General features: G+C 68.5%; 97 protein-coding genes and 4 tRNA genes (2 of these 101 cut by a window edge). 52 read left to right on the top strand and 49 right to left on the bottom strand.

Translation table 11 applies throughout. The annotated features are described in order from the left end of the window. The 5 genes from lon to HNQ73_RS15310 form a co-directional block, all read right to left on the bottom strand. Positions 1-2091, bottom strand: the 5' portion of a protein-coding gene (lon, locus tag HNQ73_RS15330; protein WP_183335799.1) for an endopeptidase La. The gene continues 339 nt to the left of window position 1, outside the view; 2091 of the gene's 2430 nt are visible here — the first part of the coding sequence; it begins with the start codon at positions 2089-2091; its stop codon lies off the left edge, out of view. 248 nt (positions 2092-2339) lie between these two features. Beyond that, a complete protein-coding gene (gene clpX, locus HNQ73_RS15325) occupies positions 2340-3605 on the bottom strand; it encodes an ATP-dependent Clp protease ATP-binding subunit ClpX (protein WP_183335797.1) in 1266 nt (421 codons plus the stop codon). A gap of 233 nt (positions 3606-3838) precedes the next feature. After that, positions 3839-4462, bottom strand: coding sequence for an ATP-dependent Clp protease proteolytic subunit (locus HNQ73_RS15320; RefSeq protein ID WP_183335795.1), 624 nt, complete (start codon positions 4460-4462; stop codon positions 3839-3841). Positions 4463-4547: 85 nt separating this feature from the next. Further along, positions 4548-5951, bottom strand: a complete 1404-nt coding sequence (tig, locus tag HNQ73_RS15315) for a trigger factor (RefSeq protein WP_183335794.1) — start codon at positions 5949-5951, stop codon at positions 4548-4550. Positions 5952-6024: 73 nt separating this feature from the next. Continuing rightward, positions 6025-6111 (bottom strand) — tRNA-Leu (locus HNQ73_RS15310). Between the two features lie 211 nt (positions 6112-6322). Here HNQ73_RS15310 and HNQ73_RS15305 point away from each other — a divergent pair. Then, entirely contained in the window at positions 6323-7759 is a 1437-nt protein-coding gene (locus HNQ73_RS15305; RefSeq protein WP_183335786.1) for a multicopper oxidase family protein, read from the top strand. 19 nt (positions 7760-7778) lie between these two features. Here the strand turns inward: HNQ73_RS15305 and HNQ73_RS15300 are convergent, their stop codons facing one another. Next, entirely contained in the window at positions 7779-9287 is a 1509-nt protein-coding gene (locus HNQ73_RS15300; protein ID WP_183335784.1) for an NAD(P)H-hydrate dehydratase, read from the bottom strand. 205 nt (positions 9288-9492) lie between these two features. Between HNQ73_RS15300 and HNQ73_RS15295 the strand changes: the two genes are divergently transcribed. Beyond that, complete coding sequence (locus tag HNQ73_RS15295) at positions 9493-9831, top strand: P-II family nitrogen regulator (RefSeq protein WP_183335782.1); 339 nt, start codon at positions 9493-9495, stop codon at positions 9829-9831. Between the two features lie 58 nt (positions 9832-9889). Continuing rightward, complete coding sequence (gene glnA, locus HNQ73_RS15290; RefSeq protein WP_183335964.1) at positions 9890-11299, top strand: type I glutamate--ammonia ligase; 1410 nt, start codon at positions 9890-9892, stop codon at positions 11297-11299. Between the two features lie 339 nt (positions 11300-11638). Here glnA and HNQ73_RS15285 read toward each other — a convergent pair whose 3' ends face one another. The 5 genes from HNQ73_RS15285 to HNQ73_RS15265 form a co-directional block, all read right to left on the bottom strand. After that, positions 11639-12709, bottom strand: a complete 1071-nt coding sequence (locus tag HNQ73_RS15285; protein ID WP_183335780.1) for a BMP family ABC transporter substrate-binding protein — start codon at positions 12707-12709, stop codon at positions 11639-11641. Between the two features lie 107 nt (positions 12710-12816). After that, the gene (locus HNQ73_RS15280) at positions 12817-13734 is read right to left on the bottom strand and encodes an ABC transporter permease (RefSeq protein ID WP_183335778.1); all 918 of its coding nucleotides are present in this window, start codon (positions 13732-13734) and stop codon (positions 12817-12819) included. After that, positions 13731-14825, bottom strand: coding sequence for an ABC transporter permease (locus tag HNQ73_RS15275; protein ID WP_183335776.1), 1095 nt, complete (start codon positions 14823-14825; stop codon positions 13731-13733). Before HNQ73_RS15275 ends, HNQ73_RS15280 begins: the two co-directional genes overlap by 4 nt. Further along, positions 14815-16323 carry an ABC transporter ATP-binding protein gene (locus tag HNQ73_RS15270; protein WP_183335962.1) on the bottom strand — a complete coding sequence of 503 codons (1509 nt, stop codon included), beginning with the start codon at positions 16321-16323 and terminating at the stop codon, positions 14815-14817. Before HNQ73_RS15270 ends, HNQ73_RS15275 begins: the two co-directional genes overlap by 11 nt. Before the next feature lie 118 nt (positions 16324-16441). Beyond that, positions 16442-17413 carry a quinone oxidoreductase family protein gene (locus HNQ73_RS15265; protein WP_183335774.1) on the bottom strand — a complete coding sequence of 324 codons (972 nt, stop codon included), beginning with the start codon at positions 17411-17413 and terminating at the stop codon, positions 16442-16444. A 116-nt stretch (positions 17414-17529) separates the two neighbouring features. Between HNQ73_RS15265 and HNQ73_RS15260 the strand changes: the two genes are divergently transcribed. Further along, on the top strand, positions 17530-19263 hold the full coding sequence (locus HNQ73_RS15260) for a SulP family inorganic anion transporter (RefSeq protein WP_210305314.1): 1734 nt from the start codon (positions 17530-17532) through the stop codon (positions 19261-19263). Between the two features lies 1 nt (position 19264). On the opposite strand, the gene HNQ73_RS15255 is transcribed toward HNQ73_RS15260, so the two are convergent. Further along, positions 19265-20005, bottom strand: a complete 741-nt coding sequence (locus HNQ73_RS15255) for a TerC family protein (protein ID WP_183335772.1) — start codon at positions 20003-20005, stop codon at positions 19265-19267. 172 nt (positions 20006-20177) lie between these two features. On the opposite strand from HNQ73_RS15255, the gene HNQ73_RS15250 reads away from it, so the two are divergent. Beyond that, on the top strand, positions 20178-21416 hold the full coding sequence (locus HNQ73_RS15250) for a UbiH/UbiF family hydroxylase (RefSeq protein WP_183335770.1): 1239 nt from the start codon (positions 20178-20180) through the stop codon (positions 21414-21416). Here the strand turns inward: HNQ73_RS15250 and HNQ73_RS15245 are convergent. Further along, positions 21408-22517: a CaiB/BaiF CoA transferase family protein gene (locus HNQ73_RS15245; protein ID WP_183335768.1), complete on the bottom strand. Its 1110-nt coding sequence runs from the start codon at positions 22515-22517 to the stop codon at positions 21408-21410. The two genes, HNQ73_RS15250 and HNQ73_RS15245, sit on opposite strands and share 9 nt — an antisense overlap. Before the next feature lie 9 nt (positions 22518-22526). After that, positions 22527-23501 (bottom strand): AEC family transporter, encoded by a 975-nt coding sequence (locus HNQ73_RS15240; RefSeq protein WP_183335766.1) that lies wholly within the window; start codon positions 23499-23501, stop codon positions 22527-22529. A gap of 279 nt (positions 23502-23780) precedes the next feature. Here HNQ73_RS15240 and HNQ73_RS15235 point away from each other — a divergent pair, with 279 nt between their 5' ends. After that, positions 23781-24824 carry an HpcH/HpaI aldolase/citrate lyase family protein gene (locus HNQ73_RS15235; RefSeq protein ID WP_183335764.1) on the top strand — a complete coding sequence of 348 codons (1044 nt, stop codon included), beginning with the start codon at positions 23781-23783 and terminating at the stop codon, positions 24822-24824. Between the two features lie 94 nt (positions 24825-24918). Further along, positions 24919-25248 carry a heat shock protein HspQ gene (gene hspQ, locus HNQ73_RS15230; protein WP_183335762.1) on the top strand — a complete coding sequence of 110 codons (330 nt, stop codon included), beginning with the start codon at positions 24919-24921 and terminating at the stop codon, positions 25246-25248. Between the two features lie 84 nt (positions 25249-25332). On the opposite strand, the gene HNQ73_RS15225 is transcribed toward hspQ, so the two are convergent. Next, positions 25333-26070 (bottom strand): invasion associated locus B family protein, encoded by a 738-nt coding sequence (locus HNQ73_RS15225; RefSeq protein WP_183335754.1) that lies wholly within the window; start codon positions 26068-26070, stop codon positions 25333-25335. A 308-nt stretch (positions 26071-26378) separates the two neighbouring features. On the opposite strand from HNQ73_RS15225, the gene HNQ73_RS15220 reads away from it, so the two are divergent. The 7 genes from HNQ73_RS15220 (at position 26379) to HNQ73_RS15190 (ending at position 33567) form a co-directional block, all read left to right on the top strand. Next, positions 26379-27674: an AMP-binding protein gene (locus HNQ73_RS15220; protein ID WP_183335752.1), complete on the top strand. Its 1296-nt coding sequence runs from the start codon at positions 26379-26381 to the stop codon at positions 27672-27674. An 11-nt stretch (positions 27675-27685) separates the two neighbouring features. Beyond that, positions 27686-28333 (top strand): DsbA family oxidoreductase, encoded by a 648-nt coding sequence (locus HNQ73_RS15215; RefSeq protein WP_183335749.1) that lies wholly within the window; start codon positions 27686-27688, stop codon positions 28331-28333. Between the two features lie 6 nt (positions 28334-28339). Further along, a complete protein-coding gene (locus HNQ73_RS15210; protein WP_183335747.1) occupies positions 28340-29827 on the top strand; it encodes a xylulokinase in 1488 nt (495 codons plus the stop codon). Positions 29828-30024: 197 nt separating this feature from the next. Further along, a complete protein-coding gene (locus HNQ73_RS15205) occupies positions 30025-30966 on the top strand; it encodes an ABC transporter permease (RefSeq protein ID WP_183335746.1) in 942 nt (313 codons plus the stop codon). A 55-nt stretch (positions 30967-31021) separates the two neighbouring features. After that, entirely contained in the window at positions 31022-31966 is a 945-nt protein-coding gene (locus HNQ73_RS15200) for a sugar ABC transporter substrate-binding protein (RefSeq protein ID WP_183335744.1), read from the top strand. Between the two features lie 62 nt (positions 31967-32028). Further along, on the top strand, positions 32029-32775 hold the full coding sequence (locus tag HNQ73_RS15195) for an ATP-binding cassette domain-containing protein (RefSeq protein WP_183335742.1): 747 nt from the start codon (positions 32029-32031) through the stop codon (positions 32773-32775). Between the two features lie 132 nt (positions 32776-32907). Next, positions 32908-33567, top strand: a complete 660-nt coding sequence (locus HNQ73_RS15190; protein WP_276513682.1) for a GntR family transcriptional regulator — start codon at positions 32908-32910, stop codon at positions 33565-33567. Positions 33568-33592: 25 nt separating this feature from the next. On the opposite strand, the gene HNQ73_RS15185 is transcribed toward HNQ73_RS15190, so the two are convergent. Then, positions 33593-34753 carry a pyridoxal phosphate-dependent aminotransferase gene (locus tag HNQ73_RS15185; protein WP_183335740.1) on the bottom strand — a complete coding sequence of 387 codons (1161 nt, stop codon included), beginning with the start codon at positions 34751-34753 and terminating at the stop codon, positions 33593-33595. Positions 34754-35005: 252 nt separating this feature from the next. On the opposite strand from HNQ73_RS15185, the gene HNQ73_RS15180 reads away from it, so the two are divergent. From HNQ73_RS15180 to HNQ73_RS15145, 8 genes are all read left to right on the top strand, one after another. Continuing rightward, positions 35006-35785: a DsbA family protein gene (locus HNQ73_RS15180; protein ID WP_183335738.1), complete on the top strand. Its 780-nt coding sequence runs from the start codon at positions 35006-35008 to the stop codon at positions 35783-35785. Positions 35786-35924: 139 nt separating this feature from the next. After that, on the top strand, positions 35925-36383 hold the full coding sequence (aroQ, locus tag HNQ73_RS15175) for a type II 3-dehydroquinate dehydratase (RefSeq protein WP_183335737.1): 459 nt from the start codon (positions 35925-35927) through the stop codon (positions 36381-36383). A 19-nt stretch (positions 36384-36402) separates the two neighbouring features. Beyond that, positions 36403-36891, top strand: a complete 489-nt coding sequence (accB, locus tag HNQ73_RS15170) for an acetyl-CoA carboxylase biotin carboxyl carrier protein (protein ID WP_183335734.1) — start codon at positions 36403-36405, stop codon at positions 36889-36891. A 10-nt stretch (positions 36892-36901) separates the two neighbouring features. After that, positions 36902-38269: an acetyl-CoA carboxylase biotin carboxylase subunit gene (accC, locus tag HNQ73_RS15165; protein WP_183335732.1), complete on the top strand. Its 1368-nt coding sequence runs from the start codon at positions 36902-36904 to the stop codon at positions 38267-38269. A 54-nt stretch (positions 38270-38323) separates the two neighbouring features. Then, positions 38324-38399, top strand: a tRNA-Lys gene (locus tag HNQ73_RS15160). A gap of 428 nt (positions 38400-38827) precedes the next feature. After that, entirely contained in the window at positions 38828-39445 is a 618-nt protein-coding gene (locus tag HNQ73_RS15155) for an acyltransferase family protein (RefSeq protein ID WP_183335730.1), read from the top strand. Further along, positions 39439-39849, top strand: coding sequence for a hypothetical protein (locus HNQ73_RS15150; protein WP_183335728.1), 411 nt, complete (start codon positions 39439-39441; stop codon positions 39847-39849). The genes HNQ73_RS15155 and HNQ73_RS15150 overlap by 7 nt, the downstream gene beginning before the upstream one ends. 602 nt (positions 39850-40451) lie before the next feature. Then, positions 40452-41561 carry a hypothetical protein gene (locus HNQ73_RS15145; protein WP_244650239.1) on the top strand — a complete coding sequence of 370 codons (1110 nt, stop codon included), beginning with the start codon at positions 40452-40454 and terminating at the stop codon, positions 41559-41561. A 6-nt stretch (positions 41562-41567) separates the two neighbouring features. Here the strand turns inward: HNQ73_RS15145 and tgt are convergent, their stop codons facing one another. From tgt to coaD, 5 genes are all read right to left on the bottom strand, one after another. Further along, entirely contained in the window at positions 41568-42710 is a 1143-nt protein-coding gene (gene tgt, locus HNQ73_RS15140) for a tRNA guanosine(34) transglycosylase Tgt (RefSeq protein WP_183335726.1), read from the bottom strand. Then, positions 42707-43801: a tRNA preQ1(34) S-adenosylmethionine ribosyltransferase-isomerase QueA gene (gene queA / locus HNQ73_RS15135; RefSeq protein ID WP_183335724.1), complete on the bottom strand. Its 1095-nt coding sequence runs from the start codon at positions 43799-43801 to the stop codon at positions 42707-42709. The genes tgt and queA overlap by 4 nt, the downstream gene beginning before the upstream one ends. 215 nt (positions 43802-44016) lie before the next feature. Beyond that, positions 44017-44487, bottom strand: a complete 471-nt coding sequence (locus HNQ73_RS15130; RefSeq protein ID WP_183335722.1) for a peptidylprolyl isomerase — start codon at positions 44485-44487, stop codon at positions 44017-44019. An 85-nt stretch (positions 44488-44572) separates the two neighbouring features. Further along, the gene (locus HNQ73_RS15125; RefSeq protein ID WP_183335720.1) at positions 44573-45136 is read right to left on the bottom strand and encodes a peptidylprolyl isomerase; all 564 of its coding nucleotides are present in this window, start codon (positions 45134-45136) and stop codon (positions 44573-44575) included. Between the two features lie 22 nt (positions 45137-45158). Then, complete coding sequence (coaD, locus tag HNQ73_RS15120) at positions 45159-45662, bottom strand: pantetheine-phosphate adenylyltransferase (RefSeq protein ID WP_183335717.1); 504 nt, start codon at positions 45660-45662, stop codon at positions 45159-45161. 81 nt (positions 45663-45743) lie between these two features. On the opposite strand from coaD, the gene HNQ73_RS15115 reads away from it, so the two are divergent. After that, on the top strand, positions 45744-46625 hold the full coding sequence (locus tag HNQ73_RS15115) for a polyphosphate kinase 2 family protein (protein ID WP_183335715.1): 882 nt from the start codon (positions 45744-45746) through the stop codon (positions 46623-46625). 52 nt (positions 46626-46677) lie between these two features. Here the strand turns inward: HNQ73_RS15115 and gyrA are convergent, their stop codons facing one another. Further along, positions 46678-49464: a DNA gyrase subunit A gene (gene gyrA, locus HNQ73_RS15110; RefSeq protein ID WP_183335714.1), complete on the bottom strand. Its 2787-nt coding sequence runs from the start codon at positions 49462-49464 to the stop codon at positions 46678-46680. Between the two features lie 278 nt (positions 49465-49742). On the opposite strand from gyrA, the gene HNQ73_RS15105 reads away from it, so the two are divergent. Both HNQ73_RS15105 and HNQ73_RS15100 read left to right on the top strand, forming a co-directional pair. Further along, positions 49743-50375 carry a MarC family protein gene (locus HNQ73_RS15105; protein ID WP_183335953.1) on the top strand — a complete coding sequence of 211 codons (633 nt, stop codon included), beginning with the start codon at positions 49743-49745 and terminating at the stop codon, positions 50373-50375. Between the two features lie 67 nt (positions 50376-50442). After that, positions 50443-50592 (top strand): hypothetical protein, encoded by a 150-nt coding sequence (locus HNQ73_RS15100; RefSeq protein WP_183335713.1) that lies wholly within the window; start codon positions 50443-50445, stop codon positions 50590-50592. 209 nt (positions 50593-50801) lie between these two features. Here HNQ73_RS15100 and HNQ73_RS15095 read toward each other — a convergent pair whose 3' ends face one another. Continuing rightward, a complete protein-coding gene (locus tag HNQ73_RS15095) occupies positions 50802-51479 on the bottom strand; it encodes a hypothetical protein (RefSeq protein ID WP_183335712.1) in 678 nt (225 codons plus the stop codon). A 94-nt stretch (positions 51480-51573) separates the two neighbouring features. Between HNQ73_RS15095 and xth the strand changes: the two genes are divergently transcribed. Beyond that, complete coding sequence (gene xth, locus HNQ73_RS15090; RefSeq protein WP_183335711.1) at positions 51574-52356, top strand: exodeoxyribonuclease III; 783 nt, start codon at positions 51574-51576, stop codon at positions 52354-52356. Positions 52357-52365: 9 nt separating this feature from the next. Here xth and HNQ73_RS15085 read toward each other — a convergent pair whose 3' ends face one another. Beyond that, on the bottom strand, positions 52366-53190 hold the full coding sequence (locus HNQ73_RS15085) for a FecR family protein (protein ID WP_183335710.1): 825 nt from the start codon (positions 53188-53190) through the stop codon (positions 52366-52368). A gap of 126 nt (positions 53191-53316) precedes the next feature. Here HNQ73_RS15085 and HNQ73_RS15080 point away from each other — a divergent pair, with 126 nt between their 5' ends. Beyond that, positions 53317-55461: a CHASE2 domain-containing protein gene (locus tag HNQ73_RS15080; protein WP_183335709.1), complete on the top strand. Its 2145-nt coding sequence runs from the start codon at positions 53317-53319 to the stop codon at positions 55459-55461. A 14-nt stretch (positions 55462-55475) separates the two neighbouring features. Here the strand turns inward: HNQ73_RS15080 and HNQ73_RS15075 are convergent, their stop codons facing one another. The 7 genes from HNQ73_RS15075 to HNQ73_RS15045 form a co-directional block, all read right to left on the bottom strand. Continuing rightward, positions 55476-56309 (bottom strand): tetratricopeptide repeat protein, encoded by an 834-nt coding sequence (locus HNQ73_RS15075; RefSeq protein ID WP_183335708.1) that lies wholly within the window; start codon positions 56307-56309, stop codon positions 55476-55478. Next, positions 56296-58026, bottom strand: a complete 1731-nt coding sequence (gene ilvD / locus HNQ73_RS15070) for a dihydroxy-acid dehydratase (RefSeq protein WP_183335707.1) — start codon at positions 58024-58026, stop codon at positions 56296-56298. Before ilvD ends, HNQ73_RS15075 begins: the two co-directional genes overlap by 14 nt. A gap of 291 nt (positions 58027-58317) precedes the next feature. Beyond that, complete coding sequence (locus tag HNQ73_RS15065; protein WP_183335951.1) at positions 58318-61032, bottom strand: valine--tRNA ligase; 2715 nt, start codon at positions 61030-61032, stop codon at positions 58318-58320. A gap of 126 nt (positions 61033-61158) precedes the next feature. Next, positions 61159-61872 (bottom strand): DUF2497 domain-containing protein, encoded by a 714-nt coding sequence (locus HNQ73_RS18105; RefSeq protein WP_183335706.1) that lies wholly within the window; start codon positions 61870-61872, stop codon positions 61159-61161. A gap of 140 nt (positions 61873-62012) precedes the next feature. Further along, a complete protein-coding gene (locus HNQ73_RS15055) occupies positions 62013-63407 on the bottom strand; it encodes a TolC family outer membrane protein (RefSeq protein ID WP_183335705.1) in 1395 nt (464 codons plus the stop codon). Positions 63408-63594: 187 nt separating this feature from the next. After that, positions 63595-64260 (bottom strand): protein-L-isoaspartate O-methyltransferase family protein, encoded by a 666-nt coding sequence (locus tag HNQ73_RS15050; RefSeq protein ID WP_183335704.1) that lies wholly within the window; start codon positions 64258-64260, stop codon positions 63595-63597. Between the two features lie 101 nt (positions 64261-64361). After that, a tRNA-Cys gene (locus HNQ73_RS15045) sits at positions 64362-64435 on the bottom strand. Positions 64436-64576: 141 nt separating this feature from the next. Here HNQ73_RS15045 and HNQ73_RS15040 point away from each other — a divergent pair. Then, positions 64577-64652 (top strand) — tRNA-Asn (locus HNQ73_RS15040). Positions 64653-64801: 149 nt separating this feature from the next. Here HNQ73_RS15040 and HNQ73_RS15035 read toward each other — a convergent pair. Genes HNQ73_RS15035 through HNQ73_RS15025 form a run of 3 tightly spaced genes read right to left on the bottom strand, consistent with a single transcriptional unit; the run spans position 64802 to position 69153 of the window. Continuing rightward, on the bottom strand, positions 64802-65998 hold the full coding sequence (locus HNQ73_RS15035) for an acetate/propionate family kinase (RefSeq protein ID WP_183335703.1): 1197 nt from the start codon (positions 65996-65998) through the stop codon (positions 64802-64804). Beyond that, on the bottom strand, positions 65995-67395 hold the full coding sequence (locus tag HNQ73_RS15030; protein ID WP_183335702.1) for a bifunctional enoyl-CoA hydratase/phosphate acetyltransferase: 1401 nt from the start codon (positions 67393-67395) through the stop codon (positions 65995-65997). Before HNQ73_RS15030 ends, HNQ73_RS15035 begins: the two co-directional genes overlap by 4 nt. 6 nt (positions 67396-67401) lie before the next feature. Beyond that, the gene (locus HNQ73_RS15025) at positions 67402-69153 is read right to left on the bottom strand and encodes a PHA/PHB synthase family protein (RefSeq protein WP_276513685.1); all 1752 of its coding nucleotides are present in this window, start codon (positions 69151-69153) and stop codon (positions 67402-67404) included. A gap of 270 nt (positions 69154-69423) precedes the next feature. Between HNQ73_RS15025 and adhP the strand changes: the two genes are divergently transcribed. Further along, the gene (gene adhP / locus HNQ73_RS15020) at positions 69424-70446 is read left to right on the top strand and encodes an alcohol dehydrogenase AdhP (RefSeq protein WP_183335700.1); all 1023 of its coding nucleotides are present in this window, start codon (positions 69424-69426) and stop codon (positions 70444-70446) included. Between the two features lie 49 nt (positions 70447-70495). Here adhP and HNQ73_RS15015 read toward each other — a convergent pair whose 3' ends face one another. The 3 genes from HNQ73_RS15015 to HNQ73_RS15005 are packed head-to-tail and all read right to left on the bottom strand — an operon-like array spanning position 70496 to position 75496. After that, on the bottom strand, positions 70496-71665 hold the full coding sequence (locus HNQ73_RS15015; protein ID WP_183335699.1) for an ABC transporter permease: 1170 nt from the start codon (positions 71663-71665) through the stop codon (positions 70496-70498). A 2-nt stretch (positions 71666-71667) separates the two neighbouring features. Then, positions 71668-74436, bottom strand: a complete 2769-nt coding sequence (gene rbbA, locus HNQ73_RS15010) for a ribosome-associated ATPase/putative transporter RbbA (protein ID WP_183335698.1) — start codon at positions 74434-74436, stop codon at positions 71668-71670. A gap of 19 nt (positions 74437-74455) precedes the next feature. Next, positions 74456-75496 (bottom strand): HlyD family secretion protein, encoded by a 1041-nt coding sequence (locus HNQ73_RS15005; RefSeq protein ID WP_183335697.1) that lies wholly within the window; start codon positions 75494-75496, stop codon positions 74456-74458. Between the two features lie 309 nt (positions 75497-75805). Here HNQ73_RS15005 and HNQ73_RS15000 point away from each other — a divergent pair, with 309 nt between their 5' ends. Further along, positions 75806-76522 carry an alanyl-tRNA editing protein gene (locus HNQ73_RS15000; RefSeq protein ID WP_183335696.1) on the top strand — a complete coding sequence of 239 codons (717 nt, stop codon included), beginning with the start codon at positions 75806-75808 and terminating at the stop codon, positions 76520-76522. Between the two features lie 27 nt (positions 76523-76549). Continuing rightward, positions 76550-77410 carry a 3-mercaptopyruvate sulfurtransferase gene (gene sseA, locus HNQ73_RS14995; RefSeq protein ID WP_183335695.1) on the top strand — a complete coding sequence of 287 codons (861 nt, stop codon included), beginning with the start codon at positions 76550-76552 and terminating at the stop codon, positions 77408-77410. Positions 77411-77437: 27 nt separating this feature from the next. On the opposite strand, the gene HNQ73_RS14990 is transcribed toward sseA, so the two are convergent. Next, complete coding sequence (locus tag HNQ73_RS14990; RefSeq protein WP_183335694.1) at positions 77438-78631, bottom strand: hypothetical protein; 1194 nt, start codon at positions 78629-78631, stop codon at positions 77438-77440. Between the two features lie 281 nt (positions 78632-78912). Between HNQ73_RS14990 and HNQ73_RS14985 the strand changes: the two genes are divergently transcribed. After that, positions 78913-79512: a superoxide dismutase gene (locus HNQ73_RS14985; protein ID WP_183335693.1), complete on the top strand. Its 600-nt coding sequence runs from the start codon at positions 78913-78915 to the stop codon at positions 79510-79512. A gap of 271 nt (positions 79513-79783) precedes the next feature. Beyond that, positions 79784-81310 carry a murein biosynthesis integral membrane protein MurJ gene (gene murJ / locus HNQ73_RS14980; protein WP_183335692.1) on the top strand — a complete coding sequence of 509 codons (1527 nt, stop codon included), beginning with the start codon at positions 79784-79786 and terminating at the stop codon, positions 81308-81310. Here murJ and HNQ73_RS14975 read toward each other — a convergent pair. After that, a complete protein-coding gene (locus HNQ73_RS14975) occupies positions 81250-82041 on the bottom strand; it encodes a DUF1194 domain-containing protein (protein WP_244650237.1) in 792 nt (263 codons plus the stop codon). The two genes, murJ and HNQ73_RS14975, sit on opposite strands and share 61 nt — an antisense overlap. A gap of 69 nt (positions 82042-82110) precedes the next feature. After that, on the bottom strand, positions 82111-83004 hold the full coding sequence (locus HNQ73_RS14970) for a branched-chain amino acid aminotransferase (RefSeq protein WP_210305312.1): 894 nt from the start codon (positions 83002-83004) through the stop codon (positions 82111-82113). A gap of 166 nt (positions 83005-83170) precedes the next feature. Here HNQ73_RS14970 and HNQ73_RS14965 point away from each other — a divergent pair, with 166 nt between their 5' ends. Beyond that, positions 83171-83848, top strand: coding sequence for a haloacid dehalogenase type II (locus HNQ73_RS14965; protein WP_183335690.1), 678 nt, complete (start codon positions 83171-83173; stop codon positions 83846-83848). A gap of 3 nt (positions 83849-83851) precedes the next feature. On the opposite strand, the gene HNQ73_RS14960 is transcribed toward HNQ73_RS14965, so the two are convergent. Beyond that, positions 83852-85234, bottom strand: coding sequence for a dipeptidase (locus tag HNQ73_RS14960; protein WP_183335689.1), 1383 nt, complete (start codon positions 85232-85234; stop codon positions 83852-83854). A 59-nt stretch (positions 85235-85293) separates the two neighbouring features. After that, the gene (locus tag HNQ73_RS14955; RefSeq protein WP_183335943.1) at positions 85294-86832 is read right to left on the bottom strand and encodes a helicase HerA-like domain-containing protein; all 1539 of its coding nucleotides are present in this window, start codon (positions 86830-86832) and stop codon (positions 85294-85296) included. Positions 86833-87047: 215 nt separating this feature from the next. Here HNQ73_RS14955 and HNQ73_RS14950 point away from each other — a divergent pair, with 215 nt between their 5' ends. From HNQ73_RS14950 to HNQ73_RS14920, 7 genes are all read left to right on the top strand, one after another. Next, on the top strand, positions 87048-87434 hold the full coding sequence (locus HNQ73_RS14950; RefSeq protein ID WP_183335688.1) for a DUF2267 domain-containing protein: 387 nt from the start codon (positions 87048-87050) through the stop codon (positions 87432-87434). 112 nt (positions 87435-87546) lie between these two features. Then, positions 87547-88374, top strand: a complete 828-nt coding sequence (gene folP, locus HNQ73_RS14945; RefSeq protein ID WP_183335687.1) for a dihydropteroate synthase — start codon at positions 87547-87549, stop codon at positions 88372-88374. Positions 88375-88377: 3 nt separating this feature from the next. Beyond that, positions 88378-88746, top strand: coding sequence for a dihydroneopterin aldolase (gene folB / locus HNQ73_RS14940; RefSeq protein WP_183335686.1), 369 nt, complete (start codon positions 88378-88380; stop codon positions 88744-88746). Continuing rightward, on the top strand, positions 88739-89260 hold the full coding sequence (folK, locus tag HNQ73_RS14935) for a 2-amino-4-hydroxy-6-hydroxymethyldihydropteridine diphosphokinase (RefSeq protein WP_183335685.1): 522 nt from the start codon (positions 88739-88741) through the stop codon (positions 89258-89260). The genes folB and folK overlap by 8 nt, the downstream gene beginning before the upstream one ends. Before the next feature lie 133 nt (positions 89261-89393). Continuing rightward, on the top strand, positions 89394-91304 hold the full coding sequence (locus HNQ73_RS14930; protein WP_183335941.1) for a methylmalonyl-CoA mutase subunit beta: 1911 nt from the start codon (positions 89394-89396) through the stop codon (positions 91302-91304). After that, the gene (scpA, locus tag HNQ73_RS14925; protein ID WP_183335684.1) at positions 91301-93463 is read left to right on the top strand and encodes a methylmalonyl-CoA mutase; all 2163 of its coding nucleotides are present in this window, start codon (positions 91301-91303) and stop codon (positions 93461-93463) included. The genes HNQ73_RS14930 and scpA overlap by 4 nt, the downstream gene beginning before the upstream one ends. Before the next feature lie 84 nt (positions 93464-93547). Further along, entirely contained in the window at positions 93548-94288 is a 741-nt protein-coding gene (locus tag HNQ73_RS14920; protein WP_183335683.1) for a DUF3750 domain-containing protein, read from the top strand. Between the two features lie 9 nt (positions 94289-94297). On the opposite strand, the gene HNQ73_RS14915 is transcribed toward HNQ73_RS14920, so the two are convergent. Next, positions 94298-95335 (bottom strand): alpha/beta hydrolase, encoded by a 1038-nt coding sequence (locus tag HNQ73_RS14915; RefSeq protein ID WP_183335682.1) that lies wholly within the window; start codon positions 95333-95335, stop codon positions 94298-94300. Positions 95336-95500: 165 nt separating this feature from the next. Here HNQ73_RS14915 and meaB point away from each other — a divergent pair, with 165 nt between their 5' ends. Genes meaB through HNQ73_RS14900 form a run of 3 tightly spaced genes read left to right on the top strand, consistent with a single transcriptional unit; the run spans position 95501 to position 98645 of the window. Next, on the top strand, positions 95501-96490 hold the full coding sequence (gene meaB / locus HNQ73_RS14910) for a methylmalonyl Co-A mutase-associated GTPase MeaB (protein WP_183335681.1): 990 nt from the start codon (positions 95501-95503) through the stop codon (positions 96488-96490). Between the two features lie 24 nt (positions 96491-96514). Continuing rightward, positions 96515-97219: a pyroglutamyl-peptidase I gene (locus tag HNQ73_RS14905; RefSeq protein WP_183335680.1), complete on the top strand. Its 705-nt coding sequence runs from the start codon at positions 96515-96517 to the stop codon at positions 97217-97219. A gap of 58 nt (positions 97220-97277) precedes the next feature. Continuing rightward, complete coding sequence (locus HNQ73_RS14900; RefSeq protein WP_183335679.1) at positions 97278-98645, top strand: TIGR03808 family TAT-translocated repetitive protein; 1368 nt, start codon at positions 97278-97280, stop codon at positions 98643-98645. A gap of 4 nt (positions 98646-98649) precedes the next feature. Here HNQ73_RS14900 and HNQ73_RS14895 read toward each other — a convergent pair whose 3' ends face one another. Further along, positions 98650-99660, bottom strand: coding sequence for an asparaginase (locus HNQ73_RS14895; RefSeq protein ID WP_183335678.1), 1011 nt, complete (start codon positions 99658-99660; stop codon positions 98650-98652). 128 nt (positions 99661-99788) lie between these two features. Here HNQ73_RS14895 and HNQ73_RS14890 point away from each other — a divergent pair, with 128 nt between their 5' ends. Beyond that, positions 99789-101123 (top strand): UDP-glucose dehydrogenase family protein, encoded by a 1335-nt coding sequence (locus tag HNQ73_RS14890; protein WP_183335677.1) that lies wholly within the window; start codon positions 99789-99791, stop codon positions 101121-101123. Between the two features lie 75 nt (positions 101124-101198). After that, on the top strand, positions 101199-101549 hold the full coding sequence (locus tag HNQ73_RS14885; protein WP_183335676.1) for a GFA family protein: 351 nt from the start codon (positions 101199-101201) through the stop codon (positions 101547-101549). Positions 101550-101604: 55 nt separating this feature from the next. On the opposite strand, the gene argE is transcribed toward HNQ73_RS14885, so the two are convergent. Continuing rightward, positions 101605-102768 (bottom strand): acetylornithine deacetylase, encoded by a 1164-nt coding sequence (argE, locus tag HNQ73_RS14880; protein ID WP_183335675.1) that lies wholly within the window; start codon positions 102766-102768, stop codon positions 101605-101607. Positions 102769-102791: 23 nt separating this feature from the next. Next, entirely contained in the window at positions 102792-103736 is a 945-nt protein-coding gene (locus HNQ73_RS14875; RefSeq protein WP_183335674.1) for a LysR family transcriptional regulator, read from the bottom strand. A 157-nt stretch (positions 103737-103893) separates the two neighbouring features. Between HNQ73_RS14875 and HNQ73_RS14870 the strand changes: the two genes are divergently transcribed. The 6 genes from HNQ73_RS14870 (at position 103894) to HNQ73_RS14845 (ending at position 110394) form a co-directional block, all read left to right on the top strand. Continuing rightward, a complete protein-coding gene (locus HNQ73_RS14870) occupies positions 103894-105507 on the top strand; it encodes an ABC transporter substrate-binding protein (RefSeq protein WP_183335673.1) in 1614 nt (537 codons plus the stop codon). A gap of 250 nt (positions 105508-105757) precedes the next feature. Next, the gene (locus HNQ73_RS14865) at positions 105758-106735 is read left to right on the top strand and encodes an ABC transporter permease (protein ID WP_183335672.1); all 978 of its coding nucleotides are present in this window, start codon (positions 105758-105760) and stop codon (positions 106733-106735) included. Next, positions 106732-107661, top strand: a complete 930-nt coding sequence (locus HNQ73_RS14860; protein WP_183335671.1) for an ABC transporter permease — start codon at positions 106732-106734, stop codon at positions 107659-107661. Before HNQ73_RS14865 ends, HNQ73_RS14860 begins: the two co-directional genes overlap by 4 nt. Next, on the top strand, positions 107658-108641 hold the full coding sequence (locus HNQ73_RS14855) for an ABC transporter ATP-binding protein (protein WP_183335670.1): 984 nt from the start codon (positions 107658-107660) through the stop codon (positions 108639-108641). Before HNQ73_RS14860 ends, HNQ73_RS14855 begins: the two co-directional genes overlap by 4 nt. After that, positions 108638-109642 carry an ABC transporter ATP-binding protein gene (locus tag HNQ73_RS14850; RefSeq protein WP_183335669.1) on the top strand — a complete coding sequence of 335 codons (1005 nt, stop codon included), beginning with the start codon at positions 108638-108640 and terminating at the stop codon, positions 109640-109642. The genes HNQ73_RS14855 and HNQ73_RS14850 overlap by 4 nt, the downstream gene beginning before the upstream one ends. Continuing rightward, on the top strand, positions 109642-110394 hold the full coding sequence (locus HNQ73_RS14845) for an FkbM family methyltransferase (RefSeq protein ID WP_183335668.1): 753 nt from the start codon (positions 109642-109644) through the stop codon (positions 110392-110394). The genes HNQ73_RS14850 and HNQ73_RS14845 overlap by 1 nt, the downstream gene beginning before the upstream one ends. Positions 110395-110469: 75 nt before the next feature. Here HNQ73_RS14845 and HNQ73_RS14840 read toward each other — a convergent pair whose 3' ends face one another. The 3 genes from HNQ73_RS14840 to HNQ73_RS14830 form a co-directional block, all read right to left on the bottom strand. Next, the gene (locus HNQ73_RS14840; protein WP_183335667.1) at positions 110470-111870 is read right to left on the bottom strand and encodes an adenylate/guanylate cyclase domain-containing protein; all 1401 of its coding nucleotides are present in this window, start codon (positions 111868-111870) and stop codon (positions 110470-110472) included. 72 nt (positions 111871-111942) lie between these two features. Further along, complete coding sequence (locus HNQ73_RS14835) at positions 111943-112386, bottom strand: Crp/Fnr family transcriptional regulator (protein ID WP_183335666.1); 444 nt, start codon at positions 112384-112386, stop codon at positions 111943-111945. Continuing rightward, on the bottom strand, positions 112383-113120 hold the final stretch of the coding sequence (locus HNQ73_RS14830; protein WP_183335665.1) for an ABC transporter ATP-binding protein/permease. The gene runs 1989 nt beyond the window's last position; the window shows 738 of its 2727 coding nt (coding positions 1990-2727); its start codon lies beyond the right edge, outside the window — the gene reads right to left on this strand; the stop codon is at positions 112383-112385. The genes HNQ73_RS14835 and HNQ73_RS14830 overlap by 4 nt, the downstream gene beginning before the upstream one ends.

Raw genomic sequence — 113120 nt, 5'->3', positions numbered from 1 at the left:
AAGCGTCGAGACGATGGCGGTTGCCATGGCGATGCCGGCGGACGGGCCATCCTTCGGGGTCGCCCCCTCGGGAACATGCACGTGGATGTCACGCTTCTCGAACAGCGGCGGCTCGATGCCGAAGTCGACCGCACGCGAGCGGACGTAGGACGCCGCCGCCGAGATCGATTCCTTCATCACGTCCCGCAGGTTGCCGGTGACGGTCATCTTGCCCTTGCCGGGCATCATGATGCCTTCGATCGTCAGCAGCTCGCCGCCAACCTCTGTCCAGGCGAGGCCCGTGACGGTGCCGACCTGGTCCTCCGCCTCGATCTCGCCGTACCGGTACTTCGGCACGCCGAGATAGTCGGCGATGTTGTCGGCGGTGACGGTGATCTTCTTCTTCTTGGTGAGGATGATCTCCTTCACCGCCTTGCGGATGAGGTTGGCGATCTCGCGCTCGAGGTTGCGCACCCCCGCCTCGCGCGTGTAGCGGCGGATGAGGGTGAGCAGACCCGCGTCGTCGATCTCCCATTCCTTCGGCTGCAGGCCATGCTTGGCGATGGCGTTGGGAATGAGATGCCGGCGGGCGATCTCGGCCTTCTCCTCTTCCGTGTAGCCGGCGATGCGGATCACCTCCATACGGTCGAGCAGGGCCGGCGGAATGTTGAGCGTGTTCGCCGTCGTCACGAACATCACGTTCGACAGGTCGTAGTCGACCTCGAGGTAATGGTCGTTGAACGTGGAGTTCTGCTCAGGATCCAGCACCTCCAGCAGGGCCGAGGCCGGGTCGCCGCGGAAGTCCATACCCAACTTGTCGATCTCGTCGAGCAGGATAAGCGGGTTGGTCGTCTTGGCCTTCCGCATCGACTGGATGATCTTGCCGGGCAGCGAGCCGATGTAGGTGCGCCGGTGGCCGCGGATCTCCGCCTCGTCACGCACGCCGCCGAGCGACATGCGCACGAACTCGCGCCCCGTCGCCTTGGCGATGGACTTGCCGAGCGAGGTCTTGCCGACGCCGGGCGGGCCGACGAGACACAGGATCGGGCCCGTCAGCTTGTTGGCGCGCTGCTGGACGGCCAGATACTCGATGATGCGCTCCTTGACCTTGTCGAGGCCGAAGTGATCGGCATCGAGGATCTCCTGCGCCAGGTTGAGATCCTTCTTGACGCGCGAGCGCTTGCCCCACGGGATGCCGAGCAGCCAGTCAAGGTAGTTGCGCACCACCGTCGCCTCGGCCGACATGGGAGACATCTGGCGCAGCTTCTTGAGCTCGCTCTGCGCCTTTTCGCGCGCCTCCTTCGTCAGCTTTGTCTTCTCGATGCGCTCTTCCAGTTCGGCGATCTCGTCGCGCCCGTCCTCGTCGCCGAGCTCCTTCTGGATCGCCTTCATCTGCTCGTTGAGGTAGTACTCGCGCTGCGTCTTCTCCATCTGGCGCTTGACGCGCGTGCGGATGCGCTTTTCCACCTGCAGGACGGAGATCTCGCTCTCCATCAGGCCGAGAACCTTCTCGAGCCTGTCGGACACGGAGGTCGTCTCGAGGATCGACTGCTTGTCGGCGATCTTCACCGCAAGATGCGACGCAACCGTGTCGGCGAGCTTCGACGGATCGTCGATCTGCGTCACCGCAGAGACGACCTCGGGCGAAACCTTCTTGTTCAGCTTGACGTAATTCTCGAACTCCGAGACCACGGAGCGCGCGAGCGCCTCCGTCTCCACCGGATTGCCGGCGGATTCGGCGAGTACCTCCGCCTCGGCCTCGTAATAGTCGTCGCTACGCGTGTACTGACGCACCTTGGCACGGCCGGCCCCCTCGACGAGCACCTTCACGGTGCCGTCGGGCAGCTTGAGAAGCTGCAGGACACTGGCCACAGTGCCGACCTGGTAGATTGCATCCGTCGCCGGATCGTCATCCGAAGCGTTGATCTGCGTTGCGAGCAGGATGTGCCCGTCGTTCTTGACCACTTCCTCGAGGGCGCGGATCGACTTCTCCCGGCCGACAAAGAGCGGCACGATCATGTGCGGAAAGACGACGATGTCGCGCAGTGGCAAGACCGGGTAGACGGCAACAGTGCCCGGAATGGCCGGCTGACGGGGCTTGGAGTTCGTCATAGCCCTCAGTTCCTTTCCATTGCGCCCACCCCCGCCCCTATGGGCCGACAGTGGACGGATTGTCGGGAGCGCTCACCGCCGCTGCGGCTGCCCCGACACACCTTGCCGGCACCTCTTCCAAGAGCATGCCGGCAGCTGGTGTTGGCAATAAGGTGGCGTGCCGCATCGCAGGTTTCAAGAAACGAAGCGGGGTGATATCCCGAAAGGGGCATCGTCCCCGCTCCAAACGCCCGGCGAGAAAACGTCTGTCACGCACTGGCGCTCGTTTCGGCCTGTCGATCCGCATAGATGAACAGCGGCTTGGCCTTACCCTCGACCACCTCGGGGCTGATGACAACCTGCTCGACGCCCTCGAGGCTCGGCAGGTCGTACATCGTGTCGAGCAGGATGCTCTCCATGATCGACCGCAGGCCGCGGGCGCCCGTCTTGCGCTCGATGGCCTTCCGGGCAATGAGCTGGAGCGCCTCGTCCGAGAAGGTGAGCTCGACGTTCTCCATGTCGAAAAGCCGCTGGTACTGCTTCACCAGCGCATTCTTCGGCTCCGTGAGGATCCGCACCAGCGCCGTCTCGTCGAGGTCCTCGAGCGTCGCGATGACCGGCAGGCGGCCGACGAACTCGGGGATGAGACCGAACTTCAGCAGATCCTCAGGCTCGACCTCACGGAAGATCTCGCCCGTCCGGCGATCGTCCGGGGCCTGCACGTTGGCGCTGAAGCCGATCGACGTGCCCTTGCCGCGGGCGCTGATGATGCGCTCGAGGCCGGCGAAGGCGCCGCCGCAGATGAAGAGGATGTTGGTGGTGTCGACCTGCAGAAACTCCTGCTGCGGGTGCTTGCGCCCGCCCTGAGGAGGCACCGAGGCGATGGTGCCTTCCATGATCTTCAGAAGCGCCTGCTGCACACCCTCGCCCGACACGTCGCGCGTGATCGACGGATTGTCGGACTTGCGGGAGATCTTGTCGATCTCGTCGATGTAGACGATGCCGCGCTGGGCGCGCTCGACATTGTAGTCGGAGGCCTGCAGCAGCTTGAGGATGATGTTCTCGACATCCTCGCCCACGTAGCCGGCCTCGGTCAGCGTGGTGGCGTCGGCCATCGTGAAGGGCACATCGAGGATACGCGCCAAGGTCTGGGCGAGCAGCGTCTTGCCGGAGCCCGTGGGGCCGACAAGCAGGATGTTCGACTTTGCCAGCTCGACGTCGTTGTGCTTCGAGGCGTGCGCCAGGCGCTTGTAGTGGTTGTGCACCGCGACGGAAAGCACCTTCTTGGCGTGGTCCTGGCCGATGACGTAGTCGTCCAGCACCTTGCTGATCTCCTTCGGCGTCGGCACGCCGTCGCGGGATTTCACCAGCGAGGACTTCGACTCCTCGCGGATGATGTCCATGCACAGTTCCACACACTCGTCGCAGATGAACACGGTCGGTCCAGCGATGAGCTTGCGGACCTCGTGCTGGCTCTTGCCGCAAAATGAGCAGTAGAGCGTGCTCTTGGCGTCGCCACCGCTGGTCTTGCTCATGGTCCGTCTCCGCTCGATCCGCCCGTGTCGCACCACGCGATACGAGCGTCATCACATCTTCATATAGGCGTTGATCTAAGAAAGGGTAATCCGCGATCTCCGCCCGGCGCCACCGCGCCGATTCATTCGACGACGGCTACCATGCAATCATGGTGCCGCAAGCCGATCAACAGAAATGGGACGGCACGCCGTCACCGACGTCCGTCCCCCCGCCCTGTTCCGGGGATACGGTCTCAGGCTGCGACCTCCGGTCGCGACGTCAGCACCTGGTCGATGATGCCGAAGTCGCGGGCCGCGTCGGCAGTCATGAAGAAGTCACGCTCGAGAGCCTGCTCGATGGAGGCGAGATCCTTGCCCGTGTGCTTCACGTAGATCTCGTTGAGGCGACGCTTCAGCGCCTCGATCTCGCGCGCGTGGATGAGGATGTCCGTCGCCTGGCCCTGGAAGCCGCCTGACGGCTGGTGCACCATGATGCGGGCGTTCGGCAGCGCGAAACGCTGCCCGGGCTCGCCGGCGGCCAGCAGCAGCGAGCCCATCGAGGCCGCCTGGCCGATGCACAGCGTCGAAACGGGACAGCGGATGAACTGCATTGTGTCGTAGATGGACAGCCCCGACGTCACCACTCCGCCCGGCGAGTTGATGTAGAAGGAGATCTCCTTCTTCGGGTTCTCCGCTTCGAGGAACAGGAGCTGCGCCACGATGAGCGAGGCCGAGTAGTCCTCCACCGGCCCGGTGAGGAAAATGATTCGCTCGCGCAGGAGGCGGGAGTAGATATCGAATGCACGCTCGCCGCGGTTGGACTGCTCCACCACCATGGGCACGAGCGTGTTGTTGTAGACCTCTAACGGATCTCGCATCGTCGTCCTCGTCGGTTCCGATTGCCCGCGGTCGTGAACCGACCCTGCGGGCGATCCTGCTGCGAATCGCCCGCAGGATAGCCTGTTACGCCTTCTTCTTGGACTTCGAGGCCTTCTTGGCCTTCTTGCCCTCGTCCGCGCCAGCCTCGCCGTCCTCGTCATCCGAGAACAGAACCCCGCGCGACACCGTCTTTTCCGTCACCTTGACCTGGCCGAGGAGGTGGTCGACCACCTTCTCCTCGAAGATCGGGGCCCGGATCTCGGCAAGCGCCTGCGGGTTCTTGCGGTAGTAGTCCCACACGGCCTTTTCCTGGCCGGGGAACTGGCGGGCGCGCTCGATGACGGCCTGCGTCACCTCGTCGTCCGTGATCCTTACATCGGCCTTCTCGCCGATTTCCGCAAGGACCAGACCGAGGCGCACCCGACGCTCGGCGATGCGGCGGTACTCGGCCCGCGCTTCCTCCTCGGTCGTGTCCTCATCGGCGAAGGTCTTGCCGGACTGCTTCATCTCGGCCTCGACCTGGGCCCACACGCCGGCGAACTCCTGCTCGACGAGGCTCGGGGGCAGCTCGAAGTCGTACTGTTCGTCGAGCGCGTCGAGAAGGAGGCGCTTCAGTTTGCGGCGGGACTGAGCGGCGAAGTCGCGGCCGATCGCCTCACGCAGCGCGTCCTTCAGCTTCTCGAGCGACTCCATGCCGAAGCCCTTGGCGAGCTCGTCGTCGATCTTGAGCGGATCGGGAGACTCGACGGCCTTGACCTTGACGGCGAAGGACGCAGCCTTGCCGGCGAGGTTCGGCGCCAGGTAGTTCTCGGGGAAGGTGACATTGACCGTGCGCTCCTCGCCGGCCTTGGCGCCGACGAGCTGGTCCTCGAAGCCCGGGATGAAGGAGTTCGAGCCGATCTCGACCTTGATGTCCTCGGCCTTGCCGCCCTCGAAGGGCTTGCCGTCGATGGTGCCGACGAAGTCAACAGTCACGCGGTCGCCGGCCTCCGCAGCGCCGTCCTTCGGCGAGAAGCTGCGGTTCTGCTTGGCCATCCGCTCCAGGGCCTCATTGATGTCGGCTTCACCGACCTCGGCGACCTCCTTGGTCAGCTCGATGCCGGAGTGATCCTTGATCTCGATCTGAGGCAGGACCTCGAGCGCGACGGTGAAAGCGAGATCTGCCTTCGCTTCCATCACGGCCTCGATCTCGGCCTTGTCCTCGGGGAACGTGACCTGAGGCTCCTGGGCGAGCTTCAGCGAGTGCTCCTCGATGATCCGGCGATTGGCGTCGTTGACGGCATTCTGCACCACGTCCGCCATCACGGCGCGGCCGTAGAGCCGGCGCAGGTACGACAGCGGCACCTTGCCCGGGCGGAAGCCGTTGATGCGGACACGATCTTTCAGTCCGGCCAGCTCGCCCGTGAGCTTCGATTCCAGATCAGCGGCCGGCACGACCACCTTGAACTCGCGTTTGAGCCCCTCGGACAGGGTTTGCGTCGCCTGCATCTTAACAGCTCTATTCCGTTCGCTCTGAATGATTCATCACAAGGGCCGGCACGCCGAACCCCACCAAGGCGCTTGGTGCGGGCGGAGGGCCTCGAACCCCCACGACTTGCTCGTCACTGGAACCTAAATCCAGCGCGTCTACCAATTCCGCCACGCCCGCAACCGGAGCCTCGCCCTGCGGCGAGACCCCTTCCGGGACGGGGCTCTATATCATGACAGAAGCGTGATGCAGCAAAAAAATGACGCCCCTGCCTCTTGTGCCACGCGTTGCGGGGCGCCTACACGCAGTATCCGGACCGCGGCCGGTTCTGCTGCGTTCGAGCCCGGGCCCCGCGGCAGATCGGGGGGTCTCCTACAGTGTGGCGATCGCCATGGCTTACTCAGACGGAAAGACGCTCCCTCGCCGGTCCCCCCTGATCGCGTCGGCAACCCGCCGCTCGTTCGTCAAGGGACTGGGCGGGTTCGCACTCCTTGTTGGCACCGCGGGCCCGGCCGGCGCCCAGACGGCCGCCGGAGAGGTTGCCCCCGGGACTGTCCGCCTCGACGCCGCCCCGGCGAAGGTGCGGCTCCATCCCAAGGCGCCGGGAACCGCCGAGCTGTGGAGCTTCACGGGCGATGCAGCCGGGGCGCGGCTGCAAGCCCGCCTCGGTCAGCCGCTCGCCCTCCAGCTCGCCAACCGGCTGCCGCAGCCGGTCTCCATGCACATCCTCGGCCTTCCCGTCGACAATGTGCTCGACGGGGCTGTGCCGCTCGCCGGCGAGGCCGTGCCGTCGGGCGAGGAGCGCACGATCACCCTGGCGCCCGGCCGGCCGGGCATCTTCCTCCTGCGTCCGGGTTCCCTCGCCTATGCCGCCGAGCAGACGGCGCGTGGCCTCTACGGCACGCTCGTCGTCCCGGAGCCGCAGCCGCTCGCCGTGGACGAGGACGTGACGATCATCCTGTCCGACTGGGCACTCGATCCGAGTGGTGCCCTGCGGGCGGGCACGGTGGAGGAAGCCGGCGCCGCCGGCCAGCTCGGGAACTGGGTGACGGTGAACGGCACCGAGGCCTCCGCCGCGACACTGCAGACCATCACGCTGCCCCGGCGCGGCCGTGCCCGGCTGCGCCTCGTCAACACTGCCACGGCGCGCCGATTCATTCTGCGCTTCGATGCCATGGACACAATGGTCATCGCCGTCGACAGCATTGCCACGGAACCCTTCGCCCCGGCGCGTGGAGCGTTGCCGCTGTTGCCGGGGGGGCGCCTTGATGTCGTCGTGACCCCGCGCGAAGGGGCAGTGATCCGCCACCTTCTCGGACAGCAAGCGGAGCCGCTCCTCGCCTTCTCGGCGGGCGCCTCCACATCGCCGCATGCGGATGCTCCGCCACCGGCCCTGCCCGCGCCCGACATGCCCGTGGCGATCGACCTTGCGGCAGCACGGCGCGCCGACGCGAAGATCAGCGGCGGGCTTGACCCGACCAACCCGACGGCCGGGATCGATGCCACACGCATCTGGCAGATCAACGGCGCCGCCTTTCCCGACCAGCGAGAGCCGCTGCTGCGCATCCCGCGCGGCAAGCCGGCCGTGCTGGCCTTCACCAACGAGACCAATCATGTGCAGATACTGCATATGCACGGCCATTCCGTGCGACTGCTGCACCCGCTCGACGACGGGTGGGAGCCCTACTGGGTCGACACCTTCGCCGTCCCGCAAGGGCGCACAGTGCGGATTGCCTTCGTCGCCGAAAGGCCGGGGCGCTGGCTGATCGGCTCCGCCGTCCTCGACAAGCTGGCGGCCGGCCTCGCTGCCTGGTACGAGGTGACATGAGAATCCGATTCAGGAAATCTTAGTTTCCTGTTGAAAACAAAAGCTCGAGCAGCTCCCGCCAGACGCGCGGGAGCATCTCCGGCAGATCCTCGGCGATGAGGCCGGGTCCGAAGGCGGCAGCGGCCGCTCCGTGCATCCACACGCCGGCGCAGGCGGCGGCGAAGGCGGGCATCTCCTGCGCCATGAGGCCACCGATGATGCCGGCGAGCACATCGCCCGTGCCGGCTGTCGCAAGCCACGGGGGCGCATTTTCATTGATGGCGGCGCGCCCGTCCGGCGCAGCGATCACCGTATCCGGCCCCTTGAGCACGACGACGGCTCCGCTTGCGGCGGCCGCGGCGCGGGCCCGCTCGAGCTTGGAGCGCGCCTGTGCCACGCCCTCCGCCTCGCCGAACAGCCGGGAAAACTCCCCTTCATGCGGCGTCAGCACGACGCCGGACGGCACTGCGGAAGTCACCATCTGCCACAGGCCGGCGAGATTGCCCGCGAAGCTCGTCAGCGCATCCGCATCGAGCACGAGGTGACGCTGCGCAGCGGCGGCCACCTCGACCATGCGGCGCGTCTCCTCGCCGACACCGAGCGCCGGCCCGAGCACGAGGGCATTGAAACGCGCATCGCCGAGGATGTCCGCGAGCCCCTCGGCGCCATCGACGGGGCGGACCATGACGGCGGTGAGCTGCGCCGCATTGATGGCAACGGCATCAGGCGGCGAAGCGACCGTGACGAGCCCGGCCCCCGCTCTCAGCCCGGCGCGGGCGGCAAGGCGCGCGGCCCCCGTCCGCGATGGCCCGCCCGAGGCGACGACGAGATGGCCGCGCTTGTACTTGTGGCCGGCGGCGTCCGGCCGCGGCAGCATGTCGCTCCAGAGGCCGGGGGCGTTGGCGGCGGTGCGCACGCCGAGATCGGCCACCGTCGCGTCAGTGATGCCGATGTCCGCGACATGCACCCGGCCGCAGTGCATCCGCCCCGGCAGCAGGAGATGGCCGGGCTTGCGCCGCGCGAAGGTGACGGTCTCATCGGCCTCGACGGCGCAGCCGCGCACGGCGCCGGTGTCGCCGTCGATTCCCGAGGGCACGTCGACCGCCACGACATGGGCCCGGCTTTCGTTGACCGCCGCGATCACGGAGTCGACGGGCGCCGCAATGTCGCGCGCGAGCCCGGCGCCGAAGATGGCGTCGACGACGACGTCGAAGCCGTCGGCTGTCCAGCCTTCGAGCGGCAGGACCGCGCCCGCCCAGCCGCGCGCCGCCTCGGCGGCGTCGCCCCTCAGCCGATCGGGCGGGACAAGGGCATGCACGGCGACATCATGCCCGGACTTGGCCAGGAGGCGCGCGACGACATAGCCGTCCCCTCCGTTGTTGCCGGGGCCGCACAGGACGGCGACGCGCAGCCGCCCGGAGGCACGGGCGAGCACGCGCTCGGCCACCGCTTGCCCTGCTCGCTCCATCAGCACGATGCCCGGCGTGCCGCCGGCGATGGTGCGCCCATCCGCCGCGGCCATCTCGGAACAGGTCAGAAGCTCAAGCATCGTGCACTCCGCCGCCACATCGCCCATCCGCCCAGAAAAGAAGATGAAAAATTAGGCATCTGCACAATTTTTCGCCTCCATATCTCGCGCGACTGCAACATTGCGCGGCAGGTATCGGCCACTTCCCCATGGCCGGCCGATCGTCTTTGATGGTAAGAGCCAGACGAGCTGTTTGCACTGACTGATCCTGCGGAGGCTGCACGGCATGAAGAAGATCGAAGCGATCATCAAACCCTTCAAGCTCGACGAGGTGAAGGAAGCGCTTCAGGACGTCGGCCTGCAGGGTATCACCGTCATTGAGGCCAAGGGTTTCGGGCGCCAGAAGGGCCATACCGAGCTCTATCGCGGCGCCGAGTACGTCGTCGACTTCCTGCCCAAGGTGAAGATCGAGATCGTGCTCGCCGACGAGATGGTCGACCGGGCGGTCGAGGCCATCCGGAAGGCGGCCCAGACGGGTCGGATCGGAGATGGCAAGATTTTTGTATCCACGGTCGAGGAGGTCATCCGCATCCGCACCGGCGAGACCGGCATGGACGCGATTTGATCCGACCAACGCCACCCCACGGGCCGCTGACGGCCAGTTCCACTAGAGGATGATAATGATGAAGAGCGCTAAGGACGTGCTCAAGCTGATCAAGGATGAAGACATCAAGTATGTCGACCTCCGCTTTACCGATCCGCGTGGCAAGTGGCAGCACGTCACCTTCGATGTGTCGATGATCGACGAAGATTTCTTCGCCGAAGGCACGATGTTCGACGGCTCTTCGATCGCGGGCTGGAAGGCCATCAACGAGTCCGACATGCTGCTGATGCCGGATCCGTCCACGGCCACCGTCGATCCCTTCTTCTCGGCCGCGACGCTCTCCATCGTCTGCGACGTTCTCGAGCCCACGACGGGCGAAGCCTACAACCGCGACCCGCGCGGCATCGCCAAGAAGGCCGAAGCGTTCCTGCAGTCGACCGGCATCGGCGACACCATCTACGTCGGCCCCGAGGCCGAGTTCTTCGTCTTCGATGACGTCAAGTTCTCCGCCACCCCCTACAACACGGGCTTCAAGCTCGATGCCGCCGAGCTGCCGATCAACGGCGACACCGAGTACGAGGGCGGCAATCTCGGCCACCGCATCCCGACCAAGGGCGGCTACTTCCCGGTCCCGCCGCTGGACTCCGGACAGGACATGCGCGGTGAGATGCTCGCGGCCATGGCGTCCATGGGCGTCAAGGGCGAGAAGCACCACCACGAGGTCGCCTCGGCGCAGCACGAGCTCGGCATGAAGTTCGACACGCTGACGCGCATGGCCGACCAGATGCAGATCTACAAGTACTGCATCCACAACGTCGCCCAGAGCTACGGCAAGACGGCCACCTTCATGCCGAAGCCCGTCTATGGCGACAACGGCTCGGGCATGCACGTGCACCAGTCGATCTGGAAGGGCGGCAAGCCGCTTTTCGCCGGCAACAAGTATGCTGACCTCAGCCAGGAGTGCCTGTGGTACATCGGCGGCATCATCAAGCACGCCAAGGCCATCAACGCCTTCACGAACCCCTCGACCAACTCCTACAAGCGTCTGGTCCCGGGCTTCGAGGCGCCGGTGCTGCTCGCCTATTCGTCGCGCAACCGCTCGGCCTCCTGCCGCATTCCGTGGACGAACTCGCCCAAGGCCAAGCGCGTCGAGGTGCGCTTCCCCGACCCGACCGCGAACCCCTACCTCGGCTTCGCGGCCCTGCTCATGGCCGGCCTCGACGGCATCCTGAACAAGATCGATCCCGGCGCGGCCATGGACAAGGATCTCTACGACCTGCCGCCGCGTGAGCTGAAGAAGATTCCGACCGTATCGGCCAGCCTGCGCGAGGCCCTGCAGGCCCTCGACAAGGACCGCGCCTTCCTGAAGGCCGGCGGCGTCTTCAACGACGACTTCATCGACGCCTACATCGAGCTCAAGATGCAGGAGGTGATCCGCTTCGAGCACACCCCGCATCCGGTCGAGTTCGAGATGTACTACTCGGTCTGATGTCCGCAGGCGGCGCTCGCCGCCGCGTCTTTCGGGAAGCAGCAGCCGGGGCTTTCGGGCCCCGGCTGTTCTTTTTTCTTTTTGCCCCGGCAAGGCGCGCGGCCCCGTCCCCTTTGCCACGGCTCCGCGAGGCCGCATCCGCCGACCTGACGGCGGGAAAGGTCCATGCGGCAGCCTGGGTACCGGACGCCCGGCAAGGCGCCTCGGCGCGCCGGCCGCCGCGTTCGACCGCTTGCCGGCCGCCGCTCCGGGCGGCGGTAAAGGCGATGACGCTGCTCCAAAAACAAGACGGCCGGCGCCACCGCGCCGGCCGTTCGTCGTGCAAACAGCTGGTTCCGCTTACTGCGGCAGCTTGTCCTCGATGCCCTTGACGTAGAAGTTCATGCCGAGGATCTGCTCGTCGGACAGCGCCGTGCCGCCGCCGCACTCCACCTCGGTGCCGTCCTGCTTGAAGACGGGGCACTTGAAGGGGTTGAGCTTGCCGGAGCGGATGGCCTCCTCCGTCTCCTCTGCCATCTTCTTCACGTCGTCCGGCATGTTGGTGTAGGGCGCCATCTTCACCATGCCGGAGTCAAGGCCGCCCCAGACGTCCTGGGACTTCCAGGTGCCGTCGAGCACGGCCTTGGTGCGCTGAACGTAATAGTCGCCCCAGTTGTCGACGATGGCGGTGAGCTGCGTCTTGGGCGCGAACCGGATCATGTCAGACGCCTGGCCGAAGCCGTAGAGGCCGCGCGCCTCGGCCGCCTGCAGGGGCGCCGGGCTGTCGGTGTGCTGCGCCAGCACGTCGACGCCCTGGTCGAGCAGCGCCTTGGCCGCATCAGCCTCCTTGCCCGGATCGTACCAGGAGTTGGCCCAGACAATCTTGATCTTGATGTCCGGCCGCACCGACTGCGCACCGAGGAAATAGGCGTTGATGCCGGCGACGACCTCGGGGATCGGATAGGCGCCTACATAGCCGATGACGCCGGTCTTCGACATCTTGGCCGCGATCTGGCCGATAATATAGCGGCCTTCGTGGAACTTGGCCGCGTAGGTGGAGACGTTGTCGGCGCGCTTGATGCCCGTGGCGTGCTCGAACTTCACATCCGGATACTTCTTCGCCACTTTCAGCGTCGGCTCCATGTAGCCGAACGAGGTGGTGAAGATGAGCTTGTGGCCGGTGCGGGCGAGCTGCTCGATGGCGCGCTCGGAATCGGCCTCCGGCACGCTCTCTACGTAGGTCGTCTCGACCTTGTCACCGAGCTGCTCCTCGATGGCCTTGCGGCCGACATCGTGCTGGTAGCTCCAGCCATGGTCGCCGACCGGCCCGACATAGATGAAGCCGACCTTGAGCTTGTCCTGTGCGCTCGCGGAGCTGGCGACCGCCGCCAGTGCCGCCGTGGCCAGAAGATGGGTGAGTAAACGCTTCATCGCGGGTCCCTGTCATTCGATGGGGGCTGTTATTCTTTCCGCCCCGCGGGACGCCGCCCCCTGCGACGTCCCCTCGCCGGCACGGCGGGACGGACGAACTTAGCAGGCTACCGGTCCGGCACAAAAGGCATGCCGAGCGAGCCCGGCGCTCCCGTGTCGCGTCGCCGGCCCAGCGAGAGCACAACGAGCGCGACGATCGTCGCGACATACGGCAGGGCCGACAGCGCCTGGGCGGGGATGCCGATCGCCGCCGCCTGGGCGTGGAGCTGCAGCACCGTCGCCGCGCCGAAGAGATAGGCGCCGAAGAAGGCCCAGCCCGGCCGCCAGGCGGCGAAGACCACGAGCGCTACGGCGATCCAGCCGCGGCCGGAGGTCATGCCCGGCGACCAGAAGCGGGTGTAGACGAGCGAGAGATAGGCTCCTGCCAGCCCGGCACAGGCCCCGCCGAAGAGGATCGCGAGCAGGCGCACGCGCAGCACCGGCAGGCCAAGGGAATGGGCCGAGGCCTGGTTCTCGCCCACGGCGCGCAGGAGCAGCCCCTTGCGCGTGCGGAAAAGGAACCAGCCCACGCCGAGGCACAGCAGCAACGACGCGTAGACGAAGGCGTCCTGGCCGAAGAACAGGCGCCCGACGAGCGGCAGGTCGGTGAGACCCGGAATGTTGAGATGGGCGACGGGATCACGCCGGGCGCCAATGAAGGGCGCACCGATGAGGCCGGAGAGCCCGAGACCGAGGATGGTCAGCGCCAGGCCGGAGGCCACCTGGTTGGCGGCGAGTCCGAGCACGATGAAGGCGAAGAGCGCCGAGGTCGCCACGCCGGCCAGGATGCCGCAGAGGACGCCGGCAAGGGTCGAATCGAACAGGATCGCCCCCGCGAAGCCGCAGGCGGCGCCCATCGCCATCATGCCCTCGACGCCGAGGTTGAGAACGCCGGACCGCTCCGTGACGAGTTCCCCGAGCGCCGCAATGAGCAGCGGCGTCGATGCCGTGACGACGGTAAGGAGGATGGCCTCGACGATCGTCATGCCGCCCTCCCGGCCGCCTGTGCCGGCGCCCCGCGGACGAGCCGCACACGATAGGTGACGAGCGCATCGGCCGCGAGCACGCAGAAGAGCAGGATGCCCTGAAAGGTGCGGGTGAGATCAAACGGCAGGCGCAGCGTGATCTGCGCCGCCTCGCCGCCGATGAAGGTCAGCGCCATGACGAGGCCCGCGAGCAGGATTCCGAAGGGATTGAGACGCCCGAGGAAGGCCACGATGATCGCCGTGAAGCCGTAGCCCGGTGAGATCGACGGCTTGAGCTGGCCGATCTGCCCGGCAACCTCGACAATGCCGGCAAGTCCGGCGAGGCCGCCAGAGATGGCAAAGACGATGAAGGTCGTGCGCCGCTCGCTGAACCCGGAAAAGCGAGCGGCACGAGGCGCTTCGCCCGTGACCCTGAGCCGGTATCCGAAGATGGTGTGACCCATCACCACGAAGGCGACGACGACGGCGACCACCGCCATGAGGACACCGATGTGCAGGCGCCCGCCATCGGCCAGAAAGGGCAGCGTCGCTGCGTCATCGAAGGTGACGGACTGGGGGAAGTTGAAGCCCTTGGGGTCGCGCCACGGCCCACGCACCAGATAGTCGAGGATGAGCTCTGCGACGTAGACCAGCATGAGGCTCGTCAGGATCTCGCTCACGCCGAAGCGTGCGCGCAGGAAGGCGGGCACGCTCGCCCAGGCGATGCCGCCGAGCGTGCCGAGCGCCAGCATGACCGGCAGCACCCACGCCCCTGCGTCCGTGCCGTGCGTGGCGAGTGCGACGGTGCTGCCGCAGATGGCGCCGACGATGAACTGGCCCTCGGCGCCGATGTTCCACAGGTTGGCGCGGAAGCAGAAGGACAGGCCGATGGCGATGAGCACGAGCGGCGTCGCCTTCACCACCATCTCCTGCAGCGCCCACGGGTCGGACAGGGGCTGGAGAACGTAGACGTCGAGGGCGGCGAGCGGCGAGCGGCCCATGGCCGCGACGACGATTCCGCCAAGCAGGAAGGCGGCGGCAAGCGCCAGCACGGGCGCCAGAAGCCGCGCGACGGCGGAAGGCGCCTGGCGTTGCTGCAGCTCAATGCGCATGAACGGTCCCCTTCGATGCAGCAGCGCCGGTCATGAGCAGGCCGACCGCCTCCCGGGTGAGGTCGCCGGTCGGTTTCGGCGTGCTCAGCTCGCCCGCATGGATGACGGCGATGCGATCGGCCATCTCGAACAGCTCGTCGAGATCCTGGCTGATGACGAGCACCGCGCTGCCCTGGCGGGCGAGGTTCACCAGCGCCTGGCGGATGAGCGCCGCCGCGCCCGCATCGACGCCCCACGTGGGCTGGTTGACGACGAGCACGCCCGGTTCGCGCAGGATCTCGCGGCCGACGACGAACTTCTGCAGGTTGCCGCCGGAGAGCGTGCGCGCGCGCGGATCCGTGCCTTCCTTGCGCACGTCGAAGGTCTCGATGATGCGCTGGGCCAGCGCACGGGTCGCGTCGGCGAGCACGAAGCCGCGCGAGACGAGGCCGCCGGTGCCATGGCGGGAGAGCAGCGTGTTCTCCGCCAGGCGGTGGTCCGGCACGGCGCCGTGGCCGAGCCGCTCCTCCGGCACGAAGGCGGCCCCGAGCCGGCGCCGCTCCGTGACGCCGAGATGTCCGACAGGCCGGCCATCAATCTCCACGGCCTCCGGCGCCCCGGCAAGACGCTCGCCGGAGAGGGCGGCGAAAAGCTCACCCTGGCCGTTGCCGGCAACCCCGGCGATGCCGAGCACCTCGCCGCCCCGCACAGTCAGGTGAATTTCCCGCAGCGTCTGGCCGTGCGCCTCCTCCGGCGGCAGTGAGAGGCCGCGCACGACGAGCCGCGGCGCCCCTTCCGCGGCGCCGCGCAGGGCGACCACGTCGTGCAGCGCGGTGCCAACCATGAGGCCCGCGATCTCGCGGGCGCTGACGGCGCGCGGATCGATGGTGGCGACCACACGCCCGGCACGCAGGATGGTGGCCGAGGAGCACAGCCGCCGCACCTCCTCGAGACGATGGGAGATGTAGAGGATGGCGCAGCCGCTCGCCGCCAGCCGCTCCAGCGTCACAAACAGCCGCTCGGCCTCCTGCGGCGTCAGCACCGAGGTCGGCTCGTCGAGGACGATGAGCTGCGGGTCCTGCAGGAGGCAGCGGATGATCTCGATGCGCTGGCGCTCGCCGGCCGAAAGCGTCCACACGGGTCGGTCGAGGTCGACCGGCAGGCCGTACTGGCCGGAAACCTCCCGCGCCTTCGCGGCGACCTCGGCCAGCGACATCTCCGGCGGCATGGCGGCGGCAATGTTTTCCGCCACCGTGAGGTTCTCGAACAGGGAGAAGTGCTGGAAGACCATGCCGATGCCGAGCGCGCGGGCAGCCTGCGGCCCGGAAAGGCGCACGGGCTCGCCGCGCCAGCGGATCTCCCCCTCCGTCGGCTCCAGCAGGCCGTAGAGGATCTTGACGAGGGTCGACTTGCCGGCGCCGTTCTCGCCGAGCAGGGCATGAATCTCGCCGGCGCGGATGGCGAGGTCGATATGGTCGTTGGCCACCAGCGAGCCGAAGACCTTCGTGATGCCGTGCATGGCGATGAGCGGCGGCTCTTCCGCTCTCGCCTCCGCTGCTGCGTTCAACTCCGTCACGCCGCCCTGCCCCGTGTCTTGCCCCGCCTGCCGAGGCAGGAACCGTGCCAATGATCCGCCGTCAGGGAAGCAGCACCGTTGCCCCGGTCGTCTGCCGCCCCTCGAGGCGGCGATGCGCCTCCGCCGCCTCGGAAAGCGGCAGACGGGCATGGATCGGGATCTTGACGGCGCCGCTCTCGACCACGTGGAAGAGGTCGTTGCTCATCTCGACCACATCCTCGTGCGTCGCCAGATGCGAGAACAGCGTCGGCCGCGTCGCGAAGAGCGAACCCTTCTGGGACAGCAGCAGGATGTTGAAATCGTCGATGGGGCCCGAGGCGTTGCCGAAGCTGACGAAATAGCCGAAGCGCCGCAGGCAGTCGAGCGAGCCGGGGAAGGTCGCCTTGCCGACACCGTCGTAGACGACGTGGCAGCCCTCGCCGCCGGTGATCTCCTTCACCCGCGCGACGAAATCCTCCTTGCGGTAGTCGATGACATGGTCGCAGCCATTCTGCCGCGCAAGCTCAGCCTTCTCCGGCGAGCCGACCGTGCCGATGACGGTGGCGCCGAGATGCTTCGCCCACTGGCAGAGGATGAGGCCGACGCCGCCCGCCGCCGCATGGACGAGGATGGTATGGCCAGCCTCGACGCGGAAGGTGCGGCGCAGCAGGTATTGCGCCGTCAGCCCCTTCAGCATCATGGCCGCGCCGGTCTCGAAATCGATGGAACCCGGCAGGTGCACCAGGAACTGCGCCGGCACGATTCGCTCCTCGGCATAGGAGCCGAGCGTTGCCGCATAGGCCACCCGGTCACCGGGGGCGAAATCGCCGACGCCCTCGCCGACCGCGACCACCTCGCCCGCCCCCTCGTTGCCGGGGATGAACGGCAGCGCCGGCGGCTTGTAGACCCCGGTGCGGAAGTAGACGTCAATGAAGTTGAGGCCGATCGCCATGTTGCGCACCCGGACCTCTCCCGGCCCGGGCTGACCGATGTCGACGTCCTCATAGGCGAGCACCTCGGGCCCGCCGTGGCGGTGAATGCGAATTGCTTTCACGGGCTTCGTCCCTCTCGTTGCATTGCATGTTAGATATGCAATGCCGTCGTAGGCAATGCGGCTCCCGGCTTATATACTACAAATACAGCTTGTAATTTGTGTCAGGGCAAAACCCCATGCTTCAGCAGGCAAAAACCGAGCCTGGACCGTCTTCGCGACCGTCTCCCAGCCTGCGAGAACTGTTCACGCCCAAACTGGTCACGGTGCTGCGCGAGGGCTACGGCCTGCCGCAGCTCAGGGCCGACGCGCTGGCGGGTCTGACGGTCGCCATCGTCGCCCTGCCCCTGTCGATGGCCATCGCCATCGCCTGCGGGGTGAGCCCGGACAAGGGCCTTGCCACCGCCATCGTCGGCGGCTTCCTCATCTCCGCCCTCGGCGGCAGCCGCTTCCAGATCGGCGGGCCGGCCGGTGCCTTCATCGTCCTCGTGGCGGCGACCATCGAGCGTCACGGCTATGACGGCTTCCTGCTCGCGACGATGATCGCCGGCCTTGTGCTCGTCCTCATCGGGTTCCTCAGACTCGGGACCTATATCAAGTACATTCCGCATCCGGTCACGGTGGGCTTCAGCGCCGGCATCGCCGTCATCATCATGGCGAGCCAGTTCAAGGAGCTCCTCGGCCTGACGCTGTCCGGGCCCGAGCCGGCCGCCCTGCTGCCCAAGATCGCAGCGCTGTGGGAGGCGCGCGACACCGCCAACGGGGCGACCATCGCGCTCGCCCTCGTCTCGATCGGCCTCATCGTTCTCATCCGCCGCATCGACGCGCGGTTGCCGGCCTTCCTCATTGTCGTGGCGGCCACCACGCTCGCCGCCTGGGCCTTCGGCCTGCCGGTGGAGACCATCGGCTCGCGCTTCGGCGAGGTGCCGCGTGGGCTGCCGGCACCGAGCCTGCCGGACATGACACTCGACAAGGTCATCGCGGTCCTGCCGGACGCGCTGGCCATCGCCCTCCTCGGCGGCATCGAGTCGCTGCTGTCGGCCGTCGTTGCCGACGGCATGACGGGGCGCCGCCACCGCTCCAACTGCGAGCTCGTGGCGCAAGGCGTCGCCAACATCGCCTCCCCGCTCTTCGGCGGCCTCACCGCGACGGGCACCATCGCCCGCACCGCCACCAACGTGCGCGCCGGGGCCGTCGGCCCCGTCTCCGGCATGCTGCACGCGGTGTTCCTGCTCGTGTTCATGATCGTCGCGGCACCTCTGGCCGCCTATGTGCCGCTGGCCGCGCTCGGCGCCGTGCTCGCCGTCGTCGCCTGGAACATGGCCGAGCGGCATGCCTTTGCCTCCATCCTCACCCGCTCGCGCGGCGAGGCGGTGGTGCTGCTCGCCACGTTCCTGCTGACCATCTTCCGCGACCTGACGGAGGGCATCGTGGTCGGCGTCGTCATCGGCAGCTTCCTCTTCATGCACCGCATGGGCGAGCTGGTCGCCGTGGAGCGGCATGCCTCGCTCGGCATGGACGACGAGGCCGACGCACCCGCCGGCGCGCGGGAAGCTTATGACACGGAGCGCGTCGCCAACCCGGACGTCGTCGTCTACAGCATTGCCGGCCCGCTCTTCTTCGGCGCGGCGGGCAACGTCGGCGCCGTTCTGGAGCGCATCGGCAGCCGCCCCAAGGCGCTGGTGCTGGACCTCTCCAAGGTGCCCTTCGCCGATTCCACGGCCGCCCGAACGCTGCTGTCGATCGCGCACGAGACGACGCGGCGCGGCGCCCAGCTCTACATCACCGGTGCAAGCCCGGCCGTCCGGCGGGTGTTGACCCACGAGGGGCTCAAGGTGCCGCTGGTGCGCTATGCGGCCAACGTCGCCGCTGCGCGTGATGCGGCGAGCCGGGCGCTCGCCACAGCCGCCTGATTCAGGCCTCGCCCCTCTCCTCGGAGCGCCTGCGCCGCCTGCGGCCAGCCACGACGTTGATGGCCTCGACCGCGGCGGCGAAGGCCATGGCCGAGTAGATGTAGCCGCGCGGGATGTGGATGTCCCCGCCCTCGGCCACAAGCGACACGCCGATGAGGATAAGGAAGGACAGCGCCAGCATCTTCGTCGTCGGATGATGGGAAATGAAGCGGCTGACAGGGCCGGAGGCCGCATACATCACCGCCATGGCGATGATCACGGCGATGATCATGATCGACACGTCCTGCGCCATGCCGATGGCCGTGACGATGGAATCGACCGAGAAGACGAGGTCGATGACGGTGATCTGCGCCACGGCGGCCGTGAAGGCGCCCGGCGCCGCGCCGCGCAGCTCGCTCTCGTCCGGCCCCTCCATCTCGTCGTGGATCTCGTGCGTTGCCTTGCCGATGAGGAAGATACCGCCGGCGATGAGGATGATGTCGCGCCAGGAGAACCCGTTTCCGAGGATCGTGAAGACCGGCTCCGTCATGCGCATGATGGCGGTGAGCGCAAAGAGCAGCGCGACGCGGAACACGAGCGCGAGCAGGAGCCCGATGCGCCGGGCCCGCTCTGCCTGGTCGCTCGGCAGCTTCGAGACCAGGACGGAAATGAACACGACGTTGTCGATGCCGAGCACGATCTCCATGGCCGAGAGCGTCACGAGCGCCGCCCAGCCGGCGGGATTGGCCACCCATTCGAACATGCGCCGGAACTCCGTCTGAATCGCGATTGTCGGGCAGCAGAGCATGGCCCGGAACCTGCGACAATCCAATGGCGCCGACCTGCGGCAGCCCGGCCTCTGGCATCGGCGCCCGCCTTGCGGTAGCCCAAGGGGCGATGGGCGGCGCAGCGCGCAGCGAAGCTGGAGGTGTGCGATGACGAAGCGGAATGCACCGGTGGCGGATGCCGAGGTCATCGTCGTGGGCGCCGGGCCGGCCGGCCTTGCCCTCGCCATCGCGCTGGCACAGGAGGGCGTGCGCACCGTGCTCCTCGGCGAGGTGCGCACGGCGCGCGACGGCCGCACGGTGGCGCTGTTCGACCCCTCCATCCGCCTGCTCGACGCCATCGGCGCCTGGCACGGCCTGCAGATGCAGGCGGCGCCGCTGGTGCACATGCGCCTCGTCGATGCGACGGACAACCTCTTCCGCCCGCCGCCGGTGACCTTCAATGCCGGCGAGATCGGCCTCGACGCCTTCGGCTACAACATCGAGAACGCAACGCTCGTCAGCGCCCTCTCTGCCCTCGCCGACAGGACCGCGAAGCTGGTCCGCGTGGCGGCCTCGGCCACTGCTTTCTCGGCGGGCCACGACCTCGCCGAGGTCAGTCTGGATGACGGCAGCATCCTCAGGGCCCCGCTCGTCGTGGCCGCTGACGGCCGCAACTCGCGCATGCGGGCCGACGCCGGCATCGAAACGCGCGAATGGTCCTATCCGCAGACGGCGGTGACGGCGATCCTCTCGCACAGCCGCGACCACCGCGACACGTCGACGGAGTTCCACACCCGCTCGGGCCCCTTCACGCTGGTGCCGCTGCTAGGGCTGCGCTCCAGCCTCGTGTGGGTGTGCAGCCCGCACGAGGCCGAGAGGCTGGCGGCGCTCGACGACGAGAGCTTCGCGCTCGCCGTCGAACGGCAGGCGCGCTCCATGCTGGGGCGCATGCGCCTTGAGGGCGGGCGCGGCAGCGTGCCCATGAGCGGTCTTGCGGTCTCGCGCTTCACGGGCAACCGCATCGCCGTCGCTGGCGAAGCGGCCCACGTCTTTCCACCCATCGGTGCGCAGGGCCTCAACCTCGGCATACGCGACGTTGCCAACCTGCGCGATGCCGTGATCGATGCGCGCACGCGCGGCCTCGACATCGGCAGCCCCGAGGCGCTCGCGCCCTACGAGCGCGGACGGCGGCTCGACGTGCGCATGCGAACGAGAAGCGTCGACGCGCTGAACCGGACGCTGCTTGCTCACTTCCTCCCTGCTGACCTTCTGCGCGGGGCGGGGCTCATCGCCCTCGACCTCATCGGGCCGCTGCGCCGCTTCGTCATGCGCGAGGGGCTCGCCCCGCACGTGCGGCTGCCGCGGCTGATGTCCCGCACCGGGGCGGCCGATCCGCTGCTATTGTGACAGCGGCTTGAGCGCCGGCACCGGGCGCGGCTCATCGCGGGCGCGGCGAAGCTGCGGGTCGATGGGCACGGCGGCAAGCGGAATGACGCGGCCGTCCGGCGTCCGCGCGGCCGCTGCCATCAGCCCGCGCGCGGCAAAGTGCGGGTCGCGCACCGCCTCGTCGAGGCTCGCCACCACCGTGCAGCAGCAGTCGAGCGGCGCAAGGCGCCGGTGCCACTCGTCCGCGTCGCGTGCAGCGATGCGCTCGGCGATGGCGGCACGCGTCGCCGCCGGATCGCGTCCGTCGTCCCGCCGTTCGTCCGGCAGATCAAGCGCGCTGCAGAACGTCTCCCAAAACTTCTCCTCCAGCGCCCCCACTGCGAGGAAACGCCCGTCGCGCGTGGCGTAGAGACCATAGCGCGGCGATCCGCCGGCAAGGAAATTCTCCCCCGCGCCCGGAAAACGGCCTGTGGCATGACCCTGGGCGAGGCCGTACCAGGCGAAGGTGAACATCGCATCGCTCATGGCGATGTCGAGGTGCATGCCCTCTCCCGTCGCGTCGCGCCGGCGCAGGGCGAGGAGGATGTTGAGCACGGCTGGCAGCGAGCCCCCGCCGATGTCGGCCGCCAGCATGGGCGGCACCGTCGGGCTCGCCGCGGTGCCGGGGCTGAGCGACAGCAACCCGGAGACGGCGGCATAGTTGAGGTCGTGGCCTGCCTCCTGCGCGCGTGGCCCCGCCTGCCCGAAGCCGGTGATGGAGCAGTAGATGATGCGCGGGTTGATGGCCCGCACCGCGTCGTAGCCAAGGCCCAGCTTCGCCATGACGCCCGGGCGGAACTGCTCGACGAGGATGTCGGCGCGCTCGATGAGGGGGCGCAGGGCCGCCCGCTGGTCCGGATCCTTCAGGTCGAGCGCGATGCTGCGCTTGCCTGCGTTGAGGACGGCAAAGGGCGCCGAGGTCTCGCCGAGCCGCGGCGGGAAATGCCGCATGTCGTCCCCCTGCGGCTTCTCAACCTTGATCACCTCCGCCCCCGCCTCGGCAAGCATCAGCGTCGCCAACGGCCCGGGCAGCAGCGTGGAGAAATCGAGGACCACCAGGCCCTCGAGCGGCAGATGCGCCATGGAACCTCCTCACGACGGAAACAGGTCGTGAGGCATCCTGCCCGTCTTGATGAGCCAGAGAAAGCCCGTCAGCGTCACCATCGAGACGACGGTGCCGACGAGGATCGCCGCCGAGGCGCGCTCCATGCCGATGCGATACTGCGTCGACAGCACGAAGATGTTGAGGGCGGGCGGCAGCGCCGCCATCAGCACCGCGGCATAGACCCAGACGGGGTCGAAATCGCCAATGGCCGAAAGCACCACCCAGACCAGCAGCGGATGGACCACGAGCTTGACGAAGACGTGGAACGGCACTTCGAGCGGCAGACGCCCGAGCGGCCGCAGGGCCACCGTCACCCCGAGGATGAAGAGCGCGCAGGGCGCAGCCGCCGCCGCGAGCCATGCCACCATCCGCTCGGCAAATTCGGGCAGCGTGATGCGGAAATAGCTCGCCGCGACGCCGACGGCAGTGGCGATGTTGAACGGATGCGTCGCCACCCGCCAGACGACGGCGCGCGCCGTCTCGGCAAAGCTGCGCCTGTCGGCGCCGCCGATCGTCATCAGGAATGGCACCAGCGTGAAGAGCAGGATGTTGTCGAAGACGAAGATCAGCGCCACCGGCGCGCTTGCCCCGTTGCCGAGGGCGGCAAGCACCAGCGGTGGCCCCATGTAGCCGATGTTGGAGTAGGCCCCGGCGAGGCCGCGCAGCGTCGCCTGCGAGACGTCGCCGTGCGTCGTCGCCATCCCGGTCGAGAACGAGATGGCGAAGGCGCTGAAAGTGCATAGCGTCGTCGCCGCGATGAAGGGCCAGTTGGCGAGCTCCCCGGTCGGCGTGTTGATGATGAGCCGGTAGAAGAGCGGCGGCAGCGCAACGTAGATGAGGAAGAACTGCATCCACGCGAGCCCGCCCTCGGGGATGGGGACCCGCTTGCCGCAGAAGAAGCCGAGCGCGATGAGCCCGAAGAACGGCGCAACGAGATTGATAAGCGCGGCAAGGTCCGTCATCGAGAGCTCCCGGCGGCAGGCATGGGCCGCCTGAACGGCAAGGGATAGCGCGCGGAGCCGCCAGCACAACCGCCGCAGGCGCAGGGGCCCCATGCAAGGCCCCCATGCAAGCCCCCCAATGCAACCGCCTCCTTGCGCGCCTTCCTGCCCGGCAGGACGGCGGGCGAGCGGTCGCCCCGCGCCGTCCATTCGCCGTCCGGACAATGGACGACGCGGTGCAACTCGTGTCTATTGCGCTGCAGCAAACGCCGGAACCGGCGACCCAAGGGTGGAGACGACATGAAACTGCCGCGCAACTTCTATCGCCCGTTGGCGCTGGGCGCCCCCGAGCCCTACCGGGAGCTGCCCACGAGGCTCGAGCGGATGATCCACTTCATCCCGCCCCACATCGCGAAAGTTCGCGCCAAGGTGCCGGAGATCGTGCGTGAGGTGGACGTGTTGCTCGGCAACCTCGAGGACGCGATCCCCGCCGATGCCAAGGAAGCGGCGCGCGCCGGCTTCATCGAGATGGTGCAGTCCATCGATTTCGGCTCGACGGGCCTGTGGGTGCGCATCAACGCCCTCAACAGTCCCTGGATGCTCGATGACGTCCTGTCCATCGTTGCAGCCGTCGGCCACAAGCTCGACGTGGTGATGCTGCCGAAGGTGGAGGGCCCGTGGGACATCCACTACCTCGACCAGCTGCTCGCCCAGCTCGAGGCGCGTCATTGCATCGGCCGCCCCATCCTTATCCATGCCATTCTGGAGACGGCGGAAGGCGTCAAGAACGTCAACGACATCGCCGCCGCCTCCCCGCGCCTGCACGGCATGAGCCTCGGCCCGGCGGACCTCGCCGCCTCTCGCGGCATGAAGACGACCCGCGTCGGCGGCGGCCATCCCGACTACCGGGTGCTCGCGGACCGCGGTGCCGAGGGCACCGTGCGGGCCAGCGCCCAGCAGGATCCCTGGCACTACACCATCGCGCGCATGGTGGACGCCTGCCAGGCTAACGGCATCAAGGCGTTCTACGGACCCTTCGGCGACTTCGCCGACGAGGAAGCCTGCGAGAGCCAGTTCCGCAACGCCTTCCTGCTCGGCTGTGCCGGGGCATGGACCCTGCACCCCTCGCAGATCGCCATCGCCAAGCGCGTGTTCAGCCCGGACGAAAAGGAGGTCGCCTTCGCCAGGCGCATCCTGGAGGCGATGCCGGACGGCACGGGCGCCGTGATGATCGACGGCAAGATGCAGGACGACGCCACCTGGAAGCAGGCCAAGGTGATCGTCGATCTCGCGCGGGCGGTGGCAGCGAAGGACCCCGACCGCCGGGCACTCTACGACCTTTGACGCGGCCTTGCTGCAGAAGGTCAGCCGATACCGCGCCGCGTTGACGGCCCCCGCCCCCCTCTATATGTGCTGGAGGGACGAGACAGAAGGCATCATGAAGACACGTTCAGCAAAGTTCGGCATCGGCCAGGTCGTGCGGCATCGGATCTATCCATTCCGGGGCGTCGTCTTCGACGTCGACCCCTCCTTCGACAACACCGAGGAATGGTGGCTCGCCATTCCGGAGGGGCAGCGCCCGGCCAAGGACCAGCCATTCTATCACCTGCTCGCCGAGAACGACGAGACGGAATACATCGCCTACGTCTCGGAGCAGAACCTGGAGCCGGACTTCTCGCAGGAGCCGATCCGCCACCCGCAGGTGGAGGAGATCTTCGAACGCACGGCCGAGGGCCGCTACCGGATGCGCCACGGCTTCGACCATTAGGGGGCGCTCCTCCCGGCAGCGACGGAACCAAACGAAAAGGCGCCGGCAGGACCGGCGCCTTCTTTATGTCTGGGGCAGCTGCCCTTACTGGGCCGGCTTTTGACCATTGGCCGGGGCGGCGGCTCCGTTGGCACCGGAGGCGCCCTGCTGCTGCTCAAGGCGCTTGCGCAGCTCCTCGGAGCGCTTCTGCAGCTCTTCCTGCAGCTTACGCTGCTGCTCCTCGAGCACCTTCGGGTCGATCGGCGGGCCGTCGTAGGCCTTGGTGAAGCCCGTGAGCGGGATGGCGAAGGTCACCTCGTTCGCCATCTGGTTCTGCACGCTGACGTTGAGCGTGTTGCCCTTCTTGAGCTGGGTGATGAAGTCGTCCTTCACCTGCGCCTCGGCGAAGCAGCCGTTCGGGAAGCAGATGGCGTACTGGCCCGGCGTCGGCTGGTTCTGGTCTACGGTGAAGCGGACACCCGGACGCAGGAGCAGGCCGAGCGGCATCAGGAAGCGCACGATGCGCGTCGGATCGCCCTTGACCTCATAGACCGCGACCGCGAGGACCGGCTGGCCCTGGTCGGACACGAAATCGCGCGTGGTGTAGCAGACTTCCTTGTTGGCCGCCTGGTCCCGGCCGCAGACCTTCGTCCATTCGGTCTGCGACGGCTCTGGCTTGACCTGCACGATCGTCGGCCCCTGCGGCTGCTGAGGCTGCTGCGGCGCCGGCTGCTGCTGCTGTGCATGGGCAAGACCCGGCAGGAGGCCAGTCGCTGCGGCTGCGACCACCGCAACCATCGCGAGCGGCGTGCGCTTCGCCGCGTTGTTCGTCATGAGGCCCATTAGAATTCCTCTTTCACGGTTCGACGGGCGCGGCGCCCGTTGGACTGGCTCGGTGGCGGACAATCCTCCGCAGCGGCCGGCGAACGACCATCACGCGAGGAGACGCTGCATTCCGCGCCCAATGAGGCGATTGAATGACACGACTCGCGCACTCCTTTATCGTGTTCCGTTGCCGGGCGCCAGCGGGGTCAAGGGCCCGCTGCGTTTGCAAAGCGTGACACGACACTGGCCGGTGACCTTTCGTTGGTAACCATCGGCCAAGATGCGCATGATGGAACGCGCGATTCGTAAAAGGGAAACAAGGCTGAGTGACGGCAACACGCAGTGAAGCGCAGGAGCAAGTGGCCGCCCTCGACGACGAGATCTGGGCGCGCCTTAGCCTGACTCGCCTGCTGAGCGGTTCTGCCCGCCGCTCGCCGGAGCGGTTGGCGTTCGCCTCGCTGCCCTCCGCCGAGCCGGTCACGACCCTGCTCGGTGCGGAGATGAGCCTTGCGGCGGCGGACAGGATGTCCGCCCGCCTCGCGGCCGTGCTGGGCAACGTGCGGCTCGACCCCAAGGCCGCTGTCGGCATTCTGATGCCCTCCGGGCCGGAAGCCTGCATCGCCATTCTCGCCACGATAAGGGCAGGCTTCTGCCCAACGCTGCTGCCGCTGGGCTGGGACGCGCCGGCTCTCGCGCTGGCCTGCGAGAAGGCGGGCGTGCAGGCCCTGCTCACCATCGGCCGGCTCGCCGGCATGCGACCCGCCGACATGGCGCGGCACATTGCGGCGCGCTATTTCGGCCTGCGCTTCATCGCCGCATTCGGCGACAAGGTGCCGGACGGGGTCGTCGCGCTCGACGAGGTGCTGGCGGAGACGCCCGATCCGATGCCCGCCCCCGCCGCGTCATCTCCCGGCGTGATCACCTTCAGCGGCTCCGACCGGGCCACGCCCCTCCTGCGCAGTGAGGCCTCGCTGGTCGCCAGCGCCCTGCCCTTCGTGCAGGCTGCCAAGCTGGGGGCGGGGCAGCAGATCATCTCGCTCCTGGCGCCGGACGATCTTGCCGGCCTTGCCTGCGGCCTGGCCGCCGGCCTCATCAGCGGTGCTCCGCTGACCATGCAGGCGTTGTTCGACAGCCGTCCGCTCGCCGACCGGCTGATCGGCGACCCGCAGGCGCTGCTCGTCGCCCCGGCCTGGCTGGAGCAGCCGTTGGCCGCCAGCGGCCTGCTGCGCGACCGGCGCCGCCGTGTCGTCTTCGTCCACCAGGTGCCGTTCCGCGCGGAAGCGGCCGCCCAGCCGGGCGAGGCCCATGTGGTCGACGTGCTCGACATCGGCGAGTTCGCGCTGCTGTGCGCGGCACGCGGCGGCAACGGCCAGCCCGCACTCATGCTCGGCCCGCAGCCGGGACCTGTGATGAACGGCCAGCCGCTGCTCGACACCCGCCGCGGCATCGGCGGCCACCTCGAGGTGCGCGGCGGCGCTGCCGAGATCGCCCCGGTCGGCCGGTTCGAGCGGCCGGACGGCACAATCCTCGCCGACGGATGGCGGCGTCTGCCCTTCCTGGTCGACAGCGTCGACGCCCGCATCCTCGCCATCTCGGAAGCAGCCGCGCCGCCGGCCGCCTGAAAGGACAAGCCATGGCCGAGCCATCAGCCAGCCTCGTCATCGATGTCGTCTCGGACGTGGTCTGCCCCTGGTGCTTCATCGGCAAGCGGCGGCTCGCCGCCGCGCTGGCGCAACGTCCCGACGTTGCGGTCACCGTCAACTGGCGCCCCTTCCAGCTCGATCCCACCATCCCGCGCGGCGGCATCGACCGGAAGGAGTATCTGAGGCGCAAGTTCGGCGATGACCAGCGTATCGCCGCCCTGCACGACCACATCCGCGCTGCCGCCGCGGACACGGGCATCGCTTTCCGCTTCGAGGCCATCGAACGCTCCCCCAACACGCTTGATGCGCACCGGCTGATCCGCTGGGCGCACCCGCTCGGCGTGCAGGACGCGGTGGTGGAGCGCCTGTTCGCCGACTATTTCCTCAACGGCCGCGACATCGGTGCCCCCGCCGTCCTCGCCGAGGCGGCGGCCAGCGCGGGCCTTGACCCCGCCGAGGTTGCCGCACGGCTCGCGACGGACGAGGACGAGGAGGCCGTGCGCGAGGAGATCGGCACAGCCACGCGCCTTGGCATCTCCGGGGTGCCGTTCTTCATCTTCGACGGGCGCTATGGTGTGTCCGGCGCCCAGGCCCCGGAGACGCTCGTCGAGGTCATCGACAGGACGCTCGAGAGCTGAGCGGCGATGACGCTCGTCCTCGCCTGCGACATCGGCGGCTCGCATTTCCGCGTCGGCCTCGTCGATGAGGAGGGTAACGTGCCTCACGACGTGACCCTTGCCTCGCCCGCCGAGGGCGACGACGGCTCCATCGCGCCCGAAACCTGGTGGGATCGCTTCACCGACGCCGCCGAGCAACTGGCACGCGCAGCGCCCGACGCCTTCGCCGGGGCGGCGGCGGTAGCCGTCTGCGGCGTCACGCGCACGCAGGTCTTCCTCGATGCGGCCGGGACGCCCGTCCATCCCGCCATCACCTTCCGGGATGCGCGCGCGGCCGAGATCGCGGAGGAGCTGCGTGCGCGGCTCGACCCCGTCCATCCCGAGGCGGCGCATGTCAACGCCTTCCACCCGCTCGCCCGGCTCGCGTGGCTGAAGCGCCATGCGCCGGCCGCCTATGGCCGCCTGGCGTGGGTGGTCGATCCCAAGGACTTCATCAATGCGCGCCTGACCGGCGTCGTGGCGAGCGACAGCGTCTCGGCCGGGCGCCTGGCGGCTTGCGCCGCAAGCGCGGAGGCGGGAAGCCTCTTCGCGGCGGCGGGCGTCAGCGAGGCGGTGCTGCCGCCCCTGCTGGCGCCGGGGGCGACGGTCGGCATCGTCGGCGCGACATTGGGCGGGGCGCTCGCCCGCCTCGCGGGCCGGCCCGTCGTCTGCGGCTCGCACGACACCTGGGCTGCGGTCGTCGGCCTCGGCGCCATGCGGCCGGGCTTCGCCTACAATATCTCCGGCACCACAGAGGTGCTCGGCCTGATGAGCCCGGCAGACGCGACGGCCGATGGGCTCCTGACGATCGACTGGGGCGGCGGCCTCAACCAGATCGGCGGCCCCGGCCAGAACGGCGCCGACACGGCACGGTGGCTGGCCGAGCTGCTCACGCGCTGGCGCGGCGAGCCCGTCGATGTGCCGGCCACCTTCGAAACCTTGCTGGCCCAGCCGCGGGACAGGGCTCCGGTGCTCTTTCTGCCCCTCCTGCAGGGCGAGCGGACGCCGTACTGGAACCCGTCCATGCGCGGCGCCTTCCTGGGCCTCAACCGCCGCCACGGGGCGGGCGACCTCGCTTGGGCGCTGCTCGAGGGCATCGCACTGCTCAACCGTGACGTCCTGACCCGCGCTGAAACCGCAGCCGGCATCGCCTGCAGCGAGATCCGCTTTGGCGGCGGCGCGGCAGCCAATCGCCTGTGGGCGCAGGTGAAGGCGGACGTGTGCGACCGCCCGGTGGTCGTCGGCACGGCGGGCGAGCCCGGCCTTGTCGGTGCCGCCGCCCTCGCCCAAGTCGCCGCAGGCACCTTTGCCAGCCTCGAGGCCGCGCAGGCGCGCATGGCGCGGCCTGACCGCCGCTATCTGCCGCGGGCTGACCGGCGCCCGTTCTACGATGCGCTCTTCGGACAGTTTCGCCGCGCCGTCGCCGAGCTCGCCCCGCTGTCGGCCGATCTCGCTCATCTGGAGACGCCGATCTGATGCCGGCCACTCCACAGAACATGCACGCGATGGGTGCAATTCGTGCCCTTTCCGCTTGCGGGGCACCACCAGTCTGTTAACGATGCCAGCACCGTCAGCCGCACTGCCCGCCGAAACGCTGCCCGCAGAATGTCTCCCGCCTCCGCGTCTCTTCCCCGTCGCCCCTCCGTCGGCACGATCCGCGCGAACGACCGCTGATGCGTTCCTTCCTCGAAACCTACGGAACCGCCGTCGCCGGGCTCGCGCTGGCCCTGTTCTTTGTCGTCTTCGCGCCGAACTTCGCGGCTCCGAACAACCTCCTCAACGTGCTCAAGGAGACGAGCTTCCTCGCGATCCTCGCCATCGGGTTCACGCTGGCGCTGATCACGTCGGAGCTCGACCTGTCAGTGGCGGAGGTGGCGAGCCTTGCCGCGGTGGTCACGGGCGCGCTCATCCAGGCGGGACAGTCCCCGCTCCTGGCCGTCGCGGCGGGGCTCGTCGTTGCGCTGGGCGCCGGGCTGTTCAACGGCATAGCGGTCACGCGGCTCAAGGTGCCGTCCCTCATCGCGACGCTCGGCACGGCGGCGATCGCCAAGGGCTTCGCCTTCATGATCACGCAGGGCGTGGCCTTCGTCGGGCGCTGGCCGACGCAGTTCACGGGCATCGCGCGCGGCAGCCTGTTCGGCATCCCCAACCTCGTCCTCTGGCTCGCCATCGTCGCGGGTGCTGCACTGTTCCTCGTCAAATGCACGCGCACGGGCGTGCACATGACGGCCACCGGCGAGGCCGACGAGGCAGCGCGGCTCGCCGGCATCGCCACGGGGCGCATGAAACGCCTCGGCCTCACCCTTTCCGGGCTTCTCGCCGGCGTCACGGCCGTGCTGCTCACGGCCAGCCTGTCCTCTGCCGCGCCGAACATGGCGGGCGACTATTTCCTCTATGCGATCGCCGCGGTTCTCCTCGGCATGACCATGTTCGAGCCGGGCCGGGCCAACGTGCCGGGCACGCTGGTGGCCGCACTGACACTCAAGGTGCTGGGCAACGGCCTCGTCCTCATGGGCGCCGCCTACTACGTGCAGGACATCGTGCTCGGGCTCATCATCATCATTTCGGTTGCACTGTCTGCCACGGCGCTGAAAAAAGCAGCGTTTAAGCTGTAGGGACCAAGGCGCCAGTTTTACTGATCGAGGATCGACCGGGGCCGGGAGAGGGAAAATGAAGAAGAAATCGCTCATCGCCGCAGCCGCAGGCGCACTGCTGGCACTGTCAGCCAATGCCGCCATGGCCTTCGAGCTCGGCATCGTGGCCTTCCAGATGTCGTCGGAGACGCATGCGCGCGTCGCCAACGCGGCGGCCGAGGCTGCCAAGCAGAAGGGCTGGAACGTCACGCTGCTCAATTCCGAGGGCGCGCTACCGAAGCATGCCGAGCAGATCGACGCGCTGATCGCGCGCAAGGTCGACGCCATCGTGATCGCCATGGGCAAGCCGGTGGAAGCCGATGCACAGCTCGAGGCGGCGAAAAAGGCGGGCATCCCCGTCATCACCGTGATGGCCGGCACGAGCCCGCACACGCTGATGGACGTGCAGGTGAACGAGTACAAGGTCGGCGCCGACGCGGCGCTCTACCTGCTCGGCCAGCTCGGCTACCGCGGCAACATCATCACCCAGCGCTTCGAGGGCAACGTCGGCACGCGCATCCGCGGCAAGGTGCTCGATGTCGTCCTGTCCGAGAACACCGCGGTGCAGGAGATCGGCAAGCACAGCATGGCCCGCACCCAGAGCTGGCGCGACGACGTGCGCAACGGCATGCAGGCGCTGCTGCTGAAGCACCAGGGCCAGATCAACGGCATCTGGGCCTCCTTCGACGGCCAGGCCTACATCATCGACGACCTGCTGCAGGCGCAGGGCCTCAAGAAGGGCGAGATCGTGCTCGTCTCCATCGACGGCGGGCCGGAGACCTACCGCCGCATCGCCGACCCGCAGAGCATGCTGATGGCGACAGTTGCCATCCCCTTCGAGGGCATGGGCCGCGCCGCCGTCGAGGCCATCGACACCATCGTCGTCAAGAAGCAGCCGAAGGAGACCGTCACGGCGGGCCCCTACCTCTTCACCGACGCGACGCTCGTCGACGCGTCGAACGTCAAGGAATTCCTCAAGTAAGCCGGCATGCCGGCGTGCGCGGCCGGCGATCCCGGCCGCGCCCAACATCAACGACGAGAACCATGGCGCCCGTCCTTTCCCTGCGCGGCATCGAGAAGTCCTACGGCGCGGTCGCTGCGCTCAAGGGCATCGACCTCGACATCGAGCGGGGCGAAGTGCTCGCCCTCTGCGGCGACAACGGCGCCGGCAAGTCATCGCTCGTGCGCATCATCTCCGGCGCGCAGGAGCCGTCCGCCGGCACCATCCTGCTCGACGGGGAGCCGGTGAGCTTCCGCTCGCCGCAGGATGCGCTGGCCAAGGGCATCGCCACCATCTACCAGGATCTGGCCCTCGCCCCCCGCCTGTCGATCGTCCAGAACGTCTTCATGGGCGCGGAGCTGACGCGCCCGCTGCTGCCCTTCCTTCACGTCCTTGACAAGCGGCGGATGGAGGAACGCGCCAGGGGCTATCTCAGCCGCCTGTCCGTCGCCGTCGAGGACATGCACCGGCCGGTCGAGCGCCTGTCCGGCGGCCAGCGCCAGGCGGTCGCCATCTCGCGTGCGCTGCACTGGAATGCCCAGGTCGTCATCATGGACGAGCCGACGGCCGCCCTCGGCGTCAAGGAGACGGCGCTGGTGCTGGACCTCATCCGCAAGCTGCACGCCGAAGGTCGCACCGTCGTGCTCATCAGCCACAACATGGCCGATGTCACCGCCGTGGCGACGCGTGTCGCCATCCTCAAGAGCGGTCGCAAGGTCATCGACCGGCCTGTGGCCGGGCTCGACGCCGACAGCCTCGCCCACATGGTCATGACCGGCAAGGAAATCTGATATACGAGACCGACACCATCATGCATGCTTTGAGGCATTTTTGGCCGCAATCCGGCAGAGACTGACGCGCCGGCCCTGATACCGGATGGTATCTGAACCGCCATTGAGCCTTGACAGCTGAATGGTGAATCTATGCAGGCCAATGAGTTAAGTCCGATCGCTGAGGCCGATTCCAGCCTTTCGAGCCTGGCACATCGCGCCATTTCGCAGATGATCTACCAGCGCCAGCTCAAGGGGGGTGAGATCATCGTCGAGGCCCGCATCGCGGACATGTTGGGCATTTCGCGCACACCGCTCAGGGAGGCGCTCCAGCGCCTCGAGGGCGAGGGCCTCGTCGCCAAGACCTCCAACCGTTCCTTCGTCGTCCGACAGGTCGACCTCATCGAATATCTGCAGAGCCTGAAGGTGCTCGAGTTCCTGGAACCGGAGGCCGCCGCCCTCGCCGTCGGGCGCGTGCATCCGGGGGCGCTGCGTTCCCTCCGCGCGGAGATCGAAAACGCGAAAGCGGAGCACAAGATCCCGCCCGAAACGATGATGCAGATCGAAGAGGCCGTGCAGGCACTCTACACCGACCACTGCGGCAATGCCGCGCTGAGGCAGACGATTCGCTCGCTTCGCCTGACGACGCGCCTTTTCGGCGAACTGCGCTGGAGCAGCCGGAAGGAGAAATCCCTTGCCGACCTCCTTGCCATCGTCGAGGCTTTCGAGGCCGAGGACGTCAAGCGCGTGCGTCGTGCAGTGCAGCAGCACCTCAAGGCCCGGCACCGCTGCGCCCTGTCGCTGATGAGCTGAGGCAGAGGCCGGCGGCGGTGGCCCGTCAACGAAGCCAGGCGCGCAGCCTCGCCACCGTCTGCCGGCAATCCTCCATCGAACCGGCGAAGGAGAAGCGGACGAACCGCGCGCCCCTGTCGGGGTCGAAATCGAGCCCGGGCGTCGCCGCGACGCCCGTCTCCTCCAGCATGCGGCGGCAGAAGGCGAGCGAATCGTTCGTGAAACGGCCGACGTCCCGGTAGATGTAGAAGGCTCCGTCGACAGGCGGCCCCTCGCCGAGGCCGATGGCCGTCATCTCCTCGAGCAGGAAAGCGCGGTTGGCCGCATAGCCGGCCTTGATCTCCTCCAGCTCCTCGACGGCGTCGAAGGCCGCTTCCGCCGCCACCTGGCTGAGGTAGGGCGGCGAGATGTAGAGGTTCTGCGCCAGAGTCTCGATGGGGCGCACGAGCCGCTCGGGTACCACGAGCCATCCGATGCGCCAGCCCGTCATGCAATAGTACTTGGAGAACGAGTTGACGATGACGGCGTCGTCGTGGACGGCGAGCGCCGTCTCGGCCGGCGCGTCATAGGTCAGGCCGTGGTAGATCTCGTCGGAGATGAACCAGACGCCGAGGCGCCGGCAGGTCTCCGCAAGCTGCGCCAGCGCCTGCCGGCCCATCATGGTGCCGGAGGGATTGGCCGGGCTCATTACCAGCACGCCGGCGAGCGGCGCCTCCCGGTGTGCCCGCTCCACCGCCTCGGCCGTCATCACCCAGCCGCTTGCGGCATCGACGGCGATGTCCACGGGCTCGATGTCGAGCGCCGCGAAGATGTTGCGATAGGCCGGATAGCCGGGCGCCGTGATGGCAACGCGCGCGCCAGGCTCGAACAGGGCGAGGAAGGCGAGCACGAAGCCTGCCGAGGAGCCTGTCGTGGCCACGATGCGCTCCGGCGCGACATCGACGCCGTACGCGTCGCGGTAGTGCCGCGCGATCCGCTCCCGCAGGGACGGCAGGCCGAGCGCCTCCGTGTAACCGATCTGCCCGGCCTCCAGCGCCGCGCGCGCGGCCTCCCGCACGCGGCGCGGCACCGGTGCGGATGGCTGGCCGACCTCCATGTGCACCACGTCGCCCCCTGCACGCTCCTTCGCCTTGGCGGCGGAGAGCACGTCCATGGCGAGGAAGGAGGAGACGCGGGCAAGCCGTGCGGGCAAGTGAGGAAGGGGCATCGACAGTCTCGATCGTGATCTGGCCGATATTTCGGCCCCAGGGGCTTAGCTCCACACCGGACCGATGGCAACGCCACGTGACGAATCGCGGCCGCTCGCCGAGGTGCTGCGCCTGCGGCCATTCGCCCCGCGGCCGCCATGCCCCAGAAATGTCGCGGTGTTGGGCCACTGACGCGCTGGTGATTTGATCTTGGCGCCTGGCCGTGCTCCCTGTCTCGGAAAGCTGCGCCAATCCGTTTTCAGGAACCAGACATGATCGCTCTTCGCTCGTTCGCCCCCGTTCTCGTCGCCTACGGGCTCGCGGCCAGCCTCATGGCCCCAGGCGCCTCGGCGCAGTCGGACACCGTCTCCCCGCAGGACCGGGCGAGTATCGAAAAGATCATCCGCGAATACCTCATCCAGAACCCCGAGGTCCTGCAGGAGGCGCTGGTCGAGCTGGAGCGGCGGCAGCAGCAGGCGCAGGAGGATGCCCAGAAGCAGGCGCTGGCTGCGCATTCCGAGGCACTGACCAGATCGCCGCATGGCATCGTCGTCGGCAACCCCGAGGGCGACGTCACACTCGTCGAGTTCTTCGACTACAATTGCGGCTTCTGCAAGCGCGCGGTCAGCGATGTTGTGGCGCTGACGAAGGCGGACCCGAAATTGCGCGTCGTGCTGCGCGACATGCCGATCCTTGGCCCCGATTCGGTCGAGGCCTCGGTCGTCGCGCTTGCCGTCAGGGAGCAGCTCGAAGGCGAAAAGTACTTCGAGTTCCACACCCGCCTCATGAACTCGCGCGGCCGTGTCGGCAAGGATCGCGCCATGGCCGTCGCCAAGGAGATGGGCGTCGACCTCGCCCGCCTGCAGAAGGACCTGGAATCGCCGAAGATCCGCGAGGCGCTGTCCGAGACGCTGGAACTCGGCGACAAGCTCTCGCTGACGGGTACGCCCGCCTTCGTCATCGGCGACGCGATCATCCCCGGCGCCGTCGGCGCGGAGCCGATCAAGCAGCGCATCGCCTCCATGCGGACGTGCGGCAAGAGCCAGTGCTGAGCGGCGCGTTGCGACGGCACGCAAGCTGCCGGACAGCTTTCGCGCGCAAAGTCTTTCTTTCCTACGCGCTTCGCGCTAAGAGGGCCGGGTTCGCGTGCCGTTCCCGGCCGCGCCGTCTGCCACGGCATTAGAGATCCCAATGGTCGCCGTTCACGTCATCAACGGTCCCAATCTCAATCTCCTCGGCGTCCGCGAGCCACAGACCTACGGCTCCATGACGCTGGCCGCGATCGAGCAGCGCCTCGTCGAGTTCGGCGCGCGCCTCGGTGCCGAGGTTGTCTGCCGGCAGTCGAATGTCGAGGGCGAGCTCGTCGGCTTCATCCACGAGGCGGGCCTCGCCGGCGCTGGCATCATTCTGAATGCCGCAGCCTACACTCACACCTCCATTGCCCTGCGCGATGCCATCAAGGCCGTCGACGCGGTGGCGATCGAGGTTCACCTGTCGAACGTGCATGCACGCGAAGCCTTTCGACACCACTCCACCATCGCGCCCGTCTGCGCCGGCGTCATCTGCGGCTTCGGTGCGGTGAGCTACGAGCTCGCCCTCGATGCCATCGTGCGCATCCTGCGGCAGCGCCAGGGCGCCGATGAAAACTGACCGAACGGACATTCCCACAATGGCCACCGCAAAACAGAACCCGATCGACCCGAGCCTCGTGCGCGAGCTCGCGCAGCTGATCGCCGACACCGATCTCTCCGAGATCGAGGTGGAAAAGGGCGATCTGCGCATTCGCGTCGCTCGCCATCTGACCGCCAACGTGTCCGTTCCCGTCGCAGCCGCCCCTGTTGCCGCGACTCCTGCCGCCGCGCCGGCGCCGGCGGCTGCCCCTGCCCCGGCTCCAGCCCCCGCCGCCAAGCCCGGCGCTGATCATCCCGGTGCCGTCACCTCGCCGATGGTCGGCACCGCCTATCGCCGCCCTGCGCCGGATGCCAAGCCCTTCGTCGAAGTGGGCTCGCGCGTCGAGGTCGGCGACAAGCTGCTTCTCGTCGAGGCCATGAAGACCTTCAACGACATCCTGGCGCCGCGCGCCGGCACGGTCACGGCGATCCTGGTGGAGGACGGGCAGCCGGTGGAGTATGGCGAGCCGCTCCTCGTCATCGAGTAAGGCTGTCGGCATGTTCGACAAGATTCTCATTGCCAATCGCGGCGAGATCGCCCTGCGCATCCTGCGTGCCTGCAAGGAGCTGGGCATCGCCACCGTCGCCGTCCACTCGACGGCCGATGCCGATGCCATGCACGTGCGGCTCGCCGACGAGAGCGTGTGCATCGGCCCGCCGACCGCACGCGACAGCTATCTCAACATGCCGGCGATCATCTCGGCCTGCGAGATCACCGGCGCCGACGCTGTGCATCCCGGCTACGGCTTTCTCTCCGAGAATGCCCGCTTCGCCGAGATGCTGGCCGACCACAACATCACCTTCATCGGCCCCAAGGCGGAGCACATCCGCCTGATGGGCGACAAGATCGAGGCCAAACGCACGGCCAAGCGCCTTGGCATTCCCTGCGTGCCGGGCTCCGAGGGCGGCATCAGCGATGACGAGGAGGCCCGGCGCGTCGCGGCCGAGATCGGCTTTCCCGTTCTCATCAAGGCGGCGGCCGGTGGCGGCGGGCGCGGCATGAAGGTGGCGCGCACCGCCGACGAGCTGCCGTATGCCCTGCAGACGGCCCGCACGGAGGCCAAGGCCGCCTTCGGCGACGACGCCGTCTATATCGAGAAGTATCTCGAGAAGCCGCGGCACATCGAGCTGCAGGTGCTTGGCGACGGCAAGGGCAACGCCATCCACCTTGGCGAGCGCGACTGCTCGCTGCAGCGCCGCCACCAGAAGGTGTGGGAGGAAGGCCCCTCGCCCGCCCTCAACCGCGCCGAGCGCGACCGCATTGGCGCTATCGTGGCCGATGCGATGAAGAAGCTCGGCTACCTCGGGGCGGGTACGGTCGAGTTCCTCTATGAGAACGGTGAGTTCTACTTCATCGAGATGAACACTCGGATCCAGGTGGAACATCCGGTGACGGAGATGATCACCGGCATCGACCTGGTGATCGAGCAGATCCGCATCGCCGCCGGCCATCCCCTGTCGATCCGCCAGGAAGACGTGCAGTTCAGCGGACACGCCATCGAGTGCCGCATCAATGCGGAGCATCCGGTGACCTTCCGCCCCTCGCCGGGCGCGATCACCTACTATCACCCGCCTGGCGGTCTCGGCGTGCGCGTCGATTCGGCCGTCTATCAGGGCTACCGCATTCCGCCGCACTACGACTCGCTCGTCGGCAAGCTCATCGTGCACGGCCGTTCGCGCAACGAGTGCCTCATGCGCCTGCGCCGCGCCCTCGATGAGTTCGTCGTCGACGGCATCGACACGACGCTGCCGCTGTTCCGCACCCTCGTCCGCAACCCGGACATCCAGAACGGTCTGTATGACATCCACTGGCTGGAAGGCTTCCTGCGCAGCGGCGGACTTGAGCTGGAAAGCTCTGAAGCGTAGGGCCAAGGTGGTTGACCGCCCGGGACGATACCCGTATCTGAGGCGGACCACAGCGAGCGCGTAGCTCAGCCGGTAGAGCAACTGACTTTTAATCAGTAGGTCCTGGGTTCGAGCCCCAGCGCGCTCACCACCGCCAAGCGGTTGAATTTGCTGTGTTTCCGGTTCCGGCGCCGGAAAGAAGATCAACGGCCGAAAAGGCGGGCGCCTTGAGATTCCGAAAGGTGGTCGCGCCGCCGTGCATGCGCCTTTCGTTCTCTGTCGGCCGGCTTCCCCCTTCAACCGGCGATCGATTGTCCCGGCGCAGGTCGCCGGCCCCATCGGCATGGCCTCGCTGCCATCGTGCGAGGGCAGCTGCCAACTTTTCTAGCGGCGGGATAGCCCGTTCTTGGGCACAGGCGTGCCGTCCACCCGGCTGACCGGGAGCCGATCGACGCGGCGCGGACGGGCTCTTGTCGGAATTGTCTTGCCGCGTTTCTCAGTTTGCGGCCTCGGCCAATGCTTGACCGCGGCGTGCCAGTCAGGGTTGTATTCCGCGCGTTTGATCAGCGGATATTGCTCATGTTCGGCACTTTCAGAACGATTCTTGCGGCGCTCGTTGTCCTGCAACATTTCAGCCCGGCTCGGCTCGTTGGCTCCATGGCCGTCTTCGCTTTCTTCACCCTCAGCGGTTTCCTGATGACGATGCTCATGGACACAGCGTACCGGGGGCGGCCGGAGGCGTTTGCGCTGAACCGCTTCCTGCGCCTCTATCCGCACTACTGGCTGGCGATGGCGATAACCGCCGTGCTTTTGCTGGCAGGCGTGGCTGGCTCCCGCCCGTTTATCGGTCTGCCCGACAGCGTCGGCGGATGGGCCGCCGCTCTGCTTTACGTCAATTACTGGCAGACATCCCCTCAGCTTTTGCCGACCGCGTGGGCCGTCACCAACGAGATCGTGTTCTATGTCCTCATCGGCCTCGGTCTGTCGAAGACCCCTGGACGCACCCTGCTCTGGTTCCTGGTCAGCTTGGTATACAGTGTCCTTGCGGCGGACTATGCGCCCAAGAATGCGGACCTTAACTACTTCCTGCCGTCCGCGGCATCATTGCCTTTTGCGCTTGGCGCGCTGGCATACCACGCTAGAGGGCTCATAGACCGTCGGTGGGCGCCGGTCTTTGCGGCGTATCGGCCTTGGTGATCGCCGCCACTATGGTCTACGTGAGCAGCGGCCGCGGCTACGCCGCCGGGCGCGCAACGGTTCTGGCCGCAACAGCGGTGTTCGCTGTTTCCATGTACGAGATCGCGAAAGCATATCAGGGGACCGTCATCCAGAAAATCGACGATCTGATCGGCGATCTCAGTTATCCCATATACCTGATCCACTTCACGGCGGCGATGGTCGCGCAGCTATGGATGCCGAGAGAGCGGAGCTATACTTTCGCGATTGTTGTCCTGATCGTGTCGATTGACATGACGATCATCATGAATGCGGTGATCAATCCGCTGATCAACCGGCTCCGTGATGCTGTCAGGTCAGGAGAAAAGCTCGCGTTTCCCTCAGTTTCCGTTCTGCAAGGGACGACTCGCCGCCGATCTGCCTAGCGGATTCCGCGGCATTAACGCTGGTCATTGCGCGTCATCATGCCTCCAGCTCACGACACTGGGGACACTGATCGATCGCAGGACGTTCTTCAGCTGCGTGCGCCGGTCGCCGTTTGGCGGGCGGCTCACGTCGGCACAGGTCGACGGGATCGAGATCCTCGCCGAGTGGGAGCGGCGCTGCCCAAGGACCTTCGCCCCCTTGCCCACATGCTGGCGGCCGTCGTCACGGGACGGCCCAGACCATGCCGCCGATCCGCGAATGCGGTGGTGAGAAGGATCTGCGCGCCAAGCTCTACCATCCATGGGGCGGCGAAGGCTTCGTGCAGGTGACGGGGAGGCCAATCATCGCAAATTCGGTGCCACGCAGCCCGGACAGCTGCTGGAATAGCCGGTTGCGTTGCGCGCGTTCTTCGACGGAATGTTGAGGCCGCGTGCGATATGCTGCGGCCCGACACCATACGACTTGCGCCTGATTTGGAGTTGAAATCGGACACTGGCTCCGTATAAGCCGTTGATAATAAATAGTTGTTCGTTGACTTCTGGGCAGTAGGTCCTGGGTTCAAGCCCCAGCGCGCTCACCCGCCGCCGGCAAGGGATTGCAGATGATGTCGACAGCAGGCCTGCCGTCGGAAGGAGTCGGCAGCGCGCAGAACGAGGCGCTGGCGCGGCGCTTCTGTTGCACCTTCCTCCTTGCCGTGCTCGCGCTCTGCGCCCTTGCCTACGGCATCATCGCCGGCTTCGACCCCTACGGCGTCACGCGCGGTGCGGGCGAGCTCGGCCCGCTGATGGATATCAACCAGCGCTACGTCTATCCGCAGATCGTGCGCAGCGGACGCTATTCCTCGGCCGTCTTCGGCACCTCGACGGTCCGGCTGCTCGATCCGCAGCGGCTCGATACGCTGCTTGGGGGGCGCTTCGCCAACCTCGCCATGAACGCCGCCACACCGTGGGAGCAGATGCAGATCGCCGATCTCTTCCTGCGCCACACCCCGAAGCCGCAGGTGCTCGTCTTCGGCATCGATGCACCGTGGTGCGACCACGATGCGGACAGCGAAGCCAGGCGCCTGACGCCACGTCCCTTCCCGCCGTGGCTCTATGATGATGACCGGCTCAACGACTGGGCCTATCTCTTCAACTCGAAGAACCTCGAGATCGCCCTGCGCGTCGCGGCCTACCGGCTTGGCCTGATGGACGAGCGCATTCGTGGCGACGGATACGAGGTCTTCGTGCCGCCGGAGGAGCGCTACGACCTCGCCCGCGCGCGCATGCACATCTGGCAGGGGCGCGAGCCGCGGCAGATCACGCCCGTCGTGCCGGCCGAGACGGTGAGCGAAGCGGAGCGTGCCAGCTGGCGCTTTCCGGCGCTCGCGTGGCTTGATGCGATGCTGGCCCGCGCGCCGGCCGAGACGCGAAAGATGATCGTGCTGCCACCGGTGCATGTCGCCGTGCAGCCGCGGCCGGGCAGCCGGGCCGTCGCCGTCGAGACCGCCTGCAAGGCGGCGCTCGTCGATATTGCCAAGAGGCGCGGCGCACTGCTGGTCGATTTCCGGCGCTCCTCCCCCGTCACGCGGGAGGACAGCAACTACTGGGATCCGATGCACTACCGCATCGGCATCGCCCGCCGCATCGAGGACATGCTGGCGGCCGCGATGAACGGGACGACCGAGGCGGAGGACGGCTTCTTCGTGACGCCCGCCTCCCCGGCCTGGTGAGGCCGCTTAGCTGGTGGCCACCTCTCCGTCACTCTCGCCGCGTGCCCAGCCCGCCCTCGTTTCGGCGATGAAGTCGTCGAGGCGGTCTTCCGCGATGGCGCGGCGCAGGCCGGCCATGAGATCCTGATAATAGGCGAGATTGTTCCACGTCAGCAGCATCATGCCGAGAATCTCGCCCGCCTTGACGAGGTGGTGCAGGTAGGCGCGGCTGTAGGTGTTCGACGCCGGGCATTTGGATTCGGGATCGAGCGGCCGCGGGTCGTCCGCGTGACGCGCGTTGCGCAGGTTGATGCGCCCGAAGCGGGTGTAGGCGAGGCCGTGCCGGCCGGCCCGCGTGGGCATCACGCAGTCGAACATGTCGATGCCGCGGCGCACGGCCTCGACGATGTCGTCCGGCGTGCCGACGCCCATGAGGTAGCGCGGCTTGCCCTCAGGCAGATAGGGCATCACCGTCTCGATCATGGCGAGCATGACGTGCTGCGGCTCGCCGACGGCGAGGCCGCCGATGGCATAGCCGTCGAGCCCCATGTTGACCAGCTCGCGCGCGCTCTCGATGCGCAGGCGCGGCACCTCGCCACCCTGTACGATGCCGAACAGCGCCCGCTCGGGCTGCGTGCCGAAGGCAATCTTGCAGCGCTCGGCCCAGCGCAGGGAGAGGCGCATCGCCTTCTCCGCCACCGCCTCCGGGCACGGGAGCCGCACGCATTCGTCGAGCTGCATCTGGATGTCGGAACCGAGCAGGCCCTGGATCTCGATCGACCGCTCCGGCGTCAGGACGTGCGTCGAACCGTCGAGGTGCGACTGGAACGTGACGCCGTTCTCGTCGATCTTGCGCAGCTGCGCCAGCGACATGACCTGGAAACCGCCCGAGTCCGTCAGGATCGGATAGGGCCAGTTCATGAACTTGTGCAGGCCGCCGAGCGCGGCCACCCGCTCCGCCCCCGGACGCAGCATGAGGTGATAGGTGTTGCCCAGAACGACGTCGGCCCCCAGCGCCTTCACCTGGTCGGGATACATGGCCTTGACGGTGGCCGCCGTTCCGACAGGCATGAAGGCCGGCGTGCGGATGACACCCCGCGGCATGCGGATCTCGCCCGTGCGGGCGGCGCCGCACGTCTTGCCGGGGGTGAAGGTGAAGGAAACGGTCATGCTGGCGTCTCCGGCGCACGGAACAGCAGGCAGGCATCGCCGTAGGAATAGAAGCGATAGCCGGCCGCGATGGCGTGGGCATAGGCCGCTTTCATCGTCTCCATGCCGGCAAAGGCACAGACCAGCATGAAGAGCGTCGAGCGCGGCAGGTGGAAATTGGTCATCAGCACGTCGACGGCGCGGAAGCGATAGCCCGGCGTGATGAAGATCGCCGTATCGCCGCTCCAGGCCTCGAAGGTGCCGTCGGGGCGCACGGCGCTCTCCAGAAGGCGCAGGGCCGTCGTGCCGACGGCGACGATGCGCCGGCCCTCAGCGCGGGCGGCGTTGAGGGCCGCGGCGGTGGGCGCATCGATCGTGCCCCACTCGGAATGCATGCGGTGGTCGCGCGTGTCCTCCACCTTCACCGGCAGGAAGGTGCCGGCGCCAACGTGCAGTGTCACGAAGTGCCGTGCGATGCCGCGCGCGTCGAGCGCCGAGAACAGCTCGCCGGTGAAGTGGAGACCCGCAGTGGGCGCAGCGACGGCGCCGTCGTGGCGGGCGTAGATGGTCTGGTAGTCCCTGAGGTCGGCGGCGTCGTCGGGGCGCTTCGAGGCAATGTAGGGCGGCAGCGGCATGCGCCCGAGGCGTGCGATCGCCTCGTCGAGCGCCGGGCCCGCGAAGGCGAAGCGCAGCAGCACCTCGCCGCCCTCGCCCTTCTCCGCGACCTCTGCGTCGAGCGCGGCGAGCAGGCAGGCCATGCTCTCGGCCTCCTCGCCGAAGCGGATACGGTCACCCGCCAGCAGGCGCTTGCCTGGGCGAGCGAAAGCGCGCCACAGATCCGCCCCCTCGCGCTTGTGGAGCGTCACCTCGACACGGGAGACCGCCTCCCCCCTCACCCGTATGCCGGAAAGGCGCGCAGGAATGACGCGCGTGTCGTTGAGAACGAGGACGTCGCCCGGTTGCAGCAGGCCCGGCAGCTCGCGCACGATGCGGTCCTCCCGCCGGCCTTCGCGCGGGTCCACGACGAGCATGCGCGCGCTGTCGCGCGGGTTCGCCGGCCGCAGGGCGATGCTCTCTTCCGGCAGTTCGAAGTCGAACAGATCGACGCGCAACGGTTCTTCCCGAATGAAACGAGGGGCTTCGAGACAGGACTTAGGCGGCCGGCAGGGGGCTTGCCAGTGTGCCTTCCGCATGCAGGCATGCCCAGCCAGCCCTCACTGCCTTGCCTCGCGGGCCACGCGGCCGGCGGGCAGGAGCCGGGCCACCCGGCCGTGCTGAGCCCGGGCGCCACCTGCGAGGCACCCGGTCTGCCCGCGTTCAGCCAATATTATGCCGCGTCGGCCGCGACACGCATCGAGATGATCTTGTCGGGGTCGCGCACGGGCTCGCCGCGCTTCAGCTGGTCGACGTTCTCCATACCCTCGATGACCTTGCCCCAGACGGTGTACTGCCGGTCGAGGAAGCGCGCATCGTCGAAGCAGATGAAGAACTGCGAATTGGCCGAGTGGGGATACTGAGTGCGGGCCATGGAGCAGGTGCCACGCACGTGCGGCTCCTCGTTGAACTCGGCCTTCAGGTCCGGCAGGTCAGAGCCGCCGGTGCCCGTGCCGTAGGGGCAGCCGGCCTGGGCCATGAAGCCGTCGATAACGCGGTGGAAGACGATGCCGTCGTAGAAGCCGGCGCGCGCCAGCTCCTTGATGCGCGCCACGTGGTTGGGCGCCAGGTCCGGCCGCAGCGCGATGACGACGCGGCCCTTGGTCGTTTCCATGATGATCGTGTTTTCGGGATCGGTCGTCATCTTTCCTCTCCTGGTTGTAAGGGCCGTGGACGGCCCAAGCGGCGCCCGCCGCTCGACAAGCGATCTTTCACCGTTGCCTGCGGCGTTACCTGGCGTCCGCAGCGACCTGCATGCGGACGATCTTGTCCGGGTTGTCGACCATGCCGTTGCGGGCCGGGTTGCCCTTCTTGATCTTGTCGACCACCTCCATGCCCGACACGACCTCGCCGAAGACGGTGTACTGGCCGTTGAGGAAGGACGCGTCGTCAAAGCAGATGAAGAACTGCGAGTTGGCGGAATTGGGATCCTGCGCCCGCGCCATGCCCACGGTGCCGCGCTTGAAGGGCGCGTTGGAGAACTCGGCCGGCAGGTCCGGCAGGTTCGAGCGGCCGGTGCCGGTGCCGGTCGGATCGCCCGTCTGCGCCATGAAGCCCTCGATGACGCGGTGGAAGACGACGCCGTCATAGAAGCCGGCGCGCGTCAGCTTCTTGATCTGCTCGACATGCATCGGCGCGAGATCCGGCCGCAGGCGGATGGTGACACGCCCGTCCTTGGTGTCGAGATAGATCGTGTTCTCGGGATCAAGCGCCTGCGCCGCGGCCGGTGCGACGAGCGCGGGCGCGACGATGAGAGACACGAAGGCGGCAAGCGCGAGCAGCAAACGCGGCATGAGGCTCTCCTGATCCGGCCGGTCAACCGGCAGCGAAACGTCGTTGAAGGCGGGCGGCCACCCGTTGGGGCACGAAGCGCGAGACATCGCCGCCCATGGACGCGATCTGGCGCACGAGCGTGGCTGTGATGGGGCGCACCATGGGCGAGGCCGGCAGGAAGACGGTCTGCACGTCCGGCGCGAGCGCCTCGTTCATCCCCGCCATCTGCATCTCGTAGTCGAGGTCCGTGCCGTCGCGCAACCCGCGGATGAGCAGGCTCGCGCCATGGCGGCGCGCCGCCTCCACCACGAGGTCGGAGAAGGTGACCACGGCAAGCTCGGTCCCCTGCTGCTGCGCCAGCGGAGCACATTCCTCCTCGAGCATGGCCGCCCGCTCCTCCACGGAAAAGAGCGGCGTCTTGCCCGGGTGGATGCCGATGGCGATGACGAGCCTGTCGACGAGGCGGCAGGCGTTGCGCACGACATCGAGATGCCCGTTCGTGACGGGATCGAACGAGCCGGCATAGAGAGCGGTGCGTGCGGACATGGAATCTCCCTGACGACACCCTGCGCTGGATAAACCGGCCGGGCCCTTTATCCTAGCCCCTTCCTGCCCCCGGAGTCGCCCATGTCGGACATCGATGCCCTTCTTGCCTCCTATCGCATCACGGACGGCAGCAAGTTCCGGCTCTCGAAGCATGAGCCGCGCGACACCAACGGCTTCGACATCGATAAGGCCGCGGCCAAGGCAATGCTGGAAGAGGGCATCTCCCACATGCGCGACATGCAGGAGAAGCTCTTCGCCCAGCGGGAATGGGCGGTGCTCCTCATCTTCCAGGCGATGGACGCTGCCGGCAAGGACGGCGTGATCAAGCACGTAATGTCCGGGATCAACCCCCAGGGCTGTCAGGTGCATCCTTTCAAGGCCCCGTCCGAGGAGGAACTTGCCCACGACTTCCTGTGGCGCACCAGTTGCCGACTGCCGGAGCGCGGCCGCATCGGCATCTTCAACCGCTCGTACTACGAGGAGGTGCTGGTGGTGCGCGTACACCCTGAACTTCTCGCCCGCCAGCGCCTGCCCCGCCGCCTTGTGACGGACGCCATCTGGGACGAGCGGCTGAAGGACATCCGCCGGTTCGAGGACTATCTCTCGCGCAACGGCACGAAGATCCTCAAGTTCTTCCTCAACGTGTCGAAGGAAGAGCAGAAGAGGCGCCTTCTCGACCGCATCGACGACCCATCCAAGAACTGGAAGTTCGACGTGAAGGACGTCGACGAACGCCAGCACTGGGACGCCTACATGCAGGCCTATGAGGCCGCCATCCGCGCCACCGCGACCGAGGAAGCGCCCTGGTATGTGGTGCCGGCGGACAACAAGTGGTTCACGCGCGTCGTCGTCATGGCCGCCATCATCGGCGAGATGCGCAAGCTCGACCTCGCCTTCCCGCAGGTCTCGGACGCGATGCGCGCGAAGCTTTCCGACATCCGCGAGGACCTCGAAAACGACTGAAGCGGCGCCGGGGCGCCGCTTCGTCGGGATGGTCGCGGTGCGGACTGGCCACTCAGGCCTCGCCTGCCCCTTCCTCGCCCTCGCTGGCCTCGCCGGCCTCGCCGTTACCGCTCGCGTCCTCGCCCTCGTCGCTGATGCGCTCGACGGAGACAACGCGCTCGTCCTCGGCTGTGTTGAAGACGATGACACCCTGGCTGGCGCGGCCGACGATGCGGATGTCGTCGACCGGGCAGCGGATGAGCTGCCCGCCGTCGGTGACGAGCATGATCTGGTCACTTGCCTCGACCGGGAAGGATGCGACGAGCGAGCCGTTGCGCTCGTTGACGGCCATGGCGACGATGCCCTTGCCGCCGCGGCCGGTGACCCGGTACTCGTAGGCCGAGGTGCGCTTGCCGTAGCCGTTCTCCGAGATGGTGAGGATGAACTGCTCGGCCGCGCCCATGAGCGCATAGCGCTCCTGCGACAGGCGGCTGTCGGCCGCGCCTTCCTCCAGCTCGCCCTCTTCGTCGCCGTTGGCCCCGTCACCATTGGCGGCACGGCGCGCGGCATTGGCGAGCTTGAGATAGGCGGCGCGCTCGTCCGCCGTCGCGTCTGTGTGGCGCAGGATGGCGAGGGAGATGACCTTGTCGCCCTCTCCCAGCGAGATGCCGCGCACGCCGGTGGAATCACGCCCCTTGAAAACGCGCACCTCCGTGACCGGGAAGCGGATGCACTGGCCGAGCGCCGTCGTCAGCAGCACGTCGTCCTGCTCGGTGCAAATCTGCACGTCGACGATGGCGTCGCCCTCGTCAAGCTTCATGGCGATCTTGCCGGCGCGGTTCACCTGCACGAAGTCGGACAGCTTGTTGCGCCGCACATTGCCGCTCGCCGTGGCGAACATCACGTCGAGCGACGCCCAGCTCGCCTCGTCCTCGGGTAGCGGCATGATGGTGGTGATGCGCTCGCCCTCTTCGAGCGGCAGCATGTTGATGAGGGCCTTGCCGCGCGCGTTGGGTGCCGCCAGCGGCAGGCGCCACACCTTCTCCTTGTAGACCTGGCCGCGCGAGGAGAAGAACAGCACCGGCGTGTGCGTGCTGGCGACGAAGAGGCGCGTGACGAAATCCTCGTCGCGCGTCTGCATGCCGCTGCGGCCCTTGCCGCCGCGCCGCTGGGCGCGATAGGTCGTCAGCGGCACGCGCTTGATGTAACCGGCGTGGCTGACAGTGACGACCATGTCCTCGCGCTGGATGAGATCCTCGTCCTCCACGTCCGCCGCCCAGTCGAGGATCTCGGTCCGACGCGGCGTGGCGAAGGCGTCGCGGATGGCGATCAGCTCGTCCTTCACGATGCCCATGATGCGCGCGCGCGAGCGCAGGATGTCGAGATAGTCGCTGATCTCGTCGGAGAGTTTGTTGAGCTCGTCGGCGATCTCGTCGCGGCCGAGAGCCGTGAGGCGCTGCAGGCGCAGGTCGAGGATGGCGCGCGCCTGCGTCTCGGACAGGCGATAGGTGCCGTCCTCCTGCACGCGGTGGCGCGGATCGTCGATGAGGGCGATGAGCGGCGCGACGTCGCCGGCCGGCCAGTCGCGCGCCATCAGCGCCTCGCGTGCCGAGTTCGGGTCCGGCGCCGTGCGGATGAGGTGGATGACCTCGTCGATGTTCGCCACGGCGATGGCGAGGCCGACCAGGACGTGGGCCCGGTCGCGGGCCTTGCCGAGCAGGAACTTGGTGCGCCGGGAGACCACCTCCTCGCGGAACTCCACGAAGGCGCAGATCATGTCGCGCAGCGTCATCAGCTCTGGCCGGCCGCCGTTCAGCGCCACCATGTTGGCGCCGAAGCTCGTCTGCATCGGCGTGTAGCGGTAGAGCTGGTTGAGGACGACCTCCGCCACCGCATCGCGCTTGAGCTCGATGACGATGCGCATGCCGTCGCGGTCGGATTCGTCGCGCAGGTCGGAGATGCCCTCGATGCGCTTCTCGCGCACCAGCTCGGCGATCTTCTCGATCAGCGCCGCCTTGTTCACCTGGTAGGGGATCTCGGTGACGATGATCGCCTCGCGATCCTTGCGCACCTCCTCCACCGTACTGCGGGCGCGCATGATAATGGAGCCGCGCCCGGTGGTGTAGGCGGAGCGAATGCCCGAGCGGCCGAGGATGGTCGCTGCGGTCGGGAAGTCCGGACCGGGCACGATCTCGATCAGCTCCTCGTCGCTGATCTCGGGCCGGTCGATGAAGGCGACGCAGGCTTCGACCACCTCGCCCAGGTTGTGCGGCGGGATGTTGGTGGCCATGCCGACGGCGATGCCGCCGGCGCCGTTGACGAGCAGGTTCGGGAAGCGCGCCGGCAGGACCGACGGCTCCTTCTCCGTGTTGTCGTAGTTGTCGTTGAAGTCGACGGTGTCCTTGTCGATGTCCTCGAGCAGGGGCATCGCCGCCTTGGCGAGCCGCGACTCGGTGTAGCGCATGGCCGCCGGCGGGTCGCCGTCCACCGAGCCGAAGTTGCCCTGTCCGTCGATGAGCGGCAGGCGCATGGAGAAGTCCTGCGCCATGCGCACGAGGGCGTCGTAGATCGCCTGGTCGCCGTGCGGGTGGTACTTACCGATCACGTCACCGACGATGCGGGCCGACTTGCGGTAGGGCTTGTCCGGCGTGTAGCCGTTCTCGTGCATCGAGAAGAGGATGCGCCGATGCACGGGCTTGAGGCCGTCCCGCACATCCGGCAGGGCGCGGCTCACGATCACGCTCATCGCGTAATCGAGGTAGCTGCGCTTCATCTCGTCGATGATGGAGACCGGCTTGATATCGCCTCCGGGCGGCGTGCGGTCGCTGCCGCCGTTCTGGATGTCGTCTTGATCCGCCAAGGTGCTCGTCCGCAGTGAATGTTCCGCCGGCGGGTGTCGCGGGCGGAATGAGTCTTACTCCGTCTAGCCCATCCGGCCCCAAAATGCCATAGCAGAAAGCTCCGCACGGCGCGTCCGATCCGCAATGAGAATCAGCCACTTAGTCACGATTTCGGATGTTTTTGCGGCGCGCCCGCCCCACCGATGCTGGCCATGAGGGCAAAGGAGCGCCGGGTGCCTTGCGCAAGCCACTGCAGCAACGGCACAATCGCCGTCGCACAGCGTCAGAACGCGGGGGCATCGTGCAGGAATTCATCTCGTCGGCGCTCGTTACGCTGCTCGTCACGCTCGACCCGCCGGGCCTAGCCCCGATCTTCCTAAGCCTCACGCGCGGCATGACGACGGCCGAGAGCCGGCGCGTCGCCGTGCGGGCCGCCTTCATCGCCTTCGGCATCATGGCCTTCTTCGGCCTCGGCGGAGACTATCTGCTGCGGGCGCTCGGCATCGGCCTGCCCGCCTTCCGCATCGCCGGCGGGCTCCTGCTGTTCTGGATCGCCTTCGAGATGGTGTTCGAGCTCAGGACCGCCCGCAAGGCAGCGACGGCGAACACCGCGATCACGGAGGATCACATCCGCAACGTCGCGGCCTTTCCGCTCGCCATCCCCCTGCTCGCCGGGCCCGGCGCCATCACGGCCACCATCCTCCTCGCCGGCCAGACGGACGGCGACCCGCTGCGGCTCGGCCTACTCCTCCTGATGATCGCCGCGGTGCTCGCGCTCTGCCTCGTCGTCTTCTACCTCGCCAACGGCATTTCGCGCCTTCTCGGCACCACGGGCAACATCGTGCTGACGCGGCTGCTCGGCGTCGTCCTCGCCGCTCTCGCGGTGCAGTTCGTCATCGACGGTGTCAGGGCGGTTGCCGGGGCCGGCTGACCGTCCCCGGAACAATTGCCGCCCAGCCCCCGTGTCCAACCGGACACAAGAGGATCGGGGGTGCATCATGGGGTCGCGGAGCCTGCTCTATCTCGTCGTCGGCGCGTTATGCGTCGTCGTCGCCGTTCTCGGGTACCGGCTCTACCAGGAAGAGCGCAAACCCGACGGCGTCGAGATCAGCATCGGCCAGGGTGGTGTGTCGATCGAGAAGAACTGAACGGGCTGACAACCGACATCACCCGAACAGCGGATCGCCCGAACAGCGGAGCGAGCGGAAGGTCCTGTCACCTCCGTCCGGTGGGTGTGCAATCGCTGGGGTGCTTCTGGCGGCCCGGGCCGCCGCCGTGCGGCCGTGTCGTCTGCCGCTGGCGCGACACCCCGTGCGGGCCGCGCCACGTGCGCGTCTGCACGAGGCGCTGGTAGACGTCAGGACGACCGCACCAGGGCGAGCCGCAGCAGCAGGAAGAGCACGAGCGCGTTGGCGAGGTGCCACAGGAAGTGGGTGCCGAGCGGCCAGGTAGCGCAGACGACCGAATCGACACTGCGGAAGGCGAGCGAGACGAGAAAGAGACCGCCGACCCCCAAAAGCGTGCAGCCGACCGCCGGCCTGCGCCCCCATGCCAACGCCCCGACCCCGATCAGCGCGGCCGCGGCCGGCAAATAGCCTGCCGAGCCGCCCAGCGGGTCGTAGCCGAGCCAGCTGACAGTCAGATCGCGCCACAGCCCTGGCACCGCCATCGAGAGCGCCTGGAACGCGGCCGTGACGGCGAGCGCCGCCCACAGCGGCAGGCCAAGGTAGCGCCGCATGGCGAGGAAGAAGTAGATGACGATGAACAGGGCTATCGGTAGCACGTCAGCGAGGGCTGCCCAGCGCGTCGCGACCGTGTGGAAGAGGAAGGAGCCGAGGCCCACGGCGAAGGTAAGCGCGATGAGGATGGCGACGAGCCAATCGCGCCGCGGGGCGCGCAGCCAGACGACGCCCGCCGCAAGCGCGGCAAGAATGAAGGCGCCGTTCGTCACGGCATTGACGGGCTCGGACCAGAAACCCGCATCGAGGCGCTCGCAATAGGCATCGATTGTCACGTGCCAGCCCGCCCGGTCCATCCCTTGTCTCCGGTTCCTGCGATTGCGGTGCCGCCCCTCCCGTGTCACATCTCCCTGACGATCAGGCAACACCCTTCGCCGGAGCCGACACGCCATGCGGATCGCCACCTGGAACGTCAATTCCGTCAAGCAGCGGCAGGAGCACCTGCTGCGATTCCTCAAGGAAGAGGCGCCCGATGTAGTCTGCCTGCAGGAACTGAAGTGCCAGGACGATGCCTTTCCGCGGCTCGAGCTCGACGGCACCGGCTACAACATCGCCGTGCGCGGGCAGAAGAGCTTCAATGGCGTCGCCATCCTCTCCAAGCGGCCGATGGAGGACATCCAGCTGCGCCTGCCCGGCGACGACAGCGACGAGCAGGCGCGCTTCATCGAGGCGCTGGTGCCGGGGGACAAGGGCGTGGTCCGCATCGCCTGCATCTACCTGCCGAACGGCAACCCCGCGCCTTCGGAGAAGTACAGCTACAAGCTCGCCTGGATGGACAGGCTCCATGCCCATACGCGGGCCCGTCTGCGCGAGGAAGAGCCTTTCGTGATCGCAGGCGACTTCAATGTCATCCCCGAACCGAAGGACGCTGCCCGGCCGGAGCAGTGGGTGAACGATGCGCTCTTCCTGCCGCCGACGCGGGAGAAGTTCCGCAGCCTCCTTCACCTCGGCCTGTGCGATGCCCTGCGCGCCACCACCGATGCCGACGGCATCTACACCTTCTGGGACTATCAGGCCGGCGCCTGGCAGAAGAACAACGGCATCCGCATCGACCACATGCTCCTGTCGCCGCAGGCGGCTGACCGACTGCGCAGCGTCACTGTGGTCAGGCACACGCGCGGCTGGGACAAGCCGTCCGACCACGTGCCCCTCATGGCCGAACTCGACGTGTGAGCGCCGGCCTCAGTTTCTGCTGCTCGCCCCCGTCGGGTCGCCGCTCTGACCGCCGCTCCCCGAATTGCTGTTGCTGCCGCTGCCCCCTCCGCCTCCGCGATTGCCGCCCGACGAGGAGCCGTCGCCGTCTGAACCCGGGGAACCGGGCCCGTTGCGGTCAAAAAGCCAGTAGGGCCGATGTTGCTGCACCGGCACCTGCTCCACCTGGCGGCAGAGCGCGCGGTTGCTGCTTTGCACGCAGGCCTGGTAGAAGTCGAAGGTGTTCGCCGTGCCGGGCGCCGGCCCCGACAGGCCGGTGCGGGTAACGACGACCACGTCGCCGGGCTGCACCACGTCGACACACCGGCCGGCAAGGGTGCAGACCACAATCCTCCCCTCCTGCAGCACCACCGTGACGCGCGCTGCCTCCACGAGCATATCGAAGACGGTGCCGCGCACGCCGATCGTCGCCACCGGCGTGCGGATCTGATAGGCGCGCGAGGGCGAAGCCCCGCTCACCCAGCGGAAGGCGCCGCGCGTGGCGCGGATGACGGCCTGGGCGGCCGTCCCGTCCGGATTGAAGACAAAGCGGTCGAGCGTGACGGATGCATTGGCCCCCATCATCAGATGGGTGTCGTCGAGAAAGACGAGGCGCGCTGCACTGTCCCGGCCCGTGCGGATGACCTCGTCGGCGAACACGTCCGAACCGACGGAAACCGTCCGCACACGCCCCTTGAGATTGCCCGACACCTGGCGTTCCGCGACCACGGCGTCGCCGATGTCCGTCTGAGCCGCCGAAGGTCCGGTCGATGCTGCGAGAATGCAGCCAGCCAGTGCGGCCAGCGTCGCGAACAAGCTCCTTGCCATCGCTCGCCCCTCTTGCCCTGCACCAAATTATAACCCGTAACCTGCCCGATGCACGAGTGATTGCCTTGGGCGCCGGGGCGATTGCAACATTCTGCCTGCAGAGGGAGGCGTTCCATGCGGGAAAGCGGCGCGACGCCGGCGACATCGATGCCTGCCGGGGGAAGCACGCGCCGCGGCCTGCGGCCCGGCGGCTGGGCCGCCGTGCTCGTGCCCGCCGCCGTCATGGCCGTCCTCATCCTGTGGTCCCCGATGCCAGTGCGGGCGGTGCGCGACATCATCTTCGACAGCTACCAGCGGCTGTCACCCCGCCCCTACGATCCGGCCCTGCCGGTGCGTATCGTCGACATCGACGACGAGAGCCTTGCGCGGCTCGGCCAGTGGCCGTGGCCGCGGGCCCGCCTCGCGGCCATCGTCGACCGGCTGCGGGAGGCCGGGGCCGCCGCGGTGGCCTTCGATATTCTCCTGTCCGAACCGGAGCGGCAGGACGCGGCCAGCGACGAGCGGCTGGCGCAGGCCGCGGCCTCCGTCCCCGTCGTCATGAGCCTCACGCTGACGAACGCGGCAGGCGGGACGCTCCCTGCTCCGAAGGCAGGCTTCGCCACCGCCGGCGACGATCCGCGAGCCTTCGTGCCGCGCTTTGCCGGTGTCATCCCCTCCCTGCCCCTTTTCACGGAGCCCGCGGCAGGCATCGGCGCGCTCAACTGGGTGCCGGACCGCGACCTCGTGGTGCGGCGCGTGCCGACCCTGCTGGTACTCGGCGATGCCATGGTGCCGGGCCTGGCGAGCGAGGCACTGCGCGTGGCGCAGGGGGCCTCGACCATCCTCGTGCGTGCCTCGAATGCGAGCGGCGAGACCGCCTTCGGCCGGCAAACGGGGGTCGCGGCCGTGCGCATCGGGGCCGCCACCATCGCCACCGAAGGCGATGGCGCCGTGCGCATCCACTACGCGGGCACGCAGCCTGGGCGCCGCATCGCTGCCTGGCGCCTGCTCGAAGGCACGGCCGACACCTCCGCCCTCTCCGGCGCCATCGTTCTCCTCGGCACGAGCGCGGCAACCCTTGCCGACGTGCGCGCGACGCCGCTCGAGGCAGCGGTGCCGGGTGTCGACATCCACGCCGAATTTCTGGAGCATGTGCTGTCGGGCGCCCGCCTCGTGCGGCCGGATTATGCCCCCGGGCTCGAAGTGGTGGCGCTGCTCGTCCTTGCAGCACTGGCGGCACCCCTTGCCCTCCGGCTGCGCCCCCTTTTCAGCGCCCTCGGCCTCATCGTCCTCGCCGCCGCCGCCGTCGCGGGGAGCTGGCTCGCCTTCACGCATGGGGCGCTGCTCGTCGACCCCGTCTGGCCGCTCGTCGGCACGGTAGCCTCCTTCGCCAGCGCCATCGCCATCGCCCTGCGGCGCACGGAGGCGGAGCGACGGTGGATCCGCGACGCCTTCGCGCGCTACCTGTCGCCCGAGGTGGTGTCGGCGCTGGCGCGCGAGCCTCAACGCCTGGCGCTCGGTGGCGAGATCCGCCCCCTCACCGTGCTCTTTGCCGATATTCGCGGCTTCACCAGCCGCGCCGAGCGGCTCGATGCGCGCGAGGTCGTCACCTTCCTCAATACCGTGCATACGCCGCTCGCGGACGAGGTGATGCGCCACGGCGGCACCATCGACAAATTCCTGGGCGATGGCCTCATGGCGTTCTGGAACGCGCCGCTCGACGTGCCCGAGCATGTGGCGAAGGCGCTCGAGGCGGCGCTCGCGATGCAGGAGGCCATCGCCCGCCTCGCCCCGTCCCTTGCCATGGAGGGACTGCCGCCGCTCGCCATCGGCATCGGCATCCACACCGGGCCGGCCTGCGTGGGCAATCTCGGCTCGCGGCACCGCTTCGATTATTCCGCCGTCGGCGATACCGTGAATGCCGCAGCGCGCATCGAGCAGACCAGCAAGACCTACGGGGAGCCCATCCTCGTCTCGGGAGAAGTCGTTGCCGCAGCGCCGGCCTTCGCCTTCCTCCTCGTCGACGAGGTGCGCCTGCGCGGCCGCGGCGGGGCGACGCGCCTCTATGCCCTGGTATCGGGACCGGAGGGGCCGGATGCGGATTTCGAGGATTTTCGCCGGCGGCACGACGCTGCCGTCGAGGCCGCAATCGCCGGCCGGCCAACGGCGCTGGCACAGCTTGAAGAGCTATCGCGCAGTGCGCACGGCGTGCGCCACGCGCGGCTCTATGCCTATCACCGGGCCCGGCTCGCCGAACGACAGCCGGTGCCGGAAGTTTGAATCGTCAGAGTCGCTTAGCGGTTCTTGCTCAGGTACTGCTGCATGTATGCCAGCGCCGCCTGCCGGTCGCTCTCGCTCGCGGCGGCAAAGGCCTTGTCGTGCAGCTCGATGATCCAAGCGTCCTTCTCCGGATCGGCCGCCTCGCGCGCCAGGGTCAGCCACATCAGACCGCGGGCGCCCTGGCGCGGCACGCCGTCACCGAGGATGAGGAGATTGCCGAGCAGCGCCTGGGCGGCGTGATGCCCCTTTTCCGCCGACAGGTGCAGCCAGCGCGCCGCCTGGCGGCTGTCCTTCTCCACGCCTATGCCCTCGAGATAAAGGCGCGCGAGGCCATACTGGGCGTCGGGGTCGCCGTAATAGGAGGCCGCGTAGTAGAACATGTCCACGGCGCGGTTGACGTCGCGCTTGACGTAGCTGCCGGCAATGCCCTCAAGGAAATAGCCGCCGAGCGCGACAAAGGCGCTGGAAACGAAGCGCGCATTCGCCGACGTCGGGCTTTCGTCCGCGTACTGGTCGGCAATCTTGGAGAAATACTCGAATGCCTTGAGGTCGTCGTGCATGACGCCGTCGCCCTCGGCATACATCCGGCCAAGCTTCCACAACGCCATGGTGTGGCCCTGCGTCGCCGCATATTCGAGGGCGCGCACCGCTCCCACCTTGTCTCCGGCGTTGTAGTCGCGGATGCCGATCTTGAAGGCATCGCGCACCGACTTGAAGGGCTCGGTTGGCGACGTTGCGATTACCGGTGAAGCGGCCGGGCGCGGGCCGTCGAGCGCCAAGGCCGTCGGCACGGCGGCGGCGAAGATGAGGGCACCGAGCCCCCGCGCAAATACTCTACTGGTCAGCATAGCAGTGCTTTTCTTCAAAAGCGCCGGGATGGGTCACGGCGCCGCCGCGCGCCGGCCCGACCGTCTGCGCATATTTCCAGAGTGCCCCCGAGCCATAGTCCGTCTCGCGCGGTGTCCAGACGGCGCGCCGACGCGCCATCTCGGCCTCCGACAACCGCACATCCAGCCTTCCGGCCACGGCATCGATCTCGATGATGTCACCGTCGCGCAGGAGGGCGATCGGCCCTCCCACGGCTGCCTCCGGCCCCACGTGGCCGATGCACAGGCCCCGCGTCGCGCCGGAAAAACGCCCGTCCGTGATGAGCGCCACCTTGTCGCCCATGCCCTGCCCGTAGAGGGCGGCCGTGGTGGCCAGCATCTCGCGCATGCCCGGCCCGCCCCGCGGACCCTCGTAGCGGATGACGAGCACGTCGCCCTCTTCATAGGCGCGGTTTCTCACCGCCTCGAAGCAGGCTTCCTCGCTGTCGAAGCAGCGGGCGGGCCCCGCGAAGACAAGGCTGTCCTCGTCCATGCCCGCCACCTTCACAATAGCCCCGTCGGGCGCCAGGCTGCCGCGAAGGCCCACGACGCCGCCCGTCGGCGACAGCGGATCGTCGGCGGGACGCACCACGTCCTGCTCGTCGTTCCAGCGCACGGAGGCGAGGTTCTCCGCGATCGTGCGGCCCGTCACGGTCATGCAGTCGCCGTGGAGGAAGCCGTGATCGAGCAGAGTCTTCATCAGGAACGGAACACCGCCGGCCTCGAACAGGTCCTTGGCGACATAGCGTCCGCCGGGCTTGAGGTCCGCGATATAGGGCGTGCGGCGGAAAATCTCCGCCACATCGAAGAGATCGAACTTGATCCCCGCCTCGTGGGCGATGGCGGGCAGGTGCAGCGCCGCGTTGGTGGAACCGCCCGAGGCGGCGACGACAGTCGCCGCATTCTCCAGCGCCTCGCGAGTGACGATGTCCCGCGGGCGGATCTGCCGGGCGACGAGCTCCATCACCATCTCGCCAGCCGTCATGCAGAAGCGGTCACGGATCTCGTAGGGCGCCGGGGCGCCGGAGGAATAGGGCAGCGCGAGGCCGATGGCCTCAGCCACGGTCGCCATGGTGTTGGCCGTGAACTGGGCGCCACAGGCGCCGGCAGAAGGACAGGCCACCTGCTCCAGCTCGGCAAGGTCCTCGTCCGACATGTCGCCGACCGAATGGCGCCCGACGGCCTCGAACACGTCCTGCACGGTCACCGGCTTGCCGCGGAAATTGCCAGGCAGGATGGAGCCGCCGTAGATGAAGATGGACGGCACGTTGAGGCGCACCATGGCCATCATCATGCCCGGCAGCGACTTGTCGCAGCCGGCGATGCCGACGAGCGCATCATAACAGTGGCCGCGCATGGTGAGCTCGACCGAGTCCGCAATGACCTCGCGCGAGACGAGCGAGGATTTCATGCCCTGGTGGCCCATGGCGATGCCGTCGGTGACGGTGATGGTGCAGAACTCGCGCGGGGTGCCGCCAGCGGCCGCCACGCCCTTCTTTACCGCCTGGGCCTGGCGCATCAGAGCGATGTTGCAGGGGGCGGCCTCGTTCCAGCAGCTGGCGACGCCGACGAAGGGCTGGTGGATCTGCCGCTCCGTGAGGCCCATGGCGTAGTAGTAGGAACGGTGGGGCGCACGCGCCGGCCCTTCCGTCACGTGACGGCTGGGCAGCTTCGCCTTGTCGAAGACGCGCGCGTCCATCTGCCAACGCAATCCCTGTTCGCCGGCCTCTCGCGGAGGCAATTCTTTCCCAGAAGCCTGCGGCGATGCCAAGAGGCACGCACGAGCCCGCCACTCCCGGCAATCGCTTGCCGGACGTTTGGACCCTTCAGCCAAACCGCAGCACTTTCAAGGATTTGCTGTGAGGCAAGAGGTGCGACTCGTTTATGGCGGCTTCGCGGCAGGCGCAGCGAGCAGGCCGCGACGATCAATGATCGTCGCGGCCTGTTGCACTGATGTCACATAAAATTGAGAGAAAATTAACCTTGTGCGCTATGCAGCGCCCGCGAGACGGGCGAGCGCCTCCCGGATCTTGGCCTGGCGTAGGAGCGCGGCCTCGCGGCGCTCCTTCTGCTCCTCCACGACCTCCTCGGGCGCGCGGGCGATGAAGTCCGCATTGCCCAGCTTGGCGTCGATGCGGGCGATATCGGCATCGAGCTTGCCGACCTCCTTCTCGAGGCGCACGCGCTCCGCCGCGAGGTCGACGAGGCCGGCGAGCGGCAGGGCCGCCACCTCGCCGCGGACGACGAGCTGGATGCTGCCCGCAGGCACCGTCTCGGCGTAGCTGATCTCGCCCAGGCGCGCGAGGCGCCGCAGCACCTCCTCCCAGCGCGCCACGCGTGCGCAGGTCTCGTCCGACGCCCCGACGAAGACGAGCGGCACCTGCGCTCCGGCCGGCACGTTGGTTTCCGAGCGGGCCGAGCGGATATCGGACACGAGGTCGATGATCCAGCCGATCTCGGCCTCCGCCTCGGCATCGCCGGCGGCATTGCCCGCCGGCCACGGCGCAAGCGCCAGTATCGTCTCGCGCGCCGGCCCCTCCGCGCCCTTGATGGCCCACAGCTCCTCGGTGAGGAAGGGCATGAAGGGGTGCAGCAGCTTGCAGATCTCATCGAGGACGAAGGCGATCGTCGCCCGCGTCTCGTCCTTGGCCGGCCCGTCCTCGCCCTGCAGCACCGGCTTGGCGAGTTCGAGATACCAGTCACAGAAGAGATTCCAGACGAAGCGATAGACCGCGCCCGCCGCCTCGTTGAACTTGAAGGCCTCGAGCGCGGCGGTGACGGCGGCGGCGGCGGCGCCACACTCGCCGAGGATCCAGCGGTTGAGGGTCAGGGTCGCCTTCTCGGGTGCAAAACCTGCCTGGCGGACGCAGCCGTTCAGCTCCGCAAAGCGCGCAGCGTTCCAGATCTTCGTCGCAAAATTGCGATATCCTTCAACGCGTTGCGTCGAAAGCTTGATGTCGCGCCCCTGCGCCGCCATGGCGGCGAGGGTGAAGCGCAGGGCATCGGCGCCGTACTTCTCGATGAGATCGAGCGGATCGATGACGTTGCCCTTGGACTTCGACATCTTCGCGCCCTTCTCGTCGCGGACGAGCGCGTGGATGTAGACGTTGCGGAAGGGCACGTCTTTCATGAAGTGGATGCCCATCATCATCATCCGGGCGACCCAGAAGAAGATGATGTCGAAGCCCGTGACGAGCGTGCTCGTCGGATAATAGCGCTCGAGCTCCGCCGTCTTCTCCGGCCAGCCGAGCGTCGAGAACGGCCACAGTGCGGAGGAGAACCACGTGTCGAGCACGTCCTCGTCGCGCGTCAGCGCCACCTCGTGGCCGTAGTGGCGGGCGGCGGCCGCCTTCGCCTCGTCCTCGCTGGTCGCCACGAAGATCTGGCCGTCAGGCCCATACCACGCCGGGATCTGGTGCCCCCACCAGAGCTGGCGCGAGATGCACCACGGCTCGATGTTCTCGAGCCACTGGAAGTAGGTCTTCTCCCAGGTCTCGGGCACGAAGCGCGTCTTGCCCTCGCGCACGGCGGCGAGCGCCTTCTCGGCGAGCGGCTTGACGTTAAGGTACCACTGGTCGGTCAGCCACGGCTCGATGACGACGCCCGAGCGGTCGCCGTGCGGCACCATGTGCGTGTGCGGCTCGACCTTCTCGAGCAGCCCCCGCTCTTCGAGCATGGCGACGATGCGCTTGCGCGCCTCGAAACGGTCGAGCCCGTGCAGTGCGAGCACACAATCGAGATCGGCGCCTGCCTCGGCCCCCTCCAGGAAGGCCTCGTTGTCGCGCACGGTGATCTCCGCCGCCGGGCCGAGGACGTTGATGAGCCGCAGGCCGTGGCGCTTGCCGACGTCGAAGTCGTTGAAATCGTGCGCCGGCGTGATCTTAACCGCGCCGGTGCCCTTCTCCGGGTCGGAATAGGCGTCAGCCACGATGGGGATGCGCCGCCCGACGAGCGGCAGCACGACGTTGCGGCCGATGAGATCGCGATAGCGCTCATCCTCGGGATGCACGGCGACGGCCGTGTCGCCCAGCATCGTCTCCGGCCGGGTGGTGGCGACCGTGATGAAGCGCCCCGGCTCGCCCTCGATGGGGTAGCGGATGTGCCAGAGGTTGCCCTTGACCTCGATCTGCTGCACCTCGAGGTCGGAGATCGCCGTGAGGAAGCGCGGATCCCAGTTGACGAGGCGCTTGTCCTTGTAGATCAGCCCCTCGTTGTAGAGCGACACGAAGACCTTGACGACGGCCTGGGACAGGCCCTCGTCCATGGTGAAGCGCTCGCGCGACCAGTCGCAGGAGGCGCCGAGGCGCTTGAGCTGGTTGATGATGGTGCCGCCGGACTGCTCCTTCCACGCCCAGACGCGCTCGACGAAGCGCTCACGCCCGAGCTCGCGGCGGGACGGCTCCTTCCGCTCGGCGAGCTGGCGCTCGACGACCATCTGCGTGGCAATGCCGGCATGGTCCGTGCCCGGCTGCCACAGCACATCCTTGCCGCGCATGCGCTCGAACCGGCACAGCACGTCCTGCAACGTGTTGTTGAGTGCATGGCCCATGTGCAGCGAGCCGGTGACGTTGGGAGGGGGAATGACGATGCAGTAGGGCGGCGCGCCGGCGCGGTCGGCACGGCCGGCGCGAAACGCCTCTTCCCTCTCCCACATGGCGGAAATCCGCGCCTCGACAGCGCTCGGCTCGAAGGTCTTGTCCATCACCCAAACCATTTGCGCGCGCCGGCGGGTGCCGGCGCCGGGAACCGACTGGTAGAAAGCGAAGCGGAGGGCATAAGTCAATCACAGACCGGCCGGAGGGGCCGGTCGGCTCCGCCGGCGGGGAAAGTTTCAGCGCCGGCCGCCGCGTGCCACGCGCTCGATTTCCTGGCGCACGAGCCGCTCGACCAGGGCCGGCAGGTTGTCGTCGAGCCACGCCTTGAGCATGGGGCGCAGCATGTCGCGCACGAGATCCTCCAGCGTGCGCGATCCCTGGCTGCCGCCGACTGTCGCCGTCAGGGCCTCGAAGGACGAGGCGACGCTGGCCCCTGCCTGGGGAGAAAGCAGCTCGTCCCGCGGCTCGCGGGGGACGGACGCAGGCTCAGGCTGGCGCGGCGGCAGCCCTGCCGAGAGCGAGGCGACGAGCGAGGGCATGACCTGCTCGGCTAGGCTGCGCTCGACTGCGGTGCGCGAAGTCCCCGCCTGGTCCACCACGGCCGGCGCGGCGTCGTTTACCACCGGGGCGGCAGACGGCGGCGCCGGACGCTGGGCCGGGCGCGCCTGCTGCGCCACGACCGGCCGACGCGGCGGCTCCGGCAGGAAGGGTTCGTCGCGACGCGCCCTCTCCTGCGCGGCAATATCACGGCGCGCGATCTCGGGACGGACGCCATCGGGCTGGCCGGTATCCGGACGGGGTGTGCGCTCATCCGTCGGAGCGGGCCGGGGCGTCGGCGAAGCCGAAGCCTGATCCTCGGTGATGATGCGCCGGATGGACGCCAGAATCTCATCCATCGTCGGCTCGGGCGTCTTCGCAGGGTCCTGCAGCTTGGGGCTCGCCGAATTCATGCGTCGCACCGATCAATTGCGGACGCGAGAATCACGTCCGTCGCCTCTGCCGAGTATTTCATGCGGAAAGGGCGAGGCAAGCGCCCCGCCCCGAAGACCACAGGATTTAGCGGCATCCGAGCCGCAAAATACAACCGCTGCTACTTGCCGCTCGGCGTGTCGAGGCCGATCCACTTGTCCTTGACCTGCTCGAAGTGGATCTTCGGGTCATAGGTCGCGACCTTGAGGCCGAGCGTCGGCGCCGTCAGGCGGCCGATGGCCGACAGCACACCGTAGGAGGCGACGATGCGGTCACGCTGGGCCGTGACCAGCTCCACGCGCGAGTTGAGCAGCGCCTGCTGGGCGTTGAGGACGTCGAGGGTCGTCCGCTGCCCCACCTTGGCCTCTTCGCGGACGCCTTCGAGCGCGACCTGGTTGGCCTCGACCTGCGCCTGCGCGGCCGTGATCTGCTGCTTGGCCGCCTCGAGCTGCGACCAGGTGGCGATGATCTGCTGGCGCACCTGATCACGGATGAGGTCGACCTGGATGCGGGCCTGGCCAGCCGCCTCTTTCGCCTGGCGGGTCTGCGCATAGACCACGCCCCCCTCGTAGATCGGCACGTTGAGCGTGCCGATGATCGAGGCGTTCGTGCGCCTGTCGCCCGAAATGGTCTGATCCCACGTCTGCGACACGCCGGCAGACACACGGAAATCCGGCAGGAGCTGTGCCTCGGTAGCCTTCACCTGCAGCTCCGCCGTGTCGACGCTGTGCTGGGCGGCGGCGATGGCCGGATGGTGCCGCAGACCGATGGCGATCGCCTGCTCGAGTGTCTTGGGCAGATACTTTTCGGCCGAGATGCCGGGCCCGAGCTGCTTGGGCTCGACGCCGATCACCTGACGATAGGTCGCGATGCTGGCCCGGAGGTTGGCCCGCGCCACGCTCTGCTGGGCGCGGCCGGCGGCGAGCGCAGCCTCGGCCTGGGCGACGTCCGTGCGCGTTACCTCGCCGACATCGAAACGGTCCTTCGTCTGGCGCAGCTGCTCCTGCAGCACCTCGACGTTGTTGGTCTGCAGGTTGTAGACGGCCGTGTCGCGCAGGACGTTCATATAGGCGATGACGCCTTCGAGCAGCACGCTCTGCTCGGTGTTGCGGAGCGTCTCGCGGGCGCCGAGGACCTGCGATTCGGAGGCGCGCACGTTATTCAGCGTGCGGCCACTGTCAAAGATCATCTGCTGGATCTCGATGCCGACGGAGCGGCGAAAGAGATCATCGCTGGAGCGGCCGAGGTTGGGCGTGCGCGAGTTGAGCGCGATGGCGCCGATGGTGCCCTGCGCCGTGATCGTGGGGCGCCACCCGCCCTTGGCGCGCGGCACGTTCTCGTCCGTGATGCGCACCTGCGCGCGCTGGACGTTCAGCGACGGATTGTTCTCGTATGCCTTCGCCAGCGCTCCGGTCAGCGTCTCGGCGCGCGCCACGGCGCAGGACGCAAGGAGAGTACCGGACAGTGCCGCAAGCTTCAGCCACTTCGCCCCGGTGGTCTTCGAATGTCGAATCACGGCCACCTTCCCGTCATGTCGAGGCCTGAATAGCGCCTCAGGATCCCTTGTCGAACGTGCCGGCCCCTATAACGCTTGGCGAGAGCATACAGCCCGCGCCCGGCAGCGAGAACTGCTGACGCAGATGCTTTCGGCAACTTTTCCGGTTGTGCCGCAAAAAAGTGACACACCGAAAGGGCCAGGTCGATCAGAACTGGAACGCAGGCTGACGCCGCAGCCCCTCGACCACCGGAGCGGCCGCATCGAAGAGCCGCCGGCACCCGACGGCCTCCCCCGCGCGCTGGAACAGCACCACCTTGCTCGCCCCCTCGGAGGCGTCGATGGCAACCAGCCGGCCCTCGCGGGAGAGCTGGGCGAGAAGCGCATCGGGAACGGTCTCGTAGGCGCCGTTCAGGATAATGAGGTCATAGGGCGCATCGGCCGCATACCCCTGGGCGACGGGCCCGACCTTCACGGACACGTCGCAGCCGAGATCAGCCAGGACAGCCTTCGCGCGCTCGGCCAGATCCGAATCGCTCTCGACCATCGTGACCTTGCCGCCGAGGCGCTCGAGGACGGCGCTCGAATAACCGGTGCCGCCGGCCACATCGAGAATGCGGCTGCCGGGGGTGACAGCAAGCGCCTGGATCATGCGGGCAAGCACCATGGGCGCCAGCATCACGCGGGCCGTGCCATCCGCGAAACGTGCCAGCGTGATGGTGCGGTCGGAATAGGCAACGGCTTCCTGGCCCGCGGGAACGAAACGCTCGCGCGGCACCTCTTCGAGGACGCTCAGCAGCGCATGGTCCACCACATCGAAGGTCCGGACCTGGCAGTCCACCATGGTGCGGCGGGCTTGGGCGAAATCGAGCATCGAGGAGGACCTTTCACATCGCTGCCGGCAGGACGCTCCGGGCAGCGATCCCGCTGGCATCGGGCCGGCGGGTTCGATCCCGAAAGCGGTATCGCCGGATGTGGAGGCCTCGCCCGGAATCGAACCGGGGTGCAAGGATTTGCAGTCCTCTGCGTAACCACTCCGCCACGAGGCCTCGCCGCGGGTTCATATCAAAGGCGCGCCCCTTTTCGCAACATCCCTTTTGGCGCGTCACGGCGCCGCCATCCACAGGCGGGGGATGAGTGCGAAAAGGGGTTGCAGGCCAGCCGCGCATGTTATAGTCACCCCGCCGTGATCCCCGATAGCTCAGTTGGTAGAGCGTTCGACTGTTAATCGAATGGTCGCAGGTTCGAGTCCTGCTCGGGGAGCCACCCTCTTCCTCCCCAAGTTCCGCATCTCCTGACGCCGCCGGAAGCGTGCTGCGTGCGCGCTTGCATTGCGACCGCCCGGGCAAGAGCCGCCCGGCACTGTGGTTGCGCCGTCTTTCCGTCGTTCGGCTCGACAGACGCGCCCCCGAGGATCAACTGGGGGAATCGCCGCCGGTGCCCGTGACAACCATCAGCGTCTCGTCTGCGATCACCTGCTCCTCGTCCGTGGGGATGACGAGGACGGCGACGCGGCTGTCCCCCGTACTGATGCGCGGCGCGTTGGCGGCATTCGCCTGCGCATCGAGGGCGACGCCGAGCCAGCCCAGCCGCGCGCAGACTCCGGCGCGGATACGCGGCTGATTCTCGCCAACACCGGCCGTGAAGACGATTCCGTCGATCCCGCCGAGAGTCACGGCGAGTCGCCCGATCTCGCCGGCGATGCGGAAGCAGAAGAGCTCGATGGCCTCCCTCGCCCTCTCGTCGTCACTTTCGAGGAGCACGCGGCTGTCCGCACTGATGCCTGAGACGCCGAGCAGGCCCGAGCGGTGGTAGAGCAGGTCCTCCACGGCGCCGAGGGGCAGCCCCTTCTGCCCCATGAGGTGCAGGAGGACGCCGGGGTCGAGCGCCCCGCAGCGAGTCGCCATGGGAATGCCGTCGAGGGTCGAGAAGCCCATGCTGGTGTCGCGACTCACGCCGCTCTCGAGCGCGCACAGGCTGGCGCCGCTGCCCAGATGGGCGACGACCACCTTGCCGGCCGCCGTCTGCGGCGCGCGGCGCGCCAGTTCGCCGGCGATGAACTTGTAGGACAGGCCATGGAAGCCGTAGCGCCTGATTCCCTCGTCGTGCAATGCCCGCGGCAGGGCGAAGCGGCGTACCACGTCGGCCTGGCTCTGGTGGAAGGCCGTGTCGAAGCTGGCGCAGAGTGGCAGATCAGGCCGCAGATGCCTCAGCCCACGGATGATGCGCAGGCTCTGCGGCTGGTGGAGCGGTGCCAAAAGGGTCAGCTCGTCGAGCTTGCCGACGACTTCGTCGTCGATCAGCACAGGCCCGGTGAAGACCCCTCCCCCGTGCACCACGCGAATACCCGCGGCCCCAACGCGATCGAGATTCACATGCTCGCCGACGAGGCCGAAGGTTTCGCCCAGCAGTCCCCGCACGTCCTCGGCAGGAGCCGAAAGAGCCGTTTCGAATCGCTGTGGCCCCTCGTCGAGCCGGAACACCGGCGGCTCATGGCGCAGGTCGATGACGCCGCGGGCGATGCGCCGGGCCTTGCCATCGCCGGTCTCGAACAGGCCGATCTTGATCGTCGAGGAACCGGCGTTGAAGGTGACGAGAAGATCGCCTGTCATGGGCCCTTGCCCTCCAGAGGACGCGGTTCGGCGGCGAGCCGCGCCAGCGCCGCCGAGGCGATGCGCGCCGACAGCGGGTCGGCGCGGCTCGTCAGGACGATGGGCACGCGCGCGCCGAGGACCAGCCCGGCCGCCGTCGCTCCCGCGAAATAGATGAGCTGCTTGGCCAGCATGTTGCCGGCCTCAAGGTCCGGCACCAGCAGGATGTCGGCCCGGCCGGCGACCGGCGAGACGATGCCTTTGGTGCGCGCGGCATCCGTGCTGATGGCGTTGTCGAAGGCGAGCGGCCCATCGACGCGCGCTCCCGTGATCTGGCCGCGCGCGGCCATCACCGTGAGGGCCGCCGCGTCCAGCGTCGCCGGCATCTTGGGATTGACCGTCTCCACGGCGGCGAGCACCGCCACCAGCGGCTCCTCCATGCCGAGGACGTGCAGCAGGTCTATGGCGTTCTGGCAGATGTCGCGCTTGTGGTCGAGCGTCGGCCGGATGTTGACCGCCGCGTCGGTGACGATGAGCGGCTTGTCGTAGGCCGGCACGTCCATGGCGTAGACGTGACTGATGCGACGCTCGGTCCTGAGGCCTGAGGACGGGGCCACCACCGCGCCGAGCAGCTCATCCGTGTGCAGGCTGCCCTTGACGAGAACAGAGACCTTGCCGGCAACGGCGAGCTCGACCGCCCGCTCCGCCGCGGCGTGGCTGTGCGGCACGGGCTCGATCGCGATACCGTCCAGCGACACCTGCGCCGCCTCGGCCGCGGCGCGGATCTTCGCCTCGGGCCCGACAAGGAGCGGATCCAGCAGCCCCTCATCCCGCACTTCCACGGCCGCCTTGATGGCGGCGGCCGAGCAGGGATGCACGATGGCCGCGCGCAGCGGCGAGGCCTGGCGCGCCCTGGCCACGAAGGCCTCATAGCGGTCATGCCGGCGCAGCGAGATGTCGGGCAGGCGCTTGCGCGGCCATTCGATACGCCGGTCCGGCGCGATCACCGTGGCGACGCCGCTCAGCACCTCCTCGCCCCGCTGGTTGGTGCAGGTAGTGTCGAGCAGGACGACGCGTTTCTCGGGGCGCTTCTCCCGCACGTTCACGCGCACCGTGATGGTGTCGCCTGGCGCGACAGGCTTCAGGAACTTCAGCTCCTGCCCGAGATAGATGGTGCCGGGGCCCGGCAGCTCCGTGCCGATCGCGGCAGAGACCAGCGCCGCCGTCCACATGCCATGCGCGACAACGTGGCCGAACATGTCGGTTGCCGCGAAGGCCGCGTCGAGATGGGCCGGGTTCACGTCGCCGGAGACGGCCGCGAACAGTTCGATGTCGTCGCGACCGACGACTCGCACCAGCGAGGCGCTGTCGCCCGGGCTGAGCTCGTCGAAGGTGCGGTTGCGGAGAAAGTCGCTCATGCCGCATCACCTCTGGAAAACGTAGGTCCCCGGCGCATCGGCCAGGGGCGGATAGCCCTTGCGCGGCGCGCCCATCGCCGGCGGCGGGACGCGCTCGGGCGTCGACTGCCCGGCGAGCCAGGCGGCCCATTCGGTCCACCAGGAGCCCTCCTTCACCGTCGCCGCCGCCAGCCATTCGTCCGGGCTCAGGTAGAGGTCGGACGCACGCTTGAAGCCCGTGCGGAAATGGCGGCCGGCGCGGCCGGGCTCGCTGACGATTCCGACATTGTGCCCCCCACTCGCCAGCACAAAGGTGATGTCGGTGTCACAGAGCTGGTGCACCTTGTAGACCGAGCGCCAAGGCGCCACGTGATCCCGCTCCGTGCCGACGACGAACATGGGCACGCGGATGTTCTGCAGGGCAGCCGGCCGCCCCTCGATCATGAAGCGCCCGCTCGCCAGTTCGTTGTCGATGTAGAGGCGCTGCAGATATTCGGCGTGCATGCGGTAGGGCATGCGGGTCGAGTCGGCGTTCCAGGCCATGATGTCGAACATGGGTGTACGCTCGCCCATCAGGTACTCGCGCACGTGCCGCGACCAGATGAGGTCGATGGAGCGCAGGAGCTGGAAGGCACCCGACATCTGGTCGGCGGAGAGATAGCCCCTGTTCCACATCATGCTTTCGAGGAAGTGCATCTGGCTGTGGTCGATGAACAGCGCCAGCTCACCCGGCTCGGTGAAGTCCGTCTGCGCGGCAAGGAGCGTCATCGAGGCCAGACGACCGTCACCGGCATGGGCCATGGCCGCCGCCGCAATCGACAGGAGCGTGCCGCCGAGGCAGTAGCCGACCGCATGGACCTTCCGGCCGGGGACGATGGCGCCGATCGCGTCGAGCGCCGCCATCACCCCCATGCGCCGGTAGTCGTCCATCGACAGGTCGCGGTCCGAGGCATCGGGATTGCGCCATGAGATGCAGAAGACCGTGTGGCCCTGCCCCACGAGGTAGCGCACCAGCGAATTCTGCGGCGACAGGTCGAGGATGTAGTACTTCATGATCCACGCCGGCACGATCAGCACCGGCTCGGCCAGGACCGTCTCCGTCGCAGGCGCATACTGGATGAGTTCGATCAGGTGGTTTCGGTAGATCACCTTGCCCGGCGTCACCGCCACGTCCCGACCGGGCTGGAACGCCTCCGCTCCCGCCGGTGGCTGCCCGGTCGCCTGGCGGGTGACGTCCTCGAGAAAGTTCGAGAAACCCTCCAGAAAGTTGGCACCGGCGGTCGCGACCGTCTTGTCGAGCACTTCCGGGTTCAGGAGCGGGAAGTTGGACGGCGAGAAAATGTCGAGCAGCTGCCGCACGGCGAAGGAGACGACAGCCTCGTGGTGCGGACTGACGCCGGGCACCTCGTGGGTGACGTTGTGCCACCATTGCTGCTGCAGCAGGAAAGCCTGTGCCCACAGGCTGAAGGGCGGCTTGCGCCACGCCTCGGCGCGGAAGCGGTGGTCGCCCGGCAGCGGCTCGATGCAGGGCGGCGTGTCCGGGTGCAGGGCCGCCGCGGCCACGTGGGCGGCGAAGCGCGCCGCCTTGCGCACTGCCTTGTCGGCAAGCTCCAGCCGCTTGCCCGGCGCGGAAGCGAGGTGCAGGGACCAGTCGAACCAGGCTAGCGCCAGCGAGCTCGGCGAGATGCCGCCGGTCAACGCCGCCGTCAGCGCCTCCCGCATGCGGTCGAGCGCGCGGTAGCCCTCAAGCCCCAGGCTCTCGCCGTGACAGGCGGGCATCGTCGGCTTCGGGGAACGAGGATCGTTCATCTCGCGTTCCTTGCGTGCGGCCCGGCGACCGTCTCGCCAGGCATCTGCGTGCTGCGCCGCAGCATGGCATGCCACGGGGCCGCAGCGTTTGATCTCGGACAAGGCGCCCGGCGCGTGCGGGCGCATCATCCAGCTTCGGACATGCACCGCGTCGATGCAGTGGCCGGAAGCTGCCGCAGCGGTTTCCGGCCCGGCGGTTCCGCCTGCCCCTCCTACAGAAAGCAACCGAAGGAGTGTGCCATGCCCAAGATGAAAGCCGCCATAGCCCGCGTGTTCGGCGAGCCGCTCACCATCGAGGAATGGGAGGTGCCGGCCCCGCGCCCGGACCAGATCCTCGTCAAGATCGCGGCGACGGGCGTCTGCCATACCGACCTGCACGCGGTGAAGGGCGACTGGCCGGTCAAGCCGACCCTGCCGTTCATTCCCGGCCACGAGGGCGTCGGCGTCGTCGCCGCGGTGGGACGGGACGTGAAGCGCGTGAAGGAGGGCGACCGGGTCGGCATCCCGTGGCTGCACACGGCCTGCGGCTACTGCCCGCATTGCCGCACCGGCTGGGAAACCCTGTGCGCCAGCCAGCAGAACACCGGCTATTCCGTCAACGGCAGCTTCGCCGAATATGCGCTCGCGGATCCGAACTACGTCGGACGCCTGCCGGACAATCTCGACTGGGGGCCGGCCGCACCCGTGCTCTGCGCGGGCGTGACGGTCTACAAGGGCCTCAAGGAGACGGAGGTGAGGCCCGGCGAGTGGGTGGCAATCTCCGGCATCGGCGGCCTCGGCCACATGGCCGTGCAATATGCGCGTGCCATGGGCATGCACGTGGCCGCCATCGACGTGCATCCCGACAAGCTGGCTCTTGCCAGGTCGCTCGGCGCCGAGATCGCCATCGATGCGCGCGAGAGCGATCCGGTCGCCGAGCTGCAGAAGCGCCTCGGCGGCGTGCATGGTGTCCTCGTCACGGCCGTCTCGCCCGCCGCCTTCGAGCAGGCATTCGGCGTGCTGCGGCCGCATGGCACCATGGCCCTCGTCGGCCTGCCGCCCGGCCGCTTCGCCATGCCGATCTTCGACACCGTGCTGAAGCGCATCACGGTGCGCGGCTCCATCGTCGGCACGCGGCAGGATCTCGAGGAGGCGCTCGCCTTCGCCGGCGACGGTGCCGTAAAGGCCCATTTCTCGTGGGACCGGCTGGACAACATCAACGCCGTGTTCGAGCGGATGGAAAAGGGCGCCATCGACGGGCGGGTTGTCCTCGACCTTGCCTGAGCCCCGCGGGCGGCGACGGCAGCCGCCCCCCCCTCTCCCGCCGGCCGGGTCAGCCGGCGTTGAAGATCGCCTTGCGGAAACGGCCCAGCGAGACGGCGAAGTAGACGACGCCGATGGCCGCGAGCGCCAGCATCTGCGACATCACGATGCCGATCCCCGCTCCACGATAGAGGACCGCCTGCGAGAAGGCGACGAAATGCGTCGTGGGGGAAAGCTGCATCACGTACTGCAGCCACTCCGGCATGCTCTCCATCGGCGTGGTCGAACCCGACAGCAGGTTGAGCCCGATGAGCACCGGGATGGCGAGCAGCCCGAACTGGGCCATCGACGTCGAGAAGGTGGCGATGAGGATGCCCAGCGCCGCCACGGAGAACTGATAGAGCAGCGCCCCGGCGAGAAAGAGCGGGATCGACCCGGCGATGGGCACGGCCAGCAGCCCCTCCACCACAAAGATGAGCGAGAGGGAGGCCGCAACGACGATGACAAGGCCGTTCGCCAGGATCTTGGCGAGCATGATCTCGACGGGCGTCACCGGCATGACGAGCAGATGCTCGACGGTACCGTGCTCGCGCTCGCGGATCAGTGCAGCCCCCGTCAGGATGACGGTCAGGATGGTGACGTTGTTGATCACCTGCATCACCGAGGTGAACCAGGCGGAGGTGAGGTTGGGGTTGAACATCGCCCGCACAACGACGTTGACCGGCAGGGCGGCGCTGCCTTCCCGCCGCTGGAGGAAGGCGATGATCTCGTTGGTCAGGATGTTCTGTGCGTAGACGGCGCCGTTGCCCGCCTGCGTCATGGCGGTGGCGTCCACGTTCACCTGAAGCTCGGGGTTGCGGCCGGCCAGAAGGTCCGCCTCGAAGCGCGGCGGAATGACGAGTACGAAGACGAAGCGCCCCGCGTCCATGGCGGCGTCGATCTCGTCGGCACCGATCTCGACCGGCGTCTTGAACAGGGGCGGCAGGAAGGCGTCGCGCAGGCGGCGCGACAGGGCGGAACGGTCCTCGTCGACGACCGCGATGGCCATGTTCTCCGCCTCGGTCTTCGCGCCCGTCGCCACCGCGTAGATCGCGACGGTGAAGGTGTAGAGGATGAGCGCGACGAGGATGGGGTCGGCCCGGATGCTGCGCAGTTCCTTCACGGCGAGACGCAGCGTGTTAGCGATCTTCCCCCCGATGCCGCGCGCCGTGAGGCGGTGCCGTTCCCCTTGTCCGCTCATTGTCACGGCTCCTGCTTGGCGAGCGCGAGCTGCGACGCGACGATGAAGCCGACGGCGAACAGCGCCAGCATGACGAGGTTGAGCCACAGGTCTGCGAAGCCGAGGCTCTTGGTGAAGGTGCCGACGCTCACCGGCTGATACCACGCCGCGGGAAAAGCGAGCCCGAGGATGCGTGCGCTGCCCGACAGCGACGAGACAGGCACCAGAAGGCCCGAGAAGTTGACCGACGGGATGATGGCGATGATGGAGGTGGCGAAAACCGCCGCCACCTGTGTGCGCGTGAAGCACGAGACGAACAGGCCGAAGCCTGTCGTCGCGAAAATATAGAGCAGCGTCGCCAGAAGCAGCGTCGCGAGCGAGCCTTTCACCGGCACGCCGAACACCAGCAGCGCGAGGCCGAGGAGCGTGAGGAAACTCACCAACGCGATGACGACATAGGGCAGCTGCTTGCCGACGAGGAACTCCAGCTTGGTGACGGGTGTCGCACGGAAGTTGGCGATGGAGCCCGTCTCCTTCTCGCGCACCACGCCCACCGCCGTCATGATGGCCGGGATCAGCACAAGCATCAGCATGATGACGCTGGGCACGATGGCGTAGACGCTCCGGAAGGCCTGGTTGTAGCGGAAGCGTGTCTCGATGTCGGCCGGCACGAGGCTGACGGAGCTGCCCTTCTCCGTGGCTGCGGTTTCGAGATACTGCATCGCGAGCCCCGTCACGTAGCCGCGTGTGGTCTCGGCCCGGAAGGGCATGGCGCCGTCGAGCCACACACCGACCTCCGGCTGCCGGCCGGCCACGAGATCGCGCCCGAAGCCGGCCGGAATCTCGATGGCGAGCTTGAGCTCGCCGCTCTTCAGCCGGTCCACCATCTCGGCGGCGTCGGAGATCGGCTCCCGCTCATCGAAATAGCGCGAGCCCGAGAAGCTCTCGAGGAGCTTCCGGCTCTCCAGCGACTGGTCCTGGTCGAAGGCGGCGAAGGCGAGCTTCTCGACATCGAAGGAGATGCCGTAGCCGAAGGTGATCATGAGGATGATCGGCCCGAGCAGCGCGAAGGCGAGACGGATGGGATCGCGCAGCAGCTCCATCGTCTCGCGCCGGGCGTAGGCCCAGAGGCGGCGCAGGTCGAACGAGCGGGCCGGCTGCGCGGGCTCCGTGGCCGGCGGCAGGGCCGCAGGCGCCGGCGTCGCCTCTCCGGCCGACAGGTCGATACCCGCGGCCTCGGCGAGGCAGGCGACGAAGGCCTCCTCGATGTCGCCGCCGCCGTGACGCTCTGCCAGCTCCTTCGGCGTGCCCACGTCGAGCACCTTGCCCGCGTGCATCAGCGAGATGCGGTCGCAGCGCGCGGCCTCGTTCATGAAATGGGTGGAGATGAAGATCGTTACCCCCTCGTCGCGCGACAGGTCGATGAGGAAGCGCCAGAACGCGTCCCGCGCCACCGGATCGACGCCTGAGGTCGGCTCGTCGAGGATCAGCATTTCCGGCTCGTGGACGACCGCCACCGCAAGCTGCAGGCGCTGGCGGATGCCGAGCGGCAGGCTCTCGGGCCGCTCGTCGGCAACCTCCGCGAGGTCGAAGCGCCGCAGCATTTCCTCCACGCGCGAGGCGACCCTTTCGGCCGGCATGTGGAAGAGGTGGGCGTGCAGCTCGAGGTTCTGCCGCACCGTCAACTCGCCGTAGAGCGAGAAGGACTGCGACATGTAGCCGACGCGCCGGCGCGTCTCGAGGTCGCCCGCATCGAGCGGCTCGCCGAACAGCTTGGCCCAGCCCTCGCTCGCCGGCAGAAGGCCGGTCAGCATCTTCATCGTCGTCGACTTGCCGCAGCCGTTGGAGCCGAGAAAGCCGAAGATCTCCCCGCGCGCGATGCGGAAGCTGACATGGTCGACTGCTGTGAAGTCGCCGAAGCGGCAGGTCAGCCCCTCCGCCTCGATGGCGGGCGGCCCATCGCTCGCCACCCGCGGACGCACGACGACAGGCTGGTGCTGGCGGCGCTTTTCCTCCGGCAGGAGGGCAATGAAGGCCTCTTCGAGCGTGTCCGTCCCGGCTCGTGCGCGCACCTCGGCCGGCGAGCCGGTGGCGATCACCTTGCCGTCGTGCATGGCGGCAAGCCAGTCGAAGCGCTCGGCCTCCTCCATGTAGGCCGTGGCGACGATGACGCTGATGCCGGGCCGGCGCTGCCTGATGCGCTCGATGAGATCCCAGAACTGTCGGCGCGACAGCGGGTCGACGCCCGTCGTCGGCTCGTCGAGGATGATGAGGTCCGGGTCATGGATCAGCGCGCAGCACAGGCTGAGCTTCTGCTTCATGCCGCCCGAGAGCTTGCCCGCGGGCCGGTCCGGGAACGGGTCGAGCCCGGTCGCCGCCAGAAGTTCGGCGATGCGCGCCTGGCGCTCCTCGGCGCCCTGCCCGAAAAGGCGAGCGAAGAAGTCGAGGTTCTCGTAGACCGAGAGCGTGGGATAGAGGTTGCGGCCGAGCCCCTGCGGCATGTAGGCGATACGCGCGCCGCACGCCCTGCGGTGCGCGGCATCGGCCATGTCGCCGCCGAGCACCCGCACCTCCCCTTCCCCGATCCTGCGCACGCCGGCGGCGAGCGCGAGCAGCGTCGACTTGCCGACCCCGTCCGGGCCAATCAGGCCGGCCATGCAGCCGGCCGGGATCGACAGCGTCACGTCGTCGAGTGCCCGCACCTTGCCGTAGCGGTGGGTGACCCCGCGCAGCGTGACGACGGCGTTCGCACCGGCGTCGGCCGGGGCCGCGGGACGGCTGGCGAGTTCCATGGGAGAGCTCCCCGATGGCTCAGTCCGGCAGCCGGATGGCGAGGTCGGTCGGCCAGTCGGCGTCCTTGACGGTGCGGACGAAGCCGATGCCACGCACGCCGGTCTTCACCTGCGGCTCGTATTGCTTGAGGAGATTGGGATCGATGCGGATCTTGACGCGGAACATCAGCTTCTCGCGCTCGTCCGCTGTCTCCACCGCCTTCGGCGTGAACTGCGCCTCAGCTGCGACGAAGGAAACCCGGGCCGGCACCACGTATTGCGGCACGGGATCGAGGATGATGCGGGCCTCGTCGCCGAGGATGACCCGGCCGGCATCGCGTGCGGGCAGGAAGATCGTCATGTAGACATCGGTGAGGTCGAGCAGCGTGACGATGCGCTGGCCGGCGGCCACCACCTCGCCGCTGCGCACGAGCTTGTACTGCACGCGCCCGCGCCGCGGCGCCTTCAGCACCGTGTCGGAGAGCACCGTCTCGAGCCGCGCGACATCCGCCTGCGCCGCCTCGATGGCGGCGATGGCCTGGTCGCGCGCCGCCTGGGCTGCGCGGAGCGCTGCATCGGCTGCCTTCATCTGGCTGCGCCGCTGGTCGAGCCGCTCCTGGGAAAAGTGGCCCTTGGCGAAGAGTTCCTCGGCACGGGCGAGCTCGGCGCGGGCGAGCGTGCGGTCGCTCTCGCGCTGGGCGATCAGCGCCTCAGCCTCCGCCTTGGCCTTGATGGCGCGCTGCACCTGCGCCTCGGCACCGCGCAGCTGCGCCCGGTACTCGGAATCGTCCATGCGGGCGACGACCTGGCCGGCCTCGACCATGCTGCCCTCCTCGACGAGAACCTCGACGAGGCGGCCGGGATACTTGGCCGCGATGTCGACCTGTTCGGCCTCGATGCGGCCGTTGGCCTTGACGATGCCCTCTGGCAGGCTGTTTCGCCGCAGGCGGTTGATCAGCGCCTCGAGCCTGCCCTGCGCCTGCGCGACCCCGGCGCCGAGGGCCGCCTCGCCGGCCGGCAGGACGGGAACCGAAAGAAGGGCGGCAATCAGCGCGAGACGACCGAGACGGGACAAACTCATCCGACTTCTCCTGAAGGCCCGCAGCCGCGCGTGCGCCGCCGCACAGACCGCTATTCCGCCCGAAACGAGCTGATACGGGCGTCAGGCTCGTTCTAGATCGCCGGGCACCGTTGCGGCCTTGATGCAGATCATGACCGGGGGATGCTGGCCGATCAATGTTCTCCCTTGTCGCAAGCCCCGGCCGCCGGCAAGCGGACCGGAATGCCTGCTGTGGCACGCATGGCTGGCGCGTGTGCTCGTGCCGCGGGCGGGCTTGCGGTAGCGGAAGGCGCCGCCTACGGTCGCCCAACCGTTTCGCGGAGGCAGGCAATGAGCAAGACGACCCTTCTGTTCCGGGACGATCCCTATGCCAGGACGGCCGAGGCGACCGTCGTCGGCATCGACGACAACGGCGGCATCGTTCTCGATCGCACCATCTTCTATGCCCAGGGTGGCGGCCAGCCCGGCGACGTCGGCTGGATCACGCTGCCCGACGGCGGGGAGATCGCCATTGCCAATGCCGTCTACGGCCCGGACCGTTCGACGGTCGCCCACATCCCGGCGGCCGCGGGAAGGCTCCCGGCCGTCGGCGACACGGTCGGCCTGCGCCTCGACTGGGCCGTCCGCCATGCGCGCATGCGGGTCCACACCGCGCTGCATTTGCTCTCGGTCGTCCTGCCCTTTCCCGTCACGGGCGGCGCCATCGGCAACGGCGAAGGCCGGCTTGACTTCGACATTCCCGACGCCGGCCTCGACAAGGACGAGATCAGCGCCCGGCTCAACGATATGATCACGAAGGACGCGCCGGTGCGGGAGCGCTGGATCACCGACGAGGAGCTTCTCGCCAATCCCGGCCTCGTCAAGACGATGTCGGTCAAGCCGCCGATGGGCACCGGCCGGGTGCGGCTCGTCGAGATCGAGGGACTCGACCTGCAGCCCTGCGGCGGCACGCATGTGCGCAGCACGGGCGAGATCGGCCCGGTCGCTGTCACGGCCATCGAGAAGAAGGGCCGACAGAACCGGCGGGTGCGGATCGCGCTCGTCTGATCTCGCTCCTGCCCGGAAGGCCATGCCATGACCGAAACGAAGCTGCCCTCGCCCCACCTCGTGTCCACCGCCTGGCTCGCCGAAAATCTCGGGGCGCCGGACATCGCCATCGTCGATGCCTCCTGGTATCTGCCCAGGGAGAATCGCGACGGCGCCGCGGAATATCGCGCCGCGCACATACCGGGCGCGGTCCACTTCGACATTGATGCCATCCGCGACGAGACCACGGATCTGCCGCACATGATGCCGAGCGCGGAGCGCTTCGCCGAAGCCGTCGGCGCGCTCGGCATCGGCGACGGCATGCGCATCGTGGTCTATGACGGCGCCGGCCTCTTCTCCGCGGCGCGGGTGTGGTGGATGTTCCGTGCCTTCGGCGCGCAGGACGTCAGGATCCTGGACGGCGGCTTCCCGAAATGGTTTGCGGAGCGCCGGCCCGTCGAATCCGGAACGGTCTCGCCGCCACGGCGCACCATCACGGCGCGGACGCCGCAGGGGGTCGCAGATGTGGAGCAGGTGCGCGCCGCCCTCGCCGGACGGACGGCGCAGATCGTCGACGCACGCTCGCCGGAGCGATTCCGCGGTGAGGCGCCGGAGCCGCGCCCCGGCGTGCGCCCCGGCCGCATGCCCGGCAGTTTCAACGTGCCATATGGACGCGTCGTCGAGCAGGGGCGGCTCAGGGCGCCGGACGACATCCGGGCCGCCTTCGAGGCCGCAGGCGTCGACCTCGACCGGCCTGTCATCACCTCCTGCGGGTCGGGCGTCACGGCAGCGGTGCTGTGGCTCGCGCTTGATGCCGTAGGCAGGCCGCCCGCCGCGCTCTACGACGGCTCGTGGGCGGAATGGGGCAGCCGGGCCGATTGCCCCGTCGTGACCGAGCCGCTCGACTGAGCGGCCGGGCGCCGCCGGGACCGCGCCTCATTCGGCGCTGGGCGCGGTCGCCCGGCCCGAAGGCTGGAGCTGCCCGCCCTCGCCGGTGGCGATGTAGTGCTTCAGCTCGTCGAGCGAGGCGAACCTGAAGACGCCGCGGCCGGTCTCGGCCTCGATGGAACCGTCCGAATACATCACATAGAGGTTGCCGCCGGCGCTGTAGGTGCCGACGACGGTGGGCGCCGCTGCGACAGCCTCGTCCTGTGCCTGGGAGGGCACGGGCTCCTCGGCCGCAGCGGGCTGCTCCTGCACCTCCTGCGCCGCATCCGTGCGCTCGTCGATGCCGGCCTCTTCCGGCGCCTCCGCTGCCCGGGCTGGTGCCTCCTCGACACTCGCCGCGTTGTCGGCCGGCGCGGGGGCAACGTCACGGTCCCGCGGCGGCCAGAAGGGCGCGGGCGCCTCTGGCCGTTTCGTCTTGTCCTTATCCTCCGAGCGGCGCAGCCAGGCCGGCAGTTGTGGCAGCTCCGGGGCCGGCGCGGCGACAGAAGCGGACTCCGCCTCCGGGGTGGTCTCCTCCAGCTCCCCGGATTGCTCGGGCGCGGTGCCAACCGCCGGCAGGCGCGGTTCCTCCTTCGCCTCGGCGCTCTCCCTGTCGGCCTCCCGTGCCTCGTCCTTCGTCTTGCTCTCGGTGCTGAAGAGGTCCCGCGAGAAGTCGAAGCGAGCGAACGGATCGTCCAGCCTGGCGGCGCGTGCAGGCTTGGCCGGCTCCTCTTCCGCCGTCTCCGGCCCGGCGGAGATGACGGGCTCCTCCCGCTCGCCCTCGCGGCCGGACACATCCCCGAATCGGCGTGAGGGGAAGGGCCGCAGCGCCTCGAAGCCCGGCTCCTCGGCCGTTTCCTCCTCCCTCTCGTCGCTGCGGCCGGTCGAGGCCTCGGACGTCGCGGGGGCGACAGGAACGCCCGGCACCACCACAGGACGGAAGTCCGCTTCGTCGTCGAAGCCCTGGCCTGCCGACTGCGCAGCCTCGCGCGCCGGCAGGAATTCCAGATTCGCCGCGAGACGGCGCAAGTCACGCATGAGAAGTGCAATGGCCGCCAGAACGAAGCCCGCAGCGGCAAAGATACTGCCGGCAATGACCATCGACCATCCGCGCTCGAGCACGATGATGTCGGCCCCGGTCATCACCGCGTAGAAGCCACCGGCAACGAGAACACCTGCAACAACGAGGATTAGGGCAACCATCACACGACAACTTTCGTTTCAGAGTACGCCATACTTCTTGTCTTCACAGTAAAGCCTCGCGCTCATGCTGCCAACTCGTGGCGGCCTGCGCAGCGCGCGCTTGCTCCGTACGCCAACCGTGCCTAAGTAGTCCGGGTGGGCTCTTCCACGGCTAGCCGCTGCCCGGGAGGCCAGCACGCCCGTCGCGCGCCGGGCAGTTCGCCGACGGACGTGACATGACCTCAGGCGCTGCCACCGGCACGCGTCCCGGATTTCTCGATGCGGAAGCAAAGGAGATAACGATGTCCTTCACCCTCCCCGATCTTCCCTACGCCTATGACGCCCTCCAGCCCTACATGTCCAGGGAGACGCTGGAGTATCATCACGACAAGCACCACAAGGCCTATGTCGACAACGGCAACAAGCTCCTGGAGGGCACGGACCTCGCCGGCAAGTCGCTGGAGGAGATTGTCGTCGGCTCCTTCGGCAAGAATCAGGGCCTCTTCAACAACGCCGGCCAGCACTACAACCACATCCACTTCTGGAAGTGGATGAAGCCCAACGGCGGCGGCGCCATCCCCGGCAACCTCGAGAAGAAGATCATCGAGGATCTCGGCTCCATCGAGAAGATGAAGGAAGATTTCGCCCAGGCGGGTGCCACGCAGTTCGGCTCCGGCTGGTGCTGGCTCGCCGTGAAGGACGGCAAGATCGTTGTCATGAAGACGCCCAACGGCGAAAACCCGCTGGTGCATGGCGCCAAGCCGATTCTCGGCTGCGACGTGTGGGAGCATTCCTATTACATCGATTACCGCAACCGTCGCCCCGACTATCTCAAGGCGTTCATCGAGAACCTGGTGAACTGGGAATACGTGGCGGAGATGTACGAGGCCGCCATCCGCTGAGGGGTGCGCGGGACGCGTCGCGAACGGGGCCTGCGGGCCCCGTTTTGCGTGGGCGGCCCGCCGACGCCGGCGACGGCGGGAGAGAGTGGATTTTTCCCGCTTTTCTGCCACGATCGAAACCGGTAAGAGCAGCCTTGGCCGCACCGCTCAAGCCGGTGCACGGGGCCGCAAGGCGCCCCGTCCTGACGTTTCTATCCGGAATTCAGCTGATGTCGTTCGGCCTCCTCGGGGAACATGTCGGCACCATGCGCACCGGGCCGCGGCGGCGCTGATGCTGAAGAAACTCCTGTCCGTCGGCGGCTTCACGCTGCTTTCGCGTCTCACCGGCTTTGTGCGGGACATCGTCTTCGCCGCTGTGATGGGCGCCGGCCTCGTCGCCGATGCCTTCTTCGTCGCGCTGAGGCTGCCCAACCATTTCCGTGCCATCTTCGGCGAAGGGGCGTTCAACGCCGCCTTCATCCCCACCTATGCGCGCATCCTGACCACCGGCGGGGCAGAAGCTGCCCGCGGCTTCGCCGACCGGGTCTTCTCGCTGCTGACGCTCGTTCAGCTCGCGCTGCTCGTCGCGGCGCTTGCCTTCATGCCGCAGTTCATCGACCTGATGGCGCCCGGCTTCCGCGACGAGCCGGCGAAGTTCGAGCTGACGGTGACGCTGACGCGCATCACCTTTCCCTATCTTCTCTTCATCACGCTGGTGACGCTCGTCTCGGGCGTCCTCAACGCGGCAGACCGCTTTGCCGCTGCGGCGGGGGCGCCTGTCCTCCTCAACCTGTCCCTCATCGCCGCGATGGGCGTCGCCTTCCTCTTCCCCACAGCCGGTCATGCCGCCGCCTGGGGGGTTGCGGTCGCTGGCGTGCTGGAGCTCGCCCTCGTGTGCTGGGATGCGAGGCGCGCCGGTCTTGCGCCGCGCTTCGCGGTGCCGCGCTTCGACGCCGACATGGTGGATTTCTTCAAGGTGCTCGGCCCGGCCGTCATCGGCTCGGCGGGTGTGCAGATCGCCATGTTCGCCGACACCATCATCGCCGCCATGCTGCCCACGGGCGCGATCTCGTCGCTCTACTACGCCGACCGGCTCTACCAGTTGCCGGTGGGCGTCGTCGGTATCGCGGCCGGCACGGTCCTGCTGCCGGAGATGAGCCGCCGCATCGCCGGCGGTGACGTCGACGGGGCACACGGGGCGCAGAACCGGGCCGCCATCTTCACCCTCGTGCTCGCGGCGCCCTGCGCCGTCGCCTTCCTCGCTTTGCCCGATCTCATCATGCAGGCGCTGTTCGGGCGCGGCGCCTTCACGGCCGCGGATGCCGCGGCCGCGGGCGCCGTGCTCGCCGCCTATGCCACCGGCCTGCCGGCGGTGGTGCTCATCCGCTCCGCGGTCGCCAGCTTCTACTCCCGCTCCGACACGGTGACGCCCGTCATTGCCTCCCTGTCGGCCGTCGCGGTCAACGTGGCGCTCAAGATCCTGCTCGTCGGCTCCATGGCGGCGCCCGGCCTCGCCCTCGCCACCGCTGTCGGCGCCTGGGTCAACGTGCTCCTGCTCTTCGCGCTGGCGAAGCGCCGTGACTGGACCGCGCCCAGCCGCGAGCTGGGCCGCGCCGTCATCGCCATCGCCATCGCCTGTGCCGTGCTCGGCCTTGCGGCGCTCGCCGCCCGGAACTGGGGGGATGGCGTGCTGCCGCCTACTCTGCCCTGGCGGCCGCAGGTGCTGCTGGTCCTCGTCGCGGCGGCGGGCGCCCTCGCCTATGGGGCGACGCTGCTCGCCGGCCTCAGGCTGATGCGCGTGCCGCTGCGGCGCGTGTGAGGCTCAGGGGCGGGCTGCAGGGCCGCATGACGCGTCGCGGCGACGCCCGCGATCTCGGCCACCAGCTTGCGACGGGCCGCGACGGCGAAGGGACGCGTCTCGTCAGCGATCTCGACAAAGGCGCCGGGCCCGCCGATCACCTGCTCGCCGTAATAGGTCTCCAGCGACATGCCGCCCGGCCCGCCGGGGCGCCCGCCCGGCCGGCGGATGGCGAGCGCATTGATGGTGAAGCCCTTCGCCAGCGCATCCGCCCGCGCCTCCGCAAGGGGACGGCCGCCGATGTTGGGGCCGTCGCCCGAGATGTCGATGACCTTGCGGATGCCCGAGTAGCTGTTCTCCTCGACGAGGCGCACGGAATAGTCGATGGCGTTGGAGATGGAATTGTAGCCGTAGGCACCGCGCGGGCGCGTGCGCAGCTTGTTGGCGAAGGCCTCGGCGGAAGCGGCGTCGCGGATGATCTGCCAGTCGACGACCGTCACCTGCGACTGGGGGCCACCCCACTCCACATAGGCAACGGCGATGGCGCCGATGAGGCCGTTGGAGATGGCGGCGAGGACGTCGTTGCTCGTCAGAGCGCTCGCCCAGCCCTCGCGCTGCAGACGCAACTCGTCGTCATCGATGGAGCCCGAACCGTCGGCCGCCAGCACGAGCTCCAGATCAACCTCCTGCGCCCGTGCCGGCACGGTGACGAGGGTGACGAGAAGAAGCGACAGGCCCGCCAGTATTCGCATGTCCCACCTCCGGCATCCCCGGCACGGCAGCCTAGGGATACGGAGGGGCGGCGTCACTTCAGGATGATATTATCCGCCGACACGCTCGCCGGAGTGGGCAAACGCCCAGTAGAGCTCGCGCGCCTGGCGGTAGAACGGGCCGGGCTGCAGCTCCCGCTCGTCGATGCGCAGCACGGGCATGACCTTGGAATAGTTGCCCGTGAGGAAGACCTCGTCGGCGTTGAGGAAATCCTCGTAGCGCAGGGTTGTCTCGTGCACCGTGACGCCCGCCTCGCGCAGCAGGCGGATGACGCGCTGGCGCGTGATGCCGTTGAGGAAGGTGCCGTTGGGCGCCGGCGTCAGCACCTCGCCGTCGCGCGCCATGAAGACGTTCGTGGTGGCCGTCTCGGCGACATTGCCGAGCATGTCGAGCACCAGGCAGTTGTCGAAGCCCTTGCGCCGCGCCTCGAGAAGGGCGCGGGCGTTGTTCGGATAGAGGCAGCCGGCCTTCGCGTCTGTCGGCATCGTCTCCACCGTCGGGCGGCGGAAGCTCGATTTCGTCAGGGTGAGACCGCCGGGCTTCGGCACCGGCGCCACGAAGAGGCAGAGGCAGAAGCGGGTGGATTCCGGGTCTGGCGCGATCACAGCAGGCCCGTCCGCCTCGGCCCAGTACATGGGCTTGACGTAGAGCTCCGCGCCGGGCCCGAACTTGCGCGCTCCCTCGCGCGTCAGCTCGACGATCGCCTCCGGCTCCATGGTCGGCTTCAGGCCGAGCGTCCTGGCCGAGCGGTTGACGCGCGCGGCGTGGTTCTCGATGTCCGGCATCACGCCCTCGAAGACACGGGCGCCGTCGAAGACGGAGGTGCCCTGCCAGGCGGCGTGGGTGCGCGGCCCCATGAGTGGCGGATTGCCCTGGTGCCAGCCGCCGTCGAACCAGGTCCACGTCTCGCTATACCAAGGCTGCGTTTGCCCGGACATCGTCATGCTCCAATACGTCAGTGTTCTTGTCCCATCGAACGCCCCGCCCTGCGCGCCGTCAATGGGTTCGAGCCTCACGGCACCATGAATATCGCTGAAGCGTCCTCCACGCTTGCGTGATGTGGTCGCGGGGCGTCATCCTGCCGGCCAAGAACAAGAAAGGGGGATGCGGATGGCTCTTCTCGACGAGGCGGCGCCCGGTGTGAAAGTCGTCGTCTTCGACGCCTACGGCACGCTTTTCGACGTGCACGCCGCCGTGGCGCGGCACGCCGGGGCGATAGGCCCGGATGCGCAGGCGCTGTCCGACCTGTGGCGCGCCAAGCAGCTCGAATATTCTTGGGTGCTCTCGCTCTATGGCGGCTTCCGGGATTTCTGGCAGCTCACGCGCGATGCGCTCGACTATGCGCTCGCGCGATTCCCGTCGGTCGATCGCGCCATCGCCGATAGGCTCCTCGGCGCCTACCGGGTGCTCGACACCTATCCGGAGGTGCCGGCCGCGCTTGCCGCGCTCAAGGCCAGGGGGCTCATGACGGCGATCCTCTCCAACGGCGAAACGTCGATGCTCGCCGATGCCGTCGCCTCGGCCGGCATCGGCGAGCATCTCGATGCGGTCCTGTCCGTCGACGAGGTGCGCGTGTTCAAGACGAGCCCGGCAGCCTACGCGCTCGTGACGCGGCGGTTCGGCCTCAAGCCGGCGCAGGCCGCCTTCGTCTCCAGCAACCGGTGGGACGTGGCGGGCGCGACGCGCTTCGGCTTCCGCGCCTTCTGGGTCAACCGCGCCGGCGCGCCGGACGAATATGCCGACCAGCGCCCCGTCGCCGTGCTGCCGAACCTCTCGGCCCTGCTGTGACCCTCAAGCCGCCAGCTCCGCGAGGATGCGCGCCCAGGAGCGGATGCCCTTGTGGAAGCTCGTCATGTCATACTTCTCGTTCGGCGAGTGCACCCGGTCGTCGTCGAGGCCGAAGCCGACGAGGAGCGAATCGACGCCGAGAACGCGCTTGAAGTCGCCGACGACGGGAATGGAACCGCCCGAGCCGATGGTGACCGGCTCCTTGCCCCACTCAGCCGCCAGAGCCTTGCGCGCCTTGCCCAGCACCGGCCCGTCATAGGGCAGCGCGACGGCGCGCGAGCCCTTGTGGGCGATGAACTCCACCGAGCAGTCCGCCGGCAGCTGCCGGCGCACGAAATCGCGGAAGCACTCGCGGATGGCATCGGGATCCTGGTCACCGACGAGGCGGAAGGAGATTTTGGCCCGCGCCTCCGCGGCGATGACGGTCTTTGTGCCCTCGCCCGTGTAGCCGCCGATGATGCCGTTGACGTCGCAGGTCGGGCGGGACTGGATCTGCTCTATGAGCAGACGCCCCTTCTCGCCGGCCGGATATTTCAGGCCGACGCCGCCGAGGAACTCCTCGGCCGTGAGGTTGAGCGCCTTCCACTGTTCCAGCACATCGGGCGGCGTCTCGACGACACCGTCGTAGAAGCCGGGTACCGTGATCCGGCCGTCAGCATCGTGCAGCGAGGCGATGATGCGGGAGAGGACGTGGATCGGGTTCTGCGCCGCACCGCCGAAGAGGCCCGAGTGCAGGTCGCGGTCGGCCGCACGCACGATCAGTTCCTCATAGAGCAGGCCGCGCAGGGAAGCGGTGATGGCCGGCGTCTCGCGGTCCCACATTCCCGTGTCGCAGACGAGGGCGACATCGCAGGCGAGTTCGTCCTTCGTCCTTTCCACGAACTCGGGCAGGTTGCGGGAACCGTCCTCCTCCTCGCCCTCGATCAGCACCGTGATGCCGACGGGCAGCGAGCCGGTCACGGTCTTCCACGCGCGGCAGGCCTCGATGAAGGTCATCACCTGCCCTTTGTCGTCGCAGGCGCCACGCGCCACGATGATCTTGCGCCCGCCCGGCAGCTCGGCGATGCGCGGCTCGAAGGGCGGCGTCTCCCACAGCTCGAGCGGGTCCACCGGCTGCACGTCGTAGTGGCCGTAGAACAGCACGTGCGGCGCGCCCTCGCGGCGCTGGTGGGCGAGCACCACCGGGTGTCCGGGCGTCTCACGCAGGCCGGCTGCGAAGCCGAGCCCCTCGAGGTCTGCGGCGAGCCATTCGGCCGCCTTGCGGCACTCGGCCTTGTAGGCCGGGTCGGTGGAGATGGAGGGGATGCGCAGGAGGCCGAAGAGACGGTTCAGCGAAGCGCCGAGATCCTCGTCGATCCTGGCGAGTACCTGGTCGAGATGCGACATCAATGCCTCCACGGAAAGGGCGGCCCGCCGGCCGCCCGGAACGATGAGACCAACGGCACTTAGCGCTTGGTCATGGAGCCGAGAATGCCGCGCAGGATGGCGCGGCCAAGCTGGGTGCCGATGGTACGCGCCGCGGAGGAGGCGACGTTGGTGATCACCCGCTCCGTGACGGTGACGGTGCGGCGCCCGCCCTTCGCCGGCTTGCCGCCACCCAGGATGGTGCCGAGCGTGTCGAGGATGCCGCCCTCGCTGCCGGCGCTGGCCTGCTGCGGGGCCTGCTTGGCGGCCGCCGCCTCCGCGGTGCGCTTCGTCAGGATCTCGTAGGCCGACTCGCGGTCGATCTCCTGCTCGTAGCGGCCCTTGAGCGGGCTTGCCGCGATGATGCGCTCGCGCTCCTGCTGCGTCAGCGGCCCGACGCGGGCGGACGGCGGCGCGATGAGCGTGCGCTCGACCATGGAGGGCGAGCCCTTGCCCTCGAGCACGGACACGAGCGCCTCGCCCACGCCGAGCTCGACGATTGCCTTCTGCGTGTCAAAGGCCGGATTCTGGCGGAAGGTCTCGGCCGCCGCGCGCACGGCGCGCTGGTCACGCGGGGTGAAGGCGCGCAGGGCGTGCTGGATGCGGTTGCCGAGCTGGGCCAGCACCGTCTCCGGAATATCCAGCGGGTTCTGGGTGACGAAATAGACGCCGACGCCCTTCGAGCGGATGAGGCGCACCACGCGCTCCACCGCCTCCACGAGCGCCTTCGGCGCGTCGGCGAACAGCATGTGCGCCTCGTCGAAGAAGAAGACGAGCTTGGGCTTGTCTAGATCGCCCACCTCGGGCAGCTCCTCGAACAGTTCCGACAACAGCCACAGCAGGAAGGTGGCGTAAAGCCGCGGGTTGTTCATCAACTTGTCGGCGGCCAGGATGTTGATGAAGCCGCGGCCGTCGCGGTCCGTCCGCATCAGGTCGGAGATGGAGAGCGCCGGCTCGCCGAAGAAAAGCTCGCCCTTCTGGTTCTCGAGCACCAGGAGCTGGCGCTGGATGGCGCCCACGGACTGGGTCGACACGTTGCCGTATTGCGCCGACAGCGCGCTCGCGTTCTCCGCCACGTAGGCGAGAATGGCGCGCAGATCCTTGAGGTCCAGCAGCAGCAGGCCCTGCTCGTCGGCGACGCGGAAGGCGATGTTGAGCACGCCCTCCTGGGTGTCGTTGAGGTCGAGCAGCCGCGCGAGCAGCAGCGGGCCCATTTCCGAGACCGTCGCCCGCACGGGATGGCCGCTCTCGCCGAACAGGTCCCAGAAGGTGACGGGGAAGCTGTCGGCGGCGTAGGGGACGCCGATCTCGGCGGCGCGCTTGACGAAGGGCTCCTTGCCCTCGCCCATGGCCGCCACGCCCGAGAGATCGCCCTTGATGTCCGCGGCGAAGACGGGCACGCCGGCGTTGGAGAAGCCCTCGGCCAGCAGCTGCAGCGTCACCGTCTTGCCCGTGCCGGTGGCGCCGGTCACGAGGCCGTGGCGGTTGGCGAGCCGCAACAGCAGCTGCTCGTACTTGGGCGTGTCCTTGTAGGCGTCTCCAGTGGCCTTGCCGATAAGAATGGTGCCTTCTTCCACCATGGGTCGTGCCATCCCTCGCGTCTCGTCCATCGGCGCCCTGAACGCCGATTCCGCTTATAGGAGATCGGGCGGCACCTTTCCACAGTGGCCACCGTGAGCGAGACGGCGAAATACGCCGGACAACCGCCGGCGAGATGGTTTCGATATGAACTATTTGCTTGCTTTTCGCGGCGGCAGCGCGAAGATGCGATCTCCTTCCGGTAGAGGAGCCCACGATGGACGAACTCGTCGCACGCATAGCTGAAAAGGTCGGTCTCGACGCGGAAACAGCGCGCAAGGCCATTGCGATCGTCCTCAACTTCCTGCTCAAGGAAGGCCCCGAATCGGAGGTGCGCCAGCTCATCGCTGCCCTGCCCGGCGCCGAGGCCGCCATGGCCGAGGTGGGGGACAACAGCAAGGGCGGCGGCCTCGCCGGTCTGGTCGGCGGGCTCATGGGCAGTGGCATCATGGCGCTCGGCGGCCAGCTCACGGCGGCCGGACTGTCCATGGGACAGATGCAGAGCCTCGGCCGAGAGCTTTTCGCCTACGGCCGCGAGCATGCGGGCGAGGATGTGATGGGGCCCATCGTCGGGGCCGTGCCCGGCCTGTCGCAGTTTGTCTGAAGCTGCGGCCGCGGCCGCGGCCTCGGCGCAGGCCGCGCGGTGATGCGCGCAAATTCATGGCAAGGGCTGCAAGCGGCTTGACAGGCGACTGTCAGGACGTCACGCAGCTCACATGAATGAAGTGCTCGCTTACCGGCAGCTTGCCGGCGTTCCCCTCGTCGGTCGCCCGCGTATCATGGGCATCGTCAACGTGACGCCCGATTCTTTCTACGACGGAGGGCGTCTGCCGACGGTGGAGGCTGCACTCCTGCACTGTCGCGCTCTCGCGGAGGAAGGCGCGGACTTCATCGACATCGGCGCCGAATCCACGCGGCCAGGCCACACGCCCATCAGCGCCGAGGAGGAGCTGGCGCGGCTGATGCCCGTGCTCGAGCGCTTTGCCGCCGAGAGCTCGACGCCCATCTCCGTCGACACGATGAAGGCGAAGGTCGCCGCGGCGGCGGTCGCCGCCGGTGCGCGCATCATCAACGACATCTGGGGACTGCAGCGCGACCCCGACATGGCCCGCGTAGCGGCCGAGCATGGCGTGCCCGTCATCGCCATGCACAACCGCGCCGAAGCGGATGCGTCGATCGACATTCTCGCTGACATGCGGGACTTCTTCGCCCGCACACTCGACATCGCGGCGCGCGCCGGCATCCCGAGGGACAACATCGTGCTCGATCCAGGCATCGGATTCGGCAAGACGCCCCGGCAGAACCTCGTCGTGCTGCGCCATCTGGCGGAGCTGCGCCAGACCTTCGGCCTGCCGATGCTCGTCGGCGCCTCACGCAAGTCCTTCATCGGGCATGTCGTGCGCTCGATGCCGGACGAGCGCCTGCCCGGCACACTGGCGGCCCACCTCGTCGCCGCCGCCGCCGGCTGCGAGATCGTGCGGGTTCACGACGTCGTCGCCCACGTGCAGGCGCTGAGCGTCGCCGACGCCATAGCGAAGGCCTAGACCATGAGGGATCGTATCACCGTCCGCGGCCTCACCCTGCGCGGCACCCACGGCGTCATGCCGGAGGAGCGGGTGCTCGGGCAGCCCTTCATCCTGCATCTGACGGCGGAGCTGTCGCTGGCCGGGGCACAGCGGTCCGACAATCTGGAGGACACGATCAGCTATGCCGACATGGTCGAAGTGGCGCGGAATGCCTTCTCCAGTCGGCATTTCAAGCTGATCGAGGCAGCGGCCGGCGCCGTGGCAGACGCTCTCATGGCGCGTTTCAAACGGATCGAGCGGCTCGAAGTCACCATCGAGAAGCCGCATGCGCCCATCGACGCGGTCTTCGAGACCGTCTCCGTCACCGTGGGGCGCGCGCGCCATGACTAGTTCCGCCCGGCAGCCGTCCACTCCGGTCGAGGCCATCCTCGGGCTCGGCTCCAACATCGGCGACCTGCGCGCGCAGATTGATTGTGCCGTTGCCGCCCTTCATGCGACGCCAGGCCTGCGCGTGACGCGCCATTCCCGCTATTATCGCACTGCCCCGTGGGGCGAGACCAACCAGCCCTCCTTCCTCAACATCTGCATCGCTGTCGAGACCACGCTGTCGCCGCGCATGCTTCTCGAAACGGCGCTGCGGATCGAGCGGGAGGCAGGACGCGTGCGCCGCGAGCGCTGGGGGCCGCGCATCATCGACATCGACATCCTGTTCTACGGCGACGAGGTGATCGACGAGCCGCAGCTGCATGTCCCGCACCCGTATATTGGCGAGCGCGCCTTCGTGCTGGTGCCCCTGGCCGACATTGCCCCGGACCGGATGGTGGGAGGTCGCACTGCGCGCGAGGCGGCCGCCGCCATCGACAGGACCGGCATCGAGCAGCTCGACTGGGAGGTGCACCTCTGAGGCTGCTCCGGCCGTCTCGGCATGTGCCCAGGCTGGATGGGCATCGCTGCGACCAATGGAAGGGTGGTGAGGCGGCACCTGCCGTGGCAATCTCGCCGCTGTTTCCATGCTTCGCACGAGGCCGCAACGCGTGATCGAAGAGCTTGAGCTAGCTTCCGCATTTCCCCGGGCCACCCGCCAGGCCTGGCTCGCCCAGGTAGAGCGTATCCTGAAGGGGGCGGATTTTGAGAAGAAGCTCGTCTTCCGCAGCCGGGAAGGCATCGTTGTCCAGGCGCTGTACGAGAAGGCGGAGGAGACTCACCCACCGCTCTGGCGCGGCGAGCCCGGCCCCTGGCAGGTCCTGCAGCGCATTGACCATCCCGACCCCGCTGAGGCGAACCGGCTGGCGCTCGCCGACCTCGAAGGCGGGGCGAGCGGGCTCGTGCTTGCACTCGCGGGCGCAGCGACAGCGCGCGGCTTCGGCCTTCCGCTGCCGGATGCCGGGGCGCTGGCGGCCGCGCTGTCGGGCGTCCTGCTCGAGCTCGTGCGCATCCGCCTCGAGACTGCCCCCTTCGACGGTGCCCGCGTCGCGGCCATCGTCGCCGAGCATGTCACGCAGCGGGGTCTGCCGGCCTCCGGCCTCGACATTGACTTCGGCCTCGACCCGGTGGGCGACTTCGCCCGCACCGGCCGGCTGCCGCTTGCCTGGCCCGACCTCGCGGCGCGGCTCGCCGGCACGGTTACCGACCTGCGCGGCAGGGGATTCGCGCGCGGCCTCCTGCGCGTCGACACGCGCGCCTGGCACGAGGCCGGCGCCGGGCCGGCGCAGGAGCTTGCGGCCGCGCTCGCGACAGGTGTCACCTATCTGCGCGCGCTCGACGAGACGGGCATCGCCCCGCAGGACGCCGCCCCCCTCCTCTCCTTCCTCATGCCGGCGGATGCGGACGCCTTCTTCACGCTTGCCAAGTTCCGCGCCCTGCGCCGTTTGTGGGCCCGGGTAGAAGAAGCCTGCGGGCTCGCGCCCCGGCCCATTCGCCTCGACGCGGAGACCGCCTGGCGCATGGCGACGAAGCGCGACCCGTGGGTCAACATGCTGCGCGTGACGGTGGCGACCTTCTCCTCCGCCCTGGGCGGAGCGGACGGCATCACCGTTCTGCCCTTCACCGCCGCACTCGGCCTGCCCGACGGCTTTGCCCGCCGCATGGCCCGCAACACGCAGCTCATCCTCGCCGAGGAATCGAACCTGTGGCGCGTCGCGGACCCATCCGCCGGCTCCGGCGCCTTCGAGGCGCTGACCGGCGCCCTGTGCGAGAAGGCTTGGGGTCTGTTTCAGACCATCGAGCACGAGGGCGGTATCGTCGCAAGCCTCGCTGCCGGCCGCGAACAGGCGCGCATCGCCGAAACGCGGGAGAAGGCCCGTCGCGACGTCGCCACGCGCAGGGCGCCGATCACCGGCACCAGCGAATTCCCGCATCTTGCCGAAGCGCCGGTCGCCGTCCTTATGCCGGCGCCGGAGACGACAGGCCCTGCCCTGCCCGACGAGGTGGCGCTCGAGGCCGAGCCGCTGCCCTCCGCGCGCGATGCAGAGCCCTTCGAGGCCCTGCGCGATGCGAGCGACGATGCGCTCACGCGCAGCGGCCGTCGCCCTTCTGTCTTCCTCGCCAATCTCGGGCCCCTCGCCGCCTTCACGGTACGGTCGACCTTCGCCCGCAACTTCTTCGAGGCCGGAGGCATCGCAGCCGCGACCAACGACGGCTTCGCAACGGCTGAGGGCAAGACCGACATTGCGGCCCTCGCCGCCGCCTTCTCAAAATCCGGCGCTTCCGTCGCCTGCCTGTGCGGCACGGACGAGGCCTATGAGGCAGAGGGGGAAGCGGCGGCAGCCGCCCTCAAGGCAGCCGGTGCCGCGGCCATCTGGCTCGCCGGCCGTCCGGCCGAGCCGCTGGCCGGTCGCTTGGCCGGCGCCGGCGTCGGGGAATATATTTTCATCGGCTGCGATGCGCTCGCCCTGCTCGCCAAGGCGCAGGTGGTGGCCATGCCGGCGGCCGGGAAAGGGATGTCATGACACGGATCCCGGACTTCACAAGCCTTCCCTTCGCCGATGCCACGGCGGGCACGCCTGCCGTCTCGGGCGAGCCGTGGCTGACGCCGGAAGGCATCCTCGTCAAGCCGCGTTACGGCGAGGCCGACCGCAAGGGCCTCGACTTCCTTGACACCTACCCGGGCCTGCCGCCCTATCTGCGCGGTCCCTACCCCACGATGTACGTCACCCAGCCGTGGACCGTGCGCCAGTATGCCGGCTTCTCCACGGCGGAGGATTCCAACGCCTTCTACCGGCGCAATCTCGCCGCCGGACAGAAGGGCCTGTCAGTGGCCTTCGACCTCGCCACCCATCGCGGCTACGACAGTGACCATCCGCGCGTCGCCGGAGATGTGGGCATGGCCGGCGTCGCCATCGACTCCATCTACGACATGCGCACGCTCTTCGCGGGCATCCCGCTCGACCGGATGAGCGTGTCTATGACCATGAATGGCGCCGTGCTGCCGGTGCTGGCGCTCTACATCGTGGCGGCGGAGGAACAGGGTGTCCCGCCCGAGAAGCTCTCGGGCACGATCCAGAACGACATCCTCAAGGAATTCATGGTGCGCAACACCTACATCTACCCGCCCAAGGGGTCGATGCGCATCATCTCCGACATCTTCGCCTACACTTCGGCGCACATGCCGAAGTTCAACTCCATCTCCATCTCCGGCTACCACATGCAGGAGGCGGGGGCGACGCAGGATCTCGAGCTGGCCTACACCCTCGCCGACGGCGTCGAATACATCCGTGCCGGCCTTTCCGCCGGCCTGTCGATCGACCAGTTCGCGCCGCGCCTGTCCTTCTTCTGGGCCATCGGCATGAACTTCTTCATGGAGGTGGCGAAGCTGCGCGCCGCGCGCCTCCTGTGGGCCAGGCTCGTCAAGGACTTCTCGCCCAAGAACGAGAAGTCGCTGGCGCTCAGGACCCATTGCCAGACCTCCGGCTGGTCGCTGACGGCGCAGGATGTGTTCAACAATGTCATGCGCACGGCCATCGAGGCCATGGCGGCAACGCAGGGGCACACCCAGTCCCTGCACACCAACGCGCTCGACGAGGCGCTGGCGCTGCCGACGGACTTCTCCGCCCGCATTGCGCGCAACACCCAGCTCTTCCTGCAGCAGGAGAGCGGCACGACGCGCATCATCGACCCGTGGGGCGGCTCCTATTTCGTGGAGCGGCTGACGGGCGAGCTCGCCGCGCGGGCCTGGGCCCACATCCGCGAGGTGGAGGAGCTCGGCGGCATGGCGAAGGCCATCGAAGCCGGCATTCCCAAGCTGCGGATCGAGGAAGCGGCCGCCCGCACGCAGGCGCGCATCGATTCCGGCCAGCAGGCCGTGATCGGCGTCAACCGCTTCCGTCCCGACGACGAGCCGCCCATCGAGGTGCTGAAGGTCGACAACTCGGCGGTGCGCGCGGCGCAGATCGAGAAGCTCAAGCGCCTGCGGGCCGAGCGCGACCCCAAGGCGGTGGAGGCGGCGCTCGCCGCCCTCACCCGCGCCGCCGACACTGGCGAGGGCAACCTGCTTGCGCTTGCCGTCGACGCCGCCCGGGCCAAGGCGACCGTTGGCGAGATTTCATCGGCGCTGGAGAAGGTCTGGGGCCGGCACCGGGCGGAGATAAAGGCCATATCCGGCGTCTACAAACGGGAGGTCGGCGCGATGAGCGATGCCGTCCAGCGCGTTCTCGCCCTCGTGGAAGCTTTCGAGCGGGACGACGGCCGCCGGCCGCGCATCCTCGTCGCCAAGATGGGCCAGGACGGGCATGACCGCGGCCAGAAGGTGATCGCCTCGGCCTTCGCCGACCTCGGCTTCGATGTCGACATCGGCCCGCTGTTCGCAACCCCGGCGGAGGCGGCGCGACAGGCGGTGGAGAACGACGTGCACATCGTCGGCGTCTCCTCCCTCGCGGCCGGACACCTGACGCTTGTGCCGGAGCTGAAGGTGGAGCTTGAGAAGCAGGGCCGGCCGGACATCATGATCGTTGTCGGCGGGGTCGTCCCGCCCCAGGACTACGATGCCCTGATGAAAGCCGGCGCCTCGGCCATCTTCCCACCCGGCACGGTGATCGCCGAAGCGGCGGAGAAGCTCATCCGGGAGCTGAACCGCCGGCTCGGCTACGAACCGAAGCAGGCGGCCGAATAGCCGTGCGAGCAGGGGCGGCGGGGCCTTTCGTCTCGCCGTCCCGTGAATTGACAGCCCCGGCGGCGGGCGGCATCCGGTTGTCCCATGCGTCTGCTGCGCCTCGCCCTCGCCGCCTTCTTCCTTCTCTTCCTGCTGCCGCTCGGCGCCCACGCCCTCGTGTGGATGGCGCGGGAGCATCCTGCCTCCAGGAACAGGGCCGACTGGACGAGCAGCGGGCTGCTGCCGCCACCTGCTGCGGACAGCCCTGCCATGATCCACATCTACGCGGCGCGCACCGGGCGCTGGAAAGGCGCCGTGGCGCACCACACCTGGCTCGTGCTCAAGGAGGCGGGCGCCGCGCCCTACGAGCGCTACGACAAGGTGGGCTGGGGCTCGCCAGTGCGCCGCGACGGCTGGGCGCCGGATGCGCGCTGGTACGGCAACATGCCCGAGCTCGTCTCCGCCATCGAAGGCGAGGCCGCGCAGGCGCTGCTGCCTGCCGTGCGGGCGGCGATCGCGGACTATCCCTTCCGCGAGCGGGGCAGCTATCGCGCCTGGCCGGGGCCGAACTCCAACAGCTTCGTCGCCCATGTGGTGGCGCGCGTGCCGCAGCTCGGCGTCGCCCTGCCGCCGACAGCTCTCGGCAAGGACTATCATGCCGAGATGCTGTACGCTGGCCTCGCGCCGAGCGGCACGGGCTTCCAGATCGTCATCGGTGGCCTGTTCGGCCTCACCGTCGCCTGGGTTGAGGGGGTCGAGATCAACTTCCTCGGCCTCGTCGCAGGGTTCGACCTGCGCAGGCCTGCATTGAAGCTGCCCGGCTTCGGCCGGCTGGCGCTCGTCTGAGCGGCGCGATCAATCCCAGGTCTTCCGTTCCACCGCGCGCTTGATGACGCCACGCACGTCCTTGTTCGAGAGGAAAAGGTCGTGCCGGATGATGCCCCAGCCGTATTCGGAGGCGTCCGCGATGCGGACGCCAAGCGGCTCGAGCACTGCCCGGTCCGCCGCGCCAACGCGCGAGACGCCGCCGGCGAGGCGGCTGGAGACGGCGAGCGCGCGGTCGTTGACGCTGGAAATGACGGTGATGTGCTTCGCCAGGGGGCCGATGCGCCGCACGCTCGTGGCGAAGAGGTCGACGTCGATGTCGGGCGAGGCGAGCACGATGGCGCCGAAGCGCGCGGCGACATCCGGGCTGCCGCTCACGGCCCAGAGCTGGCGCAGCGTCTCCAGCGTCAGGAGCGTGCCCATGCTGTGCGCGACGATGTGGACGCGGCCGATCATGGCATTGCGAACGAGCGCCTCGAGCAGGTCTTGGAAGGCATCGCGCGACCATAGCGCGCTCTCGCGGTCGTAGCCGTAGTCGAGCAGCCCTTCCTTCGAGGGCCAGGAGAAGCCGACCGTCGCCCCTGAGAAGCCGATGGCGCGCGACAGCTCCGCCGCATCGATGGCCGCCTGCTCGAAGCTCTGGTTGTAGCCGTGGACGTAGATGAGCACGTCGCGGCCGGCCGCCGCCAGGGTCAGCGCCGCGACGGGATCGTTGTTGCCGAGCGGCTCGACGGCATTGATGTGCCAGTCGCCCGTCAGCGTGGCGCCGATGCGGTCGAAGAAGCCCTCAGGCGGAGGATCGAAACGCACGGCGACAGCCCGCGTGCCGCCCGAACGGGCCGAGCCGAACCACGGCCGTTCGCTCGCCCCGTTCACCGGCGCGCGCGTCGTGACGGCGTAGACCACCGGGCCGCCGCGCGCGCCCGTCGGCGAGGAATTGCCGGTGGCTGCCGGCGTGCTGCTGCTGTCGAGGGCGCCGATGGCGCTGGAGCAGCCGGCGAGCGTGACGGCGCCGGCCTGGGCAAGCGCCAGTCGCAAGAGGCTGCGGCGGGAGAAGAAGGGCTGCATGAACGGGCTTCGATTGCCGGAGTTCCGGGAGCGATCCCTTTTGGCGTCCGATTGTGGGCGAAGATGGGGCAAACGGTGGCAAAGGCTTGCCACCTCTCCGCGCCGCGACGGCCTGTGCGCGATTCCTCCCACCGCCGTCGCGAATCTGCGACAACTATACCGGCCATGACACGCCTCGACCGATCCGCCCTGCCCGATCTCGTCGCCCGCCTGACGCGCGGGGAGCGTGCCGCACTGGCGCGCGCCATCACGCTGGTCGAATCGCGCCGTGGCGACCATCAGGCACTGGCGCGCGAACTCATCCAGGCGGTGCTGCCCCGCACCGGCGGGGCGATCCGCGTCGGCATCACCGGCGTGCCGGGCGTCGGCAAGTCCACCACCATCGACACCCTCGGCTCCAACCTGACGGCGGCGGGACACAAGGTCGCGGTCCTCGCCGTCGACCCCTCCTCGCAGCGCAGCGGCGGCTCCATCCTCGGCGACAAGACGCGCATGGCGCGGCTCGCCGTGGACGAGAACGCCTTCATCCGCCCCTCCCCCTCCTCCGGCACGCTCGGCGGCGTCGCGGCGAAGACGCGCGAGACGATGCTGCTGTGCGAGGCGGCGGGCTTCGACGTGATCCTCGTCGAGACCGTCGGCGTCGGCCAGTCCGAGACGGCGGTGGCCGACCTCACGGATTTCTTCCTCGTGCTGATGCTGCCCGGCGCCGGCGACGAGCTGCAGGGCATCAAGAAGGGCATCGTCGAGATGGCGGACATGATCGCCGTCAACAAGGCCGACGGTGACGGCGCGGCCCGCGCCAAGGCCGCTGCTGCCGAATACCACGCCGCCCTGCACATTCTCGCGCCTGCGAGCCCCACGTGGTCGCCACCGGTCATCACCATCTCTGGCCTCGCCAACGTCGGGCTGGACGAGCTGTGGCGGAAGATCGTCGAACATCGCGAGCGCATGACGGCGACGGGCGAGCTGCAGCAGAAGCGGCGCGCCCAGGAGGTGAAATGGATGTGGGCCATGGTCGAGGACCGGCTTCACGCCCGGCTGCATGCCGACCCTCAGGTGCGCAAGCGCGTGCCGGCGCTTGAGGCGGAGGTCGCGGCGGGCACGCTCGCGGCGACCGTGGCGGCCGACGAGATCGCGTCCATGCTGGGCCTGTGAGGCAGCGGTGACAGAGGGGATGCCATGGGCGAAGGGCAGGAGCGCTGCGACGTTCTGGTGACCGGCTTCGGGCCGTTCCCGCGCGTGCCGGTCAACCCGACGACGGTGCTGGCCGAATGCCTCTGCCGCAGCCGCCGCCTCGCCCGCCTCGGCATCCGCGTCGAGCATCACGTGTTCCCGACGCGCTACGACATCCTGGACGAGGCACTGCCGGCCCGCCTCGCAGCCGCACGGCCGCGGGCCGTCCTCATGCTTGGAGTCGCCGCCCGCACCCGGCATCTGCGGGTGGAGACGCGCGCCGTCAACAAGGCCAACAGGACGGCGCCCGACGCCTCGGGAAAGACGCGCCGCGGAGCCGCGCTCGAACGCGGCGCCCCGCTCGCTCGCCGCTCGCCGGCGCCGCTCGCGCGCCTGAAAGTGGGGATGGCGGGCACGGGCGTGCCTGTCCGCCTGTCCCTCGACGCCGGCCGCTACCTCTGCAACGCGAGCTACTTCACCGCACTCGGCCGGACAGGGCAAACGCGCCCGCCGATCCAGCTCGTCTTCGTCCACGTGCCGATGCCGGGCTCCTGGGCCTTGGCGCCGACGGCGCGCCCGAGGCGCCGGGACCGGCGCGCGGCCGCCGGCGCGGGAAGGGAGCGGCGTCCGCCCCTCGCCGCCATGGTCCGCGCGCTCGAGACAGCCGCCATCGTCCTCGCGCGGGAGCGCCGCCGCCGACGGGCGCCCTGAGCCGAGGGGGAACCCGGCACGGATCGCGAGGAATAGGGCCTCGGAGAAGGATCTGCCCATGGACGAAAGCCGCCGCCTCCTCATGATGACCGCCGCGCTCGCCAGCGCAGCCTCGTTCACGGTGGACCGTGCCCTCGGCCGGGAGGCAGATGACGCGATGGCCGGGCTCGGCCTTTCAGCCCTCCAGTTCGGCCTGAAGCCCAACACGGAGGAGGACCAGTCCCCGAGGCTCGCCGCGGCGCTGGCGGAGGCGGCGCGGCGGGGCGCGCCGCTCCTTGTCCCGCCGGGGCGTTACCGCATCGCCGGCGTGACGCTGCCGGACGGCGCGCGGCTCGTCGGCGCCCCCGGCCTCACCACCTTCGTTCACGCCGACAGCGGGCCGATGCTCACGGCGCGGAATGCCCGGTCAATCGGGCTCCACGGCCTGCGCTTCGACGGGCTCGCCCGCCTGCTGCCGGAACGCGGCGGCCTCGTGACGCTGGAGAATGTGGCGATGGTCGAGATCGACGCCTGCAGGTTCGAGAAGGCCGGCGGCGTCGCGCTCTATCTCACCGGCTGCGGCGGGCGCATCACCGGCTCGACCATCTCCGAGGCCAGCCACTCGGCCCTCTTCTGCCTCGATGCGACCGGCCTCGCGATTACCGGCAACACGGTCTCCCATTGCGGCAGCAACGGCATCCAGGTCTGGCGCAGCGAGAAGGGCGACGACGGCACGATCGTCTCCGGCAACCGCATCTCCCACATCTCGGCGGATGCCGGCGGAACGGGGGAATACGGCAACGGCATCAGCATCTTCCGGGCCGGCGGCGTGATCGTGAGCGGCAACACGGTGCGGGACTGCGCCCTCTCAGCCATCCGCAACAATTCCGGCTCGGCGTGCCAGATCATCGGCAACAACTGCGCCCGCCTGGGCGAGACGGCGCTGTGGGCAGAATTCGCCTATGAAGGCACGATCATCGCCAACAACGTGGTCGAGGAGGCGATGAGCGGCATCTCCATGACCAATCTCGACCACGGCGGCCGCCTCTCCGTGTGCAGCGGCAACCTGCTGCGCGGCCTGCGCCACCGGCCTCGCCCCTACGACGGCGTGCTCGCCGGCGGCACCGGCATCCACGTCGAGGCCGAGGCGAGCGTCACCGGCAACGTCATCGAGGATGCCGAGGACAAGGGCATCAGCGTCGGCTGGTCGTGGGCGATGCGCAACGTCACCGTGACGGGCAACGTCGTGCGCAATGCGCGCACGGGCATCCGCGTCAGCCTGGTGCCGAAGGAGCGCAACGCCGTGATCTCGGGCAACGTCATCTCCGGCGCGTCCGAGGGCGCCGTCGTCGGCTACGAGTACGACAAGCCCGTCACCGGCGACCTCGCCGTCCGCCCCGACGCGCGGGCGAGCGGCATCCTCGTGACCGGTAACGCCGTCGCGTGACGCCTCAGGCGCCGGCGAGTGCCGCAGCCGGGCGCATGGCGCCGACGACACGGCCGTTCCAGTTGCGAATCTGGGGGCGGGCAAGATCGGCGACGGTCTTGGCCTGCACATCCGACAGCGGCAGGAAGCGCTCGACGAGCGCCGCCATGGCGACTTCCGCCGCCCGCGCGGCCCCGTCGTCGCACTTGAGGGCGATGCCGAGGCCGAGCTCGGGGAAGGTGGCGCAATAGACGCCTTCCGCCCCCACCTTGACAAAGGCCCTCTGCCCGAGCGCCTCCATGAGGATGGTGTCGAAGCGGCCGGTGCCAGCCACCATGAAGGGATGCGTGGCAACGGCTGCCCTCAGGCGGGCGAAGGCCGCCGCGCGGTCGCGCGTCAGGCCCGTTCCGGTGCCGATGCGGGCGAAGGCGCGGGCGAGCGCCCTGAGCGGCACGGCATAGGTGGGGATGGAGCAGCCGTCGGTGCCGCGCAGCTCGTCCGTATGGGCGAATCCCGTCAGGGCCTCCATTGCCGCCTTCACCTCCCGCTGCACCGGATGGCCGGGCTCGATGTAGCCGGCGGGATCGACCTCCATGGCGCAGGCGGCGCAGACGAAACCGGCATGTTTGCCGGAGCAGTTGTTGTGCAGCGCGGTGGGCTCGCCACCGCTGCGCGCCAGCGCGCGGGCTGCCTCCTGCCCCATCGGCCAGTGGGCGCCGCATTCGAGGCAGCCGGGCTCCCGCCCTGCCCGGGAGAGCATGCGCGCGGCCGTCTCGGCATGGCGAGGCTCTCCCGAATGGGAGGCGCAGGCGAGCGCCAGCTCGTCCTCGGTGAGGCCGAAACGGTCCGCCGCTCCACTTTCGATGAGGGGCAGCGCCTGGATGATCTTGACCGCGGAACGCGGAAAAACGGGCCGATCGATATCGCCGAGCACAAGAACCTCAGCCCCGTCGGCATCGAGCACCGCGAGCGCGCCCCGGTGCACGGATTCCACGACCTCACCCCGCGTTACCTCGACCAGGACTGCTTCAGCCATCGCGCATCTCCCTTTGGGGGCTCTTTTGCCCAGCCGTGCGCCCGTGTCAAACTGCGGGGGTTCCTTGCCCCTCGCCCCCCGACGCTATAGAGCGGTCGGCGCCTGTTTCTCCACCATCGGGTGACTCGATGCGCGTCGCAATGATCGGTTCCGGCTATGTCGGCCTCGTTTCCGGTGCCTGTTTCGCCGACTTTGGCCACGTGGTGACCTGCGTCGACAAGGATCCGGCGAAGATCGAGGCCCTGATGCGCGGCGATATCCCGATCTTCGAGCCGGGGCTCGATGATCTCGTCGCCACCAATGTCAAGGAAGGACGCCTCTTCTTCGCCACCGACCTGACGGATGCCGTGCGCTCGGCCGATGCGGTCTTCATTGCCGTGGGCACCCCGTCGCGGCGCGGTGACGGCCATGCCGACCTCTCCTACGTCTACCAGGCGGCGCGCGAGATCGCGCAGGTCATGGACGGCTATACCGTGATCGTCACCAAGTCGACCGTGCCGGTCGGCACCGGCGACGAAGTGGAGCGCATCGTGCGCGAGACGCGGCCGGACGCAGATTTCGCCGTCGTTTCCAATCCCGAGTTCCTGCGCGAGGGCGCGGCCATCGCCGATTTTAAGCGCCCCGACCGCATCATCATCGGCACCGACGACGAGCGCGCCCGCAAGGTGATGGCGGAACTCTACCGCCCGCTCTATCTCAACCAGGCGCCGATCCTCTACACCGGCCGGCGCACGGCGGAGCTGACCAAATACGCCGCCAACGCCTTCCTCGCCACCAAGATCACCTTCATCAACGAGATCGCCGACCTGTGCGAGAAGGTGGGCGCCAACGTGCAGGAGGTGGCACGCGGCATCGGCCTCGACAACCGCATCGGCAGCAAGTTCCTGCACGCCGGCCCGGGCTATGGCGGCTCGTGCTTCCCCAAGGACACGCTCGCCCTCATCAAGACGGCGCAGGACGCGGGCTCGCCCGTGCGCATCGTCGAGACGGTGGCGGCCGTCAACGACCAGCGCAAGCGCGCCATGGCGCGCAAGGTCGTGGCGGCGTGCGGCGGGTCGGTGCGCGGCAAGACGGTGGCCGTTCTCGGCCTCACCTTCAAGCCCAACACCGACGACATGCGCGAGGCCCCCTCGCTGTCGATCATCACGGCCCTGCAGGACGGCGGCGCGACCATCCGCGCCTATGACCCGGAGGGGATGGAACAGGCCCGCAACCTGCTGGAGAACGTCACCTACTGCGACAGCGCCTACGACTGCGTGGAGGGCGCCGATGCGCTCGTCATCGTCACGGAGTGGGATGCCTTCCGCGCCCTCGACCTCGACCGGATCAAGGCGCGGATGAAGGCCCCCGTCGTCGTCGATCTGCGCAACATCTACCGCGCCGGCGAAATGGCCCGCCGCGGCTTCGTCTATGTCAGCGTCGGCCGGCCGGACGGGGCGGCGGACGCCGACGGGGTGACGTAAGCGCTCCTGCGGCCTTGCGCCCCCGCCACGGATGGCATAGTCCCGGCTCGGTCAGCAGAAGAGGCGGGCGTGAAAATGCAGACCTACCAAGGCGGATGCCACTGCGGAACGGTACGCTTCGAGGCAACGACGGACCTTGCCACCGTCATCTCCTGCAACTGCTCGCATTGCAGCAAGCGCGGCCTTTTGCCGACCTTCGTGCCGCCGGACCGGTTCCGGCTGATCTCCGGCGAAGATGCGCTTGAGGATTACCAGTTCAACCGCAGGGTCATTCATCACCTGCGCTGCCGCCACTGCGGCATCGAATCCTTTGCCCGCGGCAAGACACCCGACGGCAACGACGTGGTGGCCGTCAACGTGCGCTGCCTCGACGGCGTCGATATCGAGAGCCTGAAGCTCACGCCCTACAACGGGCGGGACTTCTGACGGGCGGTTCGACGCGGGCCGGCTTCTTCCGGCCCGCATGTCCTGGTGCCGCGCCTCAGGCGGCCGTGCAGTGGGCGATGAGCCTGTCGACGAAGGCGCCACAGGCCTCGAGCTGGGCGATCTCGATATATTCGTCCGGCTTGTGTGCCTCGCCGATGGAGCCGGGGCCGATGACGACGGAGGGCACGCCGGCGACCGCGTGGAAGAGGCCTGCCTCCGTGCCATAGGCCACCTTGGCGTGCTCGTTGCGCCCGGCCAGGCGCTTGGCGAGCGTGACGACCTCGGCGTCCGGAGCCGTGTCGAGGCCAGGGAAGCCGGCGAAGACATCGAAATCGAAGCCGCTCTGCGGGTCGACGGCCTGCATCGCCGGCTCCAGCTCGCGCCGGGCATAGGCCTCGATCTCCGCAACGACGGCATCGGGATCGTCCGCCCCGATGGCACGGATCTCAAAGACGATCTCGCTCTCGTCGGGGACGATGTTGAGAGCCGTCCCGCCCGTGAAGACGCCGACATGGGCGGTGGTGAAAGGCACGTCATAGAGCGGGTCGCGGGCGCCGCTCGTCGCGAAACGCTCCGCCACGGAACGGATGTAGGCAACGAGCCGGGCGCCCCACTCCACGGCATTCACGCCCTGCGGCGCGAGCGAGGAATGGCAGCTCCTGCCGCGCACGCGCACCTTGAGGCTGCGCTTGCCCTTGTGGCCGATGACGACGTTCATCGACGTCGGCTCGCCGACGAAGCAGCCAAGCGGCTTGATCCCGGCCTGAGCCAGCTTCTCCACGATGCCGCGCGCGCCGACGCAGCCAACCTCCTCGTCGTAGGAGAAGGCGAGATGGATGGGCCGGGCGAGTGCGGCCGCCTTCATGGCGGGCACCCGCGACAGGCAGGCGGCGAGGAAGCCCTTCATGTCGCAGGCGCCGCGGCCATAGGCCCGGCCGTCGCGCACGGAGAGCGTGAAGGGGTCGCTCGCCCATTCCTGCCCGTCCACGGGCACGACGTCGGTATGGCCGGACAGGATGTAGCCCGCACGGTCCGCCGGGCCGATGGTGGCCCACAGGTTTGCCTTGGTGCCCGTCGCGTCGTAGATGCGCTCGCTCGCGATGCCGTGGGCGGCAAGATAGTCCTCGACCCAGGCGATGAGCTCGAGGTTGGAGTTGCGGCTCGTCGTGTCGAAGGAGACCAGGCGGGCGAGGATCTCGGTAATGGCGGGACTGGACATCAGGGAACTCCGGCAGGGGCCGCTCAACGGACGGCAACGGTGAAGGGATCGTCCGGCTGCTCGGCACGGACGAAATCGACAAAACGGCGGGCGGCCGGCGGCGCGGCCCCCGTCGCCGGCAGAAGAAAGGCCATCTCGTAGGTGATCTCCGGCAGGAAGGGCCGGTAAACGACGCTGGCGTCGTCGCTCAGGGACATGGGGAAGGGATTGAGCACCGAGATGCCCGCCCGGCAGCGCACCATCTCCGTCACGAAAGTGGAGGTCGTCGCCTCCGCCACGATCCTGGGCTCGATGCCCACATCTGCAAAGGCTCTGTCGAGCAGTGCCCGCGCCGCGAAACGCCGCGTGACGACGATGAACGGCTCCTCGCTGCCGATGTCGGCCGGACGGACGACGGAAAGCTCCGCGAGCCGATGGCCCGGCCACATGATGCAGGCCGCCTTCGAGCGGCGGAACGGCTCGGCCCGCACGCCGAGATGGGAGACCGGCGTCTCCAGCATGCCGATGCCCACGTCGACATCGCCGGCCGCCACTGCCGCAAGCACGTCTCCGCCGCGGCCAATCTCGACCACGACGCGCGTCTCGGGCTCCACGGCCACGAACCGGGCGAGAATGGGCGCCAGAAAATAATGCGCCACCGTGGGCGCCGCGGAAACGCGCAGCACGCTCTGCGTGCGCGGTGCGCGCGGCCAGTTCTCGAGCCGGGCGAGGCCGGCGAGGATGGGCGCCGCCTCCGCCTCCAGCGCCAGCGCGTCGGCCGTCGGCACGAGGCGGCCGCCCTCGCGCGAGAACAGCACCCGCCCCACCCTCTCCTCAAGAGCCGCCACGGCGCGCGAGACGGCGGGCTGCGATATGCCGAGGCGCTGGCCAGCTGCCGTCGTCTTGCCGGTGGCGATCAGGGCGTGCAGCACCTCCAGCTCGCGCAGGCTTGGGCGCGATGATCGGCTCTCGCTATCCTCGGAGGGCATAGTGTTATGCGATCTCGTTATTCATTTTGGCGGTGACAATGCCAAGATTGAATAATAGCATCGGGTCCGAGATGAGCAAGCCGCCGGGCCGGGGGATGCTGCCGCTTCCCTCGCATTTTCGATAAGGTGGCGCACATCAATCCAGAGGAGAGGGGAAATGAAAAAACTGAAACCCGCCGCCTATGCCCTGTTGCCGCTCGCGGTCGCAATGGCGCAACCGGCCGTCGCGCAGGACACGAAGGAGCTGAAGATCGGCGTCGCCTCCGAGGCCACCTCGATCGACCCGCACTTCCATAACGTCGGCCAGAACAACGCGCTGCGCCGCCACATCTTCGAGTCTCTCATCACCACCGACGCCAACCAGAAGCTGCTGCCGGCGCTGGCCGAGTCGTGGAAGGCGATCGACGACACGACGTGGGAGATCAAGCTGCGGCCAAACGTGAAGTTCTCGAACGGCGAGCCCTTCACCGCCCGCGACTACATCTACACCATGTGCCGGGTGCCACTGGTCGAGAACTCGCCCTCGTCCTTCACCGTGTTCACGCGTGGCATCGAATCGATCGAGGCGCCCGACCCGCTGACGGTCCGCGTCAAGACGACGAGCCCGCAGCCGCTCTTCCCCAACAACATGACAACGCTCGGCATTCTCTCGGCTTCCGTCTTCGGTGCCGGCGATGTCAAGTACGGCAAGGATGGCTGCGAGAACATGGGTACGCCGCCGAAGTCGGCGGACTTCAACGACCCGGCGAAGGCGATCGGCACCGGGCCTTACAAGCTGAAGGAATACACCCGCGGCACCCACATCATCCTGGAGGCCAACGAGGACTACTGGGGCGAGAAGCCGATCTGGCAGCGCGTCGTCATGCGGCCGATCACCAGCGCCGGCCCGCGCGTCGCGGCGCTGCTCGCCGGCGACGTGGACATGATCGAGAACCCGCCGATCCAGGACTTCGACAAGATCAAGGGCGCCGGCTTCACCATCGTCGAGGGCCTGTCCAACCGCATCATCTACATCCATCTCGACCAGTTCGAGGACAAGACGCCGGGCGTGAAGGGCACTGACAAGAATCCCTTCAAGGACAAGCGCGTGCGCGAGGCCCTGTCCAAGGCCATCAACCGCGACGCCATCGTCGAGCGCATCATGGGCGGCGTCGCCAAGCCCGCCGGCGAGCTGCTGCCCTACCCGCTCTTCGGCACATCGAAGGATGCCAAGCCCGTCGCCTATGATCCCGAAGGGGCGAAGAAGCTGCTGGCCGAGGCCGGCTACCCGAACGGCTTTGAGCTGACGCTCGGCACGCCGAACGACCGCTACATCAACGACGAGAAGGTGGCGCAGGCCGTGGCGCAGATGTTCACGCGCGTCGGCGTCAAGACCAATGTCGATGCCATGACGGCCTCGACCTTCTTCACGCGTCGCAACAAGCACGAGTTCTCGGCCTACCTCGCCGGCTGGGGCGCGGATTCGGGCGAGATGTCCAACTCCCTCAACGCCCTCGTCGTGACGCCGAACAAGGAAACCGGCGGCGGCCACACCAACCGCGGCCGCTATTCCAACAAGGAGGTCGACGCTCTCGTGCAGGAGGCGCAGCGCACCATTGACGACGCCAAGCGCGAGGAGCTGCTCCAGAAGGCCTCGAAGATCGCGATGGAGGACCATGCCCTGCTGCCGCTGCACTTCGAGGTGACGCCCTGGGCGTTCAAAAAGACGCTCACCTACACGCCGCGCATTGACCAGTATACGCTGGCGACCGAGGTCAAGCTGGCGCAGTAAGCTCGGCCATCGGCCGATGACCGGATCCGACCGGCACGCGCGTTCTGCCGGCGCGTGACCGCCGGAGCGTCGCCTCCCTCTCCCCGCAAGGCGGGGCAAGGGCCGGGGCGAGAGGCTGGCGCAGGCTCCTGTCCCTGCGGACCCTCTCCCCCTTCTCCCGTGAGTGCGAGAGGGACGAGCGGCGCGCCGGAGGAGCCTCGCTCCGGAGCGCCCTGTCGGCCGGGCTCCGCCCTTTGCAAGGTCAACGACGATGCTCGTCTACGTCATCCGACGCCTGGGCCAGGCGGCACTCGTGCTGGCCGTCATGGCGACGCTTGTCTTCATCGCCGTCTATGCGGTGGGCGACCCGGTCGCCATCCTCGCAAGCCCCCAGGCGGACCAGCAGGAGATGGAGGCGATCACGCGACGCCTCGGCCTCGACAGGCCGCTCTATGAGCAATATGCCCTCTTCGTCTGGAATGCGCTGCACGGCGACCTGGGCCGCTCCTTCGTCTACAACGAGCCGGCGCTGACCCTGATCCTCAACCGCCTGCCGGCGACGCTGGAACTGGCGCTGACCGCCCTCCTCATCTCCATCTTCGTCGGCATTCCGCTCGGCCTCTATGCGGGCCTCAAGCCGCAGTCGCTCGGCGGGCACTCGATAATGGCCGGCTCCATCCTCGGCTTCAGCCTGCCGAACTTCTGGCAGGGCCTGATGCTGGTGCTGCTGTTCTCGGTCATGCTCGGCTGGTTCCCGGCTGGCGGGCGCGGCACGACGCGTGACCTCTTCGGCGTGCCGGTGAGCTTCCTCACGCTGGACGGGCTCGCCCATCTCATCCTGCCGGCGCTCAACCTCGCCCTCTACAAGATGGCACTCGTCATCCGCCTCACCCGCGCCGGCACGCGTGAGGTGATGCTGCAGGACTATATCCGGTTCGCCCGCGCCAAGGGCCTGTCCCAGACGCGCGTCATCGGCGTCCACGTGCTGAAGAACATCCTCATCCCGGTCGTCACGGTGCTCGGCCTGGAGCTCGGCTCGATGATCGCCTTTGCCGTCGTCACGGAGACGGTCTTCGCCTATCCCGGCATCGGCAAGCTGCTCATCGACTCCATCGGACGGCTCGATCGGCCGGTGATCGTGGCCTACCTCATGCTTACCGTCGTGATGTTCGTCATCATCAACCTCGTCGTGGATCTCATCTACGCCGCCATTGACCCGCGCGTGCGCCTCGAGGAGGCCAAGGCATGAGCGAACAGGCCGCCACACCGGCGCCGACGGCAGCCGCGCGCCCGGCCGAGAAGGCCGAGAGCCTGCTGTTGCGCCATGTCGCCGCGTTTTTCGAGAGCCCCCTCGCCGTCGTTGGCCTCGCGGGCCTCGTGCTCCTCGTCGCCGCCGCGCTCGCTGCGCCCCTCATCGCGCCGCAGGACCCCTACGACCTGGCGCAGCTCGACATCATGGACGGCACGCTGCCGCCGGGGGCGGAGAGCCTTGCTGGCTACACCTACTGGCTCGGCACCGACGAACAGGGCCGCGACATGCTGTCGGCCATCCTCTACGGCCTCAGGATCTCGCTCGGCGTCGGCGCGGTCTCGGTCGTCATCGCCTGTGCCGTCGGTGCCTCAATCGGCGTGCTGGCGGCCTATGCCGGTGGGCGCATCGACAGTCTTGTCATGCGCGTGGTGGACCTGCAGCTCTCCTTCCCCGCCATCCTGGTGGCGCTCGTGTTGCTGGCCGTCTTCGGCCGCGGCGTGGACAAGGTCATCATCGCCCTCGTCATCGTGCAGTGGGCCTACTATGCACGCACGGTGCGCGGCTCGGCGCTGGTCGAGCGGCGGCGCGACTACATCGAGGCGGCGCGCTGCCTCGCCCTGCCAAAGAGCCGCATCGTCTTCCGCCACCTCCTGCCGAACTGCCTGCCACCGCTCATCGTGGTGGCGACGGTTCAGGTGGCGCACGCCATCGCGCTCGAATCCACCCTGTCGTTTCTCGGCGTGGGCGTGCCGGTGACGGAGCCGTCCCTCGGCATGCTCATCGCCAACGGCTACGACTATCTGCTGTCCGGCAAGTACTGGATCTCGACCTTTCCCGGCATCGCCCTCGTCGCCGCCATCGTCGCCATCAATCTCGTGGGCGACCGGCTGCGCGACGTCCTGAACCCGAGGCTGTCGCGATGAGCGATCCCGTTCTTTCCGTCCGCGACCTCGTCGTGGAATTCTCATCCCGCGAAGGGGTGCTCACCGCCGTCAACGGCGTCAGCTTCGATGTGGCGGCCGGTGAGGTGCTGGGGCTCGTGGGCGAGTCCGGCTCCGGCAAGTCGGTGACCGGCCTTGCCGTGCTCGGCCTCATCGACCCGCCGGGGCGCATCGCCTCCGGCTCCATCCGCCTCAAGGGCGAGGAGCTCACGTGCAAGAGCGAGCCCGAGCTGCGCCGCCTGCGCGGCCGGGACATCGCGATGATCTTCCAGGACCCGATGACCACGCTCAACCCGGTGCTGCGCGTGGACACGCAGATGATCGAAGCCATCCGCGCCCACGAGAAGGTGTCCGAGCGGGCGGCGCGGGACCGGGCCCGCGAGGCGCTCGCCAGAGTCGGCATCCCCTCGCCGGAGGAGCGGCTCGTCTCCTATCCGCACCAGTTCTCCGGCGGCATGCGCCAGCGCGTCGCCATCGCCATCGCGCTGCTGCACCGCCCAGCCGTGCTCGTCGCCGACGAGCCGACGACGGCGCTCGATGTCACCATCCAGGCGCAGATCCTCTCAGAGGTGCAGCAGCTCGCCGCCGAGAGCGGCACGGCGCTGGTCTGGATCACGCACGACCTGTCCGTCGTCGCCGGCCTCGCCGACCGCGTAGCCGTGATGTACGCCGGCCGCATCGTGGAGGAAGGCCGCGTCGCCGACGTGCTGGAGCGGCCGGCCCATCCCTACACCAACGGGCTGATCGGCTCCGTGCCGAGCCGCAACAGGCGCGGCGAGCCGCTGGCGCAGATCCCCGGCATGACGCCCTCGCTCGCCAACCTGCCGACGGGCTGCGCCTTCGCGCCGCGGTGTCCGCGGGCCGACGCCGCCTGCACGACCCCGCCCGGCGTAACGCGCGCGGGCGACGCCCGCGCCTTCCGCTGCTTCCATCCGCTCATTCCCGTGGAGGCCGCCGCGTGACTGCCGCCCCCATCCTCGCGCTCGATGGCGTGTCCAAGCGCTTCGTCCGGAAGCTCGACGCCGCCGAGAAGATCGCCAACCTCTTCGGCGCGCGCCGCCGCGAGCAGGTGGTCCACGCTGTTGACGGCGTGGACCTCGCCATCGCGCCGGGCGAGGTCGTCGGCCTCGTCGGCGAGTCCGGCTGCGGCAAGTCCACCCTCGGCCGCATCGTCGCCGGCATCCTCGAGCCGAGCGCCGGCACTGTCTCCTACGAGGGGCAGGACGTGGCGAAGCTCACGGGCGCGGCGCGGCGCAAGGTGGACCTCGCGGTGCAGATGGTCTTCCAGGACCCGATGGCGTCGCTCAACCCGCGCCTGCGCGTGATCGACATCATCGGCGAGGCCCCGGTGGTGCACGGCCTCGTCTCGCGCGCCGAGGTGGAGGACTACGTGTGCGACGTGATGACCCGCGTCGGCCTCGATCCGGCCACGCGCCGGCGCTACCCGCACCAGTTCTCTGGTGGCCAGAGGGCGCGCATCGGCATCGCCCGGGCGCTTGCCGTCAGACCCAGGGTGCTCGTCTGCGACGAGTCGACCGCTGCGCTCGACGTGTCGATCCAGGCGCAGGTGCTCAACCTCTTCATGAAGCTGAGGGAGGAGCTCGCCCTCACCTATCTCTTCGTCAGCCACGACCTCGGCGTCGTGGAGCACATCGCGGACCGGGTGGCCGTGATGTACCTCGGCCGCATCGTCGAACTCGCGCCGGCCGAGGAGCTGTTCCGCGCACCGAACCATCCCTATACGCGGGCGCTGCTTGAGGAGGTGCCGCGGCTCGAGCCGAAGAAGAAGACCTTCTCGGCCCTCAAGGGAGAGCTGCCCTCGCCGCTGTCGCCGCCGAGCGGCTGCCACTTCCATCCGCGCTGCCCCCATGCTTTCGGCCGCTGCCGCGCGGAGCGGCCGGCGCTCAAAGCGGTCGGGCCGGGGCGGGTCTCGGCCTGCCATCTCAACGACAGGGCGGCGTGATGATGGCGGCAAAGCGGAGTGTCGTCCTCTCCGGCCGGCGCATCGCGCTCGCCGACGACCAGCCCACCTTCTGGGATCGGGTCGCTGCCGACAGGTGGGAGCCCGGCACCCGCCGCCTCCTCGACGCGCTCGTCGATGCCTCGACGCTGTTCGTCGACCTCGGCGCCTGGGTCGGACCGACGACGTTGCAGGCCGCCGCCCGCGGCGCGGCCGTGGTGGCCGTGGAGGCCGACCCGGCGGCGCTCGACCAGCTCGGCCGCAACCTCGCCGCCAATCCGCAGCTCGCCGCACGCGTCACGGTGGTGCCGAAAGCGATCCACCCCTCCGCCGGCACCGTCACCTTCGGCGCCCGGCGCAAGCCCGGCGACTCGATGTCGAGCCTGCTTCTTGCCGGGAGCGCGGACACCACTTGGCAGGCCGAGGCTGTGACGCCCGCCGCGCTCGCCGCCCTGCTGCCGGAAGCGCCCCGCCGTGTCGTCAAGATCGACCTCGAGGGCGCCGAATACGCGCTCCTGCCGGCCACCTCCCCCCTGCTCGCGCATGAGGACGTGAGCGTCATCGCCTCGTTCCATCCCAGGGTGCTCTCCGAGAGCGGCGAAGCCGACATTGCCGGTGCGACGCAGCGTGCGCTCGCCGCCTTCACCGGCTGGCGGGCCCACAGGGTGACGGAAGCCGGCGCCGCGGCTGAGGGCGAGGATGCCGCCGGCATCGACGCAGTGGCGCATGACGAGTGGCTCTTCGTGAGACCGTGACGGCGAGAATGCCGCCGATCGCCCGCGACGGTCGGATATCCCGTCGGTGATGGGTCCGCCGCGGCCGCGCGCCGGTCACGCGGGCTCGGCCACCTTCTCCTGGTCGATGACGGCGAGATCGACCGGCCCCGCCACCCCCTCGACCGTGACGCCCGGCACGAGCCGGAAGGCGCTCGTCGCGGCGAAGCCCTCGGCCTCGGCCTTGACGAGCGTGGCCGCATCCGTGACCACGCAGGTGCAGCCGACCTTGTTATGCTTCTCGAGCTTGGCGGCGAGGTTCACCGGCTCGCCGATGACGGTGTATTCCAGCCGGCCATCGTTGCCGACGGTGCCGAACAGGACACGGCCGAAGACCGCTGCAAAGCCGATCTCGACCTTGCGACCGCTGGCCGCGGCGAAGGCGCGGCCGAAGACCGCCGCCTCCCCGGCAAGGGCGAGGGCGGCCCGCAGCGCATCGGCGGCCGGGGTCTGCGAGGCTCCGGTGCAGCCGAAGGTGGCGAGGATGCCGTCTCCCAGAAACTTGTCGATGGCGCCGCCGTGCTCGGCGATGACGGCCCCCATCCGCTGCTGGTAGGCCACGAGCAGCCGCATGACCTCGGCGGGCGGATGGTCCGCGACGAAGCGGGTGAAGCCGCGGATGTCGGCCATCAGCACCGCCGCCTCGACCATCTCGCCGCGCCCCGGCGCGAGCGCATCGCCGCTCGTGATGCGCCGGGCGATGGTGGGATCGAAGAAGCGGGACAGCTCCGCCGTCGCCGACAGGCCAAGCGCCGCCGTCAATAGCTGGCGCCGGCCGCGCGCGATGACGATGGCGAGGACACCGGTGAAGAGGAGGATGGCGACGATCTTCTCAACCTCGGCGCCAACGAGGATGCTGCTCGACGTCATGTAGGTGACGAAGTCGCGTGTCACCGGCCCGTCCCCGTCCGCGTCCCCGGCATGGAGGGCGTAGGCCGTCATCCCCACCCAGCCGGCGGCAGCGACGCATCCGGCGAAGATGACGAGGCGCGGCTCGAAGCGCAGCGCCCTGATGGCGATGAAGAGGAAGACGAGCAAAAAGGTCGGCGCCTTGAGATAGAAGGCTGCTGGCTGCTGGTATTGCAGGTGGAAGGACCAGATGAGACCGTAGAGCAGCCCGAAGTCGACGACCGTGAAGGCGGGCACCAGCCAGCCCCGCATCCGCCCGCGCCGGGCGAGCGCGACGCGCACGAGGCCGAGCACGAGGAAGATTCCGCCGACGACGGGAACGGGCCGGAAGGCGCCCATGGCGTCGAGCGCCTTGGGCGAGACGGCGTAGAGCACGTTGAAGAACACCGCGATGGCCACAACGAGCCAGGCGGAGAGCATCTCCGCCTCGCGCGTCTCACCGTCGACGATGCGTTGCGCGCGCTCTGGCAGGCGCCCGAAGGTGCCGAGCGCCCCGAGCCGCCGCCAGGCGGAGCGCGTGCTGGCAGTGTCCAGGTTACCGACGGCCATGTTTCGCCCCGCCACTTGCCTCGCCGGGGCCATGTTAGCGCCGGCGGGCGCCGGGGCGAACCGCGCCCCTTATCAGGAGTTACTGCGCACGAGACGCGCGTTGGTCCGCTCCAGCCGCTTGGCGAGCTCGCGCATGACGGCAATCGACATCTGCGGGAACTGGTTGAGCAGCTCGAGGAAGACCCGCTTGTCGATCCGCAGGGCGACGACCGGCGTCGCCGCTGTCACCGTCGCCGAGCGCGGCGTGTCGGACAGGATGCCCATCTCGCCGACAACGTCGTTGCGGGCGAGCTCGGCCACCTTCAGCGGGCCCGAGGGCGTGTCGAGCGTCACCTCCGCCTGGCCTTCGAGGATGACATAGGCGGCATCGGCCGCATCGCCCTGCCGGAAGAACAGTTGCCCGGCGGAGAAATGCACCCGCTCGCCGGTGAAGGCGAGAAGCTTGAGCCGCGCGGGATCGATGTCCCGGAACATCGGCACCTGCCGCAGCGATTGAACTTCCGAATCGAGTGTCATCCGTGTCCCCCTACAGCACCGGCCGCCGCAGCGGAGCCGGCGTCGCGTCGGCTCGCACCGCCGGCCGGGCAGCGCCGCAGCTCCGCCCTTGCTCCCTCGAACACGATGAGCGCATCGAACCCCTCGGCCTGCGCTTCATCCCGTAGCACCGCGATCAAACAGCGATCCTCGAACATCGCCAGAAGGCCCTCACGGATGCGCCGCGCCTGCTCCTCACCATAGGCCACCAGCGCGCCGTCGAGAATGAGTATGTCGGGCTTCTTGATGAGGCATCGCACCAGATTGACGCCGGCCCGCTGGTGGGGGGCCAGAAGCCGCCCCCCGGGGCCGACCTGGAAGCCGAGCCCCACCTTCTCCACCTCCTCGCGCAGGCCCAGCTCGTCGACCACGGCGCTCACCACGCCCATGACGCGCGACTGGGCGTCGGCGATGCCATGCGCAATGCGGCCGAAGAGCAAGTTCTCGCGCAGGGGGGCGGCATCGCACACCCGCTCGGGATCGTAGAGGTCGAGCTGGCGCGCCCAGACGGAACCATCGAGCTCTTGCCGGAAGATGGCACGGGCCGCGACGATCGCCTGCCGCAGCCGGTCGTCGAGAAGACCGAGGCGGTGGCGCGGCTCGATGTAGTCGAGTGCGAGGGCTATGAGACGCGAGCGGTCTTCCCCGATGAGGCTCTTCAGCCCCTTGGCCGCGATGCGCCGCAGGATATCCTCGTAGTCGGGCAGTTCGTCCGC

The sequence above is a fragment of the Chelatococcus composti genome, from assembly GCF_014201415.1.
GTDB lineage: Bacteria > Pseudomonadota > Alphaproteobacteria > Rhizobiales > Beijerinckiaceae > Chelatococcus_A > Chelatococcus_A composti.
Note: the sequence above shows the minus strand (reverse complement) of the source record. Positions and strands in the feature narration are given on the sequence as shown.

Coding starts and splice junctions, on each gene's coding strand:
- murJ (WP_183335692.1), top strand. CDS start 79,784: ATGCTGAAGAAACTCCTGTCCGTCGGCGGCTTCACGCTGCTTTCGCGT.
- HNQ73_RS15200 (WP_183335744.1), top strand. CDS start 31,022: ATGAAGAAGAAATCGCTCATCGCCGCAGCCGCAGGCGCACTGCTGGCA.
- HNQ73_RS15305 (WP_183335786.1), top strand. CDS start 6,323: ATGGCTTACTCAGACGGAAAGACGCTCCCTCGCCGGTCCCCCCTGATC.
- HNQ73_RS15195 (WP_183335742.1), top strand. CDS start 32,029: ATGGCGCCCGTCCTTTCCCTGCGCGGCATCGAGAAGTCCTACGGCGCG.
- HNQ73_RS15130 (WP_183335722.1), bottom strand. CDS start 44,487: ATGACGACCGATCCCGAAAACACGATCATCATGGAAACGACCAAGGGC.
- HNQ73_RS18105 (WP_183335706.1), bottom strand. CDS start 61,872: ATGAATTCGGCGAGCCCCAAGCTGCAGGACCCTGCGAAGACGCCCGAG.
- tgt (WP_183335726.1), bottom strand. CDS start 42,710: ATGACCGTTTCCTTCACCTTCACCCCCGGCAAGACGTGCGGCGCCGCC.
- HNQ73_RS14970 (WP_210305312.1), bottom strand. CDS start 83,004: ATGACGATGTCCGGGCAAACGCAGCCTTGGTATAGCGAGACGTGGACC.
- HNQ73_RS15035 (WP_183335703.1), bottom strand. CDS start 65,998: ATGACAGGCGATCTTCTCGTCACCTTCAACGCCGGTTCCTCGACGATC.
- HNQ73_RS14960 (WP_183335689.1), bottom strand. CDS start 85,234: ATGTCGCATCTCGACCAGGTACTCGCCAGGATCGACGAGGATCTCGGC.
- clpX (WP_183335797.1), bottom strand. CDS start 3,605: ATGAGCAAGACCAGCGGTGGCGACGCCAAGAGCACGCTCTACTGCTCA.
- HNQ73_RS14845 (WP_183335668.1), top strand. CDS start 109,642: ATGATGGCGGCAAAGCGGAGTGTCGTCCTCTCCGGCCGGCGCATCGCG.
- adhP (WP_183335700.1), top strand. CDS start 69,424: ATGCCCAAGATGAAAGCCGCCATAGCCCGCGTGTTCGGCGAGCCGCTC.
- HNQ73_RS15320 (WP_183335795.1), bottom strand. CDS start 4,462: ATGCGAGATCCGTTAGAGGTCTACAACAACACGCTCGTGCCCATGGTG.
- HNQ73_RS15235 (WP_183335764.1), top strand. CDS start 23,781: ATGAAACTGCCGCGCAACTTCTATCGCCCGTTGGCGCTGGGCGCCCCC.
- HNQ73_RS15275 (WP_183335776.1), bottom strand. CDS start 14,825: ATGCGCATTGAGCTGCAGCAACGCCAGGCGCCTTCCGCCGTCGCGCGG.
- HNQ73_RS14860 (WP_183335671.1), top strand. CDS start 106,732: ATGAGCGAACAGGCCGCCACACCGGCGCCGACGGCAGCCGCGCGCCCG.
- HNQ73_RS14905 (WP_183335680.1), top strand. CDS start 96,515: ATGGGCGAAGGGCAGGAGCGCTGCGACGTTCTGGTGACCGGCTTCGGG.
- HNQ73_RS15025 (WP_276513685.1), bottom strand. CDS start 69,153: ATGCCCGCCTGTCACGGCGAGAGCCTGGGGCTTGAGGGCTACCGCGCG.
- HNQ73_RS15190 (WP_276513682.1), top strand. CDS start 32,908: ATGCAGGCCAATGAGTTAAGTCCGATCGCTGAGGCCGATTCCAGCCTT.
- HNQ73_RS15280 (WP_183335778.1), bottom strand. CDS start 13,734: ATGACGATCGTCGAGGCCATCCTCCTTACCGTCGTCACGGCATCGACG.
- HNQ73_RS14985 (WP_183335693.1), top strand. CDS start 78,913: ATGTCCTTCACCCTCCCCGATCTTCCCTACGCCTATGACGCCCTCCAG.
- HNQ73_RS15260 (WP_210305314.1), top strand. CDS start 17,530: ATGCTTCAGCAGGCAAAAACCGAGCCTGGACCGTCTTCGCGACCGTCT.
- HNQ73_RS15285 (WP_183335780.1), bottom strand. CDS start 12,709: ATGAAGCGTTTACTCACCCATCTTCTGGCCACGGCGGCACTGGCGGCG.
- HNQ73_RS15050 (WP_183335704.1), bottom strand. CDS start 64,260: ATGCTCGATTTCGCCCAAGCCCGCCGCACCATGGTGGACTGCCAGGTC.
- HNQ73_RS14890 (WP_183335677.1), top strand. CDS start 99,789: ATGCGCGTCGCAATGATCGGTTCCGGCTATGTCGGCCTCGTTTCCGGT.
- accC (WP_183335732.1), top strand. CDS start 36,902: ATGTTCGACAAGATTCTCATTGCCAATCGCGGCGAGATCGCCCTGCGC.
- HNQ73_RS15245 (WP_183335768.1), bottom strand. CDS start 22,517: ATGGCGCATCTGCCGCTCGAGGGCCTGGTGGTCCTCGATTTCTCCACG.
- accB (WP_183335734.1), top strand. CDS start 36,403: ATGGCCACCGCAAAACAGAACCCGATCGACCCGAGCCTCGTGCGCGAG.
- HNQ73_RS15255 (WP_183335772.1), bottom strand. CDS start 20,005: ATGTTCGAATGGGTGGCCAATCCCGCCGGCTGGGCGGCGCTCGTGACG.
- tig (WP_183335794.1), bottom strand. CDS start 5,951: ATGCAGGCGACGCAAACCCTGTCCGAGGGGCTCAAACGCGAGTTCAAG.
- rbbA (WP_183335698.1), bottom strand. CDS start 74,436: ATGGAACTCGCCAGCCGTCCCGCGGCCCCGGCCGACGCCGGTGCGAAC.
- HNQ73_RS14975 (WP_244650237.1), bottom strand. CDS start 82,041: ATGCGAATACTGGCGGGCCTGTCGCTTCTTCTCGTCACCCTCGTCACC.
- HNQ73_RS15270 (WP_183335962.1), bottom strand. CDS start 16,323: ATGCACGGCATCACGAAGGTCTTCGGCTCGCTGGTGGCCAACGACCAT.
- HNQ73_RS14920 (WP_183335683.1), top strand. CDS start 93,548: ATGCGTCTGCTGCGCCTCGCCCTCGCCGCCTTCTTCCTTCTCTTCCTG.
- HNQ73_RS15125 (WP_183335720.1), bottom strand. CDS start 45,136: ATGCCGCGTTTGCTGCTCGCGCTTGCCGCCTTCGTGTCTCTCATCGTC.
- glnA (WP_183335964.1), top strand. CDS start 9,890: ATGAAGAGCGCTAAGGACGTGCTCAAGCTGATCAAGGATGAAGACATC.
- HNQ73_RS15210 (WP_183335747.1), top strand. CDS start 28,340: ATGACGCTCGTCCTCGCCTGCGACATCGGCGGCTCGCATTTCCGCGTC.
- HNQ73_RS15005 (WP_183335697.1), bottom strand. CDS start 75,496: ATGAGTTTGTCCCGTCTCGGTCGTCTCGCGCTGATTGCCGCCCTTCTT.
- ilvD (WP_183335707.1), bottom strand. CDS start 58,026: ATGGACGCGCGCGTCTTCGACAAGGCGAAGCTGCCCAGCCGTCACGTG.
- HNQ73_RS15240 (WP_183335766.1), bottom strand. CDS start 23,501: ATGACGGACCTTGCCGCGCTTATCAATCTCGTTGCGCCGTTCTTCGGG.
- HNQ73_RS14855 (WP_183335670.1), top strand. CDS start 107,658: ATGAGCGATCCCGTTCTTTCCGTCCGCGACCTCGTCGTGGAATTCTCA.
- HNQ73_RS15000 (WP_183335696.1), top strand. CDS start 75,806: ATGAGCAAGACGACCCTTCTGTTCCGGGACGATCCCTATGCCAGGACG.
- HNQ73_RS15080 (WP_183335709.1), top strand. CDS start 53,317: ATGCGGGAAAGCGGCGCGACGCCGGCGACATCGATGCCTGCCGGGGGA.
- aroQ (WP_183335737.1), top strand. CDS start 35,925: ATGGTCGCCGTTCACGTCATCAACGGTCCCAATCTCAATCTCCTCGGC.
- HNQ73_RS15180 (WP_183335738.1), top strand. CDS start 35,006: ATGATCGCTCTTCGCTCGTTCGCCCCCGTTCTCGTCGCCTACGGGCTC.
- HNQ73_RS14865 (WP_183335672.1), top strand. CDS start 105,758: ATGCTCGTCTACGTCATCCGACGCCTGGGCCAGGCGGCACTCGTGCTG.
- HNQ73_RS14915 (WP_183335682.1), bottom strand. CDS start 95,335: ATGCAGCCCTTCTTCTCCCGCCGCAGCCTCTTGCGACTGGCGCTTGCC.
- HNQ73_RS14835 (WP_183335666.1), bottom strand. CDS start 112,386: ATGACACTCGATTCGGAAGTTCAATCGCTGCGGCAGGTGCCGATGTTC.
- HNQ73_RS15145 (WP_244650239.1), top strand. CDS start 40,452: ATGATGTCGACAGCAGGCCTGCCGTCGGAAGGAGTCGGCAGCGCGCAG.
- HNQ73_RS14990 (WP_183335694.1), bottom strand. CDS start 78,631: ATGGTTGCCCTAATCCTCGTTGTTGCAGGTGTTCTCGTTGCCGGTGGC.
- HNQ73_RS14840 (WP_183335667.1), bottom strand. CDS start 111,870: ATGGCCGTCGGTAACCTGGACACTGCCAGCACGCGCTCCGCCTGGCGG.
- HNQ73_RS15095 (WP_183335712.1), bottom strand. CDS start 51,479: ATGGACCGGGCGGGCTGGCACGTGACAATCGATGCCTATTGCGAGCGC.
- HNQ73_RS14895 (WP_183335678.1), bottom strand. CDS start 99,660: ATGGCTGAAGCAGTCCTGGTCGAGGTAACGCGGGGTGAGGTCGTGGAA.
- xth (WP_183335711.1), top strand. CDS start 51,574: ATGCGGATCGCCACCTGGAACGTCAATTCCGTCAAGCAGCGGCAGGAG.
- HNQ73_RS14885 (WP_183335676.1), top strand. CDS start 101,199: ATGCAGACCTACCAAGGCGGATGCCACTGCGGAACGGTACGCTTCGAG.
- HNQ73_RS14875 (WP_183335674.1), bottom strand. CDS start 103,736: ATGCCCTCCGAGGATAGCGAGAGCCGATCATCGCGCCCAAGCCTGCGC.
- argE (WP_183335675.1), bottom strand. CDS start 102,768: ATGTCCAGTCCCGCCATTACCGAGATCCTCGCCCGCCTGGTCTCCTTC.
- HNQ73_RS15100 (WP_183335713.1), top strand. CDS start 50,443: ATGGGGTCGCGGAGCCTGCTCTATCTCGTCGTCGGCGCGTTATGCGTC.
- HNQ73_RS14870 (WP_183335673.1), top strand. CDS start 103,894: ATGAAAAAACTGAAACCCGCCGCCTATGCCCTGTTGCCGCTCGCGGTC.
- HNQ73_RS15115 (WP_183335715.1), top strand. CDS start 45,744: ATGTCGGACATCGATGCCCTTCTTGCCTCCTATCGCATCACGGACGGC.
- HNQ73_RS14900 (WP_183335679.1), top strand. CDS start 97,278: ATGGACGAAAGCCGCCGCCTCCTCATGATGACCGCCGCGCTCGCCAGC.
- HNQ73_RS14965 (WP_183335690.1), top strand. CDS start 83,171: ATGGCTCTTCTCGACGAGGCGGCGCCCGGTGTGAAAGTCGTCGTCTTC.
- folP (WP_183335687.1), top strand. CDS start 87,547: ATGAATGAAGTGCTCGCTTACCGGCAGCTTGCCGGCGTTCCCCTCGTC.
- folK (WP_183335685.1), top strand. CDS start 88,739: ATGACTAGTTCCGCCCGGCAGCCGTCCACTCCGGTCGAGGCCATCCTC.
- hspQ (WP_183335762.1), top strand. CDS start 24,919: ATGAAGACACGTTCAGCAAAGTTCGGCATCGGCCAGGTCGTGCGGCAT.
- HNQ73_RS15075 (WP_183335708.1), bottom strand. CDS start 56,309: ATGCTGACCAGTAGAGTATTTGCGCGGGGGCTCGGTGCCCTCATCTTC.
- scpA (WP_183335684.1), top strand. CDS start 91,301: ATGACACGGATCCCGGACTTCACAAGCCTTCCCTTCGCCGATGCCACG.
- HNQ73_RS15250 (WP_183335770.1), top strand. CDS start 20,178: ATGACGAAGCGGAATGCACCGGTGGCGGATGCCGAGGTCATCGTCGTG.
- HNQ73_RS14955 (WP_183335943.1), bottom strand. CDS start 86,832: ATGGTGGAAGAAGGCACCATTCTTATCGGCAAGGCCACTGGAGACGCC.
- HNQ73_RS15155 (WP_183335730.1), top strand. CDS start 38,828: ATGTTCGGCACTTTCAGAACGATTCTTGCGGCGCTCGTTGTCCTGCAA.
- HNQ73_RS15295 (WP_183335782.1), top strand. CDS start 9,493: ATGAAGAAGATCGAAGCGATCATCAAACCCTTCAAGCTCGACGAGGTG.
- HNQ73_RS15225 (WP_183335754.1), bottom strand. CDS start 26,070: ATGGGCCTCATGACGAACAACGCGGCGAAGCGCACGCCGCTCGCGATG.
- HNQ73_RS15300 (WP_183335784.1), bottom strand. CDS start 9,287: ATGCTTGAGCTTCTGACCTGTTCCGAGATGGCCGCGGCGGATGGGCGC.
- coaD (WP_183335717.1), bottom strand. CDS start 45,662: ATGTCCGCACGCACCGCTCTCTATGCCGGCTCGTTCGATCCCGTCACG.
- HNQ73_RS15205 (WP_183335746.1), top strand. CDS start 30,025: ATGCGTTCCTTCCTCGAAACCTACGGAACCGCCGTCGCCGGGCTCGCG.
- HNQ73_RS15185 (WP_183335740.1), bottom strand. CDS start 34,753: ATGCCCCTTCCTCACTTGCCCGCACGGCTTGCCCGCGTCTCCTCCTTC.
- meaB (WP_183335681.1), top strand. CDS start 95,501: ATGACACGCCTCGACCGATCCGCCCTGCCCGATCTCGTCGCCCGCCTG.
- HNQ73_RS15015 (WP_183335699.1), bottom strand. CDS start 71,665: ATGAGCGGACAAGGGGAACGGCACCGCCTCACGGCGCGCGGCATCGGG.
- HNQ73_RS14950 (WP_183335688.1), top strand. CDS start 87,048: ATGGACGAACTCGTCGCACGCATAGCTGAAAAGGTCGGTCTCGACGCG.
- HNQ73_RS15215 (WP_183335749.1), top strand. CDS start 27,686: ATGGCCGAGCCATCAGCCAGCCTCGTCATCGATGTCGTCTCGGACGTG.
- folB (WP_183335686.1), top strand. CDS start 88,378: ATGAGGGATCGTATCACCGTCCGCGGCCTCACCCTGCGCGGCACCCAC.
- sseA (WP_183335695.1), top strand. CDS start 76,550: ATGACCGAAACGAAGCTGCCCTCGCCCCACCTCGTGTCCACCGCCTGG.
- HNQ73_RS15030 (WP_183335702.1), bottom strand. CDS start 67,395: ATGAGCGACTTTCTCCGCAACCGCACCTTCGACGAGCTCAGCCCGGGC.